At 40.4% G+C, this 115,343-nt stretch carries 92 protein-coding genes and 1 tRNA gene (1 of these 93 running past the window's edge); 48 read left to right on the top strand and 45 right to left on the bottom strand.

The annotated features are described in order from the left end of the window. From BVH02_RS16745 to BVH02_RS16675, 16 genes are all read right to left on the bottom strand, one after another. Positions 1-1,228 carry the 5' portion of a sialate O-acetylesterase gene (locus BVH02_RS16745; protein ID WP_223271891.1) on the bottom strand. 392 nt of this gene lie to the left of the window's left edge, so 1,228 of the gene's 1,620 nt are visible here — the first part of the coding sequence; it begins with the start codon at positions 1,226-1,228; the stop codon falls past the left edge of the window. Positions 1,229-1,278: 50 nt separating this feature from the next. Further along, entirely contained in the window at positions 1,279-2,958 is a 1,680-nt protein-coding gene (locus BVH02_RS16740) for a sulfatase (RefSeq protein ID WP_086502616.1), read from the bottom strand. Positions 2,959-2,993: 35 nt separating this feature from the next. After that, positions 2,994-4,601 carry a sulfatase family protein gene (locus tag BVH02_RS16735; protein ID WP_158093906.1) on the bottom strand — a complete coding sequence of 536 codons (1,608 nt, stop codon included), beginning with the start codon at positions 4,599-4,601 and terminating at the stop codon, positions 2,994-2,996. 213 nt (positions 4,602-4,814) lie between these two features. Then, positions 4,815-6,329, bottom strand: coding sequence for a RagB/SusD family nutrient uptake outer membrane protein (locus BVH02_RS16730; RefSeq protein WP_086502614.1), 1,515 nt, complete (start codon positions 6,327-6,329; stop codon positions 4,815-4,817). Between the two features lie 17 nt (positions 6,330-6,346). Then, on the bottom strand, positions 6,347-9,406 hold the full coding sequence (locus tag BVH02_RS16725) for a SusC/RagA family TonB-linked outer membrane protein (protein ID WP_086502613.1): 3,060 nt from the start codon (positions 9,404-9,406) through the stop codon (positions 6,347-6,349). 654 nt (positions 9,407-10,060) lie between these two features. Beyond that, a complete protein-coding gene (locus BVH02_RS16720) occupies positions 10,061-11,563 on the bottom strand; it encodes a sialate O-acetylesterase (protein ID WP_086502612.1) in 1,503 nt (500 codons plus the stop codon). A gap of 248 nt (positions 11,564-11,811) precedes the next feature. Further along, the gene (locus BVH02_RS16715; protein WP_158093905.1) at positions 11,812-12,810 is read right to left on the bottom strand and encodes a family 43 glycosylhydrolase; all 999 of its coding nucleotides are present in this window, start codon (positions 12,808-12,810) and stop codon (positions 11,812-11,814) included. A 13-nt stretch (positions 12,811-12,823) separates the two neighbouring features. Beyond that, positions 12,824-14,086 (bottom strand): DUF6786 family protein, encoded by a 1,263-nt coding sequence (locus BVH02_RS16710; protein ID WP_205635749.1) that lies wholly within the window; start codon positions 14,084-14,086, stop codon positions 12,824-12,826. Between the two features lie 31 nt (positions 14,087-14,117). After that, positions 14,118-16,013, bottom strand: a complete 1,896-nt coding sequence (locus BVH02_RS16705; protein WP_223271892.1) for a glycoside hydrolase family 97 protein — start codon at positions 16,011-16,013, stop codon at positions 14,118-14,120. Between the two features lie 66 nt (positions 16,014-16,079). Next, positions 16,080-17,507, bottom strand: coding sequence for a sulfatase family protein (locus BVH02_RS16700; RefSeq protein WP_086502609.1), 1,428 nt, complete (start codon positions 17,505-17,507; stop codon positions 16,080-16,082). A gap of 52 nt (positions 17,508-17,559) precedes the next feature. Beyond that, on the bottom strand, positions 17,560-19,350 hold the full coding sequence (locus tag BVH02_RS16695) for an alpha-L-fucosidase (protein WP_086502608.1): 1,791 nt from the start codon (positions 19,348-19,350) through the stop codon (positions 17,560-17,562). Positions 19,351-19,501: 151 nt separating this feature from the next. Continuing rightward, positions 19,502-21,142 (bottom strand): sulfatase family protein, encoded by a 1,641-nt coding sequence (locus BVH02_RS16690; protein ID WP_086502607.1) that lies wholly within the window; start codon positions 21,140-21,142, stop codon positions 19,502-19,504. A 309-nt stretch (positions 21,143-21,451) separates the two neighbouring features. Further along, on the bottom strand, positions 21,452-23,239 hold the full coding sequence (locus BVH02_RS16685) for an arylsulfatase (protein ID WP_086502606.1): 1,788 nt from the start codon (positions 23,237-23,239) through the stop codon (positions 21,452-21,454). Positions 23,240-23,495: 256 nt separating this feature from the next. Then, positions 23,496-24,263, bottom strand: coding sequence for an SDR family NAD(P)-dependent oxidoreductase (locus BVH02_RS16680; protein WP_086502605.1), 768 nt, complete (start codon positions 24,261-24,263; stop codon positions 23,496-23,498). Beyond that, the gene (locus BVH02_RS22070; RefSeq protein ID WP_111357165.1) at positions 24,260-24,412 is read right to left on the bottom strand and encodes a UxaA family hydrolase; all 153 of its coding nucleotides are present in this window, start codon (positions 24,410-24,412) and stop codon (positions 24,260-24,262) included. The genes BVH02_RS16680 and BVH02_RS22070 overlap by 4 nt, the downstream gene beginning before the upstream one ends. Beyond that, positions 24,385-25,032 carry a UxaA family hydrolase gene (locus BVH02_RS16675; protein ID WP_086502604.1) on the bottom strand — a complete coding sequence of 216 codons (648 nt, stop codon included), beginning with the start codon at positions 25,030-25,032 and terminating at the stop codon, positions 24,385-24,387. The genes BVH02_RS22070 and BVH02_RS16675 overlap by 28 nt, the downstream gene beginning before the upstream one ends. Positions 25,033-25,145: 113 nt before the next feature. Here BVH02_RS16675 and BVH02_RS16670 point away from each other — a divergent pair, with 113 nt between their 5' ends. After that, entirely contained in the window at positions 25,146-26,168 is a 1,023-nt protein-coding gene (locus tag BVH02_RS16670) for a LacI family DNA-binding transcriptional regulator (RefSeq protein WP_086502622.1), read from the top strand. Positions 26,169-26,701: 533 nt separating this feature from the next. Then, positions 26,702-27,010, top strand: coding sequence for a hypothetical protein (locus BVH02_RS16665; RefSeq protein ID WP_086502603.1), 309 nt, complete (start codon positions 26,702-26,704; stop codon positions 27,008-27,010). 540 nt (positions 27,011-27,550) lie between these two features. On the opposite strand, the gene BVH02_RS16660 is transcribed toward BVH02_RS16665, so the two are convergent. From BVH02_RS16660 to BVH02_RS16605, 12 genes are all read right to left on the bottom strand, one after another. Next, complete coding sequence (locus BVH02_RS16660) at positions 27,551-28,771, bottom strand: hypothetical protein (RefSeq protein WP_086502602.1); 1,221 nt, start codon at positions 28,769-28,771, stop codon at positions 27,551-27,553. Then, positions 28,772-29,317 carry a TlpA family protein disulfide reductase gene (locus BVH02_RS16655; protein WP_143244230.1) on the bottom strand — a complete coding sequence of 182 codons (546 nt, stop codon included), beginning with the start codon at positions 29,315-29,317 and terminating at the stop codon, positions 28,772-28,774. A 129-nt stretch (positions 29,318-29,446) separates the two neighbouring features. After that, positions 29,447-31,114 (bottom strand): ribulokinase, encoded by a 1,668-nt coding sequence (locus tag BVH02_RS16650; protein ID WP_086502600.1) that lies wholly within the window; start codon positions 31,112-31,114, stop codon positions 29,447-29,449. Next, complete coding sequence (locus BVH02_RS16645) at positions 31,111-32,613, bottom strand: sodium:solute symporter (protein WP_086502599.1); 1,503 nt, start codon at positions 32,611-32,613, stop codon at positions 31,111-31,113. The genes BVH02_RS16650 and BVH02_RS16645 overlap by 4 nt, the downstream gene beginning before the upstream one ends. Before the next feature lie 199 nt (positions 32,614-32,812). After that, the gene (locus tag BVH02_RS16640; RefSeq protein ID WP_086502598.1) at positions 32,813-33,754 is read right to left on the bottom strand and encodes a dihydrodipicolinate synthase family protein; all 942 of its coding nucleotides are present in this window, start codon (positions 33,752-33,754) and stop codon (positions 32,813-32,815) included. A gap of 4 nt (positions 33,755-33,758) precedes the next feature. Further along, the gene (locus tag BVH02_RS16635) at positions 33,759-35,090 is read right to left on the bottom strand and encodes a DUF3748 domain-containing protein (protein ID WP_086502597.1); all 1,332 of its coding nucleotides are present in this window, start codon (positions 35,088-35,090) and stop codon (positions 33,759-33,761) included. 161 nt (positions 35,091-35,251) lie between these two features. Further along, a complete protein-coding gene (locus tag BVH02_RS16630; RefSeq protein ID WP_086502596.1) occupies positions 35,252-37,216 on the bottom strand; it encodes an FG-GAP-like repeat-containing protein in 1,965 nt (654 codons plus the stop codon). Between the two features lie 47 nt (positions 37,217-37,263). Continuing rightward, positions 37,264-38,430 carry an exo-alpha-sialidase gene (locus BVH02_RS16625; RefSeq protein WP_086502595.1) on the bottom strand — a complete coding sequence of 389 codons (1,167 nt, stop codon included), beginning with the start codon at positions 38,428-38,430 and terminating at the stop codon, positions 37,264-37,266. A gap of 25 nt (positions 38,431-38,455) precedes the next feature. Next, on the bottom strand, positions 38,456-39,598 hold the full coding sequence (locus tag BVH02_RS16620; RefSeq protein ID WP_205635748.1) for a sialidase family protein: 1,143 nt from the start codon (positions 39,596-39,598) through the stop codon (positions 38,456-38,458). A gap of 12 nt (positions 39,599-39,610) precedes the next feature. Continuing rightward, positions 39,611-41,239 carry a RagB/SusD family nutrient uptake outer membrane protein gene (locus tag BVH02_RS16615; RefSeq protein ID WP_086502620.1) on the bottom strand — a complete coding sequence of 543 codons (1,629 nt, stop codon included), beginning with the start codon at positions 41,237-41,239 and terminating at the stop codon, positions 39,611-39,613. 33 nt (positions 41,240-41,272) lie between these two features. Continuing rightward, complete coding sequence (locus tag BVH02_RS16610) at positions 41,273-44,275, bottom strand: SusC/RagA family TonB-linked outer membrane protein (protein ID WP_086502594.1); 3,003 nt, start codon at positions 44,273-44,275, stop codon at positions 41,273-41,275. A 28-nt stretch (positions 44,276-44,303) separates the two neighbouring features. Continuing rightward, a complete protein-coding gene (locus tag BVH02_RS16605; RefSeq protein ID WP_086502593.1) occupies positions 44,304-45,911 on the bottom strand; it encodes a fucose isomerase in 1,608 nt (535 codons plus the stop codon). 223 nt (positions 45,912-46,134) lie between these two features. Here BVH02_RS16605 and BVH02_RS16600 point away from each other — a divergent pair, with 223 nt between their 5' ends. Then, entirely contained in the window at positions 46,135-47,004 is an 870-nt protein-coding gene (locus BVH02_RS16600) for an AraC family transcriptional regulator (RefSeq protein WP_086502592.1), read from the top strand. 100 nt (positions 47,005-47,104) lie between these two features. Here BVH02_RS16600 and BVH02_RS16595 read toward each other — a convergent pair whose 3' ends face one another. Then, positions 47,105-48,448 carry a Gfo/Idh/MocA family protein gene (locus BVH02_RS16595; RefSeq protein WP_086502591.1) on the bottom strand — a complete coding sequence of 448 codons (1,344 nt, stop codon included), beginning with the start codon at positions 48,446-48,448 and terminating at the stop codon, positions 47,105-47,107. A 255-nt stretch (positions 48,449-48,703) separates the two neighbouring features. Between BVH02_RS16595 and BVH02_RS16590 the strand changes: the two genes are divergently transcribed. Then, positions 48,704-49,060, top strand: coding sequence for a VOC family protein (locus tag BVH02_RS16590; protein ID WP_086502590.1), 357 nt, complete (start codon positions 48,704-48,706; stop codon positions 49,058-49,060). Positions 49,061-49,914: 854 nt separating this feature from the next. Next, positions 49,915-51,306 (top strand): flavin-containing monooxygenase, encoded by a 1,392-nt coding sequence (locus BVH02_RS16585; RefSeq protein WP_086502589.1) that lies wholly within the window; start codon positions 49,915-49,917, stop codon positions 51,304-51,306. Positions 51,307-51,550: 244 nt separating this feature from the next. On the opposite strand, the gene BVH02_RS16580 is transcribed toward BVH02_RS16585, so the two are convergent. Continuing rightward, positions 51,551-52,822 carry a hypothetical protein gene (locus BVH02_RS16580; protein ID WP_086502588.1) on the bottom strand — a complete coding sequence of 424 codons (1,272 nt, stop codon included), beginning with the start codon at positions 52,820-52,822 and terminating at the stop codon, positions 51,551-51,553. A 243-nt stretch (positions 52,823-53,065) separates the two neighbouring features. Between BVH02_RS16580 and BVH02_RS16575 the strand changes: the two genes are divergently transcribed. From BVH02_RS16575 to BVH02_RS16535, 9 genes are all read left to right on the top strand, one after another. Further along, positions 53,066-54,496 (top strand): alanine/glycine:cation symporter family protein, encoded by a 1,431-nt coding sequence (locus BVH02_RS16575; protein ID WP_086502587.1) that lies wholly within the window; start codon positions 53,066-53,068, stop codon positions 54,494-54,496. A gap of 167 nt (positions 54,497-54,663) precedes the next feature. Then, a complete protein-coding gene (locus tag BVH02_RS16570) occupies positions 54,664-55,176 on the top strand; it encodes a DUF4943 family protein (RefSeq protein ID WP_086502586.1) in 513 nt (170 codons plus the stop codon). Positions 55,177-55,319: 143 nt separating this feature from the next. Continuing rightward, on the top strand, positions 55,320-55,739 hold the full coding sequence (locus BVH02_RS16565) for a hypothetical protein (protein WP_086502585.1): 420 nt from the start codon (positions 55,320-55,322) through the stop codon (positions 55,737-55,739). Between the two features lie 160 nt (positions 55,740-55,899). Then, positions 55,900-57,744: a PLP-dependent aminotransferase family protein gene (locus tag BVH02_RS16560; RefSeq protein WP_086502584.1), complete on the top strand. Its 1,845-nt coding sequence runs from the start codon at positions 55,900-55,902 to the stop codon at positions 57,742-57,744. A 111-nt stretch (positions 57,745-57,855) separates the two neighbouring features. Next, the gene (locus BVH02_RS16555; RefSeq protein WP_086502583.1) at positions 57,856-58,662 is read left to right on the top strand and encodes an SDR family oxidoreductase; all 807 of its coding nucleotides are present in this window, start codon (positions 57,856-57,858) and stop codon (positions 58,660-58,662) included. 85 nt (positions 58,663-58,747) lie between these two features. Further along, on the top strand, positions 58,748-59,791 hold the full coding sequence (locus BVH02_RS16550) for a flavin monoamine oxidase family protein (RefSeq protein ID WP_086502582.1): 1,044 nt from the start codon (positions 58,748-58,750) through the stop codon (positions 59,789-59,791). Positions 59,792-60,132: 341 nt separating this feature from the next. Further along, on the top strand, positions 60,133-60,744 hold the full coding sequence (locus BVH02_RS16545; protein ID WP_086502619.1) for a Pr6Pr family membrane protein: 612 nt from the start codon (positions 60,133-60,135) through the stop codon (positions 60,742-60,744). Positions 60,745-60,902: 158 nt separating this feature from the next. Further along, on the top strand, positions 60,903-61,700 hold the full coding sequence (locus tag BVH02_RS16540) for an SDR family NAD(P)-dependent oxidoreductase (RefSeq protein ID WP_086502581.1): 798 nt from the start codon (positions 60,903-60,905) through the stop codon (positions 61,698-61,700). 223 nt (positions 61,701-61,923) lie between these two features. Further along, on the top strand, positions 61,924-62,394 hold the full coding sequence (locus BVH02_RS16535; protein WP_086502580.1) for an RDD family protein: 471 nt from the start codon (positions 61,924-61,926) through the stop codon (positions 62,392-62,394). A 275-nt stretch (positions 62,395-62,669) separates the two neighbouring features. On the opposite strand, the gene ltrA is transcribed toward BVH02_RS16535, so the two are convergent. Further along, complete coding sequence (gene ltrA, locus BVH02_RS16530; RefSeq protein ID WP_223271894.1) at positions 62,670-63,773, bottom strand: group II intron reverse transcriptase/maturase; 1,104 nt, start codon at positions 63,771-63,773, stop codon at positions 62,670-62,672. Positions 63,774-64,485: 712 nt separating this feature from the next. On the opposite strand from ltrA, the gene BVH02_RS16525 reads away from it, so the two are divergent. Then, the gene (locus BVH02_RS16525; protein ID WP_086502579.1) at positions 64,486-64,923 is read left to right on the top strand and encodes a VOC family protein; all 438 of its coding nucleotides are present in this window, start codon (positions 64,486-64,488) and stop codon (positions 64,921-64,923) included. A 297-nt stretch (positions 64,924-65,220) separates the two neighbouring features. On the opposite strand, the gene BVH02_RS16520 is transcribed toward BVH02_RS16525, so the two are convergent. The 5 genes from BVH02_RS16520 to BVH02_RS16500 all read right to left on the bottom strand — a co-directional run bounded on the left by BVH02_RS16520 (position 65,221) and on the right by BVH02_RS16500 (position 69,858). After that, positions 65,221-66,903 (bottom strand): sulfatase family protein, encoded by a 1,683-nt coding sequence (locus BVH02_RS16520; RefSeq protein WP_086502618.1) that lies wholly within the window; start codon positions 66,901-66,903, stop codon positions 65,221-65,223. A 306-nt stretch (positions 66,904-67,209) separates the two neighbouring features. Next, positions 67,210-68,250: an ACR3 family arsenite efflux transporter gene (gene arsB, locus BVH02_RS16515; protein ID WP_086502578.1), complete on the bottom strand. Its 1,041-nt coding sequence runs from the start codon at positions 68,248-68,250 to the stop codon at positions 67,210-67,212. 2 nt (positions 68,251-68,252) lie between these two features. Next, complete coding sequence (locus tag BVH02_RS16510) at positions 68,253-68,885, bottom strand: low molecular weight phosphatase family protein (protein ID WP_223271895.1); 633 nt, start codon at positions 68,883-68,885, stop codon at positions 68,253-68,255. 21 nt (positions 68,886-68,906) lie between these two features. Then, positions 68,907-69,377: a DUF6428 family protein gene (locus BVH02_RS16505; RefSeq protein ID WP_086502577.1), complete on the bottom strand. Its 471-nt coding sequence runs from the start codon at positions 69,375-69,377 to the stop codon at positions 68,907-68,909. A gap of 148 nt (positions 69,378-69,525) precedes the next feature. Next, positions 69,526-69,858, bottom strand: coding sequence for an ArsR/SmtB family transcription factor (locus tag BVH02_RS16500; RefSeq protein WP_086502576.1), 333 nt, complete (start codon positions 69,856-69,858; stop codon positions 69,526-69,528). Between the two features lie 543 nt (positions 69,859-70,401). Here BVH02_RS16500 and map point away from each other — a divergent pair. From map to BVH02_RS16405, 19 genes are all read left to right on the top strand, one after another. Beyond that, a complete protein-coding gene (gene map / locus BVH02_RS16495) occupies positions 70,402-71,166 on the top strand; it encodes a type I methionyl aminopeptidase (protein ID WP_086502575.1) in 765 nt (254 codons plus the stop codon). A gap of 227 nt (positions 71,167-71,393) precedes the next feature. Continuing rightward, positions 71,394-72,965 carry a sulfatase gene (locus BVH02_RS16490; protein ID WP_086502574.1) on the top strand — a complete coding sequence of 524 codons (1,572 nt, stop codon included), beginning with the start codon at positions 71,394-71,396 and terminating at the stop codon, positions 72,963-72,965. A gap of 326 nt (positions 72,966-73,291) precedes the next feature. Further along, on the top strand, positions 73,292-74,533 hold the full coding sequence (locus tag BVH02_RS16485; RefSeq protein WP_223271896.1) for an arylsulfotransferase family protein: 1,242 nt from the start codon (positions 73,292-73,294) through the stop codon (positions 74,531-74,533). A gap of 360 nt (positions 74,534-74,893) precedes the next feature. Next, a complete protein-coding gene (locus BVH02_RS16480) occupies positions 74,894-76,222 on the top strand; it encodes a TolC family protein (RefSeq protein ID WP_086502572.1) in 1,329 nt (442 codons plus the stop codon). Positions 76,223-76,233: 11 nt separating this feature from the next. Beyond that, complete coding sequence (locus BVH02_RS16475; RefSeq protein WP_086502571.1) at positions 76,234-77,433, top strand: efflux RND transporter periplasmic adaptor subunit; 1,200 nt, start codon at positions 76,234-76,236, stop codon at positions 77,431-77,433. A 7-nt stretch (positions 77,434-77,440) separates the two neighbouring features. Continuing rightward, positions 77,441-78,184 (top strand): ABC transporter ATP-binding protein, encoded by a 744-nt coding sequence (locus tag BVH02_RS16470; protein ID WP_086502570.1) that lies wholly within the window; start codon positions 77,441-77,443, stop codon positions 78,182-78,184. A 2-nt stretch (positions 78,185-78,186) separates the two neighbouring features. After that, positions 78,187-79,407 (top strand): ABC transporter permease, encoded by a 1,221-nt coding sequence (locus BVH02_RS16465; RefSeq protein WP_086502569.1) that lies wholly within the window; start codon positions 78,187-78,189, stop codon positions 79,405-79,407. Between the two features lie 4 nt (positions 79,408-79,411). Beyond that, on the top strand, positions 79,412-80,449 hold the full coding sequence (locus tag BVH02_RS16460) for a sensor histidine kinase (protein WP_086502568.1): 1,038 nt from the start codon (positions 79,412-79,414) through the stop codon (positions 80,447-80,449). 3 nt (positions 80,450-80,452) lie between these two features. Next, positions 80,453-81,190, top strand: coding sequence for a LytR/AlgR family response regulator transcription factor (locus tag BVH02_RS16455; protein ID WP_086502567.1), 738 nt, complete (start codon positions 80,453-80,455; stop codon positions 81,188-81,190). A gap of 290 nt (positions 81,191-81,480) precedes the next feature. Beyond that, positions 81,481-82,308: a DUF6503 family protein gene (locus BVH02_RS16450; protein ID WP_205635747.1), complete on the top strand. Its 828-nt coding sequence runs from the start codon at positions 81,481-81,483 to the stop codon at positions 82,306-82,308. 64 nt (positions 82,309-82,372) lie between these two features. Then, the gene (locus BVH02_RS16445; protein WP_086502565.1) at positions 82,373-83,236 is read left to right on the top strand and encodes a helix-turn-helix domain-containing protein; all 864 of its coding nucleotides are present in this window, start codon (positions 82,373-82,375) and stop codon (positions 83,234-83,236) included. Positions 83,237-83,323: 87 nt separating this feature from the next. Beyond that, entirely contained in the window at positions 83,324-83,524 is a 201-nt protein-coding gene (locus BVH02_RS16440) for a hypothetical protein (RefSeq protein ID WP_086502564.1), read from the top strand. Beyond that, positions 83,525-84,139 (top strand): ferric reductase-like transmembrane domain-containing protein, encoded by a 615-nt coding sequence (locus tag BVH02_RS16435; protein ID WP_086502563.1) that lies wholly within the window; start codon positions 83,525-83,527, stop codon positions 84,137-84,139. A 12-nt stretch (positions 84,140-84,151) separates the two neighbouring features. Then, a complete protein-coding gene (locus tag BVH02_RS16430; RefSeq protein WP_191278351.1) occupies positions 84,152-85,012 on the top strand; it encodes an SDR family oxidoreductase in 861 nt (286 codons plus the stop codon). 11 nt (positions 85,013-85,023) lie between these two features. Beyond that, positions 85,024-85,752 (top strand): SIP domain-containing protein, encoded by a 729-nt coding sequence (locus BVH02_RS16425; RefSeq protein ID WP_086502561.1) that lies wholly within the window; start codon positions 85,024-85,026, stop codon positions 85,750-85,752. Between the two features lie 140 nt (positions 85,753-85,892). Beyond that, positions 85,893-86,414, top strand: coding sequence for a hypothetical protein (locus tag BVH02_RS16420; RefSeq protein WP_086502560.1), 522 nt, complete (start codon positions 85,893-85,895; stop codon positions 86,412-86,414). 264 nt (positions 86,415-86,678) lie between these two features. Further along, a complete protein-coding gene (locus tag BVH02_RS16415) occupies positions 86,679-86,915 on the top strand; it encodes a ribbon-helix-helix domain-containing protein (protein ID WP_086502559.1) in 237 nt (78 codons plus the stop codon). Next, positions 86,912-87,133 (top strand): type II toxin-antitoxin system RelE/ParE family toxin, encoded by a 222-nt coding sequence (locus BVH02_RS16410; RefSeq protein WP_086502558.1) that lies wholly within the window; start codon positions 86,912-86,914, stop codon positions 87,131-87,133. The genes BVH02_RS16415 and BVH02_RS16410 overlap by 4 nt, the downstream gene beginning before the upstream one ends. Positions 87,134-87,405: 272 nt before the next feature. After that, positions 87,406-87,777, top strand: coding sequence for a DUF4143 domain-containing protein (locus BVH02_RS16405; RefSeq protein WP_086502557.1), 372 nt, complete (start codon positions 87,406-87,408; stop codon positions 87,775-87,777). A 272-nt stretch (positions 87,778-88,049) separates the two neighbouring features. Here BVH02_RS16405 and BVH02_RS16400 read toward each other — a convergent pair whose 3' ends face one another. From BVH02_RS16400 to BVH02_RS16385, 4 genes are read right to left on the bottom strand one after another with little or no spacing between them, the layout of a single operon-like run. Continuing rightward, positions 88,050-91,226 carry an efflux RND transporter permease subunit gene (locus tag BVH02_RS16400; protein WP_086502556.1) on the bottom strand — a complete coding sequence of 1,059 codons (3,177 nt, stop codon included), beginning with the start codon at positions 91,224-91,226 and terminating at the stop codon, positions 88,050-88,052. 30 nt (positions 91,227-91,256) lie between these two features. Next, a complete protein-coding gene (locus tag BVH02_RS16395; protein ID WP_086502555.1) occupies positions 91,257-92,372 on the bottom strand; it encodes an efflux RND transporter periplasmic adaptor subunit in 1,116 nt (371 codons plus the stop codon). Between the two features lie 28 nt (positions 92,373-92,400). Next, complete coding sequence (locus tag BVH02_RS16390; protein ID WP_086502554.1) at positions 92,401-93,720, bottom strand: TolC family protein; 1,320 nt, start codon at positions 93,718-93,720, stop codon at positions 92,401-92,403. A 46-nt stretch (positions 93,721-93,766) separates the two neighbouring features. Further along, entirely contained in the window at positions 93,767-94,345 is a 579-nt protein-coding gene (locus tag BVH02_RS16385; RefSeq protein ID WP_086502553.1) for a TetR/AcrR family transcriptional regulator, read from the bottom strand. A gap of 331 nt (positions 94,346-94,676) precedes the next feature. Between BVH02_RS16385 and BVH02_RS16380 the strand changes: the two genes are divergently transcribed. The 3 genes from BVH02_RS16380 to BVH02_RS16370 all read left to right on the top strand — a co-directional run bounded on the left by BVH02_RS16380 (position 94,677) and on the right by BVH02_RS16370 (position 96,955). Further along, positions 94,677-94,758: transfer RNA gene (locus BVH02_RS16380), tRNA-Leu, on the top strand. Positions 94,759-94,865: 107 nt separating this feature from the next. After that, positions 94,866-95,711 carry an alpha/beta hydrolase gene (locus tag BVH02_RS16375; protein ID WP_086502552.1) on the top strand — a complete coding sequence of 282 codons (846 nt, stop codon included), beginning with the start codon at positions 94,866-94,868 and terminating at the stop codon, positions 95,709-95,711. A gap of 89 nt (positions 95,712-95,800) precedes the next feature. Then, complete coding sequence (locus BVH02_RS16370) at positions 95,801-96,955, top strand: 1-acyl-sn-glycerol-3-phosphate acyltransferase (RefSeq protein ID WP_086502551.1); 1,155 nt, start codon at positions 95,801-95,803, stop codon at positions 96,953-96,955. On the opposite strand, the gene BVH02_RS16365 is transcribed toward BVH02_RS16370, so the two are convergent. Further along, on the bottom strand, positions 96,930-98,150 hold the full coding sequence (locus BVH02_RS16365) for a GAF domain-containing sensor histidine kinase (RefSeq protein WP_086502550.1): 1,221 nt from the start codon (positions 98,148-98,150) through the stop codon (positions 96,930-96,932). The two genes, BVH02_RS16370 and BVH02_RS16365, sit on opposite strands and share 26 nt — an antisense overlap. Positions 98,151-98,210: 60 nt before the next feature. On the opposite strand from BVH02_RS16365, the gene BVH02_RS16360 reads away from it, so the two are divergent. The 10 genes from BVH02_RS16360 (at position 98,211) to BVH02_RS16315 (ending at position 107,556) form a co-directional block, all read left to right on the top strand. Beyond that, complete coding sequence (locus BVH02_RS16360; protein WP_086502549.1) at positions 98,211-98,891, top strand: peptidylprolyl isomerase; 681 nt, start codon at positions 98,211-98,213, stop codon at positions 98,889-98,891. Further along, positions 98,881-99,963, top strand: coding sequence for a Gfo/Idh/MocA family protein (locus BVH02_RS16355; protein ID WP_086502548.1), 1,083 nt, complete (start codon positions 98,881-98,883; stop codon positions 99,961-99,963). The genes BVH02_RS16360 and BVH02_RS16355 overlap by 11 nt, the downstream gene beginning before the upstream one ends. Positions 99,964-100,128: 165 nt before the next feature. After that, positions 100,129-100,887: an SDR family NAD(P)-dependent oxidoreductase gene (locus BVH02_RS16350; RefSeq protein ID WP_086502547.1), complete on the top strand. Its 759-nt coding sequence runs from the start codon at positions 100,129-100,131 to the stop codon at positions 100,885-100,887. A 214-nt stretch (positions 100,888-101,101) separates the two neighbouring features. Further along, positions 101,102-101,962 carry a fumarylacetoacetate hydrolase family protein gene (locus tag BVH02_RS16345; RefSeq protein WP_086502546.1) on the top strand — a complete coding sequence of 287 codons (861 nt, stop codon included), beginning with the start codon at positions 101,102-101,104 and terminating at the stop codon, positions 101,960-101,962. After that, a complete protein-coding gene (locus tag BVH02_RS16340; protein ID WP_086502545.1) occupies positions 101,959-102,783 on the top strand; it encodes an amidohydrolase family protein in 825 nt (274 codons plus the stop codon). Before BVH02_RS16345 ends, BVH02_RS16340 begins: the two co-directional genes overlap by 4 nt. A 109-nt stretch (positions 102,784-102,892) precedes the next feature. Next, positions 102,893-103,657, top strand: a complete 765-nt coding sequence (locus BVH02_RS16335) for an L-fucose dehydrogenase (RefSeq protein ID WP_086502544.1) — start codon at positions 102,893-102,895, stop codon at positions 103,655-103,657. A gap of 33 nt (positions 103,658-103,690) precedes the next feature. After that, positions 103,691-104,998 carry an L-fucose:H+ symporter permease gene (gene fucP, locus BVH02_RS16330; RefSeq protein ID WP_086502543.1) on the top strand — a complete coding sequence of 436 codons (1,308 nt, stop codon included), beginning with the start codon at positions 103,691-103,693 and terminating at the stop codon, positions 104,996-104,998. Positions 104,999-105,221: 223 nt separating this feature from the next. Then, positions 105,222-105,563, top strand: a complete 342-nt coding sequence (locus tag BVH02_RS16325; protein ID WP_086502542.1) for an L-rhamnose mutarotase — start codon at positions 105,222-105,224, stop codon at positions 105,561-105,563. A gap of 116 nt (positions 105,564-105,679) precedes the next feature. Next, the gene (locus tag BVH02_RS16320) at positions 105,680-106,594 is read left to right on the top strand and encodes an alpha/beta hydrolase (RefSeq protein ID WP_086502541.1); all 915 of its coding nucleotides are present in this window, start codon (positions 105,680-105,682) and stop codon (positions 106,592-106,594) included. Positions 106,595-106,866: 272 nt separating this feature from the next. Next, positions 106,867-107,556 (top strand): HAD family hydrolase, encoded by a 690-nt coding sequence (locus tag BVH02_RS16315; protein ID WP_086502540.1) that lies wholly within the window; start codon positions 106,867-106,869, stop codon positions 107,554-107,556. 118 nt (positions 107,557-107,674) lie between these two features. On the opposite strand, the gene BVH02_RS16310 is transcribed toward BVH02_RS16315, so the two are convergent. Continuing rightward, positions 107,675-109,420 carry an ABC transporter ATP-binding protein gene (locus tag BVH02_RS16310; protein WP_086502539.1) on the bottom strand — a complete coding sequence of 582 codons (1,746 nt, stop codon included), beginning with the start codon at positions 109,418-109,420 and terminating at the stop codon, positions 107,675-107,677. Between the two features lie 276 nt (positions 109,421-109,696). Between BVH02_RS16310 and BVH02_RS16305 the strand changes: the two genes are divergently transcribed. Continuing rightward, positions 109,697-112,885, top strand: coding sequence for a CheR family methyltransferase (locus tag BVH02_RS16305; RefSeq protein WP_086502538.1), 3,189 nt, complete (start codon positions 109,697-109,699; stop codon positions 112,883-112,885). 266 nt (positions 112,886-113,151) lie between these two features. On the opposite strand, the gene BVH02_RS16300 is transcribed toward BVH02_RS16305, so the two are convergent. The 3 genes from BVH02_RS16300 to BVH02_RS22060 all read right to left on the bottom strand — a co-directional run bounded on the left by BVH02_RS16300 (position 113,152) and on the right by BVH02_RS22060 (position 115,194). Then, on the bottom strand, positions 113,152-113,931 hold the full coding sequence (locus tag BVH02_RS16300; protein WP_086502537.1) for a TIGR03915 family putative DNA repair protein: 780 nt from the start codon (positions 113,929-113,931) through the stop codon (positions 113,152-113,154). Then, positions 113,932-114,522, bottom strand: coding sequence for a hypothetical protein (locus BVH02_RS22065; protein WP_394363993.1), 591 nt, complete (start codon positions 114,520-114,522; stop codon positions 113,932-113,934). A gap of 63 nt (positions 114,523-114,585) precedes the next feature. Beyond that, positions 114,586-115,194 carry a putative DNA modification/repair radical SAM protein gene (locus BVH02_RS22060; RefSeq protein ID WP_394363992.1) on the bottom strand — a complete coding sequence of 203 codons (609 nt, stop codon included), beginning with the start codon at positions 115,192-115,194 and terminating at the stop codon, positions 114,586-114,588. Between the last annotated feature and the right edge of the window lie 149 nt (positions 115,195-115,343).

Below are 115,343 nucleotides of genomic sequence, written 5' to 3'. Positions count from 1 at the left end.
TCTTATCGCCTAAGTCTATCGTATTGGCAACAGCAGTATAAGGCAAGTCCAACACCTGTAACTGTGACTCCCGAATCCAAGCCCAGGATTCCTCCGTAGGATCTTCCGGATCAATATCTGTTTTTTTCTCAGTTCCTTTTCCATAGCCTGGAAGCATCACCACCAGCAAGTTCATTTCATCATTTTGCCACTCCTCTCTGTAGCGCAGCATCCATTCTTTGAGTACGCTTCCATACTCTTTCATTCCAGCCACCCGATGAAACCAGTTTTCTTCCGTCACCTCAGGCACTCCAGATAAGTATCGCGTATTTCGCTCACCTTGATACCACACCAACCCTCTGTTGGCAAAAGGAACAAGCGGCTTTATCATAGCATTGTAAAGAATATTCGGTTGACGTCTAAGAAAAATATCATCTTGATTTGACCACTTGGTTGGGCTTTCCAGAATTTGAGCAATCCTTTCCTGAGTAGCTTTGTCCCCATCAAACTCATCCATTATTTCTTTAAAATACGGAAGTTCAGACCCCATATTCCTCGGCATCCATGCCTCCAAAGAAGAACTACCCCAGGAACTGTGAATGATTCCCACAGGGATATCCGAAAGCTCTTCTAGAAAATAAGCAAAGCCAAAAGCTACAGCGCTTGAAGGGTGTTCTGTACTCCATTCCCCTATGACGTCTTCACTTTCTTCAAGAGATACAGTTCGTCCCACCTCAAAACTTCTAATGTTTTTCATAAAAGGAATTAATCCCTTCACCTCTGGAACAGCCGCTACAGGAAATTGCATATTTGATTGACCAGAGCAAATCCATACCTCACCGACCAAAATATCCGATAGGACTATCTTGCTTTTCCCAGTGATAAGCATTTCCCTACCCACTGTAGAAGTCGTCAAGGGATCTAGTTTTACCATCCATTTACCGGATTTGTCAGCGATTACACTTTTAATTTGCCCGGCAAATCCGACTGTGATTTCTTCACTGGGCGTGGCTACTCCCCAAACAGGAACAGGCTGTTCCCGTTGCAAAACCATATGATCTGAAAAAATATTAGCGGGTTTTAATACTTGCTGGGCGATGGTAAAAAAAGCCGTGAAAATAAATAGGCAGAAGACTAAACCTGCTTTTTTGAAGCGGGTAAGTTTTGTTTGCATGAGAAAACCTGAGTGAATTTCAGAGACAAATGAGCTAATTAACATTCCCGAATCCCTATTTCCATTTCTACTCATTCTTAGTCATATTAGTTTTTAATTTTCCTTACGTCTTAAAGTACTTCGAATTAATCCCGGGTCACCATGCTTCCCCACCACTTGTTACCAGGATCAAACTCATTTGAAAGCATTTCTAACCGCTGTTTTTCCAAAGCTGGCATATTTTCAAACTCAACTTTATGAAGGTATTCCTTCTCCTTTGCTTCGCTGTATTCCGGATCAGGAACTGGATATTTGGCACCAACTTTTGTCAGGTAATCAAACAATTCCTTCCCCATTTCTTGCACTCTCTGAGGATATTTTGCTGCCAAATCAGTGGTTTCACTTATATCCTTGGCAAGGTTATATAGTTCTTTTCTTCCGTCTTCGTAATAGTGAATAAGTTTCCAATCTCCTCTTCGGATAATGGATGACGGCTCTCCGCCCTGATTACCATAATGAGGAAAATGCCAAAAAAGTGGACGCTCAGCCAGCGCCTCTCCCTTCATCAAAGGCAGAAGACTAATACCATCATTGTGCTCCTTAGGCAGAAGTTCTGCTCCAGCCAAGTCCAATAATGTAGGATAGAAATCTATTCCTGAAACAGGGAAATCGACTTGCTCTCCTGGTTTGGAAAGACCTGGAATTTTAATGAAATAAGGTTCTCTGATCCCACCTTCATACTGATATCCTTTGCCCGCACGCAATGGCTTATTGCTCGTCGAAAAGTTATCTCCAGCAGCAACTCCACCATTATCCGAGGTAAATACAACGATTGTATTTTCATCCAGTCCCAACTCATTCAAAGCTCTCAACACTTCACCTACTGCTTCATCCATTTGCTCTACCAGTCCAGCATAGATTGGATTGTCCTGCACTTGACGGATTGGCAAGTATTTACCCATGCTGTATCCCGTTTCTGATAAGCCCATTTGCTCGGCTTTATCCCGATATTTCTTCCATTTTTCTTGACTAGTTTGAATGGCGGAATGAACCGCATAAAATGACAAGAATGCGAAGAAAGGTTTTCCCGTTTTCGCAGGATTATTTTCAGTCATAAACTTCACCGTTTCGTCTGCGAGCCTATGCGATAGGTTTTCACCTGGAGTTCTATTTGGTAAATTCGGGTTGTTGTAGGGATCAAAATAGCCTCCATTGGGTCCTCCCGAAGTCCAGCCACCGATATTGAAATCAAAACCATGATCCTCTGGCCAGGAACCCTCATCGCCCAAATGCCATTTTCCTGCAAAAAATGTTTTGTAGCCAACCTCCCGTAAAGCTTCCGGCATGGTAATGTATTCTGCTGGCAAATTATGCGTGTAATCTGCAGGAAGAAGTTTACTGAATCGATTTCTTGTTCGCCAGGCTACACCCGAGGGAGAACCAATATGAACAGTAATATCATGTCGGGCAGGAGTTTTTCCGGTCATGATACTGGCACGCGATGGGCTGCAAACAGGAGCGGCCGCATAGCCATTGGTAAAGACAGTGCCTTCGCGAGCAATCCTATCTATGTTTGGGGTTTCATAATATTCACTTCCTGTATAACTCAAATCCGAATAGCCCAAATCATCCACCAGGATAAAAAGAATGTTTGGCTTTGAATCTTCCTCTCCTTCAGAATAGGACACTAAAGGACCATTGATCTGCTCAGAATCATCTTGTTCCGACAACCTGCGACCAGCATCAAAGGACGGAATTCCAGAACTGATTAATAGTGTTACCGCAAAAATAGATAAAGAGCTTATTAGCCTATTATGAACTGTCATGTGTTTGTTTTTTTACTCAATTAACTACTTCAAATTCACTCCACCTTCATCCAAGTCAATTGAGGCCAGTCCGACTTAACAAAATCCTGAGGAGCCCCCGGAGTAGAACGTCCGTTGGAAATGATTTCAGTGATCTTGGCAGTGAGTTGTTTAACTATCTCAGGATACTGATCAAATAGATTTCTCGTCTCTTCTGGATCAACTTCCATATTATAGAGTTCATAAATAGGATCTCCTGATTTGGTTTCCACAAAAACAGGCTGCAATGAACCACCAGAACCTCTCAGCATATTTAACTTCCATTTACCATCACGAATAGCAAAGTGCCCTGTAACGGAATGATGAATGACAGCACCTCTAAATTCAGGATTTGAATTTTCACCCATCATCAGGGGTAAAAGATCGTAACTGTCTTCCCCCGCATTATCTGGAAGCGTCACTCCTACAATAGCTGCAACAGTAGCAAGGTAGTCAGTTTGGCTAACTGCAATATCAACCCGGCTTCCTGGCTTGATTTTGTCCGGCCAACGCATTAGGAAAGGAACACGATGCCCCCCTTCATAAATATCACGTTTCCCTCCTTTGAAGTTTAGATTACTGTAGTGATCATATACTTTTTGGTGGTAGGTATAATTGGTTTCTGCTCCATTGTCGGAGGAAAAAATCACCAGTGTATTGTCGGCAATACCATTAACATCCAGCGCATCTAGGATTTCCCCTACCCTAAAATCCGTTTCCTGCATAAAATCCCCGTAGTTACCACATTCACTTAGTCCTCGAAAATCTGGATGTGTGCTATGTGGCAAATGTGGACTAGTCAGCGGCAAGTATAGAAAAAACGGTTTCCCATTCTTTGACTCTACCGCCGCTTTATCTATGTAATCGACAGCATGAGTAGTGAGGGTTTCCAATACTAGCTCATCATTAAATGATGGCGCAACCTCTACCCATTCGCCTCCTTCACCCGTCTCGCTTACATAAGGTGGAGTCATTCTGTAATCATTTGGATTGACATTATTCTGAAAGGACCTGGGATCGGTGACATCCTTTTTCTTTGTCCACAAAACTGGAGGATCAAGCACTCGGTCATTTTCTAAGTAAGTTAAAATACCATAGTTCATCGAGGCAGGTATTCCATAGAAATAATCGAAACCATGAGCTATTGGACCATCCTTAAAGGGAGCCGACCAGTCTCTGTCTTTGCCCAGCGTTCCTGCAAATTCCATCTGCAAATGCCACTTACCTATCATCGCTGTGTTGTAACCATTATCTTGAAGCAAGGAAGCTATGGTCATTCTTCCCTCCTCGATGAGACTTGGTCCATCTGCATTAAGCACACCTTTTTTGAGATCCGTTCTCCAGCTATACCTTCCGGTAAGCAAAGAATATCTCGATGGAGTACAGACTGCATCACTGCTATGCCCATCTGTGAATATTACTCCCTCATGTGCTATTTTATCCATATTGGGAGTCAGGAATTTCGCATCAGGATTTAATGCTCCTACATCTCCATACCCTTGATCATCGGTGTATATGATGATAATATTTGGTTTTGAAGTTATCTGAGAATTCGCTGATTTGGAGAAAAATAGAATGCCCAACAAAACAGGTGAGAGAAGAATTATATTCCAAGATTGTTTCATTTCACTAATTACAAATTTAAACTTACTGATAAGATAATTCATTTGATAAAGGATGTTCATTAGCATTGCTTCCCCAATAAAAAAAGGAAGTTGAGTACTACTGTTTTTGTAGCATCCAACTCCCCTTTAAACTATAAAACCCATTCTATACTGTTCTATATAATCTCACACAAAGAATTAGAATCTTATGTTGATTCAAATTGAACATGAATTTTAATAACCAGGATTCTGGATGAGATTAGTGTTGTTTCTCACTTCGCTTGTTGGAATAGGAAATAATAATTCCCTGGCAGACAAGGTTGGGCCGTATGCAAACTTATGTCCCACAAATTCATCAAAGGTACCATTGCTTACATTGAACCCCTTTCTGATTCTGACCATGTCAAACCAAGTAACAGCTTCGTAACTTAGCTCATGCCACTTCTCTCTCCATACAGCTTCCCGAAATTCATTTTGAGAAAGCCCTGTGTGAGCGGTTAACCCAGCTCGGCTTCTAATCGCATTCAATCCCTCATAGCCCAAAGCAGTCGGTCCTGAAACTTCATTTGAAGCCTCAGAATATATTAATAACAGCTCTGCATAGCGATATAGCGACCAGTTGAGATCGGCACTTGCAGACAAAAGGTTTGCCTGAATATCAAAATGCTTATAGAGAAAATATCCTCCCAAATTAACTTTTTTGGATCTGTCAGTTTTCAAGGTATACTCTGTAAAATAAAACGCTTTTTCTTCTGTTCTTTTATCACCTGTTTCATAAGATTTAATGAAGTCAAGATTAGCATAAATAGCTCCAGTCTGGTCAGAATATGCAGAGATATTCATGTTATATGGTATTATGAGAGGCTGCCAGTTCGATGGTGCTGTAAGAGTTTTGTATTGCACCATAAAAATATATTCGCCAGTATTTTTCTTTGCCGGATTATGTAGGTCATCATAGCTAGGAAATAAACTGTAGCCATACGTTACTGCATTGTCAATAACTTCCTTGGCTTTGTCCGCTGCCAGTTTATAATGAGTAGCGCCTTTTTGCAAAGGATAACCAGCCATGGTCAGATAAACACTTGATAAAAGTGTTTTGACAGCTCCTGAGTTAACTTTACCGGCAGGATCCTTGGCCGGTAAGCCCGCACCCTCTGCCTCAATCAAATCCTTTACAATCTGTGTATATACCTCCTCTTCTGATGCCTGAGTAGGGTAAAGATCTTTAGATGCTAAATCTATAGGATCTAAGATTAAAGGAACCTTTCCAAACAGTCTTACCAACTGATAATAATAATGTGCTCTCAGAAATTTGGCTTCTCCTAAATACCTATTCTTCAGCGCTTCATTCATCTGAATACCAGGAATTTTGGCTATCGCTAAGTTTGCATTGGCGATACCTTCATAGTTTGATCTCCAGTGTGCTAAACCGTACGCATTATCAGAATTGTTATTTAAATTCCTAATGATATTACTATTATCAGCCTGTCCCAAATCTGAATCAGCCAACCCAGTAGCAAACTCAGCCATCAGCCAAGGCCCTCCCCCATATGAACCCCCTCTGATATCCTTCAAATTGGAATAGATGGCAGTAACTGCGGATTGAGCATGTTCGGCGGTCTTGTAATAGCTATCTGCGGTGATATTTGAAGGATCTGTTTCTCCCAGAAAATCAGAACAACTTGTACCGAAGAACAACAGAGTTCCGGAAAGTATGACTTGTAACTTATTATTTATATGAGTCTTCATTAGTGTCTTATTTTAAATTAGAATGAAACATTCAATCCGACCATAATTACTTTTGGTCTTGGGTATTGATTAAAATTCACTTCACCCTGTCCAAACGGCGTGTTGGAAGTTTGAGCTTCTGGATCATATCCCTGGTATTTCGTTATCAAAAAGAAATTCTGCAAAGACGTATACACTCGTAATCTTTGTAAATGAATTTTATCAAGAAGAGCAGATGAGAAATTATAAGCCAACAACATGTTTCTTCCTCTGATAAATGAACCATCTTGGATCATGTGATCTGTATCCCTGTTGTCATATCCAGCCGAAACAGGTCTCCACTGAGCAATTTCCGTATCTTGATTATCCAGGGTCCAAGCATTCAATACGGTACTAAGACTATTCGCAATTCCCTGACGATTTTCCTGAGGACGTGTAGTTAGATACATCACATCATTACCGTAGGTAAATTGTAAATCCAATGAAAATTCGAAATTCTTGTAGTTTATCGTATTGATAAAACTTCCATATCCTTTAGGCATTCCATTTCCGATGATGACTTTATCAGCATCATTAATAGATCCATCCTCGTTGACATCTCTCAATTTAATGTCGCCTGGTAGCCAATTATAAACGGCTGCCTCATCTGCTTCATCAGAGCCCCAAGTTCCAAGATGTTGCCATCCCCAAAACGATCCTACGGGCTCACCTTCACGTATTATTGTATTACCTGAAAAAATATCACTACCTCCTGATAGTGCAGTTACCTCATTTTTATTCATGGAGATATTAAACATGGTTTCCCAAGAGAAATTTTCATTTTCAATATTCACGGTATTAAGTGAGAGCTCTAACCCTTTATTTTCCATACTGCCAATATTTCTAAATACTGTAGCATACCCACTACTTAGGGGCACGGGAGCATTTAATAGCATATCGGTAGTTTCTTTAAGATAAACATCTGCTTCAATAGAGATTCTTTGATTAAAAAGACCAAGCTCAAATCCAGCATCTATCTGTTTTGTTCTTTCCCATTTAAGCTCAGGATTTGCGAGTGAACCTTTGCCAATCCCTTTTACTACTGAACCTCCATATACATATGAATACGAGCTACTCAATCCAGCAAGTGCACCGTAAGCTGGTATACCTGAGTTACCTGTTTCCCCATAACTTGAACGTACTTTAAGGTTGGAGATTAGAGTTGATCCAGACAGAAAACCCTCTTCAGAAACTCTCCATGCTAAAGCTGCCGAAGGAAAAAATGCATACCTGTTGTTTTCTCCGAATTTGGAAGAACCATCAATTCTTCCTGTTACTGTCATTAAATATTTATCCTTCAGACCATAATTAATTCTACCGAAATAGGAATTTATGCCCTCTACTGATGCACTGGAAGTAGGGGGAACAGGTACAGATCCAGCAGCTAAATTATTGAAACTGAAAAAATCGTCTGAGAAATTGTTTACGCGGACATTATAATTAGATCTATCCGTTTGCTGCCATGAAATCCCAAGCAATCCTGTAAAGGAATGGATGTCTGCGAAAGTCTTATTATACGTTAGGTAATTTTCAAATTGCCAAGAAAAGAACTCATTGGTAAATATTTGTGCATATCCATTCGTAGGTGTACCAATGAAATTGAGAGTTCTTCCTGCATACTCCTGCGTCTTTTGGTGAATGTAATTGACACCAACGGAGGACCTCATTTCCAATCCATCAGCTAAGGTGAAATTGACAAAGACATTACCTAAAACTGTATTGGTTTTTAAGTATTTCAGATATTCTTGCCCCACCTGCACTGGATTTGGCCCGCCTTCCATGCCAGGATAATCCAAATTACTTGCCCATGAACCATCATCATACTTCACCGGAATGATTGGAATAGCTTCGATCATATTTCTACCAACCCAAGAATCATGAATTAGTCTTTCATTCTGCTGATTATATCCTAGACTCCCTCCTACTTTAAACCACTTCTTGTAATTGGTATCAAAAACAAATCTTGCAGAATATCGATCGAGAGAGGATTCTTTCATAATCCCCTCTTCACCTGTATATCCTAAAAAGGCACCAAAACTCCCAGCTTCGCTTCCACCAGTGAAAGACAACTGATGATTTTGGGAAAAAGCGGATTGAGTTACTTCATCCTGCCAATCTGTATCATATAGAGGATTTCCTTCGGCATCAAATAGTAGAGGATTAGTTCTTTTTAGCGCGGGATCCTTGTATTTTCCATTGGCCCACCCAACAGCATCGTATTTCTCCGCATTTTGAAAGGCTACATCTTCAATCATTAAAAATTCTTCGGAATTAAGCACTCCCACTTTCTTTGCGATTTTCCCTACACCATAATAAGAATCATATCCTATTTTCACCCCAGAAGTACTGCCTCTTTTGGTAGTAACCAATACTACACCATTGGCACCTCTTGACCCATAAATAGCCGTAGCAGATGCATCTTTGAGGACTTCTACGGATTGAATATCATTCGAATTGATGTAATCAATGGGACTGGAATTGTCGCTCAATGAAGTAGAAACTAGGATAACCCCATCTACAACATAAAGAGGGCTATTGTCAAGACTCACTGAGGTATTACCTCTAATTCTAATCTGCGTTTTCCCTCCTGGTTTTCCTGAGTTTTGAGACACATTTGCACCGGCAATTTTCCCGGAAAGTGCTTGGGGTAAAGACGAGGTTGGACGCTCTTGAAGTTTTTCACCTGAAGCAGAACCAACAGCTCCAGTCAAATCACTTTTTTTCTGGCTACCATATCCAATTACTACTATTTCATCAAGTTCTGATTCATCTATCTTCATCGTTACATCAATGATGTTGCTAGAACCTATAGTCTTTTCAATAGATGAATATCCAATGAAGGAAAACACCAGAGTAGCTCCTTCAGGAACTGATAATGAATATTTCCCATCAATATCAGCGGCAGTGCCATTGGCAGTGCCCTTCTGGATTATGGTAACGCCGGGCATTATTTCACCTGACGTATCAATTATTTTTCCGCTAATCACTTTGTTTTGTGCCTGTAGGCCAAAAACTGTTAACAGCATGAAAAACGTAAGCAGGGTAAAGTGCTTTTTCATAGGGTTAAATTTTGGGTTGAATTACTAAACAGATACAGCCTGAATCGAATATATCTTTTGTAAAAGGTATTATTATCCAATCAAGCTACTGTCCTGTATATGAATAAATTACAAGACACACCTGTGCACAACAGTTTAGAGATAATAATTCTGAACTGAGATATAATCTTTGAGCTAAAAAATTTTAGGAAGTATGTATCATTAAACAATATAATCCACAAACCAAGATCTGATTAATCTCTATGAATTTTATGCGGTTTATAAAAACTTATAAGAATAGGCTAAGAGTAAACATACCTGTATTACACCTAAACTTATAAACAGATATTATCTATGTCTTAACATATCAAACAATAAATTAACGATACTGGAATTTTCAAATCCGTCATAAAACACTTTCTAAGTGAAGACGGTATACTGCTGTAGTATTTGTTTTTTACTATTACCCTTTTCTGCTTAAGCACATGTAATTTCATGTAAATCGCCTAAAAATTTAAGCTAACCTAGCTAAGACAGCTTAATACCCATCATAGGATCCAGTTTATATCTGATAATTATTTCAACTTTCAACTAAATACAAAAATATAGACCGCGGATTTTTAAGATCTCTTTTATATCTATCCCCTGCCTAACAAATTAGCCGTGATTGGCCTTTTAAAAAGGATTAATCGGGCGCTGATGGAAACTCAAAGCTCCCAAACTATTTGCACTTCCTGTAAGCCAAGGACCTTCGTAGAACTCGTCGGTTCCTGTATAGAATTTACCAGGCAAATACGTGACAAACGGATACGACCCTGCTTTTTCCAATATAAGGATCAACTTATTTCCCTGTGATTTTATACTGCTAATCTTAGCAGAAACAAATGCGCTATCCAGTTCTTTTTTGAAGAAAAATTGATCCTTTAGAAAGTACATTTTTCCGTTGGCTTCCCGCTTTTCTTCTACAGCGATAACTTGATCAAATGTAAGTTCCACTTCATTTTCACTCACATATTTTGCACTCAGCAATTTGGGCGGAGTGATGACGGAAGTAGGCTGCTCTCCATAAAAATCACGAGAAACCAAAGGGAAAATGCGCTCGGCAAATTCCAGATAGCCCTGATAAGAAAAGTGACACCCATCATGACCACTCACTCCCATCGTAGACATAATCTCCACGTTTTCATAGGTATCCGCCAGTTGGGTTTGAATCTCCCGAAGCTCATTATAATATCCTTCCGTTTTTGCTCCACATCCGGGATGCAATTGAAATAGATAGATTTTTTCAACTCCTGTATATACCCGCTCCCAGTCCTTTTTTAAGGTATCAAAATTTGCAGGATAGGACTGATATCCTTCCACCGTATTCGTGTTAGTTTCTCCCTGATGCCAAAAGATAGCTTTCACCTGATCCTTCAATCCTGCTTGGTTAACCCGATAGGCAAGGCGACCGAAACTGGTTTCCAATGAAGGTAGTTCAGGATAAAGCATATTTTCCTCGATGGAAGAGGAACCGCTGCCGCCATTGATAATGCATACAGGTACCTGATGTTTTTCTATGATCAATCTGGCTAGCTCCATTCCCCAAACTCCAACGCCATGAGGATTCTTGATAAACCAACCTCCAACTTCCTTTTCCAGTCCGGGACAATTTCCGGTTGCACTTCCCCAACGCACGTTTTTATCTTCTTCACTATAGGGTTCATAACCTGTTTTGACGCCAAAACTTCTGGCGAATGGACTGCTATAGGTAGACAAAGTACTACTTGGGTGGGAATTGGATTGTCCGGTAATGATGTAAGCATCACCGCAAACCACATTGTCAGCTACCATATACATGCTTTCTTTCTGGCCTTCTAGAGTAAAAAGTTCAAAACGAAACTGATGAAGACCTGCATATATTTTAGAAGTAATCGAAAAAGCTTTATCAATTAGTGGCACTTCTTGAATTTCATGCAGCACGTCGTCCTTATAGACTTTCAGTGTTAGACTGCTCACATCCTCTCCCTTGGTTACTTTCCCTGTATATCGCACCTCAGCACTATCGTTCTGATTTCTTGCATACAGGCGATAGTTTTCCGGAGCCTCAGTAAAAGTCAATTCCTGGCAAAAAGCAGTAGCAATTGCAAGACTGTTAATTAGGAACGCAAATAAAATCAGGTGTTTTCGAAACTTCATTTTTCGGGGTTTTTATGACAACTCACAACTCAATAGTCAGCTCTACTATCTCTTGATTATGGATCACTCCAATAGTCAGTTCTTTTTACCATTTGTTTTTTTGATGATAACCTGCAAATTCTCAAAATCTCTTATCCTAGTTGTTCCATAGGAGACGATCACATCACCTGCCTGAAGTCAGCTTTGCCTGGATTGAAATACACAGGCTATAACAGATCATAAGTCTTGATATGTGCTAATTTCTTCTCTCATTTCATTTCAAAACGTACCAAATAGGCTTCTCCCTTTTTCGAGCGCATAGCTATTCCCCAACCAGGTGTCTCACCAGCCTTGTTTCCATCCTCTAAATCTGGACGGTAAAGTCCCGGAGCTTGGGGAAGATTACTTTTACTGTCCTGCAATACAGAAAATTGAAGTCCGTCAACAGCAAAGATGATAGTGGAACTGATCGATGCTAAGGATGCTACTCCCCCATCTTTCATCCAAATCAGAACTTCATGGCTTTTATCCAATAAAGGGCCATCATGTTTAGTAAAAGGACCTTCAGGATTGTCAGCGAAGGCTACGCTCATTTTCGTGCGGCTCGGCCCTTGTTTACCATCCAAAATGCATCTGCCTTTGTAGTAAAGCCATGTCTTTCCTCCTTTCAGCAATAGGCTTGCATCATCAATTCTGAAGCTATCAAAAGCCGCTGAATCAGCAGATACTTCCAACACAGGCTCAGAATTCATCCGTTCGAAAGGTCCATCAGGACTATCTGACACAGCTAATCCAATAGCAGTAATGTCAGTCGTAGAATTGTTCTCAAACTCCTTATTGGCATTCCCAGGAGTCAGTTTTACACCCGTATAGTAGAGATAGTATTTGCCTTCATGTACCAAAATATTTGGAGTAAAAACTGAATGTCCATCGAATGAATCTTCGTCCCCCAGTCCCAAAGCCATGCTTTGCTCAGTCCAGGTATATCCCTCATCCTCAGAAGTAGCATACCAGATGGTTCCCCAATATCCAGCCGTCACTGGACTATCCATTCGGGTGTACCAGACATAATATTTGTCCCCTACTTTGATCACATCACTATTATCTCGTCTATTGTAAAAGGAATCCTTCCCTATTCCAGTAATATCCTGATAGGTAAACTGAATTCTTGGCTCAGCCGTAGCTAATTCTGACACTTGATTCACTTTAGGTTGGCAAGCGATCGCAGTAATAAAAGCTAAAATAATCCAGACAAAACTTCCTTTCATAGTATAGTATTTTCTAATTAAAAGCTTTAGAAATTTCATCAATCGAAACGCCCAAAATTTGCTTTAATATCCTATCCAAATCCTCTTCATCGCCTTCAAAATGGCATGTCAGTTGGATGTGTGAACCTTCTTGACCAGATTTCAAAGCAAGAGCTGGTGAAGAAGTTTCTAGCTCATAGAATGGCCCCATAGGTTTCTTTCCCGGTTCGGCAGGACCATCGTTATAAGAATTAATCACATCTCCAGTGAATGGAGATGCTTGAATTTCCCACATGGAGTTGACATAGTCTTGGACACCTTGAGGTTGATTGTATTGGAGTATGGTCAAAATACGATTAGTCGCATCGTATGAACCGAGAATGTTTTTTGCGCGGGCAGGTGATAAACCGATTTTGCTTCGTAAAGTACCATCTGCAGAGAAGTACAGCACGCTGTCTTTCAAGATTAGGCGTTCATGTGGGACTTTGCCAAAGTAGTTGTCGTTAACAGGGATTCCCAAATCTGCTTCTGACCCAGGGTGAAAAGGAATGACAATCGTGGTAGATGGTGAGGGATTAAACATTCCCAATAGCCAAATGGACAAAAGTCCGGTCTCCTTCTCCCAGTCTTTCGATCCCATATTTTTAAGTGTGTTAGTCGTTTGATAAGCTACTGTATTGATTCCAGAAATTGATTCAATACCTAATTGCATAAAAACCTGCGCAGGGGATAATACCTCTACTTTCCTTTCAATTTCCAGCTCAAATTGAAAACCTGAGTAGTTGGTTAATGTCGCTTCTTTGGTAAAAACCACACTTGAAGCGCCTTGTTCTTTGATTTCAAATTTCTCCAAATCAATTAAGCGAGGCGTGTACCAATTGTCCAAATTGAAATCATCTCCATTTTTGAAAAACACAGAAAACTGCCCACCTTCTGGTCCTAGCCAAAACCGCTCTTCTCCACCATAAGCATTAAAATGCTCCGAGGTATCTCCTGAGCTAAAAAGTTCTCGATTGATCCAACCGTAGCTTCGCCCATTTTCTCCCAAAGCAGTACTGGTCATCACGCGCCCTTGCAGCGCAGCTGAAACTGCTATTTTTGATTTTCCACTTGGATCCGTAAGCTCTGTCAACTCTACAAATTCCTTCAAAAATGAAACTTCGTCATCGTAGCTGGAATAACCTTTTGAGTCAGAGCTTGCCAATTCCTGATCTGTTGTTTTCTTTTGCCTACACCCTGCCAAAAAGACAACTGCTCCCAGAATTAACAAACTTTTTCTTACGCTACTCCTCACCATGTATTTGCTGTTTTAAGTCTCATTTCCATGCTTATTCTACCGCTCTTATCCACATACAATGTCCCCCGCCCGGAGCCATTTTAGCATGGACTATGTCGCCTTTTTTCACCTCACCAGACCTTACCTGATAGGCCTCGGGATTAGTTTTCCCGTGCGTCTCATCGGTGTCTTCATAGTAGGTGACTTGATATTCCTTTCCTGGCTGAAGGAAATCAAGAGCTATATCCAGTGTACCACCCTGCTGATCATGTACTGACCCAATAAACCAACTATCACCCTGCCTTCTCGCAGTGGTAATGTACTCGCCCATCTTGGCGTCTAGTATCATGCTTTCATCCCATTTGCCTACTGGCTGCTTTTGGATAAACTCAAACAAGTCTGCCTTCTCCAGATACTCTTCAGGAGCATCAGGAATACACACCAAACCACTGTGGATGATCAACGTTCTTGCAGCTTCTGAAACCACGGTGGAAACATAAGAATCAGTGATCTTTGGTCCTTTCTCCCGATCTCCCCGATTGATTCCAGAGAGATCAAAATTCCCATTGTTCATATCCAAAGGACCTTGAATGGCGTTAATCAAAGCCATTTTTATAAAAGTCTCTGGAGTAAATGCCTTTCGTGAATCCTGCTGTGCATGGCAATATTCCTTCGTGATGGCATTCGCATAAGTTCTTTCTATACCCGTAAAAGGCACCGGACTATCATGGAAATCAATGAGGAGTTGGCTCTTCGCACTGGAAGCAATTGCATCTCTGCTAAAGGGAACATTTTGTCCCATAAAGCCATATTTGATTCCCTTCATTCCTAGGGATTTATAATACTCAAACAGCTCCTCATCACCATATTCCCCATGTCTTCTATCGTAATAAAGCATCAACTCCACATCTTTCTCTGCGGCATAATCGATCACTTTCTGAAGATCCAGTTTTTCTGATAATTCAAAATTTGCCGGAGTTACCTTCTTATACCAGGAATCATCTATTAGGAAATACTCTATGCCCATGTCTGCGGCAAAATCAATAAAACGCATATAGCTTTCGGTATTGATTCCATAGGTGAAACCATCCGGAGCAGTATACCCATGAACCCGCCAATCCCACATCGTTTTTCCAGGTTTGATCCAAGAAGGGTCTTCAATTTGATTGGGAGCAGCGAGGTTGAGTGTAACGGTGTTGGTAACCAAGTCACCTATTTGCTCATTTACCAAAATAACTCTCCATGGAGATATTAATTTTTCTTCTGCCACTTGAGCTGTGTTGGAAGAGACAATTGCAGACCTATTTTGATCATAAGATAAGCTTATTACATCAAACGCTGGCGCTGAAAACAGATCAGATTCTAAGATAGACAGGTAGGGCTTTTTGGTCTCCACTACTATAGGCATGCGTAGCTTAGGTGTTTCATCTGACGCTGCCAATTCATTGATTGCCAAAGGTCCAACTGGAGGATTTTCACCTGAAGGAAAATAGAGGGAATCATTGCCATCCAAGTTATATTCACAATACAAGTTAGCCTCAGCGCCAGCTTTAAGTCCCATCAGTTCGTACCTGAAGCCAAGTCCATGATCATACACTCGTGCAATTAATTTAGCCGAAGCTTCTCCCAAAGCTATGTCCAAAGTCAGTTCATTGTAATGGTCGGTGATTTCACTAAACTGGCCCCAGACTGGTTTCCACGTTTCATTTTTCGTGCTGGTAGTCGAACCTTGGATTTTAGATGCAGTGCCGGGTAAGATTGATATTTCAGAGGAATTGACAATTGCTTCCCCATTCCAAAACACTTGATAGTTCACTGCCTCTCCCACTTCTGAAAGTTGCACTTGTAGATTTCCATCAGGAGAACTTACTATGAAAAGGCTTTGTGCATTTGCGACATTGAAAAGCATAAAGAAAAATAAGATTAAGCTCAATTCAATCCTGATCATTTTATACATATTGGCTTCTCTTTCTCTTTTATATTCTCCTCTGATTTAACTAATTCAATTACTCAATTACTCAGGCAATTCAGATTTCCATTGATCCCACAATGCCAAAAGCTGTGTTACTTTCTCTGGATTAGCAGCAGCAAGATCATTGGATTCCGCGCGATCATCTTCAATGTTATAAAGCTCCACTCTCCCGCGTTTTTCATCGGACATTAGCTTCCATTCCCCATCTCGAACTGCTGCCGAAACCCAGCCATTTGGACGGTCAGCTACCGCAAATCTCCATTCCCAGAAAAGTGGTTTTGTTCTATTGAAAGTCTTGTTATCGAAAATTGATATGATGTTTTCTCCATCAGGCTGGTAGTCAGTCGGCAAGTCTTTATGAGCCAAAGCAGCGAATGTAGGAAGTAAGTCTACTGTTGAAAGCACACTTGTACTATCAACTTTGCCAGCATCAACTTTACCTGGCCATCTCACAATAAAAGGAACATTCACTCCTCCTTCGAAAATATCTACTTTTCTACCTCTCAGTCCCCCCGTTGAACCCACGGTCAAAGCTGGCATCGCTATAGCAGGACCATTGTCACTACTGAAAATCACTAGGGTATTTTCATTTAAGCCCAGCTCTTTCAAAGCCTCCATCAATCGTCCAATGTGTCTATCCGCATCCGTCAGCACTCCGAAATAAATTTCCTTATCTGGCTCCATGCCTGCGTAAGGTGCTTTTTGCTCATCCGTTGGCCAAAGCGGCGTATGCGGATCTTTCAGCCAAAGATTCACAAACATTGGTGATCCTTTATCCTTATTTCTCTCAAGAAAATCTATGGTCACATCGACTACAATTCTACTTGAGCTGTGCACCCAGGTGCTGTCATCATCCATGTAGCGCGTAGTAGGCCACAATTGGTCGCCTTTCCATGTCGGCCCATTGCCATTCCAAACACGGGTTTCATCATAGCCATACGCCTTTGGTTCGGGAGCGGATAGATCACCATGAGGTAATCCACCTCCACCCAAGTGCCACTTCCCAAAATGAGCCGTAGTGTATCCGGCATCCTGCATTAATTGAGGCATGTAAACTGGCAGATTTTCGTCTAGCCAGTTAGGCATATTCCGCTTCGCATTAGGTTCATTCCCGGCAAAGTGACCGTGTACGCGATGTCTTGCCGGAAAATGCCCTGTAATCACAGAACTTCGACTTGGAGAACATACACCACTGGTCACATGAAACTGTGTGAATTTGGTTCCTTGTTCGGCCAATTTGTCAAGGTTCGGAGTCTTTACTTCAGTAGCTCCGTATGCGCCCAAATCTCCATAACCCCAATCATCCGCGAAGATGAAAATGATATTTGGACGATCATCTGTCGCTACCGTGCTTTCTTCAGTTTTTGGAGCTTGGCAAGAAAATCCTAGGAAGAGCAATCCTCCTACGAGAGCTTTTGGAAGGCTCGAAAATTGAGGAAAAGTGAAAGGCGGTAGAAAGGAGTTTTTCATGATGCTAAATTCTTCTTTAGATTCTAAAAGTTTGTGAAGCCATGTTCAAGGACTACTCTAAAATTGATAATGGTGTGAACCTGATTTCTTTTAGGCTTGCGCTTTTGATATCGCCCTCTTTAACTTCTACCGAGACCGTATGTTTTCCGGCTTTCTCAAACTTAAGTAGCCCAATTTCATAGTAATGATACACGTGCGATGCATTTTGCTCATTTTGTACCAAATCACCTTCAGAGTTAGTCACTCGCCAAACCAATCTGCTGTCTCCGGCATAATTTAAGTCCACCTGATAATAGCCCGGCTCCAACACATCCACTTCCCAGGTTACTTTTCCACCTTCGGTAAAATCCTGAGCTTGGGAAATATGCTTCCATTCTCCAAATTTCTCCATCCATCTCTTTTCCTTTACCGTAGCTCCATCGCCAGAAGCAAAGGCGGCTGACAATTCAGTAGAATAATATGGATCTATGCTTAGGGATTGATCCACAGAAAGCTCTCCTTCTACTTCAATTTCAATTACAGAAATCAGTTTGTCAGGTCTATTTGCTGGAAGTGTAATGGAAGTCCAAGTTTCATTATTTACGGTTTTAACAGCCTGCAATTTCCCATCCACCCAAAGACCGGCTGATTTGATTTTATTCTTCAAACCTGGCAAAACAATTTGCCCATCTGCAGGCCAATCGTAAATAGCTAGGTTCAGTTTTCCATTGGTTACTGTAGCATCTCCCCAAGGAAGTTCACGTCCCCATGGAGATGGTTCAGCTGCATAGATCAATTGGGGATAAGTTTCTATCCATTCTCCAGCACCTCGAAGGCTACTTTGAGCTTCTTCAGGTATAGTACCATCTGGCTTGGGCCCGACATTGAGCATGTAAGTTCCACCACGTGCAACAGTAGAAATCGCTGATTTCAGAATGCGCTTAGGGCTTTTCCAATTTTCATCATACCATGCGTACCCCCAAGAATCATTGGTTACATCCACTGTTTCCCAGAGACCGGGAACATTTTTCACCGGAATATTCATATCACCCAGAGAAAGATAATCTCCCAGATTATGACCTGCACGGCCGGAAATCATGGCATTTGGCTGATTTTTCCTCACCACATTCACCAATTCCTCCACATATTTCTTTTCCATATTGCCTGGCGTATCAAACCAAACCATGGCAATATCCCCGTACTGAGTTGTGATCTCTTCTACTTGAGGCAAGCACTTCTCTCTGAAATAGTAATCGAATCCTACCTCTTCACCTTTTTCATTGACTTTGGGCCCGCCATTTCCTCCCGGAAAAGTCCAGTCCTGATTATGTGAATAGTAAAAGCCAAAGCCAAGACCTAATTCCTTGCAGGCCTGAGCCAATTCCTTCATAGGGTCACGGGCAAAAGGGGTAGCTTTTACAATATTAAAATCATTGCTTTTGGAGTCGTACATCGCAAATCCGTCGTGGTGTTTGCTTGTGACAACGATGTATTTCATGCCGGCATCTTTGGCGAGTTGGGCGATAGCCTTTGCATCAAAATTTACCGGATTGAAGTTTTTGGCTTCTGCCATGTACTCGTCCACAGGAATGCCGGCCCGCCGAGGATTCATGATCCACTCACTGATACCATAATAGGTTGTATCATTCCACTTGTTGGCAATATTGGAATAGAGACCCCAATGGATAAACATGGAATAATTGCCATCATCAAACAAAGCAGCCATATCACCTTTATCCGTGCGAGTAACCATTTTTTGAGCACCCCACATTTCGTCCATGCTTTCGGATTTCTTATCCTGGGCCGCGAGGTTCAAAGCTGCAGTGAAGCTGAGGACAGTCAGCCCGTATTTTAGAATATTCATGTATTTTCTGTTATCTGAACTAACTACTAATACTTATTAATCTTGCCCATAGGCACCCAATCAAATGAAGCCATTATTAAATCATAAATTGTCCTGTTGTATAGGGTTATATGAAGCATAATGCTTGAAATAAACTTAAAGCAAGCAGGTATTAATCAAGGTTAAGATTTTTGTAAACCTGCTTAACACGTGCTTTAAATTCCTCATCATCAAAATTGCTGATATAGGTCTTAGGCAATTCGTTGTCTCCTTTAGCCTCTTTCAGTAGTTCATCACATCTCTTTCTGAACATTTCCAAAAGCTTTTGCGAATCTGCTTCATTTGCTAGATTATGCACTTCGTTAGGATCATTTTTCAAATCGTAAAGCTCTTCGTAAATAGGCTCCTCACCCAAGATTGGTGAGATCAGGGAAAGGATATGATGCTGATCTTTATCCTTGCTGAAGTACCGAATGTATTTCCAATCCTTCGTCCGAACTGCCTCGGTGCGTGGGTAGTTTTGCTCCATGAACATGTTTTCACTAAAAAAATCTGTTCTCCATGCTACGTCCTTATTCTCGATCAGAGGCTTTAAACTTTTTCCCTGCATTTCCTCAGGAATCTCCACTCCTGCCATATCAAGCAAAGTTGGACCAAGGTCAATATTAAGACTCAACTCATCCACTACTTGCTGCTGATCCAAGCCCGGAGCATAGATGACCAAAGGAACTTTCAAATCCACATCGTAGAGCAAGGTCTTTCCTCCAAGTCCAAATTCTCCATGTAGAATGCCATGATCAGAGGTAAAGACTATGATGGTATTATCGAGAACTCCCTGCGCTTCCAATTCCTGGATTATATTTCCCACCACCTGATCCATTCCCGTAACAGTCTCCAGGGTTCTTATCTGATTTTCATTTAGTGATTCTTTCGACTTCACCCAATCGTAACTCGGTAGATATTCTCCGCTGTACACGTTGATAGGAAGCTTCGGTGTTTGGATGGAATCAAAAGCAATATAATTAGTAGGTAGAATCAATTGATCCAGTTGATCTCTATAGCCAGTGCGATAAAGTGCCGGATCACTCGGCAATTGCTTCATGCTGTTGGTGCTGTTGCTATGAGGAACATTAAAGTTGATTAGCAAGCAGAAAGGCTGATCTTCAGGACGGGTTCTGAGGAAACTTTTGGAGGTCTCCATGGCCTCATCCACACTCAAAAACTCATCTATTGCTTCCTGAATAATATCGATCTGATTATCCGCTTTGGCATCACTGAAAATTTCATGGACATTCTTAGGGTAAAAACTAAGATGTCCATGACCTGCCCTCCAATAATCAAAAGACTCCTCCATTACTCCACTTGCGTAGCCTACACCTTTTTCGGTTTTCCCTATTGGCGTGTGGTTTTTCCCTACCCAACCAGTATAGTAGCCACTTTTACGAAGAAGCATGGGATAAGTATTGCCCCAAGCCTCTTCGGTCATCACGGAATTTGACCCAAAGGTGACTCCATGTTTTCGCTCATACATTCCCGTAAGGATGGAAGTTCTGCTGGGTGTGCAAATTGCTGATGTCACAAAGGCATTGCTGAATAATGTTCCTTCCGCTGCCAGTTTATCCAAATTCGGAGTTTGAACAATATCATTCGCACCCATTGCCCCGAGGTAATCCCAGCGCATATCATCGGCTAAAACCACCACGATATTGGGTCTTTTTGTTTCCTGTGCGGCTACTTTTTGGGTTAAAAAAAGTAGGGATCCAAATACCAAAGGGATCAGAAAAGCAGTTCTATTGTTTCTAGAATTATTCATATTTTCTGGAATCTAACTTTTTGCTTGAAATCGATTTAAAAGCATTGTTTCTATGAAGCACCATTTAAGAAGACAAAGGCACTATCACATAAACAGCTGCCCTACAGTCCTTTTCAACACTTTAAGTATTAATTCAATTGTGTATCGGCTGTTCTACCACTAAGGGCATTAAAGCATCCCAAAATAAGCTAAACTCTAGATTTTAGGCCACTTCAGTCACCCGTCTTCGGACTTCTGTCCTTTAGAGCAAAGGAATTATGGCTACTGGGATTATTGCGGATAACCACCTAATTAATATGGCAACATGAATTATTTCAACTTTTCTATATAGATGTAATAAGCCGGATATACGCGCTTGTCTGCATCAATCAGCTGAGCCTCCATGTCATATTTTCCTGCAGAGATTTGTCCTGTAAACGTCACCTCTTCCTGGTCTTTCTGGATACTTTCAGATTTCTCCAGATTCGCTACATATAGGTAGGCTTCTTTAAAATCATCCTTTACACTTGCCGGCTTATCGTTTTCCAGTTCTATGGTTTTCTTTTGGGAAGGGAAAGTCGCATTGATACCTAAGCCGCTTTCTCTAGGAAATCTTCGAAGTGTAATAGCATATTCCCCATCCTCAACAAATTCGATTTTCCATCGTCCTGTCACTTGTGAGGCAGTAATAGCCCCATTCTGGTGCCATGAACTTTCATGTTTTCCGGTTAGCATATCGTGAGCTGAAATACGGCTTGGATTCTCTTTGCCCGATCCAACTTTGATGTAGGCATATCGCTCATTTGGACCTTCGCCCATGATGGATTCCCACCATTTTTCGTAGCCTACTGCCAATTTATCTGCCTCCAATGGATGCTCGGCGATGACATTTTTGGACTGAATTTTATCATTTTCCATGTCATACAGCTCGCTGCCATTGACTAATCTCCAACGATCGTCCATTACTGAGTAATCCTTGTATTTGTTCAGGTTCTGTAGTCGCTGAGTATCCACATAGAGGATTCTATTCGGCCAAGGCGTAGCGCTGTTTGTAAGCAAAGGCTTTAGGCTAGTTCCATCTAGAGGTTTTACCGGATTGAAATCTAATCCAAGCAAATCCACAAACGTAGGCAACAAGTCATAATGAGCGACCAGCTTGTCAATGTCGTTACCTCCTGTCAGCTGTCCGTCAGGCCAGCGAATAAATAAAGGGACACGATGACCACCTTCATAGATACTCCCTTTTGCCCCTCTCAAACCTCCATCATACACCTTATTCCCACCTGCTGTCCCATTGTCTGTAGTGAATATCAAGATGGTGTTATCAGTTAAATTCAGCTCATCCAACTTCTGCTGAAGTAGTTTGAAGTTGTCATCAATATTGGAAATCATCCCGTAAAATCTTTTGAATTTATCAGGTAGTTCTTCTTCACTTAAGTCCTTGTACAAATTGTAGTATTCCTCAGGTACATTGAGTGGGCCATGTGGAGCATTGGTAGCTATATAGGCGAAAAATGGCTTGTCTTTGTTTTCTTCTATAAAATCCATCGCCTCTGAGAAAAACACATCTGTACAATAGCCTTCGTATTTCTCCAGCTCTCCATTGTGCCAATAGGTATCATCGAAGTAATCATTGTCCCAGTAATCAGGGCCTTGGGTGATTCCACCACCGCCATGACGAACTACCTCATGAAACCCCCTATCTTCCGGACGAAATGGATAATTATCACCCAAATGCCACTTGCCAAACATACCATTGGTGTAGCCATTTTGAGCAAAAATCTGCGGTAGGATCACTTCATCTTCAAACAACAAAGAGCGTCCGCTGATCGTATGAAAAACATTGAGTCTGTTGGTATATCTACCAGTCATGATAGCACCTCTGGAAGGTGCACACGTGGTAGAAACATGGTAATTGGTAAATCTTACAGCATCCTCATGAAAAGCATCAAGGCTGGGGGTTTTAATAATCTTATTACCCATCGACCCCAAGTCACCCATCCCCTGATCATCTGTGATCACAAAAATGACGTTGGGTTTTTGTTGAGCAAAAATTTCACTCTGAATCGTCATAGCCAATCCGATTAGGATGACTAGAGGTCTAAAAAGGTTTTTCATTTGGTTTTATTTTGGGTTAATTATTAATTGCCTTCATATCACGTCCGCAATCGATTACTAAGCTACCAAATGATGATTAACAACAAATAGAATTACCTGTTTTAACATGTACACACCTGTGCACAAAAACCTATTTCTCGCGTAGAGTGGATTAATTTCATAGAAGATGAATACTTAAAATACTCCCATAATTTTGATAAAAACTCCATACCAGCATCTCCAAATTACATTAATTTCTTTGATAGATTAGCCAGAATTAGTTGTTTAAAGTGATAAATCCACCATCTATCGGAAAATCAGTTCCAGTAACAAAAGATGCTTCATCCGAGCATAAATAGAGTACCAATGCGCCTATTTCAGCAGGCTTCCCCATACGACCAATAGGCTGTGTACTGGAGAGGGCCTGGAACATTTCCTTCTCATTTCCGGGATAATTTTTTTCCAAAAACCCATCTACAAAAGGGGTATGAACCCGCGCCGGTGAGATGCTGTTGCAGCGAATATTATTTGATAAAAAGTCTCTTGCCACAGACAAGGTCATCGCATGAATAGCGCCCTTACTCATTGAGTAGGCAAATCGATCTGAAATACCCACATGCGCAGCTACTGAAGATACATTGATAATCGTCCCACCTTTGGATTTCATCAGATTCACTCCTTCTCTTAGGCAATGGTAGGCACCTTTCACATTGATATTGTAAATCCTGTCCATGTCCTCAGGGGTAGTATTGCTCACATTTCCTATGTGTGCAATTCCTGCATTATTGATTAAAATATCTATTGCACTATTGTCCATCGCCTGTTTGACACTTTTCTCATCAGAAACATCGCATTTCACAGCCTTAGCATCTCCTCCGGCATTAGTGATTTCCAGCGCAACGGCCTCTGCATTGTCCATATTGAGATCAAAAATGGAAACTTCAGCTCCGTTGGTTGCTAGTGCTATGGAAATAGCTCTGCCTATTCCACTTCCGCCACCGGTGACGATGGCACGTTTTCCACTTAAATTAAATAGTTTATTCATAGTAACACTCCCCTTTTCCATGGTATAAAATCGTTTTGTTCAAGCTTCATTGCTTTGGTTTCTTGCCCATTGGCTACCGCAATGATTTTTTCTAAAAATTCCTCTCCGGCTTGTTCTGTGGTTACTTCCTCAAGAGTAATCGCCCGCATCCAGATCGATCAAATCTGGTTACGCCACAACCTCCGTGATGGTAAAGGAATTTGATTCCCTCTATATTTTCGAAAACCTTTTTCTCGGAAGCCAGGGATTTAAATGTGGAATCGGAGGAGATTTTAGTCCGGACATATTCCTCGTATTTATTGGGTTTGTAATAGCCCAAGCCTTTGGACAAAGCTTCCTCAATTACTTTTAGATTGCTATTTTCACAAAAAACCAATGGAACAAAAAGCCAATAATTAGCTGTCCCAATTTTTCCATCCTGTCTGTGATATTCTAAAAAAGTTCTGTCTTGCCAATGCGCTACATTTGGCACCTGCCAAGTATCTGCAGCTTCATGGATCGTCTCCTCATCGGCAAAATGAGTAATGTTCTCTATATTAATAATCTCACCAGCCTTCAGGTCCCAATTTGCCTTTCCTACAGGCACCCCATACCGGATGATTATCTCTCCCTTCTTTAGATCAGTTGTTAAAAATTTGTGCTTTTGTTTTACTGCCTTGGGAAGATTGATGCTTAACTCTTCGTAAGAAATAATACCTGGGTCAAGGTCGACAAGAGCCACGAGTACATTGTCTGCATTATCAATTTTCAGCAACCTATTTTTATGCATTTTTGGGTCTAGTTGATAAAATACTATGCTTGCATATTAGCAGTATTTGATCTTGATTTCGACCTCAAATAAAAATAGTTGCTATGCACAGGTGTGCATATTATATTACTCCCATGGGAAAGTATGTCACTATTACCGAAATAGCCAAACAACTGAATTTATCGCATTCTACGGTTTCCCGTGCGCTAAGCAATCACGCTCGCATCAGCGAAAAGACACGGGCATTGGTACAAAACCTTGCTGACGAATTGGGATATCAAGCGAACTCTAATGCCCATAATTTGAGTAAGGGAAAAAGTCAGATCATTGCTGTAATAGTACCTCAGCTTTCGCTCCACTTTTTCTCAAAAGTTATAGAGGGTATACAAAAAATCCTGAAAGAAACCGATTACTCACTTCTCCTTTTCAGTACTGATGAGTCTATAGAGCAAGAAATTAAGGCTACCCAAACTTGTCTCAAGCATCGCGTTGACGGGGTTTTGGTTGCTATTTCCCGAGAAACTAAGACATTTGACCATTTTAAACAGCTACTAAAACATGAGGTTCCTATTGTGTTTTTTGACCGGGTGGCGAATTTTCTCCCAGTTCCTAAAGTAATTACTAATGATTATCAAGCCTCTTTCGATGCTACTGCTCATTTATTAAAAACTGGCTGCAAATATATTGCGCACATCACTGGAAGTATAAATCTAAACAACAGCAATAATAGGCTCTATGGGTACTTGGATGCTCTTAACTTCCATGAAATAAAGGTGAGAGAGTCCATGGTTCATTACTATGAATTTGAGCTTTCTTCAATAGATAAATTCCTAAAAAAAACATTGAAAAAACACCCCAAGCTTGATGGTCTATTTGTGTTCAATGACTACGTAGCCCACTATGCTGTGAATGTACTACATAATATGGGCAAGAGGGTTCCTGATGATATTTCTGTAATTGGTTTTTCTGATGAACCAGTGGCAACTTACATGAGCCCAAAACTTTCCACAGTACAACAAGTAGCTGCAAAAATGGGAGAACTCACCGCCCAAAAAATCATCTCAATCTTAAATAAGAACGAACCAATGGTTTCTGAAAAAATTATTATCAACCCAGAACTTATATTAAGAGAAACCACTAAAAACATCTCTTTTTAATTTGATAATGAGCTTTAGTTTTGTTTGGATACCGATGCGCTACTTATCCCTTTGATTTGTAGATGTCAAAACTGCCACAGATGATTTATAAGGCTAAAATTACTGCCATTCATTGAACTGATTAACTCATAAATGGAACCTGGAGAGGATGTGGGTTTGCTTTGGAAATGAGATAAGGAAACAGCACGAAAGTGAATATCATTGTCATACAACTAATCCAAACCTCTGATAACTTTTCCAACTTTTTTCAAAAATTTAAAAGATTCTGGAGGCCCGTCTTAATACATTTCTAGATTTATGGAATGTGGGTTATTATTATCTTGTGCGCAGGTGAATAACTCCTACAGGGTGGACTAAAATGCAATTAACTACCCATCAATCAAGTCAAACCTCGGGATGATTTATGGATTCAAAACCGCTCTGGTCCACACAATTGGTTTACTAAAACTACTGCTTCAATAGGTATAGAAAACATTGGTTGACATTCTAGGCAATCATGGTTAGTTTTAATAAACAAAATAAATTCGAGAGCCATGAAAATCATTTTTCCAACAGATCCAGTTATCAGTGCTATTATTCCAAGTGACTACCCCATCCCTCCCATAGGAGAAGAATTCTATATCCGCTTCGAAACATTTATTAAAGATCCGGAGGATTTAAAAAAAGTGAAGGACTTATTGAAAAAAGAAGACCTAACTATTGAGAAAGTCGAAGACAATAAAATCTATCTTTATCAAGGTCAAAAAGCTGACTTACAAGGAACCATTGAAAGCGATGAATACATGCCTTCTATTGTACAATATTGGCAAAAGCATCCGGAAACCAAACCTGATGGGTTTTGAATTTACGATGGTATTTGATCTGACTTATTGAAGTCCCCTTGATTAACAACAATGCCCCCAACAAGTGTCTAGCTATTTGGGGGCACATCATCACAACTTCGTATTCATCATACATTGACAAGAAACTATCTAACTGTAAAAACTTATACACTACAGCTTTTTTTTCCCACACTTAGTGCCGTAAGTGGGTGTGATTTTATTCTTTATCTCCTTATTTACTTCTAATGTGAAAGTGGAAATCAATCTGGATTTGGCGATGCAGTCATAAGTAGTTCTTTATTCGACCAAAACACCGCCTTCCAAAAGATTAATTGGGGCGTAGGTACTGAATTTTCACTACCTACAGCTACCAGAAACTTATTAGAATCTGGAAAGTATAAACATGGTTATTGACCCACCTATTCCGTATGGATAAGTAAATAATTCAGACTGGGGTTTTAGGGTCCAGTAAACACTTTTATTTCCCGCAGGAAAAATGTTAAAAGTTTAAGGATTCATGGCTTGTTAAATCCTCTATAGCTAAGAATATAACCCTGAAAATCAAAGTGACGAAATCGATATAAAAGCTGTCTTAACACTCCCGATATCTTCGAGTATATCAGTCCATGCGAAGTAAAGCTTGTCGTCCAATTTCTCCATTTGTGGAAAACCACTCTTTCTTACAGGATCCATTTCGGTCACAAGTACAGGCGTATACATTTTACCTGAACTCTCTACTTTCATAGCTTTGAGATAATTTTTTCCATTCTCAGTATCTACCCAACTTACTACTGCCATGTTGCTCTCTAGAATAGCCACATCCACCCTACCTAAGGTTTCCAGTCCACTAACTTGAATAGGTTCTCCAAAATTCTCTCCACCATCAGTAGAAAAGGCCACATTCACGACTGGTTTATTATTTACTCCAGTAAACCATGTAACCACAAGGGAATTGCCTTTTGCATCTGCTTTCGGTCCGTTAACAGGACATCCATTAATTTTCCAGCCATCTTCATGGATAATTTTGGGTGTGGTCCATTGCCCATTTACGTATCGCGTGATGGCGATATCTCTCACCTCTTCATCAGAGCGATCTCTGTAAATCACAATTGGACCATTGTCTGTGATGGCTGCAGTAGTTTGGCAACAGTCGCAGGTTTTGGCATCTAGCTGACTCTCATTGGATATTGTACCATCAGAACTCACGGTAGCAGCCCTTATTGACATTGAGCCTCCATGAGAATCGTGTCCATGATTCATAGAAGCACCTGATCCTCTTCCGTCTAACCAGGCTACAAAAAATGAATCCTCTTGATAAGGCAATACCGAAACAAAACCATGTTCTGTTTTGGTAGAATCGTTGTGCAATTGAAGTCCATTTCTCCATTGCGTAACACCTTTAGGTAGTAGGTTCAACTTCACATCGTAAGAAAATGTCTCCTTGGAGGATTTCTCCAGAAAATGCGTCAGAAGATTCCCGTTATTCTCAGTAATCGAAGGAAAATCTGCCCAATTGACAAACCAATCTGTCCCTTCCACAATTACCTTTGGCGGGACCCAATTAGATCCTTCCAGTCGAGAATATTTCAGCTGAGCGGTAGAGTCATTCACCATTTTCACCCATGACATCATTAGACCTTCAATCCCAGAGAATAAGTAAGGAAGTGAAGTTTCCTCTCCATCTGGAAAAGGAATACTTGTAAGTGTATCTGCCTTGTCCTGCTTGCATGAAACTGCTAGCACTAACATGAGCAGCGCGACTACTTTTGTAATATTTTCCATTTAGGGTAGGCTGATAAGTTGAGTAATAGTTTCCTCTGAATCCCAATTCATTTTACCTGAAATTTCTCTTACTTTTTCACCTTTTTCATTAAAAACGAATGTAGCAGGAAGAGCATATATTTTCAGGTCGGAAAGCGCACCATCATATCTTAAGAATTCCAGATCAAAATTCGACTTCTTTTCGTAAGCTTTAATTGTCTCTGCCGATTCTTCGGAGACCAATAAAAGCTGGAAGTTTTCCTTTTCCAGAAGTGGTCTGACACGCTCCAATTCAGGCATTTCTTCTATACAGGGTTTGCACCACGTAGCCCAAAAATGCAATAAAACCCTCTTGCCTTCAAAATCTGACAATTGAATAGAATTGCCATTTAAATCATTGAAGTGTATGTTGTTCAGTTGAAGGCTGTCAGAGGATATCGTTTGATCCGACTTTTCTGTAGCCGAAGAGTCGCTCTGTTTGCATCCTATGAGGCCTGACATCAGGAAAACAAGTAATACTACAAGGTTTAACCTGCCTTTTCTAAATAATGCTACGAAGTGATACAATTTCAAATTTGGTTAGGATGATTCACGAATATATAAAAAAAGCTTACAAGGAATAATGCAAAAATTTAATCTATAGCTGTTACGCTGATAGAACTACTTACATCAATTGTTAGTTCTTGGACACAATACTCACCCCCTCTTATTAAAATCCTCCACCACTGTACCTAGTTTCTGATAAGCCTTATATTTTTTATCATAAAATTCCTTGTTCGAAAAATTCGGTTCGTAAACCTGATCAAATCCAGGCGCCATAGCTTTGCTCGCTTCCTCCATAGTTGGGAATTCTCCACATGCAACGGCTGCATATATGGCAGCTCCCAATGCTGGTGTTTGGGTAGAAGCTGTGATTTTGATGGATCGATCAAGGATATCTGCCATAATTTGCATCACCAATTTGGACTTATTAGCTACACCGCCTATGGCGATTACTTCTTCGATTTGCAGCCCTTCTTCTTCAAAGCGATCAATTATTCTTCTTGACCCAAAGCATAGAGATTCAACCAAACTTCTAAATATATGTGCAGGAGTGGTCCCCATGTTTAAGCCGATAATTGCACCTTCCAATGACTCATCTGCATCGGGAGAACGACGACCATTTATCCAGTCTAGTGATACTACCTTGCTTTCTACAACAGACAGGTTTGACGCATCTTCAGATAACTGAAAAATCATTTTATCCCTAAATTCTTGAATCAGAGCATTCTTGGATTCCAAATCAAGTATCTCACTACTATTCAACAAGCTGATAGATGGCGCTAATATCAAGCTGACAAACCATGCTAAGACATCTCCAAATCCAGCCTGCCCAGCCTCTAAACCATGGAATCCAGGCAAGATAGAGCCCTCCACTTGGCCACAAATCCCTTTTACTAGAGTTTTTCCTAAAGATTCGTCCGAGGCGACTAGCATATCACAGGTTGATGTCCCCACTACTTTTACCAGCGTATTTTCTTTGATCCCTGCACCCACTGCACCTGCGTGAGCATCTATTGTTCCCACCGCAATTACTGTTTTCTCAGATAGTCCCAGGCTCTTTGCCCATTCTTTGCTGATAGTCCCGGCAGGTTCATTGGAGGTAAATGTTTTTACATACAGATTTTCACGCAGTGCCGGAAGAGACTGATCTAAGATAGATAGAAAGTGTGCTGGAGGAAGTCCATCCCAGTCCTGATGCCATAAAGCCTTATGACCTGCAGCACATCTACTTCTTTTTAGACTTAGGGGGTCAATTCCTGTCAAAATTCCTGTGATGTAATCGCAATGCTCTACCCAGGAGAACGCCGCTGCTGCTACTGCTTTATCTTTTCTATGGACCGACAGGATTTTTGACCAGAACCATTCTGAAGAATAAATCCCACCAGAATACTTAGTGAAATCTTCCCCAGCCCATGTTCTAGCCAATTCCGTTATTTCCGCAGCTTCTTTGATCGCTGTATGATCCTTCCATAGAATCATCATAGCATTGGGATTCTCCTCAAATCCTGCAGTCATAGCGAGAGATTCACCTTTTACATTGACTGGCATCGGAGAGGATCCAGTTGTATCCACACAGATCCCCTTTATCTGATCCGTATTGATCTTGGAACTAATTACTACTTCAGAGAGAGTAACCCTTAAACCTTCCAAGTGATCTAATGGATGCTGTCTGAATTGATTCTTTTGTGGATCACAATACTGCCCTTTGGCCCATCTTGGATAAGTATAAACTGAATTCCCTACCACTTCTCCATTCGCACAATTCACCAAAATTGCCCGTACGGAATCTGTTCCATAATCTAAACCGATCACATAACTCATAATTCAACGTTTGTTTTTTGTTTGGAAAAGAGATAAGTCAAAAGGAAACCTATAATAAATATTGTGAGCGTTCCCATGACTATGGTCAGGTTGGTATGCAGCGTATTTTGAAATCCTTCCAAACTGGTTCCACTCAATAGAACTGGTGAAAGACTCATCCATCCTATCACTACCACGCCACAGAGGACACCTATTGCAGCTGCTTTACTAGTAGCTTTTTTCACCACAAAACCCAATAAAAACAAGCCAAGAATCCCACCGCTGAAAATCGATGAAAGCGCCCACCATGCCTCCAAAGCACTGGTCACTCCATTGAAAGCTAATGCTACAAGTATGGCTAGTCCTCCCATCACAGAAGAACTAATCCACAAAACTCGCATGGATTGCTTTTCTGTTGGATCTTTGTGAATGTATTTTCTATAATGATCCGACAGAAACACGGTTGCTGAACTGTTGATACTCGTGGAAACCGTGCTCATTCCTGCAGCAAAAATAGAAGCAATCAAAATCCCCGTCACGCCGCTAGGAAGTCCAGATACTATAAAGTACGGAAATACCTTATCTGCATTCTCCGCCAAGTGCAAGTCTGAAGGCAATAAGTCTGGGTAAGCTTGGTAATAGGAAAAAAGCGCTGTTCCGATAAAGAAAAATAACAAAGAAACGGGCACATAGAGTAAACTTCCCAGCCAAGTGGATTTCACAGCTTCTTTCTCCGTTTTAGCAGAGATGTAGCGCTGAATGTAGCTTTGGTCAATCCCAAAATTCTGTAAATTGATGAATAGCCCGTAAATTAAAATCATCCAAAAAGTAGATTCAACAAAGTTGAACTTGAAACTTCCCAGACTGAACTTGTCAGCCTCCGCAGCAATGGTGATCACTTCTCCAGGACCATTTGGCATGGAAAACAAAATCACCAGCAGACAAAGTACCGCACCAGCTATCAGTACTATACCTTGGATCGCATCTGTCCAGATCACTGCTTCTATACCGCCCAGCATGGCATATACCATCACAGATATACCTGTGCAAATGATAATCATCGGTATGCTCCAGCCAAATAGCGCATTCATAGGTAAGGCCAATAAATACATAATAGCGCCCATTCTTGCCAACTGGGTCAGCATATAACAGATGGATGCATAGATCCTTGCCCAAGAACCGAAGCGTGTCTCTAAGTAATAATAGGCAGATTCACTTTTAAGATTTCTATAAAGTGGGACAAAATACTTCACCGCTATCCAAGCTGCAAAAGGGATGGATAAGCTAAATACAAATCCATTCCAATTGGATAAGTAAGCATTTCCTGGCAGTGCCAAAAAACTGATGCTACTTACAAACGTTGCGAAGATTGACATACCTATCGCCCAACTTGGAAGTCGTCCACCACCCGTTGTGTATTCTAATGCTGTTCTTTTCCGGAAGGAGAATGAAATCCCGAACAGCACTATTGCAGCCATGTAAACAAGAAAAACTATTAAATCTATAATTGGCAAATCCATACTTGGCTTTGTTTGATTTGATGAAATTAAAATTGGGAAATTAACGCATTTGCACTTGTCCCCGAAATTTATGGCTTAAGTTCAAATACCGCATTTCCCATTTTGGTGACTACTCAGATTAAGAAGCTTATAATTGCTCTAAAAGCTCACTGGAATTGTCTAATCAGTGGGTCGCTTTGTGTAGCTATATTTGAAACTATTATAATTGATTCTCCTTCAATAGCGCGTCAATCTTTTCCACTCTTGATCTCAATTCCTCAACATCTCCGGAGGAAAAAGGATACAAAGGTGGCGCAAACACCGCCTGACAAAGACCAGCAAAGGACATTGCAGTCTTTAGCCCTTTCATATAGCTGGATTTGAAACCTCCTACCTGATAGATGTTTCTACTGATTTCCATTACACAATACTGGTATTTTTTGATTTTCTCAAAATCCCTGTTAGCGGCTGCTTCATACAATGCGACATAGAGCTGCGGGTAAAGATTAGCACCTCCAGCTACTCCCCCATGGCTTCCCATCAACACCGTTTCTGCCATCATTTCTTCTGGCCCTACCATCAACATAAAATCTTCATGATCCCGGAAGGCATGGCAGAGTGACTGAAAGTAAACGCCATGCGCAGAGCTATCCTTCAGCCCAATAATTCGCTCATGAGCAGAAAGTTTGATAACCGTATCCAGCTCTATCGTGAGTTTGGTATGCGAGGGCATATTATATAGATACATAGGAATAGTAATCGCATCTGCTAATTGCTCATAGTAGGCACACATCTCCTGCTGATCTATATTCATGTAAAATGGTGGCGCTACAACAAGCGCGTAAGCACCAGCTTCAGCAGCATAGGCTCCCAGTTTAATGCTTTCCTCAAGGGAAACATCCGCAATTCCTACCAAGACCGGAACTCGTCCAGCCACTCGATTACACGTCTCAAAAATTAATTCTCTGCGGACGTCATAGCTCAACCCGGTGAACTCACCGGTGGTACCCAGAATAAAAATCCCGTGAACTCCTCCAGAAATTAAGTGCTCAATGAGCTTTGCCGTACTTTCAGTGTCAAGTGATCCATCCTGATTTAATGGAGTGATCATTGGTGGCACAATACCTTTTAAAGGTGAATTTTTTTTCGAAAAAGAAGACATAAGATTAGTTTAATTGCTTTGAAAGATCAAGAGTAAATATTTGGTAGAAAGCTTCGCCATCTTGGTTAAGCTTTCTGTTATATGCGATAGTAAGACCGGTATTTGACCAGTTTATATTACTGAGGGAAGTACTGGAATATGCAGGTGCGGGCAAGACCAAAGTTCTTTTGCCATCAATCACAGCTGTTACATAGATAGCTTCTTCAGCCCCATAGGCTAGATATTTTCCATCCGCGCTCAGTCCGAAAGCAGTATCTGCAGAAAAGTCATTTGACGTGACAGCTTTGATTTCGGATCCTGAGGCAGAAACGGAATAAATTTGTATGATCCCAGCATCATCTTTTTGGTAGAAGTATAGTGAACTACCATCTGGAGAACTCCGCATCCATTGCCTCGGGCCTTGTACGCCTGGGTTTTTATTATCTGTTGTGTAAGTCAGTCTTCGCTGAATTACACCTTCAGGGAAAGAAGGCAAAGCAGTCTTAGTCCCTGCATTCACCGAACTCATAAGATTTGAAATATCCTCGGGAATGTCTGCTATAAAGACCTCTGCTACTTTCTCCCCAGATACAGAAAGCACATCTCCCACGAAAGCCATGGCCCGCTTTTGAATCGTTCCATCAAGCTTGGTATATCCAGCATTTCCAACCCAGCATTCTTCATAAGCTTTGCTGATTTCATCTGACCCTGATTTGGGCGCACTATGAACTTCTGCAAGTAAAACAGCGAAGCCGCTTCCGTCAAAATTCTCTTCATTGTTTTCACCTGAAATATCTACTTTTTCGTTCAGCAGAAATGCACCTACGGTTCTTAAGTCCTGAACTTCAGGATTAGATAATGATTCCTCTGCCAGAACAGCATCATTATAGGTGAAGCTTAACATCTGGCCATCTGCGCTGTAAGAATAGGCATGAGAACCACCACGCAAAGCTCCTTTAGTATAGGGAGCCAGCACGTCTCTTGCCTCTACTCTTTCGAATTGATTGTCTTTTTCAAGATCCACCTTCATTGCAATCCTTCTTGTAAATCCATAAGGAATACTCTCAGATGCGCTATTCAGACCATTGATAAATACAATTTCTTTCTTGGACGGGTGAAATGAGACAGCTCCTGAGCCTGGTCCAAAAACAGATTGATTAGGTATTTCATACACCGTTTCCACGCGTTTAGATGCGATATGAACAAGCTGAATACTACCATTTTCGCCAATTTTTGAATCATCATTTCTGTTATCAAAAACTAAACTTTTGTCATCCGGTGAGAATGCCTGTCGTTGATTTAAAAAATGTCCAGCAGCTGCTGTTGTGATCTGTACTTCTTTACCTATTTCAAGCATATTTTTAGAATCACTTTCGGAATTCGAAGGTTTAGATTTACAATTTGTAAAAGAGAAAACAAGTCCGACTATCAGCACTCTATAAAAACCTATACATACAAATCTTGCAATACAGACCCTTTGAGCTTTTAATAGTCGAACTAGCGTATAAGTTGATTTAATCACCTAACGAAGTGATAAAAGTGTCCATCTTCTGCGCCTACTAAAACTTCCCACTCACCATTTTTGTCCCAATCGACAACCGTTGGGCTAGTAGTATGTCCAGCCAATATGCGTTCAGAAAGAGGTCCTTTCCAACTGAATATCACCTTATCTGATTCTTGACTGATATTTTCAAACAGCGTAACATTCACACTGTTTACTAGCAGATCTAAGTCTCCATCATTATCCCAATCCACAAATGAGATTTTTCTTCTACCAGAGCCTCCAGCTTCAGCATTGTTCAGACGAAGCTGTCCTGCCTCATCATTTTCTGCTTTGTCTCGGTTAGTATAGACAGAAGCTTTGTCTCCATAAAAAATTCTTTCGCCAGGTAGTATAGCTTGTTCACCATTTTCATTGATTCCTTTATAAAAGGCCAGATATCCTTCAAAATCCAGCATGACCAAATCCATCACGCCGTCCTTGTCCCAATCCACCGCCACAGGAGTTGTCCTCCACTGCGTCACCAATTCATCCTCAGCAGATTTCCACCAATTCCAAGCAGGATTTGTGGCTTTTTCATCACCTCGCAAAACCTTTATTGGCTGAGGCGCTTCTAATCCTGAGCCTGTGTTTTTAATCCACTCGATTTTTCCCCAGATTGAGTTAAAAATAATATCCTGATTCCCATCGCCATCCCAATCGGCAACAGAAAGCGTGGTGTAACCCCATTTGGCTTCAGCCGGTCCTTGTATTGAGCCATTATCATCAGCTTGAATTCGAATCACTTCTCCTCCTGCTTCCAAAAGCTTTGGCTCTTCCCATACTGGATTTTCTCCTCCTCCAATATTCTCTATAAAAGCAAAGTATCCTGCCGAGTTGCCCGTGATAATATCTTCATCACCGTCATTATCCCAATCTACGCTTACTGGAGTAGCTAGAGCTCCAAACTTTAGGTTATCGGATTGTTGACGAAAATACTTTGCTGATTCAAACTGAGGAATATTATTAGAAAGGGTACCAGTGTTTCTTATTAAAGCAACTCTTCCATCTTCATCTCCTACGACCAAATCTATATGACCATCCTTATCCCAGTCAACTGCCACCGGAATAATCATCTCCAGATCCATTTTAATCAGTCCATCATCATTTTTTAGAAAAACCCCTTCTTTGTAAAAAGGCTTCTGTCTCGTGCCTGTATTTTCGAAATAAGTCATACGATCCAAAAACTCTCCGCAGATCAGATCCAAGTCACCGTCGCCATCAAAATCAGCAAAATTCGGAGATGGGGCTCCATATACATCGAGCATTTTTCCACCAGCTTCTATCCTGCCTTTATTCACGTATTTCCCATCCACATTTTCCAGTAAGAACACAAAACCATGTAGAGGACCATTGACCCAAACGCCTTTATCATTAAACGCATTATCCCAGCCATAATCTGCCCAATCATCTATTCCTACAACGACATCCAAGTCTCCATCACCGTCATAATCTACCATTTTCCATTGGTTGAAACGAACCTTCTCAAAGCCTTTCTTCAATTCCTCTGCATCAAAAAGCACCTGTTCACTACTGGCCAGCTTAGTCTTGAAATCAACCAGCTCTACTCCTGGAATAGTAACTTTCACCCCTTCATCGATATGCGAAATCTGCACATTCTTGATCGCATCCCCTATTCGAACGGGAGGCGCAAAATCAGGGAAATCTTCGCCAGTGGTATTCTCAAAAAAGTAAAGTCCATTAAATGGTTTGTCTGGACAGGAAACTAACATATCCATATCCCCATCCCCATCGTAATCCATAGGTAGCGGCCAAGCCCAAAGGCCTACCCCCAAAAATGAACTGGTGTTTGGATTGTTATATTTTACGATTTCAAAATCCTTAGTCACTTCTTGTGCATGAGAATTGTAAAGTAATGCTACACTTAAAATAAGCGTAAAGAAATGCTTTAGAAATGAATTTGACTTGGAAAACAAATGCATAGTAAGTTGCCTTTGGAAATATTAGGTTTAGATTTTTTGCGTATCGTTTATTTCCAATCTTCAGGATCAAAAATTGTTGCTGCTATATATCTGTAGGGCTTTACTTCTTCATGATTAGCATTATTCCAATAGTATATCATTACCAACTTCCCGTCCTCTCGTTGGATCATGCGGGGATATCCTACATCTCTATTGGCTCCATCTTCACTTCTCAGAATAATTTCATCTCCCCAAGATTGACCATTATCCGCACTAAAGCGGACATGAACTCTTGAGCCAAATTCGCTTCTGTGAATATAGCCAAGTGCTAATCTGCCATCTTTCAATTTGACTAATGCTGGAGGAGAACCACCTCTTCCCGTATCTGAAGCAGGATCTACCAATCTATTCCAGGAATTCCCATTGTCTTTAGAAATATAACTTGAAATCAAATTCTGGCCATTTTCGTAGCGTGTTCTGATGGTGGTGAGCCAGGTATTTTCTGATAACTTTATTGAAGAGGGCATAATATCAAACCCTCCATGTTCAGCCGTAATCCAAGAAACCAAATCCCAATTAAGCCCTCCGTCTTTGGTTCTTACAAATGCAACCCTACCTTCTTTTGAATTAGACTTTGCGGTAGTCACAAACGCACTAAGCACTTGCTTTCCTTCCACATGATAGTCCGTTCTATTAGCTAGCCCTGGAGTTCCCATGTTTGGGAATACATATGGGCCTTCCCAAAGCTTCCCTTTGTCTTTAGAATAATAAAAGTGGCTTGGACCATCGTGATTATTATGTCTTAAAAAGGTGAGCAAGAAATCCTTAGAGGTAAAATCTGGCATAGGCACTTTCAGAACTGTTGGTTTCTTAGCTTTATTTGGGGCAATATTATTATCATGTCCCCAAGCTATCTGTCCCAAAGAGTAAGCATCTTTAATCTCCCAAGTTTCCCCTCCATCCAAACTTCTTGCATATTGATTTTCAGCAGATTTGGGATCGTAGGTATGTAATCCAGGCTGAGTCTGTTTGTAAGGTGCTTGTACAAAACCCACCAAAATCTCATCTCCCCAACCCCAAATCCCGTGATTTGCAGGCCATCCAGCATATTCTCCGTCCTCTTGGAAGACTATTTTATGTTCTATAAATTTATCTTTTTGTTGGGCTATTGCAGGTGAAATCACGCCTGAAATACAGAACGTAGCTAACGCTAATAATCGATTGTAATATCTCATTCTTAGAATTTTAAAGTATAAACTTTTATAATTTACTTGGTTCAACTACCGCATACTTGACCGATCTCCTGTTGTAGGTATAGGTGATATGAACTAGCCCGTCTGAACCTTGAATTATTGCTGGATAAGCATAGCCATCTTCAATAGGAACATTTTCCAAAGTCATTACTGGTTTCCAATTTTTTCCATTTTCTGAAATAGCTAGATTGAGTATATTTCTTCCTTTTGGCTCATTCCCTTTTTTGGTTGAATGGTTGTAAATCAATAACTGGCGTCCATCCGTTAGTGTAACTGCGTCAGTGCCGGAATTAGGGTTTGGAAGATCTAAGGCAGTCATTTCTCCCCAAGTTTTTCCTTCATCATCAGACCAAATCTGAGAAAGCACATCTTGCTTCGTTCTTGAAATCGCTTGAATTTTCCCATCAGAATAAACCAAAATACTTGGCTGGATAGCATCGAATTTCACCCCATCATGGACAGGACCAATTATTTCCCAAGTGTCCCCTCCATCATCACTGATTTCAAAATAAACCATCCAGTCTTGCTCTCTACCATTGATGTAATACTCAACACTTGTGGGACTGATAATCCTCCCAGAAGCTAGCTGTACAGGTTTGTTTTTTACAGGACCTAAAATATGTCCAATAGCTGGATGCTCACCGAGTTTTTTAGGTGCAGACCAGGTTTTTCCATTGTCTTCCGAAGTCATTAGCATTCCCCACCAGGTATCAGGAGATGGCCCAACTTTGTAGAAGAGCATCAACGGCTTTCCTTCAGGCTGAAATAGAACAGGGTTCCAAGTTGCATATCGAATGGAGTCATTTTCCACCCCATTGACTATTTCTTCAGGCCAAGACCATACTCCATTTTCTAAGCGAGATATTCTGATTCCTACATCTGGATTATTTTCGTGCGTTCCCCCAAAAAAGGCTGATACATATCCTTCAGGAGTTTCTATAAGTGTGGAAGCATGTACTTCCGTAGTCGGCCTGTTGTCAAGTTCATAGATCAATCCAGACGATATCAAAGCACCTTCTCCAGGCTTAGCCGTAGGTGGTAAATAATATTTCCCTGTAATATCGTTCGAAGCCTGCTTTTGTGCTGACGCTACCACAGGAACGAGTATAATGATCAAGCAAACAAATGAAATGCGCATATTTAATTTCATAATTTATGAGTTTTAATAACCTGAGTTTTGCTGTAATTCTTTACCAAAGTTTGCGTCTATAGCTACTTGTGGAATAGGCCATAATTGATTGTAATCTTGAATTGTATTGCGAGAGCTCTCCAAAAGACCATATTTCCTAACCCTTTCTACCAGCTTTCCCATACGGATTAGCGTGCGTCTTCTTGGCTCTTCAAAAAGTAATTCTCTTGCTCTTTCATCAAGTATAAAATCGATGGATACTTCTGAAGATGTGATCAACCTAGCATTCGAACGAGCTCTTAATGCATTCAAATCCGCTGCAGCTTTGTCAAGATTACCACTTCTAAAATAAGCTTCGGCTCTAAGAAGATAGGTTTCTGCTAATCTATATACATAGACATCTTTAGAAGTTCGACCCGAGGTATTATTTGCATTCCATGGTTCTCCTTCTATTTTCCTTGGATAAGAATACAAACTGCGAAGTGTATCTTCAGCAGAGCTACTTTTAGGTATTAACTTTCCGAAAAATGTAGATTGTGGATTATTAAAATAAAAATCACGACGCATATTATATTGTGAATTTCTGATGTCATTTTTATCATTCCAGATTTCATAGAGGGAATAAATTGTACCCCTCACTCTTCCAACTCCTCTTCCCATTTCGTTAGAGGGAATATTAGGAATTCCATTGGGATCAGAAATTTTAACATAAAATGGACCTATATTTCTTACAGCAGCATTTCCGTCACGTGTACCTCCACCACCAGCAGTGAAACTTTCAAATTGCCAAACATATATTGATTCCAAATTCCCAGAATTCCTATTAAAATTCCCATCCTTGAATAAGTCAGAAAACACATCACCAGGTTGTCCTTGACTTTTTCCAAATCGAGATGTCATTAGTTTATAATCTCCTGATTCAATTACCCTTGAAGCACTTTCAATTGCCTTATCAAATTGACCCAAGCTTATATATAGCTCTGTAAGTAAATGATCGGCTGCTCCTTTACTAATTCTACCAGGAGTAGTTTTTCCTGCTGTTGGAAGCCATTTTGAAGCAAATTCTAAGTCATTTTTGGCAAATTCATATACCTTTTGACGCTCTTGTCTTTCATAGTCATACTTCGGCACATTGAGAATAGTGTCTACAATAGGCACTCCACCATAAAGATTGGCTAAGAAATTATGTGCATAGGCTCTATAAAATTTTGCTTCTGCAATCACTGCGTTTTTCTGCTCTGTATTCGCCCAAATTCCCTTATTCTCATCCTTGTTCGCATGAACTATTACGGTATTTGCCTGTGGTAGCATAGTACCATAGGCCCAGTTCCAATTCCTATTCACCTCAGGAGTCACAGAAGTTAAATAAGAGATCCAATTCCTATAGGTAAAATATTCTGCTCCAGCATCTTCCCCTACATCTGTCCCTGGAAAATTTGTGATGAAAAAGGTATTATCATCTTGAGCGTATTCTTCTCTTGCGGCCCAGGATAATCCAGTCATATACGTTTGGAATCCAGCCACAGAAACTAAGGTATTATCTGCACTTAAGGATGATAGAGGTTCTTCATACAAGAAGTCGTCGTTGCAGGAAAACATCATAGCAAGGAAGCACATTCCAAAAGCCTTTTTTCCAATATTATTTCTTTTAAATATTTTCATTTGTTTAGTCATTAAGGATTAAGATTGACCGGATTAGAATGACACATTCAACCCTACTAAAAATGTTTTAGGCATTGGATAAAGATTATCGCTACCCTGCTCGCTCGTGTACGCTCCACCATTCTCAGGATCTGTACCCATCCAATCTGTGATAGTTCCCAAATTCTTTCCTGTCATATAGACTTTTAAACCTTTCAACTTAAACTTGTCAAGCATCGGTTGACTGAGATCATATGAAAACGTCACTTCTCTTAGTCGGATAAAATCTCTACTATCATACCAGTTAGTTTGCAGAGGATTAGAATAAATCAATGAAGGTCTGCTATTAGATTGATTCTCCGGTGTCCACCAGCCTGCATCGAGTTGCCCTAAACTCCTTCCCGGCACTAGCGGATTTATCAAATTAAAGGGAGCAATCCATCCTTGCATTGCATTAACAAAAATAGAAAGCGAGAAATTGTTGTAGCTAAAGTTATTTCTAAGTCCAAATTGATATTTAGGAATATTTCCAGAACCTACCACCGTTCGATCATCAGTATTGATTATTCCATCGCCATTTAGATCTTGTACTCTTACAAAACCAGGTTTAGATCCAGCAGGAATATCATCGTCACCTAATTGATAAATCCCATCAAAAGCGTAGTCATAATAGGAATTAATCGGCTTACCGATAAACCAACCATTTGCGATGTTGTCATCTTCTTTCCCATCTCTATCCAAATCAGTTTTGAATAGATGAACAATTTCGTTTTTATTATGAGAGAATGTGAAATCAGTACTCCATTGAAATTGAGCTTTTCGGATATTATCAGTAGATAATGACACTTCAATACCTTTGTTATTTACTTCTCCCACATTGGTGAGAATGCTTGTGTATCCATTCATCACCGGAATATTCCTTCTCACTAATAAATTTTCTGTATCACTAGAATAAAATTCTATTGTCCCGGCTATTCTTCTTTGAAATAACTCGAAATCCATCGCAAAATTTGCCGTTTTTGTAGTTTCCCACGTAAGGTCATCATTTCCTAGAGTAGCAGTAACAACTCCCAAACTGCTGCTTCCCCCATCACCGTATACATATCTTCTAGTAGAAGATAATGTTAAAGATTGATAGGGTTCAATTGCTTGATTTCCCACAGCTCCATAGGAGGCTCTGAGCTTTAACATATCTAAGAAGCCAAGATTCTGCATGAAAGCCTCATCAGTCATGATCCACGCCAAAGAACCGGAAGGGAATGTTGCGTATTTATTGTTTACAGAGAACACAGAACTTCCATCTTTTCGGGCGGTCAGCGTTAATAAATAGCGATTTTTAAATTGGTAATTCATTCTCGCCATATATGAAACCATATCTACTGCGTATGCCGAAGAATTTATACGCTGTATCTCTCCAAGGCCCAGATTATTGTACCCTAGAACATCTACATTAAACTGCTCACCTGAAGCAATAGTGGACTCTGCTTCTACATGATTTCTACCAAAAAGTAAGGTGACATCAAAATTATGTTCCTCTCCAATACTCTTATTGTAGGTTACAATATTTTCTAATACCCAGTTGTATTGTCTTTCATTTAACTTAGTCGCTGAGGTACTGTTAAATGAAACATTCTTATCCTGATGCATAAAATTATACTCATGGTTCCATTGGAAACTAGGAGAAAAATTAACACGATAAGAAAGTCCATCTAGGAATGGGGCATCGACTTGTGCAAAGAAATTACTAAATAGGTTCTCTCTTATTTCCTCATTATCCGAAAGCAAAGAAGTTCTCATTGGGTTTCCGGCCGCCTGCTCATCCGGAACTGGGTATTGAGTGGGAGAACCATCTTCATAATACATAGTCCCATACGGACTTATTCTGTAGGCATCCCGAAGGTTTGCACTTACACCAGAAAGATCTCTATGTGAAAACATGGTATTAGTACCAATCTGAAGCCAAGGTTTTATAGTGCTGGTGATGTTAGCTCGAAATGTGCTTCTCTTTTGATTATCATTATAAATCAATCCTTTATCATCACTCAAGGAAGTCGAAATAAAATAGTTTGTAGCTTTTGTTCTACCAGAAATATTCAGATCTATAGCGCTAGTCCTACCTTGCTGGGAAATCTCTTTCCATGGATCAATAGATTTACCATTCTGTAAGTTTTCAGCTTCAGTTGTAGAAATATACTTCGAAATATTATTTGGATCCGATTCTAAACCCGATTGTGCTCTCCAATCTAGTCTTCTTTGTATATAGCGATCCGGACTAAGCAACTTCAGTTCTGAAGCCCACTCAGAAATTCCAGTGTAGGTATTTATACTAATAGAAGGAGTCTCAGTAGTTCCTCCTTTGGATGTAATCAATATTACTCCGTTGGCGGCTCTTGACCCATATATTGCAGTCGAGCTAGCATCTTTTAAAATCTCCATGGATTTAATATCCCTTGGGCTAATATCGTTTAGATTCCCGCTGAAAATTATACCATCTAATACTATAAGTGGGCTATTGGAACCACTAAGAGAGTTTTGGCCTCTTATTAGAATATTCCCCACTTGACCCGGCCTACCTGTATCAGTAAATTGAACTCCTGGAACGCCAACCATTGCTTCTGTTACTGATATATCATCACTGTTTCGAGACAAATCAGCAGAGGCTATCGAACCAGTAATATTCCTTTTGACTTGAGTGCCATAACCTACTACGACTACTTCATCCAAGCCGGCAATATCCTCTTGCATCACTAAATTAATTTCAGACCTGTTCCCAACTACTTCCTCTATAGACTCAAATCCTATCATAGAAAACACCAGAATACCTCCTGATTCAGAAATACTAATCGAGTATTTCCCATCTATATCGGTAACCGCTCCAGTAGAGGTTCCCTTTAACAAAATGTTTACTCCCGGCAGACCCATTTGGTCAGTGCTGGTGGTCACCGTGCCTGTCACAACACGCTGTTGAGCATAAGAAGAATTCGTTATGGCCATCACTACAAAGAGCAGTAGCAGCAAAATTGAACACCTCTTGAAATAAGGTAGTTTTAGGTTCATTATGTTTTGGGTTATAGGGTTAATTATTTTACTTAAGAGCTCCGCAAACGAAGGTTTTAATCCCTAAAGAATTAAAAACTGTGGCTTTTATCTTTGCTGCTTCTACTGCCATTTCTTTGGAGTTAGCATAGATTACTTGAATATGATTGGCCTTATGTCTAGCCATCATCTGATTCTTAGAAATTCCCGGCAGCACCGCATGCATAATAGGCCAAGCTGGAGTTGTATTTTCCCACCTTCTTTGAGTTTCTTCTTCGGGCAAAGAAACCACCTCACCTATACCTATATCACAGCAAAGAGCATCACTTTCCACATAGATTCTGCTCCAAACTATATTGCCTGGCTTACTCAGCCCTTTTAGACTTCCTCCGCCTTTCTTGAAATACATAGGAGGCTGCCTTTCACTACTAGCTCCAGCATATCCGCCGACAAAATGTGCTGGAGGTGCTGCTCCTGATATCAAAAACACCCACACAAATTCAGGCTCGCCACTGATAAGGTATTCCTCTCCCCATCGAATATCATGAAGGGTAGTTTCTGGAGCTTGGCCTAACTCTTGCCACAGTTGCGTGGTGATCAGCGCATCAATTCCTGCACATTCGTCCACTTCATTGAAATGGGGTATAAGTGTTTTGGGATAAAGTTCTTTCCCTTCAGTATCAAAAACAGGAGGCCTATCCATGTTATTCAATAGGCCTTCTGCCAAATCACTGGCAGCCGCCAAATCCTTAAGACCCTGCTGGTATTGAATTCCAATCGTATCACAGCCAAATTGATCTGAAATTCTGACCGCAGCGATATACATTTTACACTGATCAAGGGTTTGCTCTTTTGTAAGTTCTGTTACTGGATTGGAGCCCCAGTTGAATGTCATCCCTTTAGCTATCAACCAGTCCAATATTTGCTGAGCTTCTGAATCAGCTATATTGAGCATCTCCGCATAAAGTGCCGATTGACTTAAGCGCTCCTTAAAAATCCCTAGCTTGTTCAATAGTTTATCAGGAACGATCGCATTGAACATTCCCATGCATCCCTCATCAAACACACCCATTATGGCTTTTCGATGATGAAAATCATAAGCAAACTTCTCAGCTCGCTTTCTTTGAGATTCGGAAATCTGCAATGATTCAAAACTGCTCACATGTGAATCATCCTGTGTAATCGTACCAGTATTCAGCCATTCTGACAATTTTTCTTTAAAAAATTCATCCTGAAAATCCTTGCTCCAAAGTGTGCTGTATGCTACTTCTGCTTTGGTAAGAGAGCCATTCAGATTCAGCATACCTACAAGACCAGAAGACATCCCTTCCCAATTAGCTAAAGTTAAAATTGGTCCTTTGTGAGACATCAATCCAGGAAGTACATGGTGTGTGTACTGCCAAACACTCTCTGCAACTATGATTGGAGCATTTGGATCAAGCGTCCTGAAGACTTCCATTCCCATCTTCTGGGAATCTATAAATCCATGCTGTTTTACTGAATCAAAGGTATGTCCACGGAGAATCTCGAAGCCAAATTCCTTGAGTGTAGTTTCAAGCTGTTGCTCCATTTTTTCTTGGAACTTCCAGCCTACCTGATTGGCATCTAATCGCAAATCTCCACTGGAAACTACTAGTATTTTTTTTGGCTCGTGCATCTGTTTAAGCTGATTTAGTTAAATGAACTCAACAAATATGGGCTTAATTAAAAGCGACTCATTATTACATTTTGCCATTAAGTTATACTATCTTATCATTGTTTATCCTAAAAATGGATAATGAGAACGATTGCATCAAAAAACGGATTTTAAATCATATAATATTGAGACGACTTAGCAAACTATACTGAATCAAACCTTTATTATAATTGCCAAAAAACCAATGAAACCACATTTCCATAAGGTCCCAATAACACATGAGAATTCATTTAGTATCAGGCATGATAAAAAACCAAATTTTGGTACACTTTGGCATTTTCATCCGGAGCTCGAGCTCCATTACATAGTGAAAGGACAGGGCACTCAATATATAGGAGATACAGTAAGTAGTTTTTCGGACGGTGATCTTATTTTACTAGGTGAGAACTTGCCCCATACGTGGAGATGTTCTGAGCAGTATTTTCAGGGAAATGAAGAAGTGACAGTAGAAGCTTTTGTCCTGCATTTTTCACCCACTTGTTTTGGCAAAGACTTTATGGACCTTCCTGAAACAATTGCCATCACTTCCTTATATGAGAGAGCCAAAAAAGGAATGATTATCTATGGAGAGACTAAAGAAAAACTTACAGCGATCTTGCATGAAACAGTTAAGGCTGGACAGTTAGAGCGGATAATAAACTTATTGAGAATTCTCCAAATTCTAGGCACGAGTTCAGAGTATAAGACCATTTCACCTGGTTATGCAAACAGTCACCTAGCAAATATTTCAGAGATGCAGCGAATGGAAAAAATCTATACCTATGTCCTTGCCCACTACCGAGAGGACATCAGCTTAGAGAAAATTGCAGGTATTGCAAATCTCAGTGTCTCCAGTTTTTGCAGGTATTTTAAAAAGATGACTAATAAAACTTTCTTTGAGTTTCTGATCGAAATTAGGATTTCAAATGTGTGTCGTGCCCTGGTCGAAGATAAATTACCTATAGAAGTTATCTGCTATGAGTGTGGGTTCAATAACGTTTCCAATTTCTACAGGCATTTCAACAAAGTCACAGGAATGACACCATTTAATTACAAGAAGCAATATTTGATTTGATGATTCTTACGGCTACTTACTTTTTGTATTTGTTATTTAAAATCCAATATTCTATTAAAAAGCCCCCAAATGCTTCATCTGGGGGCAAAAATTAAACTCTTTAGATTTTGGCAGGAACTTCAAATCCCGGTCTATACTCACGACTCAGCATGGCATCTGCTTCAGGGTCATTGACAAATTTTTCCGTTTTCGGATCAAAGTCTAACACTCGACCTAGCCGGTAAGCAATGTTGCCCAAGTGAGCTAAGCCTGAAGAAAGGTGCGCAGTTTCTACCGGGCCGTTAAGAATAGACTTATCATGCTTACGAACGGCCTCTATAAAGTTGGCAAAGTGACCGTCAGTACCTCCCGCTCCTCTGTCCATTCCTGAAGCAGCAGCCCCACCATCGTCTCCAGATATCCCAGGCGTTCGGTCATTGCCCAAATACGTCTTAAACTTATCATAGCCATCTACTACTAGATAGCCTTTATCACCATAGAAAATATTACCCACCGTAGCTCCATCCTCAGCATTAGTATACCATGGCCGAACTTCAAACTGGATGATTTTTCCTTCATCAGGATAATTGTAAATAGACGTTAATACCTCAGGAGTCTCCTTACTGTCTTTCCAAAGATATTTCCCTCCCATCGAAGTAATTTTGGTAGGAAAACCTACGTCCAAACCCCACATGCATAGATCTGTCTCATGGATTCCTTGGTTCCCCACATCACCATTGCCATAGTCAAAATGCCAATGCCAATTATAATGTACCAGATCATGAGTAAATGGCGCTTTAGGAGCTGGTCCCGTCCAAAGATCGTAATCCAGTCCGGCGGGAACAGCTGAAGGTCCTTTGACACCGATATCTCCACGCATTCTAAACACCAACCCTCGAGACATATAAACTCGACCAATATACCCGTCTCTCATCAATTGTATTGCCTGTTGCACCGCTGGTGAACTTCGAAGCTGAACTCCATGCTGCACGATACGATCGTATTTTTCTGCAGCTTCTATCATTCTTCGCCCTTCAGAGATATTGTGCGAACCTGGCTTTTCCACATAGACATCTTTGCCTGCCTGGCAAGCCCAGATTGTGGCCAAAGCGTGCCAGTGATTTGGCGTAGCAAGACTTACAACATCTATATCTTTATTATCAAATACTTTTCTCAGATCCTGCTCAAGCGCTACTTCTTTCCCATATTTCTCCTTAAACGTTTTTTGCCCCGCTGTCAGCAAATTCATATCTGGATCACATAGAGTTGTTACCTGCACATCCTTCTGAGCCATAAAGCTCTCAATATGACTTTTGCCTCTCCCGTTTATTCCCAAGACAGCGGCGTTGATCCTGTCATTTGCTCCAAAAGCTGAAGCCGGAATAAATGTGGGCAGCACCAAAGCAGCCGAACTGGCAATAGCCGTCTTTTTGATAAAAGTTCTTCTTGATGATTCTTTAAGCATAGTATAAGGTTTTTAGGTTTGTGTTTTTTGATCTAATATTTAATTCGCTCTGAATTCAATCTGCAACATACGCTCAAATCAGAAAGTGAACCTTGATAGCTTCTTTGGTATTCAGTAGAAACAGTTCATGAAAATGAATAAAATAATGGATGAAACATATCATTAATTATAAAAATTTACTTAATGACCAATTTTCACTCTGTGAACTTCTATTTTTAGCACTCATATGAATACAAAAATGTAAACAAATCCAAAATGATTAATATAGAGCGTATTGACCATGTACTGATCACCATCCCTCTAAATACCCGAGCTGATGCCAGACGGTTTTACACAGAAAAATTAGCTTTCTCAGAAATCCTTGGAATGCACCCTAGAGGTGCTATTTGGATCCAACTTGGAGACATTGAACTGCATATTCTCGAAGAAGATGGACATCAAAACGCTTCTGGCAGACATCCCGCTTTGGTGGTAAAAGACTTAGAGGCCGCCAAAGAATTCCTACAAAAAGAAAACATTGATATCCAATACTCATCAAAGATTGTAGGTCGAGACCGCTGCTTCTTCAGAGACCCTTGGGGAAACAGATTTGAATTGATTGAATTCATTTAGTAGAGAAAAGTAGCATGCTTAATTCTTCTCCTGCATTGCTAACTACCCTACTTTTCACCAGAAAATTGATCACCTACACTCCCCTAGTTTTCGGCTTATCAAGCAACAGAAAAATATACGTACAATAAACATCCGCTAAATGAAATATCAGCGGCTGAATAAAGTAATTGTCCTTGTAGCCTGACCTACAGGCATTATTTATGAAAGTGACTTTCAGACGAACAATTGAGATTGACACATGAACACTTATTAACAGGAATTGGTAATTTTCCTCAAATCTAAATCGATTGGGTTTTGCTGAAACGATCAATTTCCTAACTGGATTTTAGTGGTACATTACATTTCAACTACTAGGAATTCTTGCGCATATACATATAACAATGTTTAAAAAGCTATTTTTCACATTAAACTATTTATTATTATTTTTAACAACAATAAATAATAAGACACACTTTTAAACCAATAGAGACTAACTACTTTTTATAAGTGAACATGAAGTATAAAACAAATTTTTCCACTTTAGATTGCTGCTTAAATATTTTGCATTACCAAATGTAATAGAAATTAATAATCACATTTAATTCAGATTCATAAAAAAAACACAAAAGTAATAAAACTATATTAATTAACACGATATTTAGGTTTTTAAATATAAATAATATACCTTGTCTTTTTCAGGAATTACAAGAGTTCAATCAATAAAAATAGATTGAATTTAGGTTTCAATATCTATCAACAATCTCGTTGATAATAAAACTCCTCAGAGCTGCATCACTCAGCTATTTTCAAATATTTAATCATTATAAATTGTCTGTATAAACTATTATACAGGTGAGAAAATTTATTGTTATACCATGAATAAAAAACGCGTTGGAATTATTGGAGCTGGGCCTAGTGGACTTGCGCAATTGAGAGCATTTGAAGCTGCAAAAAACGAAGGGCATGATGGGCCAGAAGTAGTTTGCTTTGAGAAGCAAAGTAATTGGGGTGAAATGTGGAATTACTCTTGGAGAACGGGAGTAGGCCAATATGGCGAACCTATTCACGGGAGTATGTATAAGTATCTTTGGTCAAATGGCCCAAAAGAATGCTTGGAATTTTCCGATTATTCTTTTGATGAACATTTCAAAAAGCCCATTTCATCCTATCCTCCACGACCAGTTTTATTCGATTACATCCAAGGCCGAATCAAGAAAAATAATGTCAGAGACTACATCCGTTTTGATACGACCGTCAGGTGGGTAAGTTTTGATGAAGAGACTCAAAAATTTACAGTAGTTCTGGACAATTTGAAAATTGACAAAACCTACTCAGAGGAATTTGATTACTTGGTAGTAGCTTCAGGGCATTTTTCCACTCCAAATATGCCATATTTCAAAGGAATAGAACATTTCCCTGGACAAGTGATGCATGCACATGACTTCCGTGGAGCAGATCAGTTCAAAGATCTTAACCTGCTAATCGTGGGAAGTAGCTACTCAGCAGAGGACATCGGGGTTCAATGCTATAAACACGGAGCCAAATCTGTCACCCTCAGTTACAGGAGCAGTCCTATTGGAGTCGCGTGGCCAGAAGGCATCAAGGAAGTTCCCTTGCTTACTCATTTTGAAAACGACACCGCATTTTTCAAAGACGGAACTAGCGAGAAGTATGATGCTGTAGTCCTTTGTACAGGTTATCAACACAAGTTCCCGTTTCTACCTGATGAAATGCGTTTAAAAACAAAAAACAATTTATATCCAGATCATTTGTATAAAGGGATTTTCTTCAACGAATTGCCAAGGCTAATATACTTAGGTATGCAAGATCAGTATTATACTTTCAATATGTTTGATGCGCAAGCCTGGGTATCAAGAGATTGTATTATGGGGAAGTATGAATTACCCTCAAAAGAAGAGCGTAGATTGGATATCAATAAATGGCTGGCTGAAAATGAAGCCCATACTTCAAATGAAGCACATGTAGATTTTCAAACTGCCTATATTAAGGAATTACTTTCTCTTTCAAACTACCCGAACTTTAATGTAGAAAAAGTTGCAGAGATGTTTAAGGAATGGCTTAAAGACAAAGAGGAAAACATTTTAACATACAGAGATAAATCTTTTAAAAGTGTGGTGACAGGAACGCAAGCAGAGATTCATCACACAGAATGGATGGACGAATTGAACGACACTAAAGAGCGCTACTTATATCAAGAAGAAAGTGAAGAATCCCTAGCAGATAAAGTAAAAGTATCAGCTATTTAATCTCCCTTCTATATATAATTTGAAGTATATATAAAACAACAATTACTCCAATTAGTTAGAAGCAGTTTTTTTCCAGCAATTGCCTTTTATGTTAAAACCATAAATTAACTAATTATAATAGATTGTTTTTATCGGTCCTTATTCTGTTTACATGAAGAAGTATTCCTAAATGCATATAATTGGACTGATAGAACATATTTCTCTATGGGTGTTTTATTCTAATGCCTTTAGAGTAAAAAGTGATTTAGCTTAAAATATTTGCAGCTTTCTTACTTGAAGTACTGTAAATAGATGCAATAACCAGCGCTATTCCCACAGGGAGAAAAATGGTGAAGATCAAGATTACTTCATGGTAATATGGAATTGCTCCCACCACATTCCACAGCAAAAGTCCTTGAGTAAATAAAATCAGTTCAGTAGAAATAAAACCCAAGATTAGAATCTGTAATCCCAGTTTCGAGAGTTTTACTTGAGGAATAATTCCATTTCGCACGCAAACTCCTAAACAGGTCATGGTAAAAACACCAAGCATAATCAGGTGAATGAACCCTATAAAGAACTGACGGACTTCTGAAGAAGCTCCTAGAAAGGAAGGAAGAATTAGTGTAAATTGAATGATCGTTTTTATTAGAAGAGAAACTACACCTATTACAATTAGGCCATCCCCTATGGTTACTTCATCGCGTTGAAATACTTTCCAACTTTTCAGCAAAGGATAAAGCAGTTTCCCCAAGACTAAAAGCTGAACTACCACTCCTAGGGCATTGAGATGACTAAGTACTGGGATCGGATATGACCAAAAGGCAGGCAGCCCGTAGGTAAGAACTAGAGAGATTTGCAGCATCCAAAACTCGAATTTGGTGATTTTCAGGATGAATCTCTTTTGCTCCAAGGTTAAAACTAAAAAAGCCAAAATCGCGAATACGAACCATCCGTTGAATTGTAAGTGGAGAAAAAGCTCGATACTGGCAAAATAAAGAGGATCAAATTTCCCAAACTTCGCTATCACTACTGGCAAAAACCATACGCCTAGTGTAGAAATAAACATCCAATAAATCGCCCATCTTCCGAGCAGAGATGCAGTCTTATAAGTTAGTCTTTTCAGATCCTGTAGCAATAAATAACCAAGACGATAAGCAATAAGCAAATGTGCCGTAAGCAAAGAAATGCTCAAAACTGTGTAGCCGTCAACCACAAAAGCAACCGTCATCACTAGGCAAACTAAAACATTTATCAGAAGCAATAGACGATAGGATTTCGGTTTTTGAACAAGGCCTTTTAGGAAAAAAATAAATAGTGCACAAATCACTGTGAAGCCCCATCCGAGCATTGCAAGATGAGAATGTGCATGAAGGACATTAGTATATTCAAAAAATGGCAAGTCAATCACCCAAAATAACCGCATGCTTGTACCCAGCAAAGCAGCGAACAAAAAAAGCCAGAGTCCCCAAATCACGTAGATTTGCTCAAACTTGAGTTTAGACGTTCTTCTATGAGAATTATTTTGGTGATTCATCGGTAGAAATATTTCCTTTAGGAAACTCAAAACTAACGTTATCTCGTGAAACTCTCATTTTGACAATCTGAATAGAAAGAAAACTTTTCTGAATATTGCATAATTATCAAAGGCTATTAATCAAAAAATACTTCCGTTTAAAACGAATGTTCTGCTTACTTCGCAGATTTTTTACTTTCTTCGAACTTATAAATAAACCCAAATCATCGTAATTTTCAGAAATTATTAGTTTTAAAATCACATATGAAAGAAATAATAGATACAATAAATGCGGTTGTTTGGAGTAATGCACTGATTTTTCTTTGCTTGGCAGCTGGAGTTTATTTTTCCATTGCCACTAAATTTCTACAAGTCACCTATCTGAAAGAAATGCTTACCCTCCTATTCAAGGGAGAATCCTCCAAAAGAGGTGTATCATCCTTTCAGGCCTTTGCAATTGCAATATCTGGAAGAGTGGGAACAGGAAATATTGCAGGTGTAGCGACAGCGATAGCGATGGGGGGACCCGGAGCTATATTTTGGATGTGGGTAATCGCATTCCTCGGAGCAGCATCAGCTTTTGTAGAGTCTACCCTCGGTCAAATCTACAAAGAAGTCAACGATGGTGAGTACAGAGGTGGGCCAGCATATTATATTGAAAAAGGAATTGGCAAGAAATGGTATGCGATCCTATTCGCATTTGCAACCATACTTGCGACAGCTATTTTCATGCCTGGCGTACAAAGTAACAGTATAGCTTTGAGCATGGATAATGCATTTAATTTACCTGTAGAATACACGGGGATCTTTATTACAGCACTATTGGCTGTGATTATTCTAGGTGGAGTAAAAAGAATCAGTAAAGTCGCTGAAATTGTAATTCCGGTAATGGCTGGTGCTTACATTTTGATGGCCATGGTTATTATTTCTATCAACATCACTGAAGTTCCAGCGGTATTCGCTTTGATATTCAAGTCAGCATTCAATATGGAAGCTGCCTTTAGTGGTGTGTTTGGTATGGCTATCGCTTGGGGAGTGAAAAGAGGTATCTACTCCAATGAAGCAGGTCAAGGAACGGCACCTCATGCAGCTTCAGCAGCCGAAGTAAGTCATCCGGTGAAACAAGGCTTGGTACAGGCTTTTTCAGTATATGTAGATACGCTATTCGTATGTACCGCTACTGCCTTGATGATTCTATTTACAGGCCAGTTTAATGTAGTTAATCCAGACGGTGGATTTATAGTCGAAAATTTACCTGGTATTGCTTACGGGCCAGAATACACCCAGTTTGCCGTGGCGTCTCAGTTCCCTTCTCTGGGAGCAGGTTTCGTAGCGATTTCATTGTTGTTTTTCGCCTTTACTACGATCATGGCATATTACTATATCGCAGAAACCAACCTGAGTTATTTGATCAGAAAAACTCATAATAAATGGGGAATCTGGGTTCTTAGACTTGCCATTCTTGGAGCTACTTTCTACGGAACAATCAAAACAGCCGAGATGGCCTGGACAATGGGTGATATCGGTGTAGGCTTGATGGCTTGGCTGAATATTATAGCAATCATCCTTCTTCGCAAGCCAGCTTTCAAAGCGCTTAAGGATTACCAGCGTCAGAAGAAAGAAGGCAAAGATCCAGTCTTTATTGCTAAAGATGTTGGTATTGAAAATGCTGACTTCTGGGTTAAAAGAGATTAGTGAATTTGACCGCAGTGTTCGCAGAGGAACGCGGAGGATGCAATCAGGATCACCAGAGAATATTTATAAGCCGGCATTTGATTGTCGGCTTTTTTTTTCGACGAAATCGTTAATTTGAAAGTGATAAAGTCAAACGCCAAAAATACTGGCCATCAAATCATTCAAAAATGAAAACCCTAAAAACCCTCATCACCTGCCTGTTTCTACTCACTTTTTTGGGATGTGAGGATGATTCTGATCCCTCAACAATCACTGTGGAAAGGTACGTGGAATTATTAAAAAAGGGGAAATACGATGCTGACCAGTTGCCGGAGTTTTCTTCTGGGGACATTCCAGCGCTTCTAGCTTATAGAAATGAAAGTCAGCTAATTAAAGACTTTCCTGTCAATACTCTTTCATCCTCTTTGACAGTTGAATGCACTTTAGGAATGTTTGTCCTGTGGACTATAGAATCTATTCGAGCACGTGCGATAAACTCTAAATACCTGTTTCATACCTTCCCATCACAAAATCCCGTAGTGGAGAAAAAGGAAGACCTTGTTGGAATTCAACAGAGTGATGCTGTTCGCGGAATAGTTGCTCAGTCCTACTTTGACTGGTGGGAAACTAACAAGAATAAAGACTTTGATGAGTTCAAAGAGATTGATCCTGTGACGACTACCCCATTTCGCTGGCATTAAGGGCTCCCCTACTTTTCACCTTCTCAAGGATATGCCAGGTTTAGTTTTATTGTGAAAAACCACACACCCTATTTGGATAAAGGGAGAATAACCAAAGCCCAGGTATTCTACCTAGTTTTGATGAAATTTACTGGAGAATAGTTATGAAGATTAAAAACAAAACACTCACTTACGGTTTCATTGCTGCTGGACTAATGAATATCGGCGGTGTTTTAACCTTTTCAAGATTTTTTACCAACTCATCAATCTCCGAATTTGATCCGGTAGTTATGTCCAACTTTGGACTTTTAATGATCCTTGTTTGGGGACTTGCTTACATTGCTATAGCTAAAGATTTTGAAAAAGTGAGATGGTTAGTAGCCGTATTCGCAATAGAAAAACTAATCTACGGAATCGTGTGGGCCAAATGGTTGCTGAATAATGACCTTTCGGAAGTCTATGCCCAAGACGCCATGGCCGGAATCTTCTATACCATCTACGGCGCAAATGATTGGATTTTCTTCCTCTTTTTCTCTTATGTGTTTTTGCGAACCATGTCAAAAAGGAACGAATTTTACAATTAAGCAAAGCTTAATAAACCCTATTAAAAATTTTATATCTGATTATTTTTCAGGAAGTTAAGAACTACGATCTTGCCTAGCCCTTAATCAAGTGATCTGACAAGGAACCAACACTGGTTATAACTCATTGAAAGACTAAGTATCGAATCAAAAGCACCCAAATATGGAAAGTAATTCAGTAACAAATTATATTAAAGAGGTAATTGGAAATATGCCAACTGACTGGCTGAGTCTTACCACTCATCGGCTAGATATTTATGATGAGAAATTGGCTAAAACTCAATTCTTGGATCAATTTGAAATTTTATTCACTCAAAATAATGCATCCACACCAGCGCTGAGCGCACTTCCCACTGCATACGACTACATCCGATTAGGTCATCCTTTATCTTGTATTCTGGAATGGGCTATTGCAAAGTCCATCAACCAACCTTCAGAAAATGTCATCAGTTTCTCCTCGAAAACAACTCCAATTTTAGCTGTTTTACGGACGAATTTAGTAGAGACTAGAAACACCCAAATCATCTATACCGGCGAATTACCTGAATATTTTGACGCCGAAGTAGTTAAAAATATTTACGGTTACAAGTTTGATTTGCAAGAGGTCGAGCAAGGAATAGAGATTCCTGCTTTTGAAGGAAGTACTATCTACATCTCTCAGGTAGAGCAATTTGAAGACACTAATCTCAGTAGCGAAATTGATTTTTACATCAATCTTCACGGGCAGCTTGGAAGCATTTTGGTAGTAAATGAAGAGAAAAATTCATCCTTTATCTCAGAGATTCAGCATGTCCGCAGAAGAGAAACCATTGCGATGACGCCAGCCAATTGTCTTCAGGCTTTGAAATCTCTTGTTGGCCAGGATTCGTCAGCTCCGCAGAATAGTACTTTTGAAGCAGACAAATCAAGCGTATTAGCTTCGATTAAGGATATTACAGGCACCAAGACAACGCCCCTCGTTGCTTCAAGTGGACTGTCGATGCAGTATGCAATCATGATGGGCCTCGTCCATGATGCGCTGGAAAATCATAAAGGCAAAGCAATCAAATTTATCGTTCCACCAAATTGCTATGGTGGCACGAATGACCAAGCAAGACGTGTAGCAGCTTGCAATGACCTAGTTGAAGTGGTGGACTTGCTTGTTGATGGAGAGAATGAAATGGTACAAAGCATTGATACCATCTTAAATCAAGTTGCGGAAGAAGATGCGATTCCATACATCATCGCCGAGATCCCAACAAACCCGAGAGTTGAGGTTCCAGATCTTCAGCAATTAAAGGCTGTATTGAGCAAAGAGCGTAAAACTCCAACTGGAGAAACTGCCATCCCCTCAGTCTTTATTTTGGATCAAACCTTTTGTCCCAACTATCTTTTCTTGGGCGAAGGTGAAATACTCTCGACCGTAAATGCCATTTCTTATGCCAGTGGGTCCAAATTTCCAAGTGGTGGGAAATGTACTGCCGGCTACTGCGTAGCAAATGATAAAGCGGCAGGTTTGATGGAAAAAATAGCGTTGCATCTCAACCTTTGCGACAATGAAGCTACTGAGCTTCAGTATGAAATATTAGCCAAGCAATTGCCGTCCATGAATCAACGGATCAAAGACGCTTATTTCAATACACGCGATTTTGTCAACTTCATTCAGGAAACCTTACCAGCGGCAAAGATTAATTTCGTTTCAGAAGAATTAGCAGCACAAGGATTTACACCATCTGTTTTTTCCCTAGATCTGCCTACCAAAGGCAATAATGCTCAAGAAAAAGAGGCTTATAAAAGAGCGTTAAATCTAAAGTTAATCGATATGATGATTTCTGAGATCCCCGATGAAAGTAAGTACTGCGTGAGTTATGGACAGTTAAAAGGCTGTTATTGGACGATTCCTGCGACATCTACACAAGGCACAACCAAAGAAGGTGACAAAGACTACATTGCCCGTGTGTCACTTTCACCAAACATGGATCTTGAGCGTCACAAAGAAGTCTTTCGAAAATTTGTCAACGAGATTTGATCAGTAAGGAGGTATTCAATGCCTCCTTTTTTACTTTAAGAGATCAAATCAGCTCTTCTAAAATCAATTGAAGCAGGTATTTATTACAACGCATCCAACCAAAGAAAACAGATGAAGGATTTAGCAGGGAAACTAGTTTTAATCACCGGAGGAGCTTCTGGTATTGGTAAAATAATGGTTCGTCTGATGCTGGAGCGAAAAGCCAAAGTGATCATCTGGGATATAAATCAAGCCAGCATTGATGCTACAATTTCCCAATTCACTAATGGCGAGGCCATTTTTGGTTATCAGGTGGATGTGTCAAATTTTGAGCAAATACAGGATACTGCCTTAAAAGTAAAGCAGAATATAGGTATTGTCGATGTGGTGATAAATAATGCCGGGATAGTGGTAGGCAAATTCTTTCATGAGCATTCGTCAGCGGATATTACCAAAACGATAGAGGTCAACTCCACTGCGCCAATGTTAGTCACCAGCGCATTTTTGGGAGATATGATAGCTCAGAACTCTGGCCACATCTGTAACATTGCTTCCTCTGGAGGGCTAATTTCTAATCCAAAAATGTCGGTTTACGCAGCTAGCAAGTGGGCGCTCATCGGTTGGTCTGATAGCTTGCGACTAGAGATGAAGCAACTGAAGAAAAATATAAATGTCACCACAATTATGCCTTATTACATCAATACAGGCATGTTTGACGGAGTAAAATCAAAAATCCCGATTCTCGAACCAGAGGCTGCAGCACTTACAATTGTTAAAGCCATAGAGAATAACACAAGAATGCTAACTATACCAGGGTACATTTATCGATTGACTCGGATAGGCCAAGGTTTGCTGTCTTTAAATGCGTTTGATTGGTTTGCAGGCTCTGTGATGGGCATTTATAAAACAATGGAACACTTCGTCGGTCGAAAGAAATAAGATTCCAAAGAGCAATGTTTCCGCCGCATACCCAAAGAAAATAAGGTAATTGGCATAATTGAGATAATTAGAAATTTTTAATAAAATGATCATACTAATAGGAGCTGGATTATCGGGTCTATTGACGGCTTACCGCCTAAAAAAGGAAGGAATTGCTTTCAAAATTCTAGAAGCTAGAACAAGAATTGGGGGAAGAATAAACACGGTGGTTGGTTCAGATAATACACCGGTAGAAATGGGTGCAACCTGGTTTTCTGACCAGCATCAGCATTTACGTGCGCTTTTAGATGAATTAGGAATTAAGTATTTTGAGCAATACATGGAAGGCAATGCCTTATATCAGGCATCTTCCGCTGCACCTGCAGAGGCAATTCAAATCCCTCGCCAAGCTCCAAGCTACAGAATCTCTGGAGGCACCTCCCACTTAATCGAGACCTTGTTCAAAGCGTTGGGGCAAAAAAATGTTCTATTGGATCAAACGGTCACAGAAATAAGGTTTCGGAAAGATGCTGTTGAAGTAATTGCTAAAGAAACATTTATAGCCGACAAAGTCGTGCTAGCACTACCTCCCAAACTATGGGCGAAGAAAATCAAATTTGACTCAGCTCTGCCAAGTAATTTAATGGCTGTTGCTTCGCACACCCATACATGGATGGAAGACTCGATTAAAGTTGCGTTGAGCTTTAGTACTCCTTTTTGGCAGGAGCATAAGCTATCTGGATTGCTATTCAGTAACCCTGGTCCTGTTGTTGAATTTTATGATCACAGTAATAATGAAAGATCCAAATTTGCACTCTGTGGATTTGTCAATTCTTCATATAAGATCCTCTCATTTGAAGAACGAAAAGCAAGAATCATAACTCAATTGAAAAGAGCTTTTGGAACACAAATCGAGAATTTTATTGACTATACAGAATGTGTGTGGAGTGATGAAATAAACACTTTTGAACCTTCTGACATAGAGCATTTCCCACATCAAAATAATGGAAACCCAATTTTCAAAAACACCTTTTACGATGATCGAATGATCATTTCCAGCGCCGAATCTGCGGCTCAATCTCCCGGATATATGGATGGTGCGGTGTATGCTGGGAATTTAACAGCTAATAAACTGATCGCTGCCAACTAGGATTGTACTGATTTGCATTTTGCTCTTTAAGACTCAAAAACTTTATGAATAAAGCCTGAAAGCTATATCTAAGGATTTTCAGTCCTTTGAATGCTTTCTCAATGCAAGACCCTAAATCTAGGAAATCAAGTTTACAGCTAGGAAAAGAATGCCTATCATCTGTATATTCGGCAGCTATGCTCTATAGTGGATTTACAAATGACTTTCTTAATTTAAAGATGTAACCACACAGCAATTAAAAAACTTTAAATCCGCCATCGGGCTAGCTCACAGATCACTAAACCTAATCACCTATCCTATTTTAATAACTATTGCTTCTAGATGAAAAATCACATACGATCATGAAAAAAAAATTAGCTCTATTTTTTGCTTTGGTGGGATGGTTTGCAGTAATAGCGCAATTCATCTTAATGATTGAAAACCGCGTTACTCCTATCCCTGAAGCCGTAATCAGATTTTTCAGTTTCTTCACAATTTTAACTAACACGCTGGTTGCAGTTTATTTCACTTGCATCGGGCTTATGAAAAATCATGAATCCAAAACAATTAACAAACCAGGGATTCTTACAGCAATCACGATATACATCTTCATGGTTGGCATTGTTTATCAAATTGCTTTGAGGCAAGTCTGGCAACCAGAAGGCTTACAAAAGATCGTAGATGAATTGCTTCACTCTATCATACCGATTCTAGTTATAGTATTTTGGTACAAATATGAAAGAACCAAATCGCTTAAACATTCACAGCTATTGCTATGGGCGATTTATCCTATTATCTACTTAGCCTTTGTCCTGATTCGAGGAAGTTTTTCCAATTTCTATCCATACCCATTTGTTGATGTGACCAATTTAGGCATGGCATCAGTCCTAACTAATTCCGTGATTTTACTTGTGGTATTTTCCGTGATTTCGTCTTTGTTTGTTTTTATAGGAAAAACTATAATCAAAAGGTAGAATGGAATCTGAATAGCGCGAAAACATGCGGTTTACAGGATTAGTATGAGAAAACTCAGCTCTTCGAGTATAGATGCAATCTGGTATGGGGAACTGTGTATATTTAAGTATTGTGCGTCAGCTTGAAAATCTAATAGTTTGACTAAAAATAACTTAAAATGGCAAACTCAAATGAAAACGTAGTTTGGATAACAGGAGCTTCGTCCGGGATTGGCAAAGCTATGGCCTTTGAGTGGGTAAGATTAGGATATAAAGTGGTGCTATCTGCCAGACGCAAAGAATTATTAGAAGAGATTGCTCTTGAGATTAAGAATTCAGGAGGAGAAGCATTGGTAGTTCCGGTTGATATTTTGGAAGAAAAATCAATAGAAAATGCCGTTCAAAGCATAATAGACAAATGGGGCCGTTTAGATGTTGCTGTCGCCAATGCTGGATTTGGTGTTTTTGGAAGTATAGATAAGTTGACTGCAAAAGATTGGAATAGGCAATTGCAAGGGAATGTCACCGGATTAGCCTTAACAGTAAAATACGCCCTGCCTCATTTGAAGCAAAATAAAGGTCGCATTGGTTTACTAGGTAGTGTTGGAGCTTATCTTCCCAATCCTTATGTCGGAGCCTATGGCGCCTCAAAAGCTGCGGTACATTCTATTGGTCTGACCTTACAAGTAGAATTAATGGGTACCGGTGTAAGTTGTACTACCATACATCCAGGATTTGTGGTGTCGGAGATTGCCAAAATTGATAATGAAGGTCTGTGGCATCCTGAACGGGCAGACCCACGGCCCGCGAATTTAATGTGGCCTACAGATAAAGCAGCGAAAGTTATAGCTCAGGCTATAATCAAGCGGAAAAGAACTTATATTTTCACAGCCCACGGTAGAATTTTAGTTTGGTTGCAAGGTTGGTTTCCTGGCTTGGTGAGAACAATTGTCTCAAAGGGTCCAAAACCAGAATAAAAGAGAAAAGCTGAACGCACCTACACGAAAAATGGGCTTTTCCATAATTCCAATCTTGAATCCTTGTCTGTGGATTTCAAATCCCTTATACATTTAACATATTTATCTAATCGGAATTCTTAATTTGGTTTTAGCGAAACCTAAAAGACTTGTGGACAATTGCGATATAGACGCAATATGAATTGGGAGTTACGTGTATACAGGTGTTGGCATTAATTACAAAATGAAATTCAAACACGATTATCAATTAAGTACGAAACCAAATTTGGGAAAACGCCTTGTAGCGGCTCTCATCGACTATGGACTAATAATGTCCTACTTCCTATTAATGATTTATCTCTATGGCGAACCAAATGACGAAGGTGGTTACTCAGTGAATGGATTGCCAGGATTTTCGATAACGGTTGTTTGGTTCATTCTGACAATTGGACTTGAGCAAATGACAGGTTCGACTTTGGGAAATAAGAGTCAAGGCCTAAAAGTTGCGCCTAAAACCGACCCAAGAAAATCATTGACTTTTGGACAATCCTTAAAGAGACACCTTCTTGACATAATTGACCTTTGGCCATTTGGTCTATTAGCAATCTTGACAATTAAGAATACTGAATACAATCAACGACTTGGAGACCTATGGGCTAAAACAGTTGTTATTGACTCAACTGATCCTGAGCAAGGATTGCAAACAAAAGAATAAAAACTAATGCCAATCGAGTAGACGGCCGTGAGCAATAAGCCCACGGTGCGCCTCTCACACCACCGTACGTACGGGTCTCGTATACGGCGGTTCATTGAATCTGAGGTTGCGTATTTAAGTAGTAGTCTAGCATCGAATTGTACCCTTTTCGCCTTAGTCTTGATAAGGTGATCGTAGTTCTCAAGATCGGACTTTGAGCTACTGCCCAGCCTCCCATTCGGGTTCTACTCCAAGCATAAGCTTGTCCCTGCTCTATCCCTAAACGGATTAGGTTCTTACGTTTTCGCTCTAGCTTTTTCTCCCGTATGTACGGGACCAGATACAGTATCGTAGTCGGTTGCGTAACCATTCACAACTGTTTTAAGTTTGATCTGAATACTTGCCAATCGATAGTTGTTCACCCAACCCTGCCACACTTGTTTTAGCTTCTGCAATCGTTCTTCGAATTTGTAGGGCAATGTTTTCTTGGTAATTGCTTTAAGCTTTCGTTTCAAACTCTGCCAACTCCCCTGTTTTACAACTAGTTGATACTTGCCTTTTTCTCCCTTTTTGTAGGTTGGGGTAAATCCATGACCTAACAGCTCGAAAGTATTTGGTCTACGAATACCGCTTTTTGCTCGGTTGATAGGCAAGTCTAGCTTCTCTTTCAAGAAGAGATAAACTTCATTCCCCAACTTCTTTGCTTCTGCTTTTGACTTTGCATAAATGCTAAAATCATCTGCATAGCGCACAAAGCGTAGTCCTTTCCTTTGGAGTTCTTTGTCCAATACATCGAGTAATATATTCGATAGTAATGGACTCAGTGGGCTACCTTGCGGCACTCCCTTTCTGCGTTGCTGTAACTTCCCTTTTACAAGGATAGGTGCTCGCAACCATTTGCGGATTAGCCATAAGGTAGTTTCGCATTTGACCTTGTTGTAAATCAATTGTAGTAGTTTGTAATGCTGCACTTCATCGAAGAAACTTTTTAGGTCGATATCTACAATATCCTGATAGCCATCATTGATGTATTTCAAGCTTTGTCGGACTGCCTTATGGGTGTTTCTTTGAGGACGGAAACCATAGCTTTGCTCTTCAAACTCTAACTCGAATTTTGTTGCTAGCTGACGGCTTACTGCTTGTTGCAACCACCTATCTACTACCGTGGGAACTCCTAATAAACGGGTTTTACCGTTTCCTTTTGGTATTTCTACTCCTTTGATAGCTTGCGGCACATACTTCCTGTTCAGCAGAGATGTAATCAGCGCTTCGCCTTTGGCTTCTCTATAAGAGGCCAATTCGTAAACACTCATCTTGTCAATGCCTGCACTCCCTTTGTTTCGCACTACTTGGTAGTATGATTTTGTCAGATTGCGGGGATGTAGTACTTTTTCTATCATAACTTTTCCTTTGTCCGCTTAGGCCAAGGCTATCCGTAGATTCCTTTGCGAATTTGGACGCAATTCAATGTTCAGTCCTTCCCAACTTTGTGAGTCCTCTGCTTTTCACAGCTCGTTTGCCAGTTGGTACTATGACTTCTGCTGACTTCTCTTCAATGTACTCGACATCTAGAGACCTCCCTCGGTAAGATGAATATCCTTGTATGTATCTCTGCTACATCTACTATTTCGGTACGCTCTCCACTTGATGAATCAAACGGAGCTTTGGACTTCGGCAGCATGTGTTACCTCATCCGACCTCATGGCCTCAGTATGTAGTTTCTGTTCGTCAGTACACATACCGCAGTCTGGCTTACTTCACTGCATACCTCACGGCAAACCAGCTTGCCACTTGCTTGGCTTCGGGTAACGACTCCCGCGCTTAAGGGACTTCACCCGTTGGAACGACCATCATTTTGGTCTATATTCAACATTCAAGGCACACACAACATATAAAAACAATGCTTTAATCAGTCCTGAATGGGAAATACTTGCTCGGCGGATTGTACTGCGGACAATCACGCCCCCAGCTCGCACAGTTTTTATACAAGACGTTACCCAATCCCCTGACGCATACCTCCCACTCTTTGACGTTTCTAGACCTTACCTATTTTGTGACTAATCAGTAGATTTGGATAGATATAAATCACAGACACTACAACTTCAAAATAAAATGGCACTGATTAATCCTTATATCAACTTCAATGGGAATGCAGAGGAAGCATTCAATTTTTACAAATCTGTCTTTGGCGGAGAATTCGCAAACATTACTCGTTTCAAAGATCTTAACATCCCCGAAAACCCAATAGCAGATCATGAAAAAGAGAAGATCATGCACATAGCTTTGCCTATCGGAAAAAATGTCCTCATGGGCAATGATGTCCCAGAAAGAATGGGCCGGGTAAGTGAAAATGAGAACAGGTCTAAAATATCTATAGCAGCCGAAAGTAAGGAAGAAGCTGAACGAATTTTTAGCGGACTTACAGCTGGTGGAAGTATTGAAGTGCCTATGGATGAAAGTCCTTGGGGCTCCTATTTTGGGATGTTCAGAGACAAATACGGGATTGAATGGATGGTGGATTTTGACCCAAAACACAAAGGAAAAGTATAAGCTGAATCAACTAAACTCAACACCATATATATACTCCCAATAAGCTAAGTCTTGTTGGGAGTGTTTTTTTGTCCAAAAACTAAATTAAAAGAGAACAAATCACTATAAATCAAACAACTACAGGAAGTTTTTATTGCCTAAAAGAAATTGGATTACTCTACAATATTCCTCGATATGTGATACTGTTAATTATAATTTCTCCTAAAATTTTTAGAATATGTCCGGGCAAACTTCTTCCAGCCTGATAAGCAAGGATGGATATGACAACTGGCATCATTGCGGATACTCATGTCAATTTTATTTATCATTCCAGTGCTCGTCTATTACTTTCTGAATATGCGGGTAGTTTTTATCCGTCTCATTCAAATTTTCCCGCAGTTCGATCAATTGCTGTTTCAGATCTGCAACAACACCTTTGTAAGCAGGATCTGAATAGACGTTGTTCATTTCATTGGGATCTTTACTCAGATCGTATAGCTCCCAAGCAGCTGGGGTATGTCGGGAAAAATCGTTGCCCCAACTTTCCTTATTCCATTTGGCATTGGGGTCATCAGTATCTACCCAATACCTGCCATAGAAAAAGATGAGTTTATACTGCTTGGTGCGTATCCCAAAATGTGCCGGATTGCCGTGTTTATGTGCCATATGCATCCAGTATCTGTAATAGGTGGATTTTTGCCAATCTTCCGGCTCCTTACCTGTTTCCAAAATGGCTTTGAAACTATGACCCTGCATATACTCGGGAGCTGACCCACCAGCCATTTCTATCAATGTGGGTGCAAAATCAGTGTTGTTGATGATAGCATCTGTACGAGTCCCAGCTTTTATCTTTTCGGGATAGCGCACAAAGAAAGGCATACGCATCGCTTCTTCGTACATCCAGCGCTTATCGATATAATCATGCTCTCCCAGCATAAACCCCTGATCACCAGTATATATAATGATGGTATTTTCCAACAATCCTTGTTCCTCCAAATAATCCAACAAGCGTTTTACGTTATCATCCACTCCTTTCACACAGCGTAGATAGCGTTTTAAATATTCTTGGTACACCATACTGGTGTGCTTCTTCTCATCCGAACTCATCTCCCATTTCACGTACTCATTGGGACTAATTTCAGCGGGATTTCGGTACTGCTTATACACCGTGCTATCCATATAAAGATTCATAGCTTGGTTGCGAACCAGATTGCGACTCGACACAGAAGAACCTATAATGCGGGTCAGAGAATCATTTTTGCCACGGGTGCCCACTGACCCATTATTAGCATTATCATACATGCTTTCAGGTTCAGGAATAAAGGTGTCTGCCAAATACTCATCGTAGCGAGGGGCATTTTCAAAGTCATCATGAGGCGCCTTGAAATGATGCATCAGGAAAAATGGTTTATTGGGATCTCGCTCATTCTTAAGCCAGTCGAGTGTAATATCGGTAATGACATCAGAGGAATGTCCTGTTGTTTGCACCACGTTTTCTGGCCAGGGTTTTTCTCCCCGAACCAAAAAATCAGGATCGAAATAATTACCCTGACCTGGCAATACTTTATAGTAATCAAACTCGGAAGGCTCTGCATGAAGATGCCATTTGCCCACTATGGCTGTTTGGTAGCCTAGTTTTTTCAATTCCTTCGGCAAATATTGTTGATCCGCAGTAAGCTCCCCTTCGAGATCTATGACTCCATTCGCTTGGGAATTCTGTCCAGTCAATATAGCCGCACGACTAGGCACACATATGGAGTTGTTGACAAAACAATTGTCAAAAATTATCCCTTCACCAGCTAGTTTATCAAGATTTGGCGTGGGATTTAACGAAGCCAACCGGCTACCATAAATCCCAAAAGCCTGCGTCGTATGATCATCTGCCATGATGTAGATGATGTTCGGCTTTTGTTGAGGCTCCTGTGTTTCTTTTTCCTCACAGGAAATTAAAAATGGAAATATTGCCGCAGCAAATACAAGCTTAGATATTTTATAATACATAGGATGTTGGGCAAAGTTGAAAAATTGATATTGGAATATGAGATTTTTCAGCATCGTAGCTAATCAGTATATAACCTACTAAAGATCTCTGAATATACCTTATAAACTATCCCATTTATCCGTTTTAGAAGTAGAGATAGTTAGTATGAAAACACATATCCTTACTTGAAAAATAAAATCTACTTATCCGCAATTATGCCACAAGTCAATTTCTTTGATGGATAAAATGGACCAGATTTAATAACTCTTGAAACACTCCTTCTGATCAGAATCTCATCGCTTAATGGAAGCAACCTAAAATCTGCTTTAGGCCTTAGTAAAATACTTTTGTCGCAGCCAAAAAGAAACACGAACAAGAATAATCAATGCTGGCACTTCCACCAACGGCCCAATCACTCCCGTAAATGCCTGGCCGGAATTCAATCCAAACACTGCGATGGCTACAGCAATCGCTAATTCAAAGTTGTTTCCGGCAGCTGTGAATGCTACAGCAGCAGACTTGTCGTATGCTGCACCCATGGCCTTTGTGAGGAAGAAACCAATGATAAACATCAGGGCAAAATAGATCAACAAGGGGATGGCTATTCTCACCACATCCATAGGGATCTGCACGATCATTTCCCCTTTCAGGGAGAACATCACCAAAATAGTGAAGAGCAATGCGACTAGAGTCATTGGCGATATGGCTGGAATGAATTTGTTCTGATACCAATCCTCACCCTTTGTTTTTACCAAAAAATACCTACTCAGAATACCCATCAGAAATGGTATTCCCAGATAGATCGCCACACTTTCAGCAATAGTCCAAATTGATATGTCGACAATGGCACCGTCAAAACCGAAATATGGAGGAAGTACTGTGATAAATAACCAAGCATAAAAACTATAAGCAAACACTTGGAAAATACTGTTCAGAGCAACCAAGCCTGCCCCATATTCGCTGCTTCCCTCTGCCAGATCATTCCACACCAAAACCATTGCAATACATCTAGCCAAGCCAATCAAAATCAATCCCACCATGTATTCAGGATAATCATGAAGGAAAATCAAGGCCAAGGCAAACATTAATACCGGACCAATAACCCAGTTCAAAATCAGTGAAACTGACAAGATTTTCACATTCTTAAAAACCTTCGGAAGTTGCTTGTAATCCACTTTGGCAAGAGGCGGATACATCATCAGAATTAAACCTATGGCAATCGGGATATTGGTTGTGCCTACGCTAAAAGCATTTATAAAATTAGAGCTGGAGGGAAGGAAATAGCCTATCCCAACCCCTATGGCCATCGCAAGGAAAATCCAACCTGTGAGGTACTGGTCTAGGAAACTTAGTTTTTTGCTTGCCATTGTTATTTGGTACTTCTTATTTGAGAAAACACATAGAACATTTCAGCAGCGATTTGTAGGGAGCGTTCATCATACTTGCTTGCTTCCTCAGCCGTATCATCAAAGGCTTTCGGGTCTTCATATCGAACCGGAATACGATTCTCAGCGCCAGGAATGAAAGGACAATTCTCATCTGCATGAGCACAAGTCATTACCGCCGCAAATCGATTAGCTCGATTGATAGGATCATCAAAAAGTTTGGAAAATGCTACGATGGGTTCAGCATCATCTGAGTGAAACACAAAATATTTAGGATTTACTTCTCCTTTTTTGGTCACTCTAAAGCCAGCTCGCTTGATAGATTCCACCGCTCGTTCATTGAAAGCGGTTACCTCTACCCCACCCGAATAACAGGCCGCAGGAATCCCAAAATAATCGGCGGCAGTCTGAGCCCAGATCTGGGAAAACTGGCTTCTTCTGGAATTATGGGTACAGATGAAATTAAGTACAAGGTCCTCTCCTGCATTGACTTTACACTGCGCGTAGTCAATCAAAACCTGAAGAACTTCCCTTCTTACAACTGGAATAGAAAGAGCTTTTGCCTGCTCTACGGTGAGGTTGAGTTCAGGCAAAAGCATGATTTTGGATGTCTGCATATTTTTCAGAATGAGTTCCTTTTAACAACAGCCAGATCCTGGAGCACAAGATTCCTCAGAAGCTTGCAAAGTAGCTAGTCTGATCTTTGGCTTTTGATCTGGAATACCGCATTTTTCCTTGGCCAAACAGTCAGTTTGTTTAGAAGTCAGGAGGAAATTTACCCCGTCGAAATCCAATCCAAATTTCCCGATAGTCTCGGCTTGATATTCAACTTCCACTTCGAAGTCTCCTAATTCAAGCACTTTCTCCGAAAGCTCAATAATGCTAAAAAGCTTCTCTGGATGAAGTCTGTGGTTGTAATCATCCGCATTCCACAGTTGGAAATTGGCGACATTTTCATTTCTCACAGTTCCTCCACAATCAATAAAATGCTTGGTGATTTTGCCCACCTCAGTGACATGAAAGTGAGTCGGCACCAATTCTCCAGTTGGCAATTGAAAAGCTATAGTTTCCAGTTTACCCAGTGCTGATTTTACTTCTGATAGTTTCATAATATTTGAAAGTTAATGTGGTGCATAAATTTAATTTTGTCCTTATCAGCTTTTCTACCAGTCACAAGTCAAAAGCATCAAATTTGTTAAACCTATCAATTGATGATACTTCTGTCTTCCGTCTCCGGTCTTCCAGCCTAGTTGTTTTTTAACAGCAATTTCCAGCTGCCGAGATATCCAGATTAAAGAACTCATTTAAGATCCCCTTCATTTTGTTCCAATTTTCTTGGTCAATGCAATAGCAAACGCTCGTACCCTCGATATTCCCCTTGATCAATCCGAGTTGCTTCAGTTCTTTCAAATGCTGGGAAATGGTAGGCTGTGCCAAACCTATCTCAATGACCAAGTCGCCGCATACACAAGTGTCCATCTTGAACAAATGCTGAAGGATAGCAACTCTGGCAGGATGTGCAAATGCTTTGGCAAAAACAGCGATCTGATTTTGTTGCTCCGAGAATATTTCAGTTTTGGTTAACCCCATGTTGACAATTGTATCATTGCAATATTACGATAGAATGATTCAAATTTCAAGCGACAGAGGGATATTTTACTCATTTTCTATAAAAAAATTGAGACTACATGTTTACTAAATAAAAATTTAGTATGCTTTAGCATTCAAATATCCAGCATTTTTTGAAGACCATTTCCAAAAATCCTAATAACAAAAATCAGCTAAGCATAACTTTAACCACAATAGAAATTTGAAAGATTATGATAAACAACGGAAGAGTTCTAAAAAAAAATTATTTTCTTCGGACTTAGATTTTTACGGGTGCTGTCTTGTAGTCAGGTAATGAAAAGACAAGTAAAACTAATAAGGGAGATATCCGGATAATTGGCTAATTGCATGTCTATGCACATCATAAAAGCCTTGATAATGGAACAAGTAACTGGTTAATTTGTAAATAGTTATTAATCAGAAGATAAAGTAATTATAAAGTATAAAGAATTAGGTGAATGAATTTTGTTCCTACAAGAATGATTGTGAAGAAATTGAAACCGTCAAAATTGAATAACTAATACTATGTCCATCTCGAAAGAATCCGAATTAATCGGAATGAAAATGGTTAGCGAAGTAGTTGGAACAACACTTAAATTGATGAGAGCATACGCTAAAGCAGGAATGTCTACCAAGGAATTGGATGACTATGGTGCTGAGATACTGAAAAGTCATGGCGCTAAATCTGCTCCTTACGAAACTTATAAATTCCCTGGATATACCTGTATCAGCGTAAATAAGGTAGCAGCACATGGAATTCCTTCCGAGAAAGTAATCTTACAAGAAGGTGACTTAATCAATATTGATGTTTCGGCTGAATTGAACGGTTTCTGGTCTGACAATGGTGGTTCCTTTGTAATAGGAAAAGACATCCACAATCACCAACCACTTGTAGATGCTTCTCAAGCAATCTTGCACAAGGCAATCAGCGCCATCAAAGGAGGAGTAAAAATCGCTGATATAGGCTATCTGATAGAAAGTGAAGCTAGAAAATCAGGCTTTAAAGTACTCAAAAATTTAGCTGGTCACGGCGTAGGTAGAAGTCTTCATGAAAAGCCAGAAAACATTCTCAACTACAGAGTCAGAAGCAATAGAGAGCGATTCAAGAAAAATACCACCGTTGCGATCGAAACGTTTATCTCCACCAAATCTACCATTGCAGAAACACAGAAAGACGGCTGGACGTTGATAGGCGATAAGGGTGGATATGTCACCCAGCATGAGCAGACCATCCTAGTCACAGATAGCGCACCGGTTATTTTGACCAAAGCAAATGGGTTTTGGAATTAATAAGGAAAATCTCCATTTCCAGAATGCTTGCTGGTTAATGTATGGAAGTACTATGCAGGTCTCTCATCATCCCATCCTCCTTCACTCCAGCCACTCGACAAATTTTCCAACTGAGAAACTAGCATAATAGGTAAATTCACTATTATTTATCCTGAAAAGTAATGTTCTAGATTGCTTCACTCTTACCCACAATACTTTAAGGATTTTCAGTGAATTAACTCAGATCGATGAAAAGACTCCTCTCCCACTATGTCATTTTAGCAAACTGTTTTGTCGCATTGTTCAGTTGCCAAAGCCCGGAACCTGAACCTGTCAAGCCAAACATTCTCTTCATCTCCATCGATGATCTTCGTCCAACCTTGGGAGTTTATGGAGATCCTATTGCCATCACACCGAATATCGACCAGTTGGCAGCTGAGGGATTTACGTTCAGAAATACCTTCTCTCAAGTAGCCGTTTGTGCACCATCGAGAGCCAGTTTGATGACGGGAATTCGCCCAGACTCCACGCGTGTTTGGCATCTGGGAGACAAATTCCGTGAGATCAACCCGAACACTGTAACTATGCCTCAGCATTTTGCAAAGTTTGGTTACCACACGGTGAATCTGGGTAAAATCTTCCATAACTATATGCCGGATTCCATCTCTTGGGATGAACCTGATTTGCGACCAGCGCACTATGTGCGACCAGACTGGTTAGGTAGAGATGGCGAGACCTTTTACATCTCTGAAGAGGTTCATAAATCTCAAGCGATCAAAAGAGATTCCTTATTACTCCTTAATCCTACAAGATATGCCGATGGTTGGAATACAGGTCCAGCTTGGGAAGCGGCGGACGTTCACGATTCCGCCTATTACGATGGAGCACAAAACGAATTGACAAAGGCTACGCTGACACGCTTAGCCAAAATGGATCAACCTTTTTTCATGGGCTTGGGCTACTTCCGACCACACCTGCCTTTTACCGCACCGAAGAAATATTGGGATTACTACGATCCTGAAAAGATCCCTCTGGCAGCAAATCCTAACGTACCTGAAAACGCTCCTAATTTCACGATGAATTCCATGTATGAACTTCGCCACTACGACGGCTTTAACCATATTGGACATCCGCAGTCTGACTACAGAATGAGCGAGGACACCGCCAGAATTCTAAAACATGGATACTATGCCAGTGTGAGTTATGTCGATGCCTTACTTGGAAGCCTGATCGCTCATATGAAGGAGACCGGTATTTATGAGAATACCATCATTATACTCTGGGGAGATCACGGCTGGAAACTTGGCGATCATAACAGCTGGGGCAAGATGACCAACTACAATATTGACCTACAAGTACCGATGATCATCCGCTATCCAAATCAAGCAAATAAAGGAGGGCAAACTTTTGAGCTTACCGAGTTGGTAGACATGTTCCCTTCTCTATGCGAACTCGCTGGTATAGAAGTTCCTAACTATATGCAGGGAACGAGTTTCGTGCCGCTGATTAAAGAACCAGAGCGACCATGGAAAACTGCTGCTTTCAGTCAGTTTCACCGAAGACCACAGCACTCTGCTGATGGGAGACGATATATGGGCTATTCTATCAATACTAAGAATTACCACTACATCGAGTGGTACGACTGGGATCCAGCAACAGGTACCAGAGGTGAGCTAAAAAGTAGCGAGTTGTTTGACTCGATCAATGATCCAACCGAGACTATCAATGTAGCTCTGAAAACAGAATACAGTTCTATAGTTAAAGATTTGTCTGTACAACTGGCAGCTGGCTGGAAAGCGGCTAAACCTACTGCAGAATAAAATTTAACCTATTAAAAAGACTAGGAAGTCAGCTCCTTAAAAAAAAGCAGTTGACAAAACTTTAGCTATTTTACACCATCAAAAACACCTCCATGAAGCTAATGGAGGTGTTTTTATTTTTAGTCCTCAGGAAAATTACAGGATATTCAATAGTAAGAAAGCATAGTATTTACCTAAAATTCAAACTCCCAATTGACAGGATTATCTAAACAAATGTTAAATCCCTCTATCCAGCGAGGGTTCAGGAATTGAACAGCGTCTAGACATACAAGCCCACTCTATTGTAGAAGTAGGCAAATGTTGAACCTAGATAAATGAATTCAATCATGAAAAAATTAGTAATGTTCACAGCGCTGATAGGAATCACCTTCCTTTACTCTTGCAACGAGGATATGGATGAGATCTCGGAGATGATCGAAGATTATGAAGATGAGATGGATGCAGGAACCTATTTTCTTGTTGCCGATCAGCAAAATAACGAAGCACACCTTATTACTTATGAAGGAATCGAACTTTTCAACTGGGACTTGGACGGAGCTTTAGGGAACGACATCAATCTTTTAGACGATGGTCGTTTGCTTGTTGCTCTGAAAGCTAATAATGCATCTATCTCTTATGGTGGCTATGGGGGAACATTCAAAATGATCAATGCTGACCAGACTACTGAATGGGAAGTCTCCTACTCTACTTCGGATTACACCGCGCACCATGATGTAGAATATCTATCCAACGGGAATATCCTTTTCCAAGCATGGGAAGAGCTATCACAAGCTGAAGCTGCCGAACAGGGGTTTGCAGCAAACTATGCGCTCAATCCTGAAACAATTATAGAAATGAATCCGCTGACGCAGGAAATCGTATGGAGATGGAATGTGATGGATCACATCGTCCAAGACCATGATGACAGCAAAGCCAACTTTGGAAGCGTAGCTGACAATCCGAACAAGGTAGATGTAAACTATAATTACAGCAGCCGAAATGACGGAGATATATTTCACATCAATGGGCTGACGCTAGACGAAGAAACTGACTTATTATATCTGACTGTCAATAACTACAGTGAGGTATGGGTACTGGATCACAGCACTAGCACTGCTGAAGCAAGCACTTCAACTGGCGGAAAATATAGCTTGGGAGGCGATCTTGTTTATCGATTTGGCAATCCTGAAACCTACGATAACGTAGGAACTGCAACGCTGAATAATGTCCATTATCCAAACCTGCTTGGAACCGGCAACCTCCTTGTCTACGCAAACAATGCCTATGCGAATCAGTCTGCTGTCATCGAATACATTTTGTCTCCACCGTACACTCTAGTAGCTGGGCAGGACAATGAACCTACCGTGTCTTGGTCATTCACGGATAGTGATATGTACTCTTCCGGTCTTGGCAGTGCTGTTCGAATGGAAAATGGTAATACACTGATAGCGGAAGGTAGAGATGGGACACTTTGGGAAGTGACAGCAACTGGCGAGACGAAATGGAAGTATAAAACAAATTACAGTACCATCTGGCGTACCTATGTTTTCAATTCAGATGACCTTGCGATCGAAGCTTTAGGATTATAGCCGGTAGAAGCTAATTTTTTAAAACCCAGTTCAAGTGTTATTGGACTGGGTTTTATTTTATACGGTAGTTTCAGGTAGACAGGAATAGCTCCAAAGAAACCTGACTATTTGTAACTCAGTCTAAGTGAGGTAAAGGACAACTATTCTCCCAGAGCACTCCAAGAATATGTCTTAACAGTTCCTCCCTTTCAGGGCATGATTAACGAGTTTGTCGTTTACCCCAATTTTAAGATTTGGCCAAAAAAATCTCTTCGACAAAATCACCCTTTCTATCTAGGAAATCCCCCTATACTTCTATTTCAATTCTTATAGAGTCCCCTATGTTTCACCTTTGAGCTGTTCGTATAAAACACCTCAGAAATGAAAACATATTTCACCTTAGTATTCCTTTTAATAGTTCACTTCTCCAACGCTCAAAGCACTCAGGAGTCAACTGCACAAGTTTGGTCCTTGGAGGAAATGATAGCCTATGCGATAGAAAATAACATCACTATCAAAGATGCTTCCCTCAGCAAGGACATTGCAGAAGTAGCTTATGACAGAGCCAAATCTGCTCGCTTGCCAAACTTATTCGGCAGTACTTCCCAGACCTTTTCTAATGGTAACAGCATTGACCCGATCACCAGTGACTTTGTGACTGATCAGATTCACAGTACCAATGTGGGACTCAACACAAACATCACTTTGTTTCAGGGCAATCAGTTGGTCAATCAGATAGAACAGAATAAAATCCTCTTTGAACAAAGTGTATTTCAGGAAGAAGTAGAAAAAAACAACATCGTTTTGAATCTACTTGAAACCTATCTGCAAACGCTTTACAGCAAGGAAAGCATCACCATCGCTGAAAACAACCTGGAAGCTTCGGAAAATGAAGTACTTAGAGCCAAAGCTCGTCTGGACGCGGAGACTATCGCCTTAAGTGATTACACAGAAGCACAGAGTCAGGCCGCTACCAATAAGTTCAATGTGATCGCTGCCAAGAATAATTATGAGCAATACATCATCGCATTGAAACAGCTGCTAGAGCTACCTCCTCTCGAAGATATAGCAGTGGAAACCATCGATGAAAATATGGACCTGGTCAACCTTGGCCTAGACAAAGCAGAGATTTATACAAATGCATTGGCCTTTTTGCCTGAGGTTCAAACCAGCCTTTTGAACATATCGGCCAACGAGAAAGCACTGGCGATTGCCAAAGGGAATTATGCTCCGGTTCTGGGCTTGACAGGAAGTATGGGTTCAGGGTATACCAGTATCAACAATAACTCATTTTCGGATCAGTTCAATGTCAACTTCAATCAACGAATTGGGCTATCTCTAAGCATACCGATTTTCAACAGAAATCAAACCAAAACCGCTGTTCGCACTGCCACTTTGAATATAGACAAGGCGGAGATTCAGAAGATGAGCACGGAGAAAGAGGTTTTTAGAAAGGTAGAAACAGCCTATCAAAACGCTCGCTCCTCTCAAGAACAGGTGATCGCCTCTGAAGCCTCAAAAAACTCTGCTGAGCAATCATACCAACTCGCACAGAAAAAATATGAATTGGGAGACCTGAGCACCACGGATCTGGTGATCAGTCAGAACACCTTCACTACAGCTCAGCAAAACTACTTGCAAGCTAAATACATGAACATTCTATACCATCAATTACTACAATTCTACCAAGGGTACGAGATCAATATTTAATCAACATCAACATGAAAGCAAGAAAAAACATCATCATAAGTAGCGTTGTAATTGTACTACTAGCCGCTGCAGCTTTTACCTACACTAGAGGAAATGACTCAACCGTCATAGAAGCTAAAACAGTGGAAGCCACAAAAGGCACGATCTCTACTTTGGTCACTGCCACGGGAACTATAGAGCCTATCACTCAGGTGGAAGTAGGTACTCAGGTGTCTGGAGTGGTACAGAAAATCTATGTGGACTACAACAGCGAAGTAAAACAGGGACAGCTGATAGCTGAACTGGACAAGACAAATCTACAAGCGGCCAAGACGCAGGTCCAGGCTTCCTACGACAACGCAATTACACAAAGAAACTACCTGCAGGCGATCTACGAGAGACAGAAATCCCTTTATGAAAACAAGGTGATCTCCAAGTCGGATTACGACGATGCAGTCTACAACTATGAAACTGCAAAAGGTACCGTGACTCAGCGTCAATCCGATCTGGAATCTGCAAAAACCAACTTAAGCTATGGTAATATTTATGCTCCTATAGATGGCGTGGTACTTTCCAGAGCGATAGACGAAGGACAGACAGTTGCGGCAAGTTTCAGTACTCCGACGCTTTTTACTATCGCCCAAGACCTGAAAGAAATGCAGGTGGAAGCAGACGTGGATGAAGCAGACATTGGAGATGTAAAAGAAGGACAGCGCGTGGAGTTTACTGTCGATGCATACATAGGCGAGACCTTCAATGGAGTAGTTACTCAAGTTCGCTTGGATCCTACCGTGACCTCTAACGTAGTGACCTACACTGTAGTGATCAAGGCGGAAAACCCGGACATGAAACTTAAGCCAGGCCTCACCGCAACCATCTCTATTTACACCTTGGAATTAACTGATGTGCTGACCACGGAGGCGAAAGCGGTCAATTTCAAACCAGAAGCTGCAACGCTTGTATCTTATAATCAGCAGCATCTTTTACCAGAAACCTCCGCTGATGTTTCTCAAAATGAAACAACACTATGGGTACTCGGAAGCGACGGTTCCATTCAGCCTAAAACAGTAACACTCGGTGCTAGTGATGGAGTCAACGTCCAAGTCTTAAGTGGAATTACTCAGGGAGAAAAAATTGTCTATAGCTTGAAAGGAGTGTCTAAAGCTGAAGCAAGTGCTGCAGGCGTGGCCGAAAGTCCTTTTATGCCACAACGTCCCGGAGGAAAAAAATAAGAAAACCATGACTAAAGAAATAATAAAAATAGAGAACCTGAAGCGTGAGTTTGTCATGGGAACAGAAACCGTGCATGCGTTAAGAGGTATTTCATTTTCCATACAAGAGGGTGAGTTTGTCACTATCATGGGTTCTAGTGGCTCTGGAAAAAGCACCTTGTTGAATATTTTAGGTTGTTTGGATCTTCCTACTTCAGGAGCATATGAAATCGATGGATCAAGTATTAAAGACCTGAATAGAAATCAATTGGCGACAATAAGAAATGAGAAAATCGGCTTCATCTTCCAATCCTACAATTTGCTCGCAAGAACATCTGCTATTGAAAATGTAGAATTGCCTCTGCTATATAATAGCAAGGTAGGTTCTGTGGAAAGAAGAGAGCGGGCACTGAAAGCTCTGGAAATGGTGGGACTGGGGGACCGGATTCATCATACACCATCACAGCTTTCCGGTGGACAGCAACAACGGGTGGCAATCGCAAGATCTCTAGTAAACAACCCAGTCATGATCCTTGCCGATGAGGCCACAGGTAACTTGGATACCCGCACTTCCTACGAGATTATGTCTCTATTTCAAGACCTAAACAAGCAGGGTATCACGATCACTTTTGTGACGCACGAACCTGACATCGCTACATTCAGCAATAGAACCATCGTATTGAAAGATGGGAATATCATCCAAGATAACGTCAACACCAAGGTGAATTCCGCGGCTGATCAATTAGCTCAATTACCTAAACAAGAGGACTAATTATGAGACTACTAAACTTATTCAAAATAGCTACCAAGGCGATCGTTCTAAATAAAACCAGAACCTTACTCACCATGCTGGGAATCATCATCGGAGTAGCTTCGGTCATTGCCATGCTAGCCATCGGGGAAGGTTCCAAAGAAAGTATCCGTACTACCATCTCCAGCATGGGCGCCAACATGATCACAATAAGACCTGGTGCAGATACACGCGGCGGAGTGAGACAGGAACGAAGCGCCATGGAAAGTCTAACCTTGCAGGATTTCGAGGCCATAAAAGAACAGGCTTCTTTACTCACCAGTATATCTCCTCTAGTGGATGGAAAAGGACAGGTCATCAGCGGTTCCAATAACTGGCCATCCACCATATACGGAGTAAACCCAGACTATCTAGCCATTAAAGTCACAGACTTACAAAGCGGAAGCATGTTTACAGACGCTGAAGTGCAGTCTGCCTCCAAGGTGGCTTTAATCGGTCAAACCGTTGTGGAGAATATATTTACCAATGGGGAAGATCCTGTGGGACAAATGATTCGATTCAATAATATCCCCTTTAAAGTCATCGGAGTATTGGAGGGAAAAGGTGAAAATACATTTGGTCAAGATCAGGATGATGTAGTTATTGCACCCTATACTACCGTACAAAAGCGTATTTTAGCAATAGATCATATCAATCAGGTGATTGCCTCGGCCGTCAGCGAAGATGATGCACCGGATGCTGTGATTCAGGTATCAGAGATCTTGAGAACACAGCATAAATTAACTGCTAATGAAGACGATGATTTTCATGTACAATCTATGGAAGAACTGATTTCTACCTTTAGCTCTACTACCGAAATGTTAACGATTTTGCTAGTAGCAGTAGCAAGTATCTCCTTACTGATCGGTGGTATTGGAATCATGAACATCATGTATGTGTCGGTTAAAGAGCGTACACGAGAGATTGGTTTGCGTATGGCTGTAGGAGGAAAAGGATCCGATATTCTGATGCAATTCCTTATAGAAGCCATTATGATCAGTATTACAGGTGGAGTGCTGGGCGTATTGCTTGGATTGGCAGCCACCGTATTTATCGAAAACCTACTGCATTGGCCTACAAGCGTAGCACTTTACTCCATTATCATATCCTTTGCCGTTTGTGCTGTCACAGGAATTTTCTTTGGTTGGTATCCAGCTAGAAAAGCTTCTTCCTTAGACCCTATCACCGCGCTACGTTACGAGTAATCTTATGAGCAAAAATAGAATCATATCGGTCTTTTCTCATGTCTTAGTATGGGCAGTGCTGTTCAGCATGCCCTACTTACTTTCCACGGGGCAATCTCAGGATATCACTAGGATCATAGCCCACTTCTGGATTCCCTTAGTGTTGTCTGCAATGCTCTTCTACGCTAACTATTTTGTACTGATCGATCGGTTTTATTTCACCAAGAAGATCATTGCATTCGTGGGAGTAAATGCCCTTTTTATCACCGTTTTTCTATTGCTAAGAGAGTACCTAGAAAGTAACTATTTTCAGGAACTAGCACGAAGAACCCTCGCTTCAGACGATGATAGCGGACCTCGTTTGAAGATGTTTATCTATGGGCAAATTGCTTCGTACATGGCTCCCCTACTCTTTGCCATAGCCGTCAAGACCACGGAGAGATGGGTTACCACCGAAGCTGAACGTAAGGAAACTGCTAATATCAAATTGCAATCAGAATTGCAGCACCTGCATTACCAATTGCAGCCGCACTTCTTCTTTAATTCCCTGAATAATATTTACGCCATGGTAGATCAGACTCCGGATCAAGCCAAAGCAGCGATTCACAGCCTGAGTAAACTGATGCGGTACATGCTCTATGAAACCAACCTGGAAGTGGTTCCTCTTACAAAGGAGATTGATTTTATGAAAAAATACATCGACCTGATGAAGTTGCGGGTATCGGATAAGACCAAGGTTAATTACAACTTCCCAAGTGAGGATACCGGCATACAGGTAGCACCTTTGCTTTTCGTTTCTCTTATAGAAAATGCCTTCAAGCATGGGGTTTCTGGAAGTAAGGAAAGTACAATTCAGATCAATTTGGTGATCGTTGATAAAAGGGTATTGTTCACGATAGAAAATGATAATTTCCCCAAAAAATCAGATGATAAAAGTGGATCTGGAATAGGCTTGGTGAATATTGAAAAGCGACTTGCACTCCTGTATCCTCAAAGAAGCGAACTGAGCACGGAAGTCCGGGACAACCGATTTGTAGCACAACTGGAAATTCTAACCGACTAGCCTATGAGTACGAGGAAAATAACTTGCCTGATCGTGGATGATGAGCCTATGGCGCTTAATCTGGTGGAAAGCTACATCGAGAAAACTCCATTTCTAGAGTTGAAGCACAAATGCAGCAGTGCGATTGAGGCCATGGAGTGTGTGAAGAAAGAACCCGTAGACCTATTGTTTCTAGACATACAGATGCCAGATCTTACCGGGTTAGAGTTTTCTAAAATGCTCCCTAAAGAATCCCGAGTGATCTTCACTACGGCATTCGATCAGTATGCATTAGAAGGCTTTAAAGTCGAAGCATTGGATTACCTGCTGAAACCATTTGACTATGCGGAATTTTTGGTAGCGGCAAATAAAGCGAATACCTGGTTTGAGCTCGTTTGGGCTCAGAAGGCAGACAGCCCCGCCGTGGATAAAGAATTCCTCTTTATCAAATCCGAACATAAGCAGCTCCGCATCAAGTTGGCAGATGTACTCTATTTCGAAGGGCTGAAAGACTATATAAAAATCTGGCTCAAGGATAGTCCAAAGCCTATTTTAACCCTGATGAGCCTCAAGTCACTGGAAGAAGAACTTCCTGAAACCCAGTTTCTACGAGTTCATCGATCCTTCATCGTTTCTCTGAAAAATGTGGAGACCATAGAGCGGGGTCAGATATTGATCAACAAAGAACGCATCACCGTTTCGGAGCATTACAAACCCAAGTTCCTAGATTATATAAATCGAAACTCACTGGATTTTAACTGAGAAGCTTTTGGAACTCTGAAAAAAGCAGACTGAATTCATCAATCCAGAGGTTTCCAGAGAAACATCCAGTTATCAGAGAAGATAAACATTGAAGTTCGAATTTGAAGGAAGAAGCATAGAAGTCTATCTTTACATTCTCAGATCTCGCAGTAGCAATACCTATTTAATAGACTAACTGCAAAGATCCTTATCTATTAGGAACGAATCAGCATTTCGGAGCATTATAAACCCAAATTCCTTGATTATATATTTTGAAACTCACTGGATTTTAATTGAATCAAACTATGCTAATGAATTCTATTACGAAACTCAATGTATTAACTCTAGTTTTTTTAAGCTTTCTGTTAGCATCCTGCCAGGATAAAAATCAGAAGAATACTGAAAATCAGAATCGCCCAGAATTTCAGAATATGGGGCATGAGCTAGTGTACGAGATGGTGCAGAAAGTGGGAGATTTCAGCAGTCTGGCGGATAAAAAAAGCGTCAAATACACCTATACCTATGTGACAGCTGATGGTGGCACCGATATTTCTCAAGAGAAGTACCTCTTTGATGGAGAGTACTCTTATGGACGATATACAACACATGAGCGAACATTGCCTCAATTCGAGGGGGACATAGAGCAGGGATTTAACGGGACTGAGTATTGGCTAAAGCATAATGGCGAAGTTATAAGCGATGAAGAGGCGCTAGCTAGAGTTAAGTTTAACCGACCAACGAATTACTACTGGTTTACTATGATGCAAAAGCTGTTGGATCCAGGAATAAATTACGAATACATTGGCGAGCGGCCAATAAACAACAAAGAATACCACATAGTAAAAATCACCTTTGATTCCCCTGATGACAAGCCGACAGATACCTACCAGTTGTATATTGATAAGGAAACCTCGATAGTTGACCAATTCTTATTTACTGTAGTTGACTTTGGAGTAGAAGAAACTCCCTATTTGATGCTTCTTGACTATGAGAAAATAGATGGTCTTTTGATCCCAACCAAGCGAAAGTACAAAGCCTCTACCTGGAACGCTGACCTATCTGATGAAGGATGGATCACAGTTAACTGGACAGACATTAAGTTTGATACTGGAATCACGAAGGAGGATTTTGAGAAATGACAGGCAATGATGAGTTGCTATATTGTTGATTTATAAATAGCTTCTTGCATTAAAAGATTCACCCTTGAACAGCATCCCCAACATATCTTTTAAAAGTACCGAAGGAAGCACGGACATTGAATTTCTAAGCTTAGCAGAGTTGTTCTCACGCATAGAGGAAAATCCCAGTCACAACCCTCACCTACCCCATAGAATTTCCTTTTTTGCTTTGCTGATTGTGACGGAAGGCAAGGGAGTACATCAGGTAGATTTGAAAAACTATGCTGTCCAAAAGGGCTCTGTACTAAAAATCGCTAAAGGTCAGGTGCATGCTTTCCAGAATAATTTTCAATATGATGGCTATCTGGTGGTCTTCACAGAAGATTTTGTTTTAAGGTATTTCTCAACCTCTTCGATCAATTTCATTTCCCATTTGTACAACTATCATATTTCGGAGCCACTGGTAGAACACAGCCCATTCAATGACTTTTTTCTGGAGAAGGCATCAGAAGAACTCCAAAGCAAAAATAGCTATGCTCAAAAAGAAATAATTGCAAAAATACTGGAGATCTATTTATTGAAATTAGAGCGTCACGCACAGCAAGATCTTCCAGAAAAAGGGGACAAAAAGCACCAAGCAGTTTTCACACAATTCAAAGACTTGGTAGAGAAAAACTACACCCAAACTCGAAATGTGATTGACTATGCAGCCATGCTCAATATCTCATCCAAGCATCTCAACCTGATCGTCCGGGAAATCACTGTAAATACCGCCAAGCACTTTATCGATCAGTATGTGATACTCGAAATCAAACGAAACATATTTAACAGTGAGATTAGCCTGAAGGAAGTTGCCTTCCAAACTGGCTTCGATGAAGTGACTAATTTCACCAAGTTTTTCAAAAGACAGACCGGGCTTTCACCCAAGGAATATAAGGCCTCTCTTTGAGAACATGGTTTCATATTTACCATTCTTAACAAGTGATTCACCTTTACTTAAGGTAACAGGATAGTGAACTTTGCTCAAAAATAAATCATGAGCACAGTAGCTATATGCCCCACCTGCGGGAGCCATTCCAGAATTAAAGAACTTGAAGGTAAAGTCACGTATCAGGCAGTTCAAGACGAGGAAGCTTTCAAAAAAATCTCTCAGTTGAAAAAGGCCATGGAAAAATTTAAAGCCAAAGCTGAGCAACTGGAGAAAGAGCTGGAAGAAATAAAAAACCGAGCAGTCTAAATGAGTTTCATCAAAAAAAATTACGGCTGGATGATCGTCGCTCTTCTGGCTCTTTTACCCATGATTGTTTTAGCTAACTTGATCACAGTTGACCTGAATCATGGGCTCTCAATCACATTGGCTGATGGTGAAGAGGAAGGCAGAACAAGTTTGGAAATGTTATATCACGTTTCCGGAGAGTTTGCGATCAGATGGATGACTGCAGTACTCACCTGCACTCCCGTGTTTATCCTCTTTGGTGTGCACAGTCTATTTGTAAGACAAGCCATGGGTATCGCCTCCGCTGTGTGGAGCATACTTCACTTTGTTATTTTCATTTGGGCAGAAGGATTTGTAGAGACCTTTTCACAATTCAACTACATCGCTGGATTTGTGGCGGTCCTACTTCTGATTCCACTACTTTTTACTTCCAATAGAAAATCAATGAAGAAGTTAAAGGACAAGTGGAAAAAACTACAGAGTTTGGCTTATGTTGCCATCTTATTGAGTCTTCTGCACGTTGCTATTTTAGACAAAACCTGGGCTATTTACGCCCTGATAGTTGGCATTGGCTTTATCATTCGAATACCAGCCGTGAAAGAGAAAATCATTGCGCTGAGATCAAAAAAATCATAACTCATTACTATTATGAAAATTGCAGTAACATCGGCAAGTGGTCAATTAGGCGCCGCTATCGTAAAAGCTCTAATTCAGGAAATTGGGGAAGACGAGGTAATAGCCATCGCAAGAACTCCTGAGAAAGCTAAACACCTGGGCGTGGAAGTTAGAAAAGGCGATTACAATAGCCCTGAGGATCTTGAAATTGCCCTAAATGGTGTGGACAAAGTCTTGCTTGTATTGGGAATGGACGAACCTCAGAAGAGAATCCAACAGCACAGAAATGTGATCGAAGCAGCGAAACAAAATGGCGTTGCTAAACTAGTATATACCAGCATCGTAGGAGACGAAGTCAATACGGCATTTAGTCCCATAGTGCAGAGCAATCGACAAACAGAAGAAGATGTGCGTGCATCGGGATTGCAATGGGTCATTGGCAGAAACGGCATATACATAGAACCAGATTTGGAGTACATCGACAGCTATGTGAAAGAGGGAGAAATAAGGAATTGTGCTGGGGAAGGAAAGTGCAGCTATACCAGCAGAGAAGAGTTAGGTTTCTCCTATGCACAGATGCTTTTGGACGATACGCACAACGGAAATACCTACAATCTGGTAGGTGAAGCCATCTCACAAAAAGAATTGGCAGCCTACATCAACCAGGTTTATAAGACGAATTTGAAATACACCGCCGTTTCTACGGAAGAATACAAAAAAGAACGTCAAGCAGCTTTAGGGGATTTTATGGGGACGATCATTGCCGGCATTTATGAAGGTATTAACAATGGAGTGAACGATGTGCCTTCTGATTTTCAAAAAGCATCAGGAAGACTGCATAAATCTCCCTTGGCGATGATAGAAGCGTATCATCAAAATCACCCTACCTCCTAAGCTAACCTCTAATGAGCATCATAGAAAACATCCTAAAATCAGTATTCTTGGATGAGGCGATCATCACAGAGAAAATGGCACTTTCTACAACAGCTTTTAGAATTCGCTTGAAAAGTGACAGCATTCGCAAAGCCAATTTTATTCCCGGATCCTTCTTACGAATGGGAATTGGTATAGGCAATGAGCAGGTCTCTATGAAAGACAAGATCAGAAGCTACAGTGTATGGGATATCAACAAATCTGAAGGCTTTCTAGAGGTAGCCATAGCCACGCACAGTTCAGGGATCGGCTCGCAATGGGTGAAAGATTGTCAAGTGGGCGATGCCGTTTACTTCAAATGGAAGAAAGGCAATTTCCTCGCACATGATACTGCGGATAGTTATGTGCTGCTGGGCGACCTGTCTGCACTCTCGCATCTGTATATGATCAACCGAACTATCGGAAAAGACAAACAGGTAGCCAGTATCGTTTACAGTCCTGAGAAATCTGAGCAATTCCCAGATATTGACGGAAGCACTCCTCTTGATTTCTATGAACTGCCAGAAAACCCAAGCGAGGAGATCATTGCCAAGCTAAGGGAAATCGCTCCTACGCTAAAAGGAAAAAAGAAGGCCTACATAGCCGGGGACAGCAGAGTATGCGTAGCCGTAAATCAATTTTTTAGAAAAGAGCTGAAATGGGAAACCAAGCAGATAAAAACAAAACCTTTCTGGAACCCGGAAAAGAAGGGATTGGAGTAGTTCTTTACTTTTGGGTTGGCAGCAAATTTATTCAACTTCCCTATAGAAGCTTTTGACGAAATTCTTAATTTAGGATCTGCAAAGACTTGAGGACAATGGCTTAGGTGAGTTGCATATAGACAAGTATCCAAGCCATTTTAATGACAACCTTCGAGACCAAACGATATATCGAAATTGAAGAAAACTATCAAGGCATAAACTTGACTGAGTTTGAATTCAAGGTTGACGAACATATAGACAATGACAAAATTGTCGACACTTTTATTCGTTCAAAGCAGTTTTCATTTAACAGTTTACGTGACTGCATGAAGGCTGAACCAGACAAAGGCTATTTGGGACAAGCATTTAATATTAAGAAGATAAAAATCTCTGACTTTAAGAAAACAGACAAAAAAGGAACAGTAAAATTTCTTGTTGACTTTTTACATGAACCTGATTGGGGAGACGACAGAAATGACTTTGCTAAAATCCTTGGCAGATATTTCATAATTCACAACGGGTTTGTAGAAAATGATTTTTACATTATCTCAAAAGACTGGTTCGACAAAGACGATGAAAAAATTATTGAACCCCAGAGTTGGGTTTACACATATTACTTTCTAATAATCTTGGTGGATAGACATTCAAACTTATTAACACTTAGTGAATGGACATATGATTAATACACCAATAGACCGGGAAACGTCTTTTAATAGAATAGTTGCGTGTGAACCACAAGTTCACAGGTTTCAAAAATCAATCTCCACTCAACCTAAATCCAGCTTCTGAAGAAGTAGGATAACCCCTAATTTTTGACCCGTGATTCCAGCGCCTCGAGATTTGTAATCTCTCGAAGCTTATCCGTTGGATATCTAATCCTAACTCAGCAATACCTCTCTAGTAAACATTTGCATAATTGGTGTATATTTACACCAAACTAGTTAATTATGGGAAGACAGAGCATTTCATTAACCGATCCAAATGACAATTGGCTACAAGAAAGGGTAGCTGCTAAAGAATATGCTAGTAAAAGTGAGTTGGTAAATGACCTGATTCGACAAGAACGAAAACGGCAGGAAAGTATAGCCTTGCTTCGACTAGAATTGATAAAAGGTGAAGAAAGTGGCTACTCCAAGAAAACTAAGGATGAGATTTTAGCCTTAGCAAAAAACGGCCTAAAATGACTTACCTGCTCAGTCAAGAAGCAGAAGACGATATTGTTCGAATATACAGATTCGGCTTTATTAACTTTGGGGAAGCGCAGGCTGATAAATATTTCGAGGCACTTATCAACTGGTTGAACGAATTGGTGAAATTCCTTACCAGTTCCCGCAAGCATCACATATTCGACAATCTTATCATTATTGTGTTTGTGGTTCCGATACAATCTATTTCAAACTAACTACTGATGAAATACCAGAAATAATCCGAATAATAGGAAGACAAGAATTCTAGAATAACCATAACATAATAGAAGTAAATACATCCAACTATTTAAAAGGATTGGCCTATCTGCCTTGTAGCAAGAGCAATTTTTGGATTAGAGACTAGTGAACGTATAATTAGCTCTTCTGGATTTGCAATCTCCAATCTAAGAAACTATCGAAAACATGAAATCTTTCGATCGTAACCGAAAATTTACATGTTAATTTTCGGTTACGATCGAGAATTTACATGTTTTTGAATTATGATTTCCCGCCAGATCGAATCGGAACTGATGATAGCGTGCGAAATGCCATTATCAATAATTTCAACTCCCTGGATTTACGAAATGACAAAGGAGCGCTTTGGGAAAATTTCATAATCAGTGAGCGAATGAAATACCTGAGCTACAATCGCATTCATTCTAACGTTTATTTTTGGAGGACAACGACAGGGAAAGAACTGGACTGGCTGGAAGAGCGTGAAGGAAAGTTATTTGCTTTTGAGGCGAAATGGAATCCAGAGCGAAGGGCCAAATTGCCTCTGGGTTTTGAAGAAGCATATCCAGAAACTGAGTTTCGAGTTGTTAATAGAGAAAATTATTTGGATGTGATCACAAAATAGAGAAATGATACACTTTTTTTCTATATGGAACCTTTGAAAAACCCCTATCCATCTAACCATTCAAGAGTGAGTAGCCTTTAATCACTCCTTTTTACTTTTTATTCTAAATTTTCTCTATCCAGTTTCTGGAGAAGCAGGATAACTCTGGTTGGTGAGCCCGCCGAACCATTGCGACCTCTGCGAAACCTCCGCGGACGCTGCGGTTAATCAAAAAAAATGCCCCCATAAAGCTCATCGCTTTCTGGGGGCATTTGAATTTCATCTAATTAAACTTAATGTATATGATCACCTTCTTCAGGGACATAATTGGCTTCCAATTCTGCCAAGCCTTTTTTGCCGTAAGCAATTCTAGTAATCACCACATACAAGACTGGCACAAAGAAGATCGCTAAGAAGGTTGCTGCAAGCATCCCTCCAATCACCGTCCAACCGATAGTTTGTCGTGCTACTGCTCCTGCACCGTTGGAGATTGCCAGTGGCAATACACCTAATATGAATGCAAGGGAAGTCATAATAATCGGACGAAGTCTAAGCTTCACAGCATCGATAGTCGCATCGACCAGTGGCATTCCTCTATCCACTCGTTCCTTGGCAAATTCCACAATCAAAATCGCATTTTTCGCAGCTAGACCGATCAGCGTAATCAGACCAATCTGTGCATAGATGTTGTTATCCAATTTTGGAAGGAAATGCAATGCTACAATCGCCCCAAAAGCTCCTAAAGGCAAGGCAAGCAATACCGAGAACGGAACTGACCAGCTTTCGTAAAGCGATGCCAGCAGCAAGGAAACCAGAACAATTGCGAGCGTAAAGATCAAAATAGTCGCATTACCAGAAGACAATTCCTCTCTACTCAATCCAGAGAAATCATATCCATAACCTGCAGGAAGAACTTCTGCCGCCACTTCTTGCAAAGCAGCAAGTGCTTGACCACTGGAATATCCAGGAGCAGCACTTCCATTGACTTCAGCAGATCTGAACAAGTTATAATGTGAAATCACCGGCGCATTTTCTACTACATCATAGCTTACCACTGCACTTAGAGGAACAGACTCTCCTCTACTTCCTATTACATGATACTGTGTCAAGTCTTCTATACTAGTTCTGTAAGATGTATCTGCTTGAGCTACTACACGGAAATTTCGACCATATCTGGTGAAATCGTTGATGTAAGAACTACCCATTAAGCCTGACATAGTCGAGAATATTTCAGTCAATGGAACACCAAGTTTTTTGGCCTTCTCTCTATCTACCGTTACGTGATATCCGGGCGTTTTCGCAGTAAAGAAGCTAAAAGCCATCGCAATCTCAGGACGCTGATTTGCGGCAGCGAGGAATCGCCCTAGCACTCCTTCGAACTCTTTAATATCTGTATTACCTCCACGATTCTCAAGCATAAAGCTGAAACCACCCGTAGAGCCTAAGCCAGGGATAGCTGGCGGCGGAACCACCACAATCTTGGCATCGGTAATAGCCGCAAATTTCTGATTCAACTGCCCCATGATGCCATTGAGCTGCTGTGAAGCTTCTTTTCTCTCACTCCATGGAGTCATCTGAATAAAGAAAGTTGCAGAATTAGACTTAAAAGAGAAGTTAATAACATTCAGTCCACCAATGCCAGTGACGTTTTTGATACCATCCGTACTCAGCAAAATATCATTCATTTCCAGCATCACATTTCGTGTACGCGTACTGGCAGATCCTTCAGGAAGTTCTAGTGAAACAAAAAGCCTTCCCTCATCTTCTGTTGGAAGAAATCCTGTTGGTTTGGTTTGGAACAAGCCAAAAGTTCCTGCGAAAATACATACCAAGAGGATCACGACTAATGGTGCTCTCCTTATACCTTTTTGTACTCCGCGAGAGTAAGAATTAGTTGTCTTCTCGAACCAAACATTGAATTTATAGAAAAACTTGTTAAGCCCTTTCCCATTTTCATTTACTTCAGATGGTTTTAGCAAAAGCACACATAAAGCTGGAGTTAAACTCAATGCTACAAAAGCGGAAATCAAAACTGAAATTGCAATGGTGATCGCAAACTGTTGGTACATTCTACCTACGATACCAGGTATAAATCCTACCGGAATAAATACAGCTGCCAAAATCAATGCGATCGCTATAACCGGCGCTGTGATATCTTTCATCGCAAGTCGAGTAGCTTCTTTGGCAGAAATCTTCTTTTTATCTATGTAATGCTGCACTGCTTCTACTACCACAATTGCATCATCCACCACTATTCCTATGGCCAGTACAAAACCAAAAAGTGTCAATGTATTGATCGTAAATCCAAGAAGTGGGAAGAATATAAACGTACCGATAATCGATACCGGAATAGCCAACACCGGAACCAGGGTAGCCCTCCAGCTCTGTAAGAACAGAAATACAACGATGATCACTAGTATCAAAGCCTCTACAAAAGTCTTTAAAACTTCCTGTATAGATACATCCACCACCGACACTGACTCAAATGAAACAATGTACTCCATGTCTGGAGGGAAAGAAGCTTTCAATTCATCCATCGCAGCGTAAACACCTTCCGCAGTTGCCAGAGCATTACTTCCTGGCGCCTGATACACCAATAGGATAGCGTTATCTTCGCCATTCAGCATGGAATATCTACCGTAGTCGAATTGACCCAATTCAATCCTGGCTACATCTCTCAAATAAACCAGAGAACCGTCATCAGGATTGCTTCGAAGAATTATATCCTCAAAGTCCTCAGCTCTCTCCAGCCGGCCATTGACCGTAATCGGATACTCAAAAGTCTGATTATTAAACTGAGGCATGCCTCCTACTGTACCGGCAGCTACTTGAAGATTTTGCTCCTGAATCGCTGCTGTCACTTCACGAGATGAAATCTTGTATTGTGCCAGTTTATCCGGTTTCAACCATACCCGCATACTGAAATCCTGACCGATTGCCGTGATATCTCCCACTCCTTCTACTCTAAGCAAAGCATCTTTGATAAAGATATTTGTGTAGTTGGAAAGAAACTTCGGATCGTGAGTCTTATTTGGTGAGGTAAGACTAAGTACCATCATAATACTTGGATTCCTTTTCCTCACTGTCACGCCTAATCTTCTTACCGCTTCAGGCAAGCTTGGCTCTGCGATACTCACTCTATTCTGCACGTCTAAGGTTGCGATGTCGATGTCAGTCCCTACCTCAAAGGTGACGTTCATTTGCATCTGACCCGTATTGGTATTGTTAGAGGAAATGTATGCCATTCCCGGCGTACCGTTAATCTGGGTCTCTATTGGTGTTGCTACTGTTTGCTCCACCGTAGTGGCATCCGCACCGGTATAATTCGCCGACACAGAAACTACCGGCGGTGTAATGTCCGGGTATTGCGTCACTGGCAAATTGAGAATTGCCAATACTCCTACTAGCACAATCACAATGGAAATTACCATGGCGGTGACGGGCCGTTTTATAAATACATCTGATATCATGTTGTTCTTAAATCAAGACAATTGAAAAATTTATTGTTGGCCTGCAGCAGCCGTAGTAATCTTGGCTCCTTGACGAAGCTTTTGAATACCGCTTACGACGATTTCCTGCCCAGCTGTCAAACCTTCACGAACCACTATATCAGCCCCTATTTCAGTTCCAAGCTTGATTACTTGCTGTGTTACTGTCTGATCCTCGGCAACTACATACACAAAGTATTCTCCCATTTGCTCCGTTACTGCTTTGTAAGGAATGGTAAGTTGCTCGCCTACGTCTTGATTCAAAACCTGAAGATTTACTGTCATTCCAGCAATTAGCTCTCTGTTTGGGTTGGGAAATTGTACTCGAAGAGATATAGTACCTGTTTGTCTACCTACTGCACGGTCGATGGTGGTAAATTTTCCACTGAAAGGATATATGCTATTGTCACTAAAACGGATTCTGAAAAGAGAATCTGGATTATCTTCTGCTCCCAGCATTTTATTAAATCTAGGAATCTCACGCTCGTTGATCACGAAATTCAATGCCATAGGATCATTTGAAGAAATTGTGTTGAGCAAAGGCTGACCAGGAGAAACCTGTGTTCCCAATCTCACTTGAGAAATCCCAACTGTACCATCGAATGGAGCAGTAAGCACAGAGTAACCGAAATCTGTTCCTGCTGAGGCATACTGAGCTTTAGCTGAACTCAATTGAGCTTTTGCATCCAAGACAGCCGTTTCAGCATAATCCAATTGCTGCTTAGCTATTGCATCTTGCTCATCCAATCTTTTATATCGCTCAAAGTCTTTGGCCACTCTTGCAAGATTTGCTTCTGCGCTTTGCACCAATGCCTGTGCTTGCTGCTGTGAGGCCGCATATTTGCTTCGGTCTATTTCGTAAAGTTTTTGACCCTTTTTCACCTGCTGACCATCTTGCACATAAATATCCGTAATGTATCCACTGATTTGGGGCCTAATTTCTACCTCATTAATAGGCACAAGTGTAGAAGAATATTCGTCAGTAGCAGTAACTGACTTTTTAACTACTGTATAGGTGGTAACGGCTACTTCTGCCGGTGCCTGTTGTCCTGACTGAGGCTTCTGCCCACAAGAAAATCCTGCTAAAACCAGAGCCGAAAAAGCGACAAGTTTGTATGATGAATTCATATAAATTAAAATTTAAAGGGGATTCTAATTAGTTGATAGTTCCTAATGCTTTTCTAAGATCAAGCTTGTCTTGCAAAACCTGATAAAAAGCGTTGATATGATTAATTTGGGCAGTCTGAAGATCTGTCTCTGCTATGACTAATTCGATGTATGATTTGATTCCTTCATCATACTGGAGCTTGATGATGTTATAGACTTCTTCAGCCATCTCCATATTTTCTCTGATCAGCTGCCACTCATAAACGCTACTGTTGTAAGCTGCAAGTGCAGTAGAATACTCTGTCCTAATCTGATTGCTTAGGTTTTCTATCTCGATAGTTCCTCGATCTACCCGAAGTTCGGCTGCTTTCACTTTATGGATTCGTTTTCCTCCCTGAAAAATTGGAATTGTGAGGTTCACCCCAACAGATGATATTGGGTATTGAGCTTTATATAAACTGTTTAAGGTTGAATTGAAGTAATTCAAATTATATCTGTAATACGCAGAAAGTTCAGGCAGGTAATTCCATTTTTCATAGCTGGTCTCTATTTCATTCAAGGTCTGCTGAGTCTGCAAAAGTTGATATTCCACGCGGTTTTCTAGCATCAAAGGATCCACTACCTCTTCACCGATTGCACCTTCTGCACCTTGCGTATCAAATTCTATGGTAAAATTTAGGCTATCTGGATATCCCATTAGCTGCTTGAGGTAGTCATACTTGGCATCGAAGGAATTCGTCACCCTATTTCTATCACTCTTCACGTTGGTCAATGCAATCGATGCACGCTGATAATCAGTCTTGTCTACCAAACCTGCTTCAAATCGACTAAACGCATCTTTATATTGTTTTTCAAGTCTATTCAGATTTTGATCAAGAATATTAATTTGTTCTTCGGACAAAAGAATTGAATAAAAAGCCTTGCTAACATCTACGACAGTATTAATTCTTGCATCCTCAATAACCTGTTGGAGTTGCTGACGATAATATCTGGAAGACTTAGATGCAAACAATTGATCTCGATTGAACAAAGTCTGATTCGCTTGCAGTAATACGTTCGAGTTATACTTTTGACCGAATGTAATCAACTGATCTCCAATGATCTGTTGCTGCAATTTGATATTGTATGCTCCAGCGGCTGAGGCAGTGATTTGAGGATACCAGTTGGCCAGGTTAGATTTGATATCGCGTTCCCCTATCTCCTGGTCTATCTGTGCCTGTCTGATTATAGGACTTTGAAGCAGTGCAAATTCCACCACCTGATCCAAACTCAGTACTCCTTGCGGAACTCTATTTTCTTCCTGACTGTAGGCGACTTTGGAAAAGAGTAAACTACTCAGACCGACCAACAGTAATCGTTTTTTGAACATCTTTGTACTTAATTAATAGGTTTAAATTTAAAAAAAGGTCTTTAGGTTAATCTGCTTTTATTCCATCCCAGATGAGGTGGGAAATCTCATTCAGTTCCATGTTATTTTTTTCAAGCTTCTTTTTGAAATTCTGCTTAATGCGCACAATAGAATTCACATTGGTATTCACCAAAATAGAGAGCACGACAGGATTTAATTGTTTAATATCTCCTTGCTGGATTCCATCTTCGAAAAATGCATTAGCGAATTCATGCCAAACATTGGGATTGCTTTGCAAATCATCCGAATTATAAGGAGAATTTAAAAACTGATCATAAAAACCATGTATTGAAGGATTTAGCTCATAAAAATTAGTCAGATTTTTCCAGTAATTATAAAACCTCTCTTTAAAAGGAAGAGATAAATCATCTCGCTCTGACACATATTTTTTGATTTCCTCCACCACATGTTCATAGATCCCTATGATCAAGTCATCCTTGTTTTCGAAATAAGTATAAATTGTCCCAGCTGCTACTCCCGCATTTTTGGCAACCATACTGACGGGGCAACCATGGAAACCATGCTCTTGAATTAAATCCAGTGCACTTTGGATAATACTCTTCTTTTTATCTAATAATACACTCATTGGATATTGGATTGAATGAACGTTCAATCACTTAGGCTTCTTAAAAGTTCCAGACTGGAGAAAAAGTTTTTTGATTTTTAATGGAAGTACTTCTTCCACGGACGCCTATGGACGCCTTTATGTCAACTCCTTGGGGTAATTAAGACAGGGATTATGTTTAAATCGGATAAAAACAATTACCGTCTATTTTTCTTTGGTCATTGGAGGTCACTTTCAAAAAATTAAAGCCATTGAAAATGAATTAGTTCTGCAGAAACTATCCATTTTCTTAACTCAGAGACACTTATTTAATTCAAGAATCATTAACATTGCATCCCAATAGAAAACAGCTGCGGATGTGGCGAAATTGGTAGACGCACTAGACTTAGGATCTAGCGCCGTGAGGCATGGGGGTTCGAGTCCCTCTATCCGCACTAAGACCTCTCAGGAAACTGGGAGGTCTTTTTTATTTTTAGCCCTTGGCAAACTACTTGCTTTTATGCCTATTTTGTAGCTTGAACACACCCAATCACCTTTTCTCATGAAAAAGTTATTAATCCTTTTAGTATTTCTTCCCTCTTTTGTTTTTGCCCAATCGAAAGTAGACACGATAGAAGTATTCAGCCAAGCCATGAATAAAACGCTGAAGGCTACAGTGACCACACCTTCCTCCTACGATGGCAGCAAGCAATTTGCTACGCTGTATCTCCTACATGGCGGAAGCGGGGCTTTTAGTGATTGGCATCAAAAAGTAACAGAGCCTGGCCTGGTAAATCGCATGGCTGAGCAATACAACTTAATCATCGTCACTCCAGGTGTGGGTCCGTCTAGCTATTATTTCGATAGTCCAGTGATGGATTCGGTGCAATATGAAACGTATATAACAGCCGAACTTATTCCTCATGTAGACCAAGCATACAAAACTTTGGCTAAGAAAGAGTCCAGAGCGATTACAGGTCTGTCGATGGGTGGTCATGGAGCAATTATGCTTAGTGCAAAACATCCTGAACTGTTTATTGCAGCTACTAGCATGAGTGGTGTGATGAACATCGATACCCGGATTTGGGATGTTCCTCAAGACTTTAGCTCACTTCGTCAAATGCAACAAAAAGCCATGCTTGGAGAGGATTTACAATACGACTCCCCATTTAGCTCATATACCGCTGTAGGATTAGTTGATAGAATGAAAGAAAATCGAACCGCCTTGCTAATGGACTGTGGGGTTGATGATTTCTTATTGGAAACCAACAGACAAATGCATCAAATGCTACTCGATAATGGTACCGCCCATGAGTACACTGAGCGTCCGGGAGCTCACACTTGGGAATATTGGACTGATGCCTTACCAGTACATTTACTCTTCATAAATAAGCATCTCACTCGTTAGATTAAAGTTTTAAAAACTTAGATGAATGTAAATAAGCTTAGATTTCTAAGCGGAATTTTGCTTTTTTGCATATCACCCACTTTACAATTATGTCTCAATTTGATTCAATCAGACCTTTATATGATGCAGAAGCCAATGCTGCTATCCGTAAGATCATAGATGATTCTATGCTGGAGGCAATGATGAGTTTCACTTTTCCCACTGACACAAAGGAACATTGGAAGGATTTGATGGTCCATACCCATTCGCTGAGAGACTTTCAAGTAAATTTCATTTACCCTGGAATTCAAAAAGTCTTAGAAAAAAGCTCTGATGGTTTGAGTACAGGCGGTTTCGATCAATTAGAGTCGAATACTGCTTACTTATTTATTTCAAATCATCGCGACATCATTTTAGACACTTCCTTGCTAAATGCTGTTCTCTACGAAAATGGATTAATCCTCACAACTTCTGCAATTGGAGATAATTTGATCCAAAAGCAATTCTTGCATACCCTTTCCAGACTAAACCGAAACTTCGCTATCAAACGCGGACTGCAAGGACGTGCGCTTCTCGAAAGTTCAAAGTTGGCCTCAGCGTACATTAAAAAATCTCTCCTCTCTGAAAATAGATCTGTGTGGACTGCTCAGCGCGAAGGCAGAACAAAAGACGGCAATGATTCTACACATCGTGGGGTTTTGAAAATGCTTACCCTATCTGATGAAGGCAAGAATCCATTCGAATATTTTGAAAAAATCAAAGTGGTCCCTATTTCGATTTCCTATGAATATGATCCCACAGATGTCTTGAAAATGCCGGAATGGATAGCTAAATCTAAAGATGAGAAATATATCAAAGGAGAACATGAGGATTTCCTAAATCTCCTGAGAGGCATCATGGGCACGAAAAAGCGCATTCATTTGCAAGCCAACGGGGTTTTGAACAAAGAAATTCGAGAGATCTCTGCAATGGATCTCAATCAACCTGATAAATTGACGAAGCTAGCTGAGACTATAGACCATAAAATCTGGACCGGCTACAAGCTATGGCCTAGCAACTACATTGCACATGACTTACTTTATGGAAATGAAGAATATGTGAACTTCTATACGGATGCAGAAAAAACCGCTTTCGAGAAAAGAATGCTTGAGAAAGTGAATACTAAAAATGAATTTTTGATCAAAAGCTTTTTAAGTATGTATGCCAATCCTGTAAATAATCAAAAGGTAGCCCTCAATATTAATTCACCTTCATCTCAATTCTAAACTTCGTCCCGTTTCCAACCTCAGAGGTTACGTCCATAGTACCATCTCGTTGATTGACGAGCTGTCTCACAAGATTCAACCCCAAACCAAAGCCAACTTCTCCGTTAGTTCCTTCTAGCGTAGAAGTTCCATTTTTATGGATTTCCTTGATTTTGGATGAGTGTATACCCATACCATTATCTTCAACTATTATTTCTAAAAATAAATCCATCTCACTTAATCTTAAATTCATTTCTAACGAAATTTCACCCCCCGGATTAGTGAATTTGATAGAGTTAGAAAGCAAATTCCCCAAAATTTGCAACACATACATTTTAGTGAACGGCTGAAATTGGTTCTCTTTCCCTAGATTAACTTTAAAATCTAGTTGTTTAACTTTTATCTGTGGCGCGAAGAGGCGAATAATTGTATTTCTGAGTTTTACCAGATTTATATCACCTTCTGTTAATCCATCCGTTAGGTTCGAATTTTCATCAAAATCTTTAGAAAGAATATCTTGAGATAAATCCAATAAGGACAAACTGCTATGTTTGATCATTTCTGAGTACTCCGGTATTTCACTCTCATCTAAATTCAAGCCTTCCGAAGTAATCAGATCTGACAAACCAATTATCCCTCCAATAGGGCCACGGATGTCGTGCGCCAATTTAATTTGGCTTAATTCTGACAGTTTGAGTTTATTCTTAAGGTTAGCAAGTTTGCTGTTAATTAAGAGCCGATCTACAATCTGCTTAGCAATCAATTTCAAAATCTCCTTAACATTGTCAGAAAGATTAATTTTATTACTATCCATTACACAGAGTGCTCCTAGCTTAAATCCTTCCGGTAGGGTTAATGGCACTCCCATATAGTAGCGGAGATTTGGCACGCCTTTTACATAGAAAAAATTTTTAAAACGTTCATCACTACTCAAGTCATGAACTTCAAAACCTTCATCTACCTCTGTTTGAATAGTCCATTGACATATAGATTCCTCCCTTGGTATTTGATTGAACTCTATACCGTATCCTGACACACTCCATTGTGCAAAAGTGTCAATAAGATTTACAAGGGAAATTTGAGCACCAGAAACCTTCGCGGCAAGCTCAGTAAGATAGTCAAGTCCAAGATTTGGATCATTATAGTCGATCCCAAGATTACTAAGTGTTAAAAGCCTTTGCAATTCATTATCTTTTAAAGAGGAAATCTTATTCATTTTACTACTTTTAATATCATTGGTAAAATTAAAAATGTTACAATTTCCTGTCCAAACTAAATGACAACACCTTTTTATTTCAAATTCCACATACAAGCAAGATGTCTTTACCGATGGGTCACAATAATTAATTTATTAATAATCAACCTATTAATCGGGATATCAACTAAATCTTTTGCACAGACGACAAAAGAAACTGTGTCTGTTGGTCAAATCATCACATTCTATGGGGAAATCTTAATTAGTCTTGATGATCGTACTCCAAATCACAAAGAAAGTTTCATTGAGTTGGCAAATGCTGGCTATTGGGACTCCTTGACTTTCAATCGCGTCATTCCAAATTTTGTTGCTCAAGGCGGCTGCCCTGATACTGAGGACGGTTTCACAGATCCTGAGTACCTTTTGGAACCTGAATTTGTTAATGATTTAAAACATGTTTATGGCGCCGTGGGAGCTGGTAGAGATGACAATCCCGGAAAATTATCTGCAAGATGTCAATTTTATATTGTGCAAAACCCAGAAGGTATTCCAAGACTAGACGGAGATTACACAATTTTTGGTCAGGTAATCAAAGGCATGAGTGTGATCGAACAAATTGTACGAGTAAAACGAGACGGAAATGACGAGCCGCTCAATCCAATTACATTATCAGTAAACATCATCCAAATCCCTGTAAATCAAATTGAAAGGATCTTTTTAAATTCCCAAGAACACTCTAAAACCTCACTTAATGAGCAATAATATCCCAATCAAAATCCTTGTAGTTGGCTGTGGAAATATGGGGATTGCCCATGCTACAGCTTACCACAATTTTCCTGAATTCGAGATATGCGGATTAGTATCGAGAGGGGAATCCAACCAGAAACTAAACAAGAAATTTCAAGCCAGTTATCCACTTTTTTCAGATTTCGACATAGCATTAGCGCAGTCAAAACCTGATGCAGTTTGCATTTCTACTTATCCCGATACTCACGAGGAATTTGCTTTAAAATCACTTGAAGCGGGTTGCGATATTTTTATAGAAAAACCACTGGCAGACACAATTCTTGGTTGCGAGCGAATTATTTCGAAAGCTAAGGAAGTAAACAAAAAAGTAGTCGTAGGCTATATTTTAAGGCATCATCCTTCTTGGATCAGGTTTATTCAAGAAGCTGAAAAGCTTGGAAAGCCACTCGTAATGCGGATGAATCTCAATCAACAAAGTCAAGGATACATGTGGGATGTGCACCGCAATCTCATGAAAAGCCTCAGCCCTATTGTGGATTGCGGTGTACATTACATTGACGTGATGTGCCAGATGACCAGGTCAAAACCCGTTTCAGTATCTGCAATAGGCGCTCGACTGACAGAAGATATTTCTGAAGACAATTACAATTACGGTCAACTTCAGATTCGCTTTGAAGATGGTTCTGTAGGCTGGTACGAAGCTGGCTGGGGACCGATGGTCAGTGAGACAGCCTTTTTTGTAAAGGATGTTTTTGGGCCAAAAGGATCAGTTTCTATCACAGCGAAGGATGCTGGATCCAGTGGCCAATCGGACAATGTGGATGCGCATACCAAAACCGAATCCATTCGAGTACATCATGCAGAGATTGATGATAATAATAATTTCACCACCCCAGACGAATGGATCGATTTGAAAGACGAGCCAGATCATCAGGAACTTTGCAATCGAGAGCAGCAGTACTTCCTCAAAGCCATTCAAGAAAACATCAACCTAGATGCGCATTTGGAAGATGCGCTGAACAGTTTGAAAATTGCTTTTGCCTGTGATGAGTCAGTGAAAACCGGGGAGACAGTTAGGCTAGGATAGACAAATGTTTGTATATGGTATTATGTCAAAAGTTAGATGTTTAAGGGTATGAAATTTTGATTTTTGATAATATCCTGTGAAAAAGTGTTCAAACATTCCACATAATCCATGTAATATTCTTTGGCACTAAAAATTGCAGGTGCTACCTTCCATTTTGCTATACTTATGAAAAATAAAACAGTACTTATTACAGGCGGAGCATCGGGTATCGGACTAGCTATGGTTCAGCTTTTTGCATTCAAAGAAACCAAAGTTTACTTCATAGATATAAATCCTGAGATCGGAGAAAAAGTCGCGCAAGATGAGCGAAGTAAAGGCTTTGACGTGACTTTTCTTTGCGGTAGCGTCTCTGATCCCGCCGAAATAGAATTATTAATACAGTCCATTCCAGGAAAAATTGACACCCTCATCAATAATGCAGGTGTGTCTCATGTGGGAAAAGTGGAAACTACTTCGTCTGAGGATTTCGATAGAGTTTTTCAAGTCAATGTGAAAGGAATGTTCAACTGCATCAAAGCCGCACTTCCAAAACTCAAGGAAAATGGTGGCGGATCTATCTTAAACATGGCTTCTGTAGCCGCAACGATCGGTATTCCAGATCGATTTGCCTACAGTATGACTAAGGGAGCAGCACTTTCTATGACGTTGAGCGTTGCTCGGGATTATGTTGCTGATGGCATTCGTTGCAATTGCCTGTCACCCGGTAGAGTTCACACACCGTTTGTAGATGGATTTATAGCAAAGAACTATCCGGGTCAGGAAAAGGAAATGTTTGAAAAACTAGCCGCTACTCAGCCGATTGGCAGAATGGCGACTCCTGTGGAGATAGCCGAACTCGCCTATTTCGTAAGTGCAGAAACAGGAAGTTTTATGACAGGAACTAATATTCCGATTGACGGCGGGTTCTTGGGATTGAAAATGTAATTCGAGGTACGAATCAAGAAATACGCCCCGATCGCTATCGGGGTACGAGCTCAACGAATTTATTGAACTCAATCATACACTCCTACTCACTTAATCTAAAACCTAGAGTCTTGGCACTCCAATTTTAATACTAAAGTCTTGATTCTAAAATCTAATATCTTGTGTCTTGATTCTAAAGTCTTAATACTTGTTACTATCTACTTAATACTTAAAAATGAAATTAATACGATTTGGCGCAGCCGGAAATGAACAACCAGGAATCCAAAGTGCATCTGGGAAATACCTAGACTGCTCAGGCTTTGAAGAGGATTGGAATGAAGATTTTTTCACTAACAATGGCTTAGCAAGACTAGAAAAATGGCTGGAAGCAAACGAGGAAAATCTAAATGAAATACCAGCTGATTCTAGGTTAGGTTCTCCCGTAGCTCGCCCTTCAAAAATCATTTGCATCGGCTTGAATTATAGAAAGCATGCACTGGAATCCGGGATGCCTGTTCCGGAAATCCCGATCATTTTCATGAAGGCTACCTCTTCTCTTTGCGGGCCATTTGACAATATTTTGATCCCTAAGAACTCTGTAAAAACTGACTGGGAAGTTGAGCTTGCTGTGGTAATCGGCAAACGCACAAAATATGTGAGCCAAGAAGATGCTATGGATTATGTTGCTGGCTACTGTTTGCATAACGACGTCTCTGAACGCGACTTTCAACTAAATCATGGTGGGCAATGGGTGAAAGGTAAAAGTGCGGATAACTTCGCTCCTCTTGGACCGGTTTTGGTCACCAAAACTGAAATCCAAGATCCGCATAACTTGAGACTTTGGCTCAAGCTGAACGGTAAAATGCTTCAGGACAGCAACACGTCAGATTTGGTGTTTAACATTCCTTACCTTATTTCACATTTGAGCCAATACATGACTTTACTGCCTGGCGACGTGATCTCTACCGGAACTCCAGCGGGCGTTGGCCTTGGACTTACTCCACCTACTTACTTAAAAGTAGGTGATGTGGTCGAGCTTGGCATCGACGGCTTGGGCGAATCGAAACAAGTAGCAATCAACGATCCTGAAGCATGAGACTGGATTCCCACCAGCACTTTTGGAAATACAATCCTGAAAAACACTCTTGGATCACCGACGAAATGAAGGTGATCCAGAGGAATTTTCTTCCTGATGACCTTATCCCGATTTTAAAGGAACATCAGATCGATGGCTGCGTGGCTGTGCAATCTGATGAAAGCTTTCGAGAAACTGCTTTTCTCTGCGATTTAGCCGAAGAATACGAGCAGATCAAAGCAGTGGTAGGCTGGGCAGATTTGGGGTCTGATGCACTGGACAAGGAGTTAGACCAATTTGCTTCGCAAAAAAAGTTGAAAGGCTATCGGGAAATTCTGCAGTCAAAACCTGTTGACTATATGCTGCGAAAGGAGTTTATCCGTGGCATCAAGAAAATTGGAAAAAGAGGCTACACCTATGACATACTTATTTTCCACACACAACTGGAAGCTACTTTACAATTTATTAAAAAAGCTCCCGAGCAACCATTTGTCATAGATCATATCGCTAAACCTAACATTAAATTGGGTATCTGGAGAGCATGGAAAAAAGAGATGGCGCCACTAGCTGAGCGAGATTATATTTCTTGTAAAGTTTCTGGAATGATCACGGAAGCGGATTGGAAGAAGTGGAAAGCCACAGACCTGCAAATCTATCTAGATGTAGCACTTGAGCTATTTGGCCCGAAACGTCTGATGTTTGGCAGCGACTGGCCAGTTTGTAAGATCGCGGGAGAGTACGAGCAGGTTTTGGAAGTGGTGGAACGATTCACGGATAGACTTTCGAAGACGGAAAAAGAAGCAATCATGGGAAATACTGCTGCGGAGTTTTATGGGATTTGAAAAGTCAACAGACGACAGTCAGCAGACGACCGCTATTGGAGTATAAAATGAAATTTTAGAATAACCTGCAGTCGCCTGTTGTCAGTAGACCGTGGACAAACATTAAACAATGAACCTAAACCTAAGCAATAAAGTCATCCTGATATCTGGCGGAGCCAAAGGAATAGGTGGCGCCATCTCCAGAGCTTTGATAGAAGAGGGAGCAATTCCCGTGATGATTGATCCCAATGAAAAAGAAAGTGCTGAGATAATCGCATTGGGAGAAGCCTTTCAGATTCCTATGAGACTCTTTGAAGCAGCTGACTCAAAAAAAGCGGTCAAACTTACCCTTGAAAAATATGGCAGAATTGACGGCTTGGTCAATAACGCCGGTGCAAATGACAGCATAGGCTTGGAGCATGGAAGCCCTGAAGCTTTTGAGAAATCGGTAGCCAAGAACTTAAATCATTACTATCATTTAGCACATTATGCTTTACCTTATTTGAAAGAAGCCAAAGGAAGCATAATCAATATCAGCAGTAAAACAGCCGTCACAGGTCAAGGCGGCACATCAGGTTACACTGCTGCCAAAGGTGCCCAGTTATCACTTACCCGTGAATGGGCAGTGGAGCTCCTACCTTATGAGATCACCGTCAATGCCATCATTCCAGCGGAGGTTTTTACCCCTCTTTACGAGAACTGGATCAATACATTCCCCAATCCTGAGAAGAAGCTGGCAGAAATCACCGCTAAAATCCCTCTGGGAAACCGCATGACCACACCAGAAGAAATAGCCGCGATGGCGATCTTTTTATTTTCTGACAAGGCAAGACATATTACCGGGCAGCATCTATTTGTGGATGGCGGCTACACCCATCTTGATCGAGCAATATAAAACTTAGCAATCCCCATAACCTTACTTTTACCCATGACCCAAAAACCAGTCTTAATACCCAAGGAATTACTCGTTCCCTTCATCTTAATCACTTCTCTTTTCGCATTATGGGGCTTCGCAAATGACATTACCAATCCCATGGTGGCGGCGTTTAAGCGCGTACTCGAGCTAAACAACACACAAGCCTCCTGGGTGCAAATGGCCTTTTACGGAGGGTATTTTACCATGGCATTGCCAGCTGCTTTCTTTATCAAAAAGTACTCTTATAAAACAGGGATCCTGCTAGGACTTGGCTTATATGGGTTTGGAGCATTATTATTCTACCCTGCAGCAGCATGGGAGAGTTATGGGTTTTTCCTTGCTTCACTTTATATTTTAACGTTTGGATTAGCCTTTTTAGAAACTACGGCCAATCCCTACATTTTGTCTATGGGTCCAGAGGCAACCGCCACGCAGCGTTTGAATCTTGCACAAGCATTTAATCCAATGGGAGCTTTGGCTGGACTTTTTGTTGCCAAGCAATTTATACTAAACTCACTTCAGTCAAATGCAACTGATGCGGATGGCACTATCATTTTTACCAGTTTAGATGAAGCGGCCAAAGCTGTAATCCGAACCGCCGATCTGTTAATCATTCGAAATCCATATGTCATACTCGGGCTTGTTGTGATCGCAATATTAGTAGTCATCGCGATGATGAAAATGCCAGAAAGCAAGGAAACCGGGAAGGTGGAATTTAGAGCAACTATGGGTCGCTTACTGAAAAACAGGAATTTCGTAGAAGGCACGCTCGCTCAGATGTTCTATGTAGGTGCGCAAATCATGGTGTGGACGTACATCTATCAGTACGCAGAAGTTCTTGGTATTGGAAATGCAGATGCTGTGAATTATGGCTATACCGCTTTGGTGGTCTTTCTTATAGGGCGTTGGATTTGCACTTTTCTACTGAGATATATTTCTGCTTCAAAACTGCTTACCATCTTTACCATCCTAGCTATAGTATTCACAGCTGGAGCTATTTTCTTACCCGGAATGATCGGTCTTTATTCATTGGTAGCTATCTCTTTTGCTATGTCTTTGATGTTTCCTACCATATACGGTATCGCATTGGACGGCTTGGGCGAAGACTCTAAATTTGCCGCAGCTTACCTCGTCATGGCTATTGTGGGCGGGGCAGTGATGCCAACGCTTCAGGGAATGATCATGGATATCGGTGGATCAGGGTATGACGACACATTAATTCTAGGCGTTCCTGAAGTCAAATTCTCTTTCATTCTTCCACTTGCCTGTTTTGTAATGGTTTTGTTATTTAGTTTGAGAGTTAAGAAGGTGGGAGAATGAGAGATTGGGAAATAAAGAGATTTCTACCGTAAGCCTTCATACGTGAAATACCTAATTTATCAGCTTGAATGAAGTCGAAGACTTGACTTAATTGAGGAGTAAAAGTAGAAATGAGGCACTCCCCCTTTTTCAAAGCGGGCTAGGGGGATTTTACCACGATCTTTTCTACTAGGCATTTTTATAAAAGAATTATCTGAGAGCATATTCTAAATTTCAACCTAATATGAATACCCAAACCTTTGTATTAATCTGTGACCTGAAAGATGATGAAGAAGCAATTCAGGCTTATGTTGAATGCCACAAAGCTGTTGCGCCAGCTATCATCCAGAGTCTTCATGATGCCGGGATTTTGGCGATGAGCATTTATCGATGGCGTCACAGACTTAGCATGATACTGGTTGGAGATGAAAACTTTACCTTCGAAAGGAAAGCTGCCTTAGACAATGCCAATGAAAAAGTGCAGGAATGGGAATCATTTCTAGGCCAATACCAAACCAATTTGCCCGGAACTCCAGACACTTGGCGCTGGCAGTTAATGGACCGGATTTTTGATTTCAAAGCCTAAAACAAACTTTATAAAATCTATTTTAAATAAAAATATCACTCTGTGGCAAAGGTTTACAACATACGAAACTCCATTCAAGAGTCACGTGGATAATTTTAAAGCGAAACAATAAAAAGATGAAAAAATTACTTCTACTATTCAGTTTAGTCATGACCAGTACCCTAGTGAGCGCGCAAGAAATCATCCTTCCTCTTTGGGAGGGAACTCCCCCACTACAGACCGATATGGGGCTGGAGGAAAAAGCGATTGAGGAAGGAATTATCCGGATAGAAAATGTGCAAATACCACAGATCGAAGTTTTTCTCCCTAGCAAGCAAATGCGAACTGGTCAGGCGGTAGTTATTTTTCCTGGAGGCGGTTATGGTATTCTGGCTTATGATTGGGAAGGAAGAGACTTTGCCAAGTGGCTAAACACACAAGGTATCGTGGGAATCGTGGTCAAGTACAGACTTCCAAACTCCAAGTCTCTGACAGACGCTAAGGAAGTTCCTTTGCTTGATGCGCAGCGGGCTGTGCGTCTTGTCCGACATCATGCCGAAGAATGGAAAATTGATCCAGCTAAAGTTGGCGTAATGGGTTTCTCCGCTGGAGGACATTTAGCCTCTACCGTCAGCACGCAGTATGCACATGAAGTGGATAGATCAAAGGATGCTATAGATGCAATTTCTGCACGTCCTGATTTTTCTATTTTGGCTTATCCTGTGATTTCCTTTAGAGATGCGTCGGCACATTCAGGTTCTAGAAAAAATCTAATCGGCGCTGATGCCAGTCAGGAATTGATTGATCGTTTCTCTAGTGAACTGAATGTAACAGCGGAAACGCCACCAACTTTCTTGGTACATGCACAGGACGATGGTGGAGTTCCTATAGAAAACAGCTTCTTATATTACGACGCCCTTAATGCCAACAAAGTACCTGCATCACTTCACATCTATCCTAAAGGTGGCCATGGCTTTGGTTTTGGATTGGGCAAAGGAGCAGTCGATGGTTGGAGAGATGTGCTGATCGATTGGATGGAAGATTTGAAGTAGGAAGTTTTAGGTTGGAGTTGGAAGTAAGAAGTAAAAGGTATGTAGTAAGTTGTTAATTAGTTAGACAGTTAGTTTGTCACCCTAGCTGAAGCCGAAGGGTAATAAAAAACAATAGTAATAGGACTTCGACTCTGCTCAGTCTGACAGGTAATCTGCACCTAATTAAACAATCTACTTTTGCTCCTTACTACTTTTCAAACTTTCAACTGCCTAATCATCAAATCCGCCTCGGCGGACAAGTAATTACAATCTTTCAATTTTACAATCTCAAAATGATAAAGGTAATAGCCTTCGACGCAGACGATACCCTCTGGGTTAATGAACCATTTTTTCGCGAAGCTGAAGAAGAATTTGCTAAGTTGATGGAGCCATTTATGCCGAGGCACAGTGTCATCAAGGAGGTTTATCAAACCGAAATAGATAATCTCGGCCGATATGGCTACGGGATCAAAGGGTTTATCCTATCCATGATCCAGACAGCCTTACGAATTTCTGACCACAAAATCCCCGTCACTTTTATTGATAAAATACTGGAAATCGGATTTGAAATGATGGAGAAACCAGTGGAGATCTTGCCCGGTGTAGAAGAAGTTTTGGCTGAATTGCAGAACGACTATCGATTAGTAATGGCCACCAAGGGAGATTTAGTAGATCAGGAGAAAAAGCTAAAAAAGTCTGGGTTGGATCATTACTTCCACCACATCGAAATCATGAGCGAAAAGAAAGAAGCGGATTTTGCCAAGCTTGTCCGACATCTTGATGTGCATCCAGCCGAATTTCTAATGATGGGAAACAGCCTTAAATCGGATGTGCTGCCTGTATTGGAACTGGGAGGACACGCCATTCATATCCCTTTTCATACTACTTGGGCTCATGAGATGATACAGCATGAGGTAGAACATGATAATTTCCGACAAGCTGAACACATCGCTCAGGTGGTGAAGATGATTAAAGAAATGTAAGGTTTGGGATTTCGGCCTCCTGTCTCCTGTCTCCCGTCTTCGGTCTTCCGTCTTCCGTCTTCTGTCTTCCTTCTCCCGTCTCCCGTCTCCCGTCTCCTGTCTACCGTCTCCCGTCTTTTTAAATTCTGGACTGATACGTATACAACTGATAATATCTACCTTCCAGTGCAATCAACTCATCATGCTGACCTCGCTCTACGATATTGCCTTTTTCCACTACTAAAATCTGATCTGCCTGACGTATTGTGCTCAAACGGTGAGCAATCACGAAGGTCGTCCGTCCTTTCATCAACTCTTTCAAACTCGCCTGAATCAACGTCTCCGACTCTGTATCAAGATTGGAAGTAGCTTCATCCAATATCAAAATTCTAGGATCTGCCAAAATCGCTCTAGCTATGGCAATCCGCTGTCGTTGTCCGCCAGAGAGCTTCACTCCTCTTTCACCTATGAGGGTATCCAAACCCTCTTCAAAACGATCTGTGAACTCTTGTACGTGAGCAGCAACTACCGCTTTTTGTAAATCATCCTCACTTGCATCTGGCCGTGGGAAAAGAATGTTCTCCCGGATCGTTCCTTCAAACAGGAAATCGTCTTGCAGCACCACGCCAAGTCTGGATCGGAACGAATCTAATGTCACCGTCTGCAAATCATTCCCATCCAAGGTAATAACTCCAGAATCAGGACTGAGAAATGTAGCCGCAAGTCCAGCGATTGTTGTTTTCCCAGAACCAGAAGTTCCTACCAATGCCGTTACAGAACCAGCTGGAGCATGAAAACTCACACCCTTAATCACTTCCTTATCTTCCTCATAGGCAAAGGAAACATTGTCGAAAACAATATTCCCTCTGAACTCTTTCAGGCTGAGAGTTCGCAACGTATCATCCGCTTCCAAGGGCGTATTCATAATTTCTTCTGTCCTATCCAAACCCGCAAAAGCCTCGGTCAACTGACTCCCAATATTCGACATTTGTACAATCGGCGCGATCATAAATCCTAAGTAAAGCGTGAAAGCAAGGAAGTCTCCAAATGTCATCTCACCTTGCATGATCATATAACCGCCCATTCCCATGATGCCGGCGGAGGACAGTCCCAACAATAAGGCTCCCATGGAAGTCACGAAACTCGTTGCAGTCAAACTTGCTTTTACATTTTGAAAAAGCTCATCTACTCCTCTTGCAAAGGTGTTAATCTCCTGCTGTTCGGCATTGAAGCCTTTGATCACCCGTATTCCTCCCAGCGTCTCGGTGAGTCTGCCGGTCACTTGGGCATTGATCTTGCCGCGTTCGCGGAAAATAGGGCGAATTCTTCCAAAAGCCTTCAGAGAAACCAATCCAAAGATTACTACTGGAAGTAGCACAAACAAAGTCATTTTGGGACTGATGTTGATCAATAAAAACAGTGAAACTATAGATGTCAGAATACCACCTATCATCTGCGCAAAGCCAGTTCCGACTAAGTTTCGAACTCCTTCCACATCGGTCATGATTCTGGATACCAGTTCACCAGTTTTCGCATTGTCAAAAAACCGAATAGGAAGCTTGATAATATGAGCTTGCACTTGAGATCTTAGCTTGGAAATAAGATTTTGAGCTTCCACACTTAGGATTTGTGTAAGCGCATAAGAGGTAGCCGACTGGATCACTATTGCTAGAACCACTCCTCCGATCAGCCATTTGAGCATCTCCAGATCATTGGAGGGAATCACGTCATCAATCAAGATTTTACTCGCTCCAGGCAGCACAAGACTTGCTAGTCGAGAGATAATGATCAAAAATAACCCTAAAAATAAGTGTTTTCTCCTAGGCCAAATAATCGTCTTAAAGACCTGAGCCATGGTCACTTTACGCTCTGCTTTCTTAGCCATGAAATAGTTTGTTAAGTCTGGGAAACCACATTTCTTGTTACTCAGTTCCAAAATGAACGGAACTTCATGACTTGATAATTTTAGGGCTGAATATCGCCTATTATCATTTTGGTCCTGGAGAATAATGGGTTTCTGTTATTTATATTTTACTTACCTTCCAAAATACACAAAATCCAAAGACAGAATTTTGACAACCCCATATAATACCAGAAGGGTAAGAATTTTACTAGACTGTCATATTCTCAATAGTACTAGGTATCGCGTTCTCTCATAAGCATGAAAAATAAAGAAAATAACTTTTATATAATAGCAATTGGAGCCTCTGCAGGGGGAATGGAGGCTATTCATCTGCTTTTTGACCACACTCCTGAGGACGGGGTAGCGTATGTGATCATCCAGCATCTCTCCCCAGATCACAAAAGCTTCATGTCAGCTCTACTTGCAAAACACAGCAAACTGAAAATATCAATCGCTGAGAATGGCATGTACGTTGAGCCGAACCTTGTTTATCTGATGCCCCAAGGAAAATATATGACCATTAAGGACAGAAGATTGTTTCTGACTGACATCATAGCCAAGCATCCTAATACGGCCATAGACATATTTTTTGATTCCTTGGCATCAAGCCATAAAGACAAAAGTATTGCAGTCATCCTTTCTGGCACTGGGTCCGACGGAACTAAAGGGATAGCCGCCATAAAAAGACACGGCGGTTTTGTGATCGTTCAGGATCCCCTAAGTGCAAAGTTTGATGGTATGCCTAACAGTGCAATTCTATCAGGAAATGTGGATGTAATCCTCAGTCCTGATAGAATTCCAAAAGAGATAATTGGGCACCTAGAACGGGGTTTATTAGAAAATAATTTATCTGATCGACTATCCGAAACTAACGAGGACGCATTAGTGAAAATACTCGGATTAATACAGAAGCACACTCCTCTTGATTTTACAGAATATAAACGTCCAACAATTATAAGAAGGATAGCTATTAGAATGACTAAAAATAAGGTAGAAACTTTAGAAAATTTTGCTGATTTTTTAGAAGACAATCCTTCAGAAATAAGTATTCTTGCCAAAGAATTTCTAATAAGTGTCACTAAATTTTTTAGAGATAAAGCAGCTTTTGAGGTAATAGAAAACAAAGTCATTCCGGAAATTATTGATAATAAATTGCAGGTTGACATCCTTAAAGTTTGGGTTGTCGGATGCGCCACAGGAGAAGAGGCATATTCACTTGCTATTATCATTTTGGAGCAACTGACCGAACGACAGAAAAATCTTGAAGTAAAGATATTTGCTAGCGATATTGACAAATCAGCACTTCTTCACGCCTCAAAAGGAATTTATTCTGATAGCATCATAAATGATATTTCAAAAGAAAGACTTAATAAGTTTTTTGTAAAGCAAGGCGATCATTACAAGGTAAGCGACACAATTAGGAAAATGCTCATTTTCGCAGATCACGATATTGTCAAGCAACCTCCTTATGGTAAAATTGATTTAATTAGTTGTAGGAATCTGCTCATTTATATCAACCCTATCCTTCAGAAAAAAATACTTGCTTCCCTTCATTTCTGCCTGAATTTAAGGGGTTATTTATTTTTGGGCCCTAATGAAAGCTTAGGTGAGCTAAAGAAATCCTTCCTTGAGGTAAATAAGAAATGGAGAATATTTAAAAGTATCGAGAAGGTCAGTAATTTCAAGGACAGCACTTATAGTACTCCCGCTCTGGCTAATCAATTGGGTGATTTAGACCAAAATTCAACATCCCCAAAAGGTGCTTTAAAAAGCACTCTTACAGAGATGGTTAACTCCTCACTTCTGGATGTAACTGGATATGAAGCCGCAATTTGGATAGATTATGATTTTAAGATCGTACATGCATTAGGAAATATTGAGAAATTCCTCCTCCCTAAAATTTTTAATTTCAATTTGCTTGAAATGTTGCCGGAGAATCTCTCCATTGCCACTTCTACCACCATCCGTAAAGCTTTGAAAAATGAAAAAGAGACAAGTATTTTAAAAGTAAAATTTGAAAGAAATGGCACACTTCACTCAGTGAATGCTACGGTAAAGCCTTTACTGAAAAAAGATCATCGTTTAGAAACCAAATTTCTTGTGTTGTTCAGCGAAGACAAAACGAAAAAAATTACCAACACTGATACTGAACACTTCGGGAAAGAAGAACATACATACCGCCATCTAGAAGATCTGAAAGAAGAACTTTCAGAGACCAAACAAAAACTGAAAGAAGCCAATGATGCGCTGGAAGAATCTAATGATAATATCTCTTCCTATAATGAAGAGCTTATTTCCAGTAATGAAGAAATGCAGAGTATTAATGAGGAGCTACAGTCAGTAAATGAAGAGCTGCAAACTGTAAATAATGAATACCAGCTGAAAATCAGAGAGCTTGCAGAGTTGAATGATGATTTGAATAATTACTTCAAATCGACCATCAGTGCACAATTATATGTTGACCGAGAACTTGTTCTAAGAAAATTCTCTCCGTCTGCAATTCGGCAGATCAACCTTAAGGATAGCGATATTGGCAGAACCTTAAGTGATATATCTAATAATCTACGTTTCTCAACCCTGATGGATGATATCGAAAAAGTGATCACTTCTTCAGCAACAGTTCAAAAAGAGGTTCAAACGTTAGACGGTAGATGGTATCAAATGATGGGGATACCCTACGTTAAACAGCAGGATAATCAAATTCATGGCGTTATTATTACATTTAATGATATTACGGCATTAAAAAAGGTGCAGGATAAATTATCCAGACTAAATACAGATCATAATACTTTTATTTATGCTGTTTCACATGATCTAAAAGGACCTTTGTCAAATTTGGCGTTAATCATTTCTCATCTATATGAAGCTATTAATCCGAAATCAGAAGACATAAACGAATTGATGGTCTTGCTTGAAAAATCTACCGCAAATCTGAGTGATATCATTTATGAGCTGACCGATATATCTAAAATAGAAAGTGAAATGGATATGATGGAAAGCATTAACGTCCAAGAGCTATTGAGAGAAGTTGAATTGAGTATAAAAGTTATGCTAGTGAAATCAGATGCTAAAATAACTTATGATCTGAAAGAAACTGAGATTCAATTTTCTAAAAAGAGTTTAAGAAGTCTCATGTTTAATATTTTTAGCAATGCCATTAAATATAAGTCTCCAGACCGTCCTCTTGAAGTAACTATTCGAACAGAGAAATCTGATAAATTTACTCTTCTGTCCATTCAAGACAACGGATTGGGAATTGCTAAAGATAAGATCAAGAAAATATTTGGAGTATTCCAACGGGCGCACAGGCATGTGGAAGGAAGCGGAGTAGGTTTATATCTCGCGAAAAAAACCATTACCAATGCAGGAGGAGATATAGAGGTAGAAAGTGAATTGGGAAAGGGCTCTATATTTAAAGTTTATTTTATAAACAATCCTAGACATTAGAGGTGATGTTGAAAGTTAGCTTCATTGATACATGAAAACAAACCCTGTAACTACATGTAGGTCATGTAGTTGAAAATTTTTTTACCAAAACATGAAACTGAGGGTGCTTTTTCAGGAAATCAATATTCCTGTAAAATTATTCTGTCTTGATCAGGCCACGAACCATGAAATAGGTTGTAAAGTTTGAAAAACAAATAAACGCTTACACAGTATTAATAGGAACCTGAGCAGTTGATTAATCTATTCCCCTTTCGGCATTCTTCTGTTTATTCAATTTTTTCGCTCAGGTATTTCCAATATCTTTTTGGAACATGCTGAATATGAAGTTTCATGTTTTTTCGAGAAGGAATATTCGTGCTTTTAAAATAGTCCTGCCACAAAGTCTGAAATTCCAGTTCCTCATCTGCGAAAAATTCTGAAGAGCTTTGCGTGGCATTAAAATTCTCGGGTAAGGTCAGGTGGATAATATCTACCTTCTCCAAGTCATAAAAAATACCGTAATGACGCTTAAGGTCATAAATAATCCATTTTTGATCGGCATATCGACGTTTGAAGTGCTTAGAAATAAGTGGTAGGACGTTAAAATCTGGCTCGATGGTAGCAAAGTAAAATTCATCTTTGGTCAAGCGAAAGCGCACAAAAGCTTCCATTCGATGTTTTTCTCTGCCTACACTTTTGGCTATCTGCGTCACCTTCAAAACATCCTCATTAGCAAAATCCGAATCTATCTGAATTTCACTCCGAAGTGCATATTGAATATACCGTAATAAGAGATTTTCAACTTCAGCCTTTTCACTCAGAAACGCATAATATATCCGCGTTTTACCTGTGGCCGATGTTTTTTTAGAAATGCCTTTCCATACACGATCTGCTTTGATCGGATCAGTTATCACTTCCTTGCTCGATCCAAATAATGATTCCTGCGCCAGACCCTCTCTATAAATAAAAACCTGCTTCAATTTCAATTCATATACCTCGAAAACACAGGTTAAAAACCCATCAAAACTACCATCATAAACCAATATAGAATCCTGAAGCTTGATCATTTACCCGAACAAATTCATTTGTGGACTTAGTATTTTTTGATACTTACTGGTCGAGTTTTGGAGAATAAGCGATTTCAGTTGGGGTCCTGTCAAATCCCGACGTTCAAAATCATGGGAAGCACATACTAGAAAATACTTGGCTCTATTGAGCGCCACACCCATTCTCTGTAAGTGCTCCCAATTTAAATTACGGAAGCGTCTTGCCTGAATAATTTTGTGGACTGACTTCATGCCCAAACCAGGAATTCTTGCCAGCATATGTTTATCTGCTTTATTGACATCGACTGGAAAATGGGCTAAATTTCTCAGAGCCCATCCCAATTTCGGATCTATATCCAAATCGAGATTTGGATGTTCATTGTTTACTATCTCATGTACATCAAAACCATAAAAGCGCATCAACCAATCAGTCTGATACAACCTATTTTCCCGAAGCATCGGCACGGCAGTTCCAAGTTGAGGCAGGCGGTTATCATTGCTGATGGGGATATATCCAGAATAGTAGACCCGCTTTAAGTCAAACTTTTTGTAAAAGTAATCTGAGGTCCACATGATTTGCTGATCGCTTTCACCACTGGCACCGATGATCATCTGCGTGCTTTGTCCAGCTGGCGCAAACTTGGGCGTGCTCTTAATAAGCTTCTTTTCTGAATTTTAAAGAATGATTTCATTTTTGACTTTGATCATTGGCTTGATAAAATCTTCGCGCTTTTTCTCAGGAGCCAACAACTTCAAACCTTCTTTAGTAGGAATCTCAATATTAACACTTAATCTATCGGCATAAAGACCAGCTTCTTTCATCAATTCGTCCGAAGCTCCAGGGATTGATTTGAGGTGAATGTAGCCATTGAAATTCTCTTCCAACCTTAGCTTTTTAGCAACAGCCACCAGCCGCTCCATTGTGTAATCAGCACTTTTAAAAATCCCAGAGCTCAAGAATAAGCCTTCAATGTAATTGCGTCGATAAAAATTTATTGTCAAATCCACCACTTCCTGCACCTGAAATGCTGCTCGTTTGATGTCATTGCTTTTGCGTGTCACACAGTAGGCACAATCGAAAATGCAATAATTGGTCAACAAGATTTTCAGTAAAGAAACACAGCGTCCGTCTTCGGTATATGAGTGACAGATGCCCATACCTGTAGCATCTCCAAGCCCTTTGGTAGCATTACTTCGATTGCTACCGCTGGATGAACAGGAGACATCATATTTTGCTGCGTCTGCAAGTATTTTTAATTTTTCTTGTGTGCGTTCGAAGGACATATTTGGATTCTGTCTTGATCAGAGTTGTAGGATGATTTGATCGTTAGATTCACTGGTTTTTTCTACGAGAATATTGTGCTGCTGGATGACTAGAACTAAGCACTATTCTTAATCGATGCGCCTATTTGAAATCTCAATTATTAATTATT

The organism is Algoriphagus ratkowskyi (genome assembly GCF_002150505.1).
GTDB classification, from domain to species: Bacteria; Bacteroidota; Bacteroidia; order Cytophagales; family Cyclobacteriaceae; genus Algoriphagus; species Algoriphagus ratkowskyi.
This window is presented reverse-complemented; position numbering and strand designations above follow the sequence as displayed.

Coding starts and splice junctions, on each gene's coding strand:
- BVH02_RS16695 (WP_086502608.1), bottom strand. CDS start 19,350: ATGAATATTCTAAAATACGGGCTGACTGTCCTCAGCTTCACTGCAGCT.
- BVH02_RS16520 (WP_086502618.1), bottom strand. CDS start 66,903: ATGTATTATAAAATATCTAAGCTTGTATTTGCTGCGGCAATATTTCCA.
- BVH02_RS16720 (WP_086502612.1), bottom strand. CDS start 11,563: ATGAAGTTTCGAAAACACCTGATTTTATTTGCGTTCCTAATTAACAGT.
- BVH02_RS16690 (WP_086502607.1), bottom strand. CDS start 21,142: ATGAATAATTCTAGAAACAATAGAACTGCTTTTCTGATCCCTTTGGTA.
- BVH02_RS16435 (WP_086502563.1), top strand. CDS start 83,525: ATGAGTTTCATCAAAAAAAATTACGGCTGGATGATCGTCGCTCTTCTG.
- BVH02_RS16360 (WP_086502549.1), top strand. CDS start 98,211: ATGACAACACCTTTTTATTTCAAATTCCACATACAAGCAAGATGTCTT.
- BVH02_RS16565 (WP_086502585.1), top strand. CDS start 55,320: ATGAAGATTAAAAACAAAACACTCACTTACGGTTTCATTGCTGCTGGA.
- BVH02_RS16355 (WP_086502548.1), top strand. CDS start 98,881: ATGAGCAATAATATCCCAATCAAAATCCTTGTAGTTGGCTGTGGAAAT.
- BVH02_RS16605 (WP_086502593.1), bottom strand. CDS start 45,911: ATGCACGAGCCAAAAAAAATACTAGTAGTTTCCAGTGGAGATTTGCGA.
- BVH02_RS16615 (WP_086502620.1), bottom strand. CDS start 41,239: ATGAAAATATTTAAAAGAAATAATATTGGAAAAAAGGCTTTTGGAATG.
- BVH02_RS16645 (WP_086502599.1), bottom strand. CDS start 32,613: ATGGATTTGCCAATTATAGATTTAATAGTTTTTCTTGTTTACATGGCT.
- BVH02_RS16385 (WP_086502553.1), bottom strand. CDS start 94,345: ATGAGTGTATTATTAGATAAAAAGAAGAGTATTATCCAAAGTGCACTG.
- BVH02_RS16580 (WP_086502588.1), bottom strand. CDS start 52,822: ATGAATCACCAAAATAATTCTCATAGAAGAACGTCTAAACTCAAGTTT.
- BVH02_RS16715 (WP_158093905.1), bottom strand. CDS start 12,810: ATGAAAGGAAGTTTTGTCTGGATTATTTTAGCTTTTATTACTGCGATC.
- BVH02_RS16585 (WP_086502589.1), top strand. CDS start 49,915: ATGAATAAAAAACGCGTTGGAATTATTGGAGCTGGGCCTAGTGGACTT.
- BVH02_RS16305 (WP_086502538.1), top strand. CDS start 109,697: ATGAAAAATAAAGAAAATAACTTTTATATAATAGCAATTGGAGCCTCT.
- BVH02_RS16570 (WP_086502586.1), top strand. CDS start 54,664: ATGAAAACCCTAAAAACCCTCATCACCTGCCTGTTTCTACTCACTTTT.
- BVH02_RS16480 (WP_086502572.1), top strand. CDS start 74,894: ATGAAAACATATTTCACCTTAGTATTCCTTTTAATAGTTCACTTCTCC.
- BVH02_RS16575 (WP_086502587.1), top strand. CDS start 53,066: ATGAAAGAAATAATAGATACAATAAATGCGGTTGTTTGGAGTAATGCA.
- BVH02_RS16455 (WP_086502567.1), top strand. CDS start 80,453: ATGAGTACGAGGAAAATAACTTGCCTGATCGTGGATGATGAGCCTATG.
- BVH02_RS16545 (WP_086502619.1), top strand. CDS start 60,133: ATGAAAAAAAAATTAGCTCTATTTTTTGCTTTGGTGGGATGGTTTGCA.
- BVH02_RS16500 (WP_086502576.1), bottom strand. CDS start 69,858: ATGGGGTTAACCAAAACTGAAATATTCTCGGAGCAACAAAATCAGATC.
- fucP (WP_086502543.1), top strand. CDS start 103,691: ATGACCCAAAAACCAGTCTTAATACCCAAGGAATTACTCGTTCCCTTC.
- BVH02_RS16325 (WP_086502542.1), top strand. CDS start 105,222: ATGAATACCCAAACCTTTGTATTAATCTGTGACCTGAAAGATGATGAA.
- BVH02_RS16680 (WP_086502605.1), bottom strand. CDS start 24,263: ATGAATAAACTATTTAATTTAAGTGGAAAACGTGCCATCGTCACCGGT.
- BVH02_RS16665 (WP_086502603.1), top strand. CDS start 26,702: ATGAAAATCATTTTTCCAACAGATCCAGTTATCAGTGCTATTATTCCA.
- BVH02_RS16400 (WP_086502556.1), bottom strand. CDS start 91,226: ATGATATCAGATGTATTTATAAAACGGCCCGTCACCGCCATGGTAATT.
- BVH02_RS16470 (WP_086502570.1), top strand. CDS start 77,441: ATGACTAAAGAAATAATAAAAATAGAGAACCTGAAGCGTGAGTTTGTC.
- BVH02_RS16395 (WP_086502555.1), bottom strand. CDS start 92,372: ATGAATTCATCATACAAACTTGTCGCTTTTTCGGCTCTGGTTTTAGCA.
- BVH02_RS16550 (WP_086502582.1), top strand. CDS start 58,748: ATGATCATACTAATAGGAGCTGGATTATCGGGTCTATTGACGGCTTAC.
- ltrA (WP_223271894.1), bottom strand. CDS start 63,773: ATGATAGAAAAAGTACTACATCCCCGCAATCTGACAAAATCATACTAC.
- BVH02_RS16375 (WP_086502552.1), top strand. CDS start 94,866: ATGAAAAAGTTATTAATCCTTTTAGTATTTCTTCCCTCTTTTGTTTTT.
- BVH02_RS16300 (WP_086502537.1), bottom strand. CDS start 113,931: ATGATCAAGCTTCAGGATTCTATATTGGTTTATGATGGTAGTTTTGAT.
- BVH02_RS16685 (WP_086502606.1), bottom strand. CDS start 23,239: ATGAAAAACCTTTTTAGACCTCTAGTCATCCTAATCGGATTGGCTATG.
- BVH02_RS16620 (WP_205635748.1), bottom strand. CDS start 39,598: ATGAAATTAAATATGCGCATTTCATTTGTTTGCTTGATCATTATACTC.
- BVH02_RS16535 (WP_086502580.1), top strand. CDS start 61,924: ATGAAATTCAAACACGATTATCAATTAAGTACGAAACCAAATTTGGGA.
- BVH02_RS16420 (WP_086502560.1), top strand. CDS start 85,893: ATGACAACCTTCGAGACCAAACGATATATCGAAATTGAAGAAAACTAT.
- BVH02_RS16735 (WP_158093906.1), bottom strand. CDS start 4,601: ATGAAACAATCTTGGAATATAATTCTTCTCTCACCTGTTTTGTTGGGC.
- BVH02_RS22065 (WP_394363993.1), bottom strand. CDS start 114,522: ATGATCATCGGTGCCAGTGGTGAAAGCGATCAGCAAATCATGTGGACC.
- BVH02_RS16370 (WP_086502551.1), top strand. CDS start 95,801: ATGTCTCAATTTGATTCAATCAGACCTTTATATGATGCAGAAGCCAAT.
- BVH02_RS16525 (WP_086502579.1), top strand. CDS start 64,486: ATGGCACTGATTAATCCTTATATCAACTTCAATGGGAATGCAGAGGAA.
- BVH02_RS16740 (WP_086502616.1), bottom strand. CDS start 2,958: ATGACAGTTCATAATAGGCTAATAAGCTCTTTATCTATTTTTGCGGTA.
- BVH02_RS16365 (WP_086502550.1), bottom strand. CDS start 98,150: ATGAATAAGATTTCCTCTTTAAAAGATAATGAATTGCAAAGGCTTTTA.
- BVH02_RS16390 (WP_086502554.1), bottom strand. CDS start 93,720: ATGTTCAAAAAACGATTACTGTTGGTCGGTCTGAGTAGTTTACTCTTT.
- BVH02_RS16410 (WP_086502558.1), top strand. CDS start 86,912: ATGACTTACCTGCTCAGTCAAGAAGCAGAAGACGATATTGTTCGAATA.
- BVH02_RS16320 (WP_086502541.1), top strand. CDS start 105,680: ATGAAAAAATTACTTCTACTATTCAGTTTAGTCATGACCAGTACCCTA.
- BVH02_RS16600 (WP_086502592.1), top strand. CDS start 46,135: ATGAAACCACATTTCCATAAGGTCCCAATAACACATGAGAATTCATTT.
- BVH02_RS16640 (WP_086502598.1), bottom strand. CDS start 33,754: ATGTCTTCTTTTTCGAAAAAAAATTCACCTTTAAAAGGTATTGTGCCA.
- BVH02_RS22060 (WP_394363992.1), bottom strand. CDS start 115,194: ATGTCCTTCGAACGCACACAAGAAAAATTAAAAATACTTGCAGACGCA.
- BVH02_RS16710 (WP_205635749.1), bottom strand. CDS start 14,086: ATGGTGAGGAGTAGCGTAAGAAAAAGTTTGTTAATTCTGGGAGCAGTT.
- BVH02_RS22070 (WP_111357165.1), bottom strand. CDS start 24,412: ATGCGGGCGATTACTCTTGAGGAAGTAACCACAGAACAAGCCGGAGAG.
- BVH02_RS16590 (WP_086502590.1), top strand. CDS start 48,704: ATGATTAATATAGAGCGTATTGACCATGTACTGATCACCATCCCTCTA.
- BVH02_RS16650 (WP_086502600.1), bottom strand. CDS start 31,114: ATGAGTTATGTGATCGGTTTAGATTATGGAACAGATTCCGTACGGGCA.
- BVH02_RS16430 (WP_191278351.1), top strand. CDS start 84,152: ATGAAAATTGCAGTAACATCGGCAAGTGGTCAATTAGGCGCCGCTATC.
- BVH02_RS16675 (WP_086502604.1), bottom strand. CDS start 25,032: ATGCATAAAAATAGGTTGCTGAAAATTGATAATGCAGACAATGTACTC.
- BVH02_RS16405 (WP_086502557.1), top strand. CDS start 87,406: ATGTTTTTGAATTATGATTTCCCGCCAGATCGAATCGGAACTGATGAT.
- BVH02_RS16415 (WP_086502559.1), top strand. CDS start 86,679: ATGGGAAGACAGAGCATTTCATTAACCGATCCAAATGACAATTGGCTA.
- BVH02_RS16315 (WP_086502540.1), top strand. CDS start 106,867: ATGATAAAGGTAATAGCCTTCGACGCAGACGATACCCTCTGGGTTAAT.
- BVH02_RS16490 (WP_086502574.1), top strand. CDS start 71,394: ATGAAAAGACTCCTCTCCCACTATGTCATTTTAGCAAACTGTTTTGTC.
- BVH02_RS16350 (WP_086502547.1), top strand. CDS start 100,129: ATGAAAAATAAAACAGTACTTATTACAGGCGGAGCATCGGGTATCGGA.
- BVH02_RS16475 (WP_086502571.1), top strand. CDS start 76,234: ATGAAAGCAAGAAAAAACATCATCATAAGTAGCGTTGTAATTGTACTA.
- BVH02_RS16700 (WP_086502609.1), bottom strand. CDS start 17,507: ATGAAAAACTCCTTTCTACCGCCTTTCACTTTTCCTCAATTTTCGAGC.
- BVH02_RS16595 (WP_086502591.1), bottom strand. CDS start 48,448: ATGCTTAAAGAATCATCAAGAAGAACTTTTATCAAAAAGACGGCTATT.
- arsB (WP_086502578.1), bottom strand. CDS start 68,250: ATGGCAAGCAAAAAACTAAGTTTCCTAGACCAGTACCTCACAGGTTGG.
- BVH02_RS16310 (WP_086502539.1), bottom strand. CDS start 109,420: ATGGCTAAGAAAGCAGAGCGTAAAGTGACCATGGCTCAGGTCTTTAAG.
- map (WP_086502575.1), top strand. CDS start 70,402: ATGTCCATCTCGAAAGAATCCGAATTAATCGGAATGAAAATGGTTAGC.
- BVH02_RS16440 (WP_086502564.1), top strand. CDS start 83,324: ATGAGCACAGTAGCTATATGCCCCACCTGCGGGAGCCATTCCAGAATT.
- BVH02_RS16340 (WP_086502545.1), top strand. CDS start 101,959: ATGAGACTGGATTCCCACCAGCACTTTTGGAAATACAATCCTGAAAAA.
- BVH02_RS16725 (WP_086502613.1), bottom strand. CDS start 9,406: ATGAAAAAGCACTTTACCCTGCTTACGTTTTTCATGCTGTTAACAGTT.
- BVH02_RS16670 (WP_086502622.1), top strand. CDS start 25,146: ATGGGAAAGTATGTCACTATTACCGAAATAGCCAAACAACTGAATTTA.
- BVH02_RS16610 (WP_086502594.1), bottom strand. CDS start 44,275: ATGAACCTAAAACTACCTTATTTCAAGAGGTGTTCAATTTTGCTGCTA.
- BVH02_RS16630 (WP_086502596.1), bottom strand. CDS start 37,216: ATGCATTTGTTTTCCAAGTCAAATTCATTTCTAAAGCATTTCTTTACG.
- BVH02_RS16505 (WP_086502577.1), bottom strand. CDS start 69,377: ATGAAACTATCAGAAGTAAAATCAGCACTGGGTAAACTGGAAACTATA.
- BVH02_RS16450 (WP_205635747.1), top strand. CDS start 81,481: ATGAATTCTATTACGAAACTCAATGTATTAACTCTAGTTTTTTTAAGC.
- BVH02_RS16345 (WP_086502546.1), top strand. CDS start 101,102: ATGAAATTAATACGATTTGGCGCAGCCGGAAATGAACAACCAGGAATC.
- BVH02_RS16540 (WP_086502581.1), top strand. CDS start 60,903: ATGGCAAACTCAAATGAAAACGTAGTTTGGATAACAGGAGCTTCGTCC.
- BVH02_RS16730 (WP_086502614.1), bottom strand. CDS start 6,329: ATGAAGACTCATATAAATAATAAGTTACAAGTCATACTTTCCGGAACT.
- BVH02_RS16425 (WP_086502561.1), top strand. CDS start 85,024: ATGAGCATCATAGAAAACATCCTAAAATCAGTATTCTTGGATGAGGCG.
- BVH02_RS16335 (WP_086502544.1), top strand. CDS start 102,893: ATGAACCTAAACCTAAGCAATAAAGTCATCCTGATATCTGGCGGAGCC.
- BVH02_RS16555 (WP_086502583.1), top strand. CDS start 57,856: ATGAAGGATTTAGCAGGGAAACTAGTTTTAATCACCGGAGGAGCTTCT.
- BVH02_RS16705 (WP_223271892.1), bottom strand. CDS start 16,013: ATGATCAGGATTGAATTGAGCTTAATCTTATTTTTCTTTATGCTTTTC.
- BVH02_RS16510 (WP_223271895.1), bottom strand. CDS start 68,885: ATGCAGACATCCAAAATCATGCTTTTGCCTGAACTCAACCTCACCGTA.
- BVH02_RS16560 (WP_086502584.1), top strand. CDS start 55,900: ATGGAAAGTAATTCAGTAACAAATTATATTAAAGAGGTAATTGGAAAT.
- BVH02_RS16625 (WP_086502595.1), bottom strand. CDS start 38,430: ATGAGATATTACAATCGATTATTAGCGTTAGCTACGTTCTGTATTTCA.
- BVH02_RS16660 (WP_086502602.1), bottom strand. CDS start 28,771: ATGGAAAATATTACAAAAGTAGTCGCGCTGCTCATGTTAGTGCTAGCA.
- BVH02_RS16485 (WP_223271896.1), top strand. CDS start 73,292: ATGAAAAAATTAGTAATGTTCACAGCGCTGATAGGAATCACCTTCCTT.
- BVH02_RS16465 (WP_086502569.1), top strand. CDS start 78,187: ATGAGACTACTAAACTTATTCAAAATAGCTACCAAGGCGATCGTTCTA.
- BVH02_RS16460 (WP_086502568.1), top strand. CDS start 79,412: ATGAGCAAAAATAGAATCATATCGGTCTTTTCTCATGTCTTAGTATGG.
- BVH02_RS16635 (WP_086502597.1), bottom strand. CDS start 35,090: ATGCTTGAAATAGGTAAAGAAGTACAGATCACAACAGCAGCTGCTGGA.